The sequence below is a fragment of the Microbacterium sp. Y356 genome (assembly GCF_059445355.1).
This window is the reverse complement of the sequence record NZ_JCAIUE010000002.1, coordinates 1-113474: the sequence shown is the minus strand read 5'-3', so window position 1 is coordinate 113474 and position 113474 is coordinate 1. Positions and strand designations below refer to the sequence as shown.

The following is a 113474-nucleotide window of genomic DNA, read 5'->3' as shown; positions in this document are numbered from 1 at the left end:
GTGCGCCCAGCATCCGCGTCACTGCGAACACCAGCGGGGGCTGCCGATGTGTATCAGGGATGCGGGCGAGCACCGCCTGCACGTCGGCATCAGCGGCGACTCCCGCAGCCCATCCCTCGTACATCACGGAGCGGCCTGGCGCTTCCTCACGCGCGAAACGGTCGTAGCGTTCGCGCACAGCATCCGTCATCCACCCATTCTCACCCGATGTTTGACCTTCCATGCCTCGGCGCGGTGGACAATAGAAGGGACACAGGAGGTCTGATGGACTACAGCGTGAAGAAGACGGATGCCGAATGGCGCGAAGAACTCGGCGACGAAGAGTTCGCGGTACTGCGCGAAGCCTCGACCGAACGTGCCTGGACAGGCGAACTGCTCGATGAGACGCGCGGCGGCCTCTACACATGTGGCGCCTGCGGAACGGAGCTGTTCAAGAGCGGCACCAAGTTCGATTCCGGATGCGGATGGCCGAGCTTCTACGAGTCGATCCGCCCGGAGGCAGTGCAGCTCATCGAGGACACCACGCTCGGCATGAAGCGCACGGAGGTGCGTTGCGCAAACTGCGGTTCACACCTCGGCCATGTGTTCCCTGATGGTTTCGGCACGCCCACCGGCGACCGGTACTGCATGAACTCGCTGGCGCTGAACTTCACGCCCGAGGCACCCGAGGCGTGAGCGCGCTCGACGCGGCCCTCGCACGGCAATCCTGGTCGAAGGTCACCGAAGACGCGCCGACCAGCGACGAGCTGTTGCCGCTGGTGGCCGCGGCAGGTCGCGTTGCAGACCATTCCTCAATGCGACCGTGGCGGCTCATCGAGTTGCGTGGCGACGATCGGTTGGCGCTCGGGAAGGCCATCGCGAAGGCGGAGGGTGACAAGAATCCGTCGTCAAAGCCACTGCGTGCCTCGCTGCTGATCGCGGTGGTGGCCAGCTACCGCAAGAGCGAAAAGGTGCCGCGGTGGGAGCAGGAGGCTGTCGCCTCCGGCGTTGCGCACACACTCAGTCTGCTCTTGGATGAGGCCGGCTGGGGCGTGTTCTGGCGCACCGGCGGCTACACGCGCTCGAAGGCCGTCGCGAAGGCGCATGGGCTGAAGAAGAACGAGGAACTGCTGGGGTGGCTTTACGTCGGCGGCAAGCCGGAGCGTAAGAGGCCTGGGCGACGCAAGAGCGTAAATGCTCGCGAGCTACTGACCCGGATGCCCTCGAAGAAGAGGTAGCCGCGGCAGGCGCGCGGCATCGTGCCCGGCCACCGGCCCGCCTGCTTGCTTCCCGGGCGGGGGCCGCACATGGTCGCATCCTGCGCACCCACGCGGCAAAGTGCACCACCCCACCCGCGGCCCCGCTGCGGCCCGTTCGGGCAGGGGTCACACATGGTCGCATCCTGCGCACCCACGCGGCAAAGTGCGCCACCCCACCCGCGCGGCTCCTGCCAAGCGCGGGACATCCCCGGCGATCTCAGCGAGTCCGGCGCCGCCAGGGCATGGCCACGACAACGGATGCCACGGCCACAATGATCATCGCGATCAACTGCCACATTGCGGGGCCCGCTGCTGCCGGCCACAGCAGGTCGATCACGACAGAGGTGACGAGCTGTCCGAGCACGGAGCCGAGTCCGAGCAGCAGCACACCGGTGTGGGCGACGATCGCTGCTCCCAGCAGGATGTACACGAATCCGAGGAATCCCCCGACGTACAGCCACGGTTCGAGGGGCAACGTCTGCGGCATCCCGCGCACAGCGACGCTGACGCCCGCCGCGATGCACAGCACCAGTGTTCCCGCGATGAAACTCATCAGCGTCGCCGTCATCGGAGACTGCACCCGTCGGGCAAGGCGTCCGTTCGTTGCTGCCTGCCACGCGATGCCGATGCCGGCGGCAAAAGGTAGCAGGAGCAGCCACAGCGGGGTCGTGGCGAGTACATCCCCGCCGAGCGAGATGCCGACCGCGCCGAGCGCGAAGACACCACCGAGCACGCGCCCCGGTGTGACCGCGACGACGCCGGCCGGTCCGAATCCGATGCGGTCGAGCACGAGGCCGTGCAGGGTCTGACCGGCCACAACGCCGACGGTGAAGAGCGAGACGCCGAGCACACCCGCCGTCACGCCCTGCGTCGAGACTGTGAGCGCACCGCAGGCGCCGCCGAGCAGCATCCATGGCGGGATGGTGCGCGAGCGGATGCCGCGCCACAGCCGACCGGCCCCGGCGCGCGTTGAGGGCAGCAGAATCGTGACGACGATGAGGACGACAAGTCCGACGCTGAATGAGATGAGACCAGCGACGATGCCGTCGTCGATGCGGACTCCGAGCACGCCGTTGATCCGCGCTTGGATCGCAGTCATCACTCCGATTGCGACGGCGCCGCCCAGCGCCAAAGGCGCGGACAACGTACGGGTCTCAGTCACTCGTGCACACTACCCGAGCAGAGGTCGTTCCCCTGACCACCGGATGTCCGCGATTTAGCGATTCGCGCCGGCAGTCGTGTGGCTACCAGGCGTACGCCTCCGGCGCCTGCCCACCGGGACCGGGGAAGATCACGTCGAGCTTCTGGAGATCGTCTGTGCTGAGTCGAATATCCAGCGCCGACACTGCCGATTCCAGTTGAGCGACCGTGCGCGGCCCGATGATCGGCCCAGTGACGCCCGGCTGGTGCAACAGCCATGCGAGGCCCAGCGCAGACGGAGTCCAGCCGCGCTCCTGCGCGAAGCTCTCATAGGCGTCGACCTGCGAGCGACGATCGTCGCGGGCGCTCTTGACGCGGTCAGCGTTGGACCGCGCCTTGGCGTCAGATGACACTCCGCTGAGCAGGCCACCGGCCAGCGGCGACCAGGGAAGGATGCCGAGGCCATAGTTCTGGGCCGCGGGAATGACCTCGAGCTCGATCGATCGCTGGGTCAGGTTGTAGAGCGACTGCTCGCTCACCAGACCGAGGAAGTGTCGCTGCTGCGCGATCTCGTTGGCCTGGGCGATGTTCCATGCCGCGAAGTTCGAGCTTCCCGTGTAGACCACTTCACCCCGAGCTACAAGAACCTCCATGGCTTGCCACAGTTCCTGCCAGGAGATGTGGCGGTCGATGTGGTGGAACTGGTATAGGTCGATCCGATCGGTCTGCAGCCTCCGCAGCGACGCGGTCGCCTCACGGCGGACCTGCCATGCGGATGCGCCACGGGCGTTGACGGCATCACCGTCGGGGCCGGGATCAGCCATCGGCGAATGCACCTTCGTCGCCAGCACGATGTTGTCGCGGACACCTGGGCGGGCGGCGAACCAACGACCGATGATCTCCTCCGTTGCTCCACGCCCGGCGGAACCCCCGTATCCGTTTGCCGTATCGATGAAGTTCACGCCCAGCTCAAGGGCACGATCCATGATTGCGAACGCGTCCTCTTCCGAGGTGCGATCGCCGAAGTTCATCGTGCCCAGAACGATTCGCGAAACAGAGGTCCCGGTACGACCGAGATACGTGTAGTCCATGCGAGCCATCCTCACACAGCGTCAGGGAGCGAGGGCCGCACACACTACCCAAACAGAAGCCACTCTTCTGACACTGAATGTCGGTGAGCGGGGCTACTCTTGCCGCATGTGCGCAAGCTACGGGCTGGACCCTCGGTTTGACGATCGCGAGTATCAGGAGGTCGTCGATTCCGCCGTACTCGAGGGGCTTCGGTCTTGGGCGGCGCGCAACGACGGTGAAATTCTCCGCCCGACGGGCAAGAATCTGCGGAACCTGAACCCTATTGTCACTGGTGTTTCGAGCCTGGAGCTCGCCTGGTGGGGGTACTTAGTGAGCGGCGCACCGGCGAGCTTCGCGTCGATCAACACTCGATCCGAACGACTCTCGGGCAGCAAGGGCTCGCTCCCGGATCGCGCGATTGTCCCGGTCTCATACTGGCGCGAGATGGCCAAGCCATCGCGCGTCTGGCATCACTTCACCGCTCCGGAGAACACTCTGCTCGGGCTTGCCGCGGTGACCCGACCTGGTCGCGCCGCCGACGGGACGGACTACACCTGCTACAGCATCGTGATGCAACCCGCCGCGCCACACCTGGAGCACATCCACGAGCGGATGCCGTTGCTGATCAACCCGGGCTTCGCGGAGGAGTGGCTCGAAGCGTCGAGTCCCGGAGGGGACCTGATCAACGCGGCGATCGCTGCGGCTTCGCCGTTCAATGAGAGGATCCGAGCCGCCCCCGCAGATGGCGAAATCCCGCCAAAGGATTCCGCCCAACTCTTCTAGACGGAGAGAAGCCTAGGGGCAAGCTAGCCGACAAAATTCGCTCACCGTTCATTGCCTCAATGTTGACCGAGCTATGGTCAGCTCATCAAAATGAGTAGCCCATGAACTACACGACCCCGCTGCGCCGCGACATCGCCGAGTTCCCCGGCACAGGTGTACTGGTGAGCGTTGGGGTCCGGTCCGCGATCGCAGCAGCGCGCCTCACGAAGGAGATTCCTGCATGTCCCATATCGCTGTGATCGGCGGCAGTGACGCAGGCATCTCCGCCGCCCTGCGCGCGCGGGAGATCGACCCGGATGTCGAGGTGACGGTGGTCGTCGCTGACGCCTACCCGAACTACTCGATCTGCGGGATCCCCTACTACTTCACTGGCGAGGTCGCTCCCTGGCAGTCCCTCGCGCATCGCACCCACGCAGACCTGGAAGCGACCGGCATGAAGCTACGGCTGAACACGCTTGCCACGGACATCGACATCGCCGGGCAGAGGCTCACCGTCCGCGACCAGTCCGGAGCTGAGTCGACGATTGCCTATGACGAGCTCGTCGTCGGGACCGGAGCGCTCCCGTCTCACGCCGGGATCTCAGGCCTGGGCCGGCTGGGACCCGAAGACGGCGTCCATGTCATCCACTCGATGGGCGACACGTTCGCACTCGACCGGCACCTGACCGAACGGAACCCGGCCTCGGCGATCATCATCGGTGCTGGCTACGTCGGCCTCGAGATGGCCGAAGCATTCGTAGCCCGCGGCATGCATGTCACGCAGTTGCAGCGCGGACCTGAGGTCCTCTCCACCCTCGACTCCGAACTCGGCGGCCTCGTCCGCACGGAGCTCGAGGAGCACGGCATCACCGTCCACACCGACACCCTCGTCGCCGCGATCGAGAAAACCCCGGCCGGCCTCGTCGTCACCGGCACCCGTGACGGGCAGTCCGTCACGCACACCGCGGACCTCGTCCTCGCCGTCGTTGGCGTCCGCCCCAACACGACACTCCTCGAGCAGGCGGGCGCGACCCTGGGCGCCGGGCGCGCAGTCGTCGTCGACCAGCAGATGCGCACCGGCCTGCCGCACGTGTTCGCCGCCGGCGACGGCGTCATCACCCACCACCGGCTCCTGGGTGCCACCTACCTGCCACTGGGGACCACCTCGCACAAGCAGGGCCGGATCGCCGGGGAAAACGCGCTCGGCGGGACCGCCCGGTTTTCGGGCTCCGTCGGCACCCAGGTCGTGAAAGTCTTCAACCTTGTGGCCGCCCGCACTGGCCTCCGCGACCAGGACGCCGCAGTCGCCGGCCTCTCCCCGCTGACGGTCCAGTCCGTCGCGGACGACCACAAACGCTACTACCCGGGGGCGCAGCCCATCACCATCCGGATCACCGGCGACACCGCGAGCGGGCAACTGCTGGGCGCGCAGCTGGTCGGCCGGCTCGGCACGGAGACCGCGAAACGCGTCGACACATACGCCACCGCTCTGCACGCTGGCCTCACCATCGCGCAGGTCTCCGACCTTGACCTCTCCTACACACCCCCGCTCGGCTCCCCGTGGGACGCCGTCCAAGTCGCGACCCAGGCATGGACCCGAACCCACACCCGAGTCGTGATCCCTGCATGAGCATCCGCTGATGCGCGCGTTGCAGTGCCACCGCGGGGAACGACAAGGGTGAAGCGGATCGACTTTTCTGACGATCAGCGCGGCGGCAGCAGTTTCTGGCGGAGCTGATCCCGCACGGCCGCATCGACGCCCGCTTGCTCCAGATAGGCCAACGCCCCACCGTGCTCGCTGTCGAGCCAGTCGAACGTCTCGTTGAGTAATTCGGGCGGCGATCCCGCAAGCACCTTGACGAGGTTGTCCGTGATCGGCACGCGGAACCGTCGCACTTTGCGTAGCATCCGCTCTGTCCACACGCCCGACAAATTTGCCGCGGTGGCTGCATAGTCGGCCACGATGACATTGCGGTCGATGTCGAGCGCGGTGAGGATGAGCGCCGACACCAGGCCGGTGCGGTCCTTGCCCGCGGTGCAGTGCACGACGACCGGGCCTTCGGCGGATGCCACAGCACGGATGACCCGTCCGAGATCCTGTTGATGTCGGGTGAGCACCACCTCATAGACGTCACGAAGTGTGAGCGTGCTCGGATCGACTTTGCGCGGTGCACCATCGATCGGAACAGCGAGATAGGACGCACCGGTGCCACGCAGCCTGTCGCGTCCGCCGATACGTCGATCGAACCCCGATCGCAGATCAATGACCTGGCTGATTCCGAGTTCTTTGAGTCGCTCGCGCCCCGCGCGGGTGAGCCGGTGCAGGGCATCCGATCGGTACAGGCGACCGGGTCGCAGTACACCGGGGGCGACCTCGCGAAAGTTGTGCGTGCCTGGCACGTCGAGACGGGTGACGGAGTCGTCCATGTCGCCATGCTAGCTGCGGCCGCACCGACGTCGGATATCGTGGGGCGTCACGCCAGGGAGGAAACCATGTCCGACGAAAAGTCCCGCCCGCGCGCGCTGCGCGATGGCACGACCGAGCCGCGCTTCGCCGAGCGCTACGCGACGATCGACGAGGTGGCCGCGCTGCTCGGCGTCACACCGGTGTCGTTGCGCCAGACGATGCGCCGGCGCGATTCCGGTGAAGCCTCCTCCGCGAGCGATGCGTTCATCGACCCGATCGGGAATGTGTCCGGCTACCTGTGGGATCGCGACGATCTGACACCAGAGGCGATCGCGGCGTGGCACAATCGCCCGCGCAGAGGGCGGAAGCCAAACAGCGCGCAGTAACTGAGACCGCCGACTGGGCGATTCTCGGTGAGAAATGGAGCCGACTGCGGGGTTCGAACCCGCGACATCCTGTTTACAAGACAGGTGCTCTACCAGCTGAGCTAAGTCGGCATGCGGCGCCGAAACGATGCCGCAACACAAATTCTAAGGCACCGCGCTGTCAACTCTGAACGGACAGCGTCGGAGGCGCAGAGCAATCGGTGGACAGTCGCGAGACTATCCGGCCGGTGTCTCGGCAGGTGCCTCAGGCTCGGCGGGCGCTTCAGTAGCAGCAGGCGTCTCGGCCGGCGCCGGAGACGGCGTTGCATCCGTGTCGCTGGCAACGGTGAGCACGAACTGTGAGAACTCCGCAGGATCCTTCAGCGAACCGACATACGCCTCGCCGTTGACAACGACCATGGGTGCACTCGTGAGTACAAGATCGTCGGATCCGGCCAGCGGCCCTGCCAGCGCGCGCGACGTTGCATCCTTCGCCCACGAGACGAAGTCGGCACCCTCGATACAGCTGCGAACGACCTTGGGGTCATCGACACCGACGGCAACTGCGAGGTCGGCAAGCTCAACATCTGTCGAGCCGTTGCTGTCTACCTCCGGCTGATTGATGAGCAGTTCATGGTTGAACGCGTAGAACTGCTCCGGTGAGTGCGTGGCTACGCACGCAGCAGCGGCCGCGGAACGCAGCGAGTACTTCGTGCCGTTCGAGCTTGCCGTGAGCATCGACACCGGGTGGTAGGTCACAGTGACGGCATCCTCGTCGATCCAACCGGCGAGCTGGCGGGCGTTGGCCCGCTCGAACTCTCCGGCCCCAGGTGAGAGGTAGTCGACGTAGATATGCACGTCGACAGCGGCCGCCGACACGGAGGGAGCCGGCTCTGCCTCTTCCTCGAGCACCTCAGGCGCTGGCGTTTCAGGCACACTCTCGCTGCTCGCCTCTGGGACGTCAGACACGATGATGCCGTCGCTCGACATGCCGCTCGGGCTCATCGTCGGCTGTGAGATCGTCGAAGTGACGGCCATGGTCACAGCGGTGCCAATAGCACCGACCGCAACAATGGCGACCACCCCAATGATGATCCTTCGCATGACGCGAACCCTCGACTGCTGGGCGTGCACCTGCTGGGCCTTCTCCCGAACCACCTCACGGGAATTGCGAGGGGTGGGGACGTTCGGCGTTTTGTCGCTCGACATCGTTCCTCTTGAAAGTCTTGTGGGGACGGGCTCCCCGGAGTCCGCTTCGCTGAGCAGCACCGCCTTCGATGTTAACCAGTCAGGCTGGGAAACAACCAGGTGCGCCCATCCGTGCCATACTGAACACGGCCCGATGGCGGGCCACGGTGGAGTCAAATCCACCGCATCCATCACAACGGATCGTCCGGCACGTACCTGCCGGTGAAGGAGAAAACAATGGCATCTGTCACTTTCGATGACGCGACGCGTCTCTACCCCGGCGGTACCCGCCCGGCAGTTGACAAGCTGAACCTTGAGGTTGCAGACGGCGAGTTCCTCGTCCTGGTCGGCCCCTCTGGCTGTGGTAAGTCCACGTCGCTGCGTATGCTCGCTGGCCTCGAAGAGGTCAACGACGGACGCATCCTCATCGGCGACCGCGACGTCACCGACGTGCCCCCGAAGGACCGTGACATCGCGATGGTCTTCCAGAACTACGCGCTGTACCCGCACATGACCGTCGCCGAGAACATGGGCTTCGCGCTCAAGATCGCTGGAATCGGCAAGGAAGATCGTGCCGCCCGCGTGCTTGAGGCCGCAAAGCTCCTCGACCTCGAGGAGTACCTGACCCGCAAGCCGAAGGCCCTCTCCGGTGGTCAGCGTCAGCGTGTTGCCATGGGTCGCGCCATCGTCCGTCAGCCGCAGGTGTTCCTCATGGACGAGCCGCTGTCGAACCTTGACGCGAAGCTCCGTGTGCAGACGCGTACGCAGATCGCGTCGCTGCAGCGTCGCCTGGGTGTCACCACGGTCTACGTCACGCACGACCAGACCGAGGCTCTCACCATGGGTGACCGCATCGCCGTCCTCAAGGATGGCCTCCTGCAGCAGGTCGGCACGCCCCGCGACCTGTACGAGAAGCCGGAGAACGTGTTCGTCGCCGGATTCATCGGCTCGCCTGCCATGAACCTCTTCTCGGCGGACCTCGCTGAGGGTGGCGTTCGGTTCGGTACCGAGGTCGTCCCGCTCGACCGCGACACCGTCGGCCGCGCCAACGGCAGCCAGGTCACGGTCGGCGTGCGCCCCGAGGACATCGTCGTCGGTCCCGCCGACGGCAAGGGCCTCTCGGTCACGGTCGACCTCGTCGAGGAGCTCGGCGCGGACGGCTACCTCTACGGCCACACCGAGATCAACGGCAAGCGCGCCGACCTCGTCGCACGCGTCGATGGCCGCAGCCACCCGATCGCTGGCGACACGGTCACGCTCGCTGCGAGCGCTGGACACGTCCACGCGTTCGACATCGAGTCTGGCCTGCGCTTGAACGACAAGCCGGTCGTCTCGGCTTCGTAGGTTCCATCACACGCGGCGCGGGCTGACCTTCGGGTCGCCCGCGCCGCGTCGTTTCCCCGGGGAGAGTTATGCAGGACGCACTTCGGATCACCGCCAGCAAGGTCAATCCCGAGCTGTTGACACTGCCGTGGTCGACTCCGCTCGCGAAGTGGCCATCCGAGCGCATCGTCTCGCTCCCTAAGGGCCTCTCCCGACATCTGGTGCGCTTCGCCGATCTCGCAGGCCGCGTCGTCGCTGTCAAGGAGACGACTGCGGAGATGGCCCAGCGCGAGTACGACATGCTCGGAAACCTGACCCGCCTGGACGTACCGTGCGTTGATCGCGTCGCGGTGATCGCGGGAAGAACGGATGCCGCGGGCACGCCACTGCCCGCAGTCCTCGTCACCGCGCACCTGCGCTTCTCCATGCCCTACCGCGCACTATTCACCCGTGTGCTGCGCCCCGACACCGCCACCAGGCTCGTCGATGCGCTCGCGCTCTTGCTCGTTCGCCTACACAACGTCGGCTTCTACTGGGGCGACGTCTCGCTGTCGAACACGCTCTTTCGTCGCGATGCCGGCGCGTTCGCCGCCTACTTGGTGGATGCCGAGACCGGTGAGCTGCACGAAGAGGGCCTCACCGAGGGGCAGCGCCTCTACGACCTCGACCTCGCACGCACGAACATCGCCGGCGAGATCATGGACCTTGCCGCCGGTGGACGACTCGAGCACGGCGTGGATGCTGTCGCGATCGCCGACGGAATCGTGTCGTCGTATCACTCGCTATGGGCCGCGCTCACGGCCGAAGAATCATTCTCGGCGAACGAGACATGGCGCATCACTGAACGCGTCGAACGCCTCAACGCGCTCGGTTTCGACATCGACGAGATGTCGATGTCGACCACCGCTGACGGCACGGTCGTCGAGATTCAGCCGAAGGTGGTGGATGCCGGGCACCATCAGCGGCGCCTCATTCGCCTCACCGGTCTCGACGTCGAGGAGAATCAGGCCCGCCGCCTGCTGAACGATCTCGACGAGTTCCGGGCACGCTCGAAGAAGGACTGGGCGGACGAAGAGATGTACGCCCACGAATGGCTCACCCGAGTCTTCGAACCCGTCGTGCGGGCGATCCCGTACGACCTGCGGGCAAAGCTGGAGCCAGCGGAAGTCTTCCACCAGGTGCTGGAGCACCGCTGGTATCTCTCCCAGGCCGGAGGGCGCTCGGTTCCGCTCGCCGAAGTCTTGACGTCGTACATCAACGAAGTGCTGCGCCATCGCCGCGATGAAGCGACGATCATGGGACCGCCCACCGAGACGATGTCTCTGCCGGTGATGACCGGCGCCATGCCGATCTCTGCCGAGGACGAGGCCGTCGACTGGCGTGACCTGGTCTGACTAATACCCGACGGCGAAGTTCTCGCGGCTGTGCTTCGGGTTCTCGATCTCGTCGACGAACGCGACGCCGAGGTCGCGACCGGAGATGAACGAGTCGCCCTTTTCGTCGGTGACCAGCAATAGACCGCCATCGCGGTACTTCCCGGTGCGTTCCCCCGGTGCCCAGACGCCGAACCCGCCGGCGGGGTGCACGAAGAACCAGTCCTTGTCGCTGGAGGTCTTCTGCAGGTCTTCCAACACGCCGATGGCCTCGAGCGCCTCGGCCTTGTACTCCTCGGGGAATCCCGAGTCGATAAGACGGGCGCCACCGGGAGCAACAAGACTGCCACCCGCTCCCCCGACAACGCCCAGTCGTACCGTCTTCGGCAGAGCGGCGAACAGCTCGGCGGTCGCCGGACGCACCTTGCCCACCATGTCCCCACGCGGTGACAGCGCCTGGATCACGACATCGACCTCGTCGATCTGCGCAAGCAGGGTCGGCACATCGAGGATCGTACCCTCGATGTACATCGCACCCGCTACCCGCTCAACAGCTATCGAGCGGGAAACGGAAATCACCGAATGACCGCGCGACACCGCCTCAGCGACGATGTTCGAACCGGCATAGCCGGTCCCTCCGATGACAGCGATACGGGACATGGTTCTCCTTCTGAACAGCAGTGTGGTCTCTCAGCGCCAGCGTCCGCAGTGACCGGATTGTGCCGTGGTCAGAGCTGTGCCCGCACCGTCGACACCTGGTACAGCGCGACGGATGCGGCGATGCCGGCGTTCAGCGACTCGGTCGCCGCCGAAATCGGAATCGAGATGATCTGGTCGCAGTTCTCGGTGACAAGGCGCGAGAGCCCCTTGCCCTCAGAGCCCACGACGATGACCACGGGACGGTCTGCCAGCTGAAGCGCGGGCAGTGAAACATCGCCGCCACCATCAAGGCCGATCACGAATACGCCCTGCTTCTTGAATTCCTTCAGCTGCGTGGTGAGGTTCGTCGCCATCGCCACCGGGATGCGTGCTGCGGCGCCCGCACTGGTCTTCCAGGCCGCCGAGTTCACACCCGCAGAGCGACGCTGCGGCAGGATGATGCCGTGGCCGCCGAAGGCGGCCGTCGAGCGAATGATCGCACCGAGGTTGCGCGGGTCGGTGATGCCGTCGAGCGCCACGAACAGCGGCAGCTCACCGCGGCTGATGACCTGCTCCAGCAGGTCCTGCGGGTGCGCGTACTCGTACGGCGGCACCTTGAGCGCGACGCCCTGGTGCACGCCGTCGAAGCCGGCCATGCGGTCAAGTTCCTGACGAGTGACTTCCATCACCGGGATGCCGCGACCCGTCGCGATCGAGAGCATCTCCTTCACACGATCGTCCATCTCGACGCGCTGCGCGATATAGAACGCGGTCGCGGGGATCTTCGCCCGAAGTGCCTCAAGCACCGAGTTACGACCGGTGACGTTCTCGGTGTCGTCTCCGGCCTTCGACTTCGGCGCGCGGTTCGGGTTGCTCCCGCCGCCGCCGCCGCTGCTCGAGCGTGCGCCGGGTGGACGGCCCTTGCCGCCTGCCGCGGCGTAACGCTCGTTCGCGGCCTTGCGCTTGCCTGCAACGTGCCAGGCGCGGTCCTCTGCCTTGGGCGTGGGGCCACGACCTTCGAGAGACTTGCGTCCGAGTCCGCCTGTGCCCTTGAGCGGGCCCTTCTTCTTACCGTTGTGTGCGCCGGGGCGCGGTGGCTTAGCCATCAATACTCCAATGAGTTCCGTCTGCTGTGTCTTCCAAAGCAATGCCTGCCGCCGCGATCGCGTCGCGGATGCGGTCAGCCGTTGCCCAGTCCTTGTCGGCCCGCGCCTGAGCGCGTTGCGTGATCATCGTCTGCACGAGAGCGTCGAGAGCGGATGCCTCGGCTCCTCCTGCGACGGCCGTGACCGCGCCGTCCAGGCCGAGCACGTCGAGCATCGCGGCGAGCGCACGAGCCGCCTGAATCGCGGTATCTGTGTCGCCAGCATCCAATGCCGAGTTTCCCGCTCGAACCGCCTCGTGCACGGCGGCCAGAGCCTGCGGCACACCGAGATCATCGTCCATCGCGGCAACGAACGCATCCGGAAGCTCTGAGGGCACGAGAACAGCAGGATCAGCATCCGCTGCGCGCAGCACCCGCTGCCAGAATGTGTCAATGCGTCCGAGAGCGGCTTCAGCCTCTGCATAGGACGACGCCGACAGGTCAAGGCTTGAGCGGTAGTGCGCAGCGGCGAGCGCGTAGCGGATCACGAGCGGATCATGATCGGCGAGCACACCCGCGGCGAGAGTGAAATTTCCAAGCGACTTCGACATCTTCTGGCCATCGACGGTGACGAGGCCGTTGTGCATCCAGTACCGGGCGAAAGGGTCACCGGCCGCAGCCGACTGCGCGAGCTCGTTCTCGTGATGCGGGAAGCGCAGATCGAGGCCGCCGCCGTGGATGTCGAATTCCGCACCGAGATACCGCTTTGCCATCGCCGAGCACTCGATGTGCCAGCCGGGGCGGCCAGCGCCCCACGGCGATTCCCAGGTGGCGTCAGCCGGCTCGCCTGACTTGGCACCCTTCCAGAGGGCGAAGTCCTGGGGATTCCGCTTGCCGCGAGGGTCGGCATCCTCTGCCGCCTCCATCGCATCGACAGACTGGTGCGTGAGCGCACCATATTCTGCCCAAGAATGGACGTCGAAGTAGACGTCACCCGATCCGTCGGGTGCAGGGTACGCATGCCCCCGCTCGATGAGCGTCGAGATGAGTTCCTGCATCTGCGGAATGGATGCTGTCGCTCGAGGCTCATACGTGGGCGACAGGATGCCGATGCCGGCATATGCCGCGGTGAACTCCTGCTCGATCCGGTAGGCGAGCGCCCACCAGGGCTCCGAGTCGGACGCGTTCGCGAGCACCTTGTCATCGATGTCGGTGACGTTGCGTACGAAGGTCACGCGCCCGTAGCGATGCGCGAGCCAGCGACGAAGAATGTCGAAGCTCAGCGCCGCGCGGACATGCCCGATGTGCGGTCCTGACTGCACCGTCGGACCACACACATACATCGTGACGTTCTCGGGGTCGAGAGGCACGAAGTCACGCAGCTGCTGTGCGCGAGTGTCATGGAGGCGGAGAGTCACTGCTATAGCTTACTCGGCCCGCTCCCGCATCCCCTGAGCGTGACCTTGCTGAACTCAGCGTTGTGAGGATGCCGAGCGCGGCGGGCTCGCTACGGGCAAGACGAGGGCGACGGCGGTCGCAGCGATGCCTTCACTGCGTCCAGCGAAGCCGAGCCCGTCTGTCGTCGTCGCCGATGCGGAGACCGGGATGCCACCAAGCGCCGCTGACAGCACCGCTTCGGCCTCTGCCCGTCGCGCACTGAAGCGTGGACGATTGCCTTGGAACTGCACGGAGACGTTGCCGATCGCGAAGCCGGCCTCAGCGAGAATCTCACGCGTGCGAGCGAGGAACACCTCACCATGTGCTCCGGCATACTCGGGATGCGCGGTTCCGAAGTGTTGGCCGATGTCTCCGAGTCCGGCCGCCCCTAAGAGGGCGTCGACAATCGCGTGCGCGACCACGTCGCCATCCGAATGTCCGGACAGCGCCGGCTCCCCCGGCCATTCGAGCCCGGCGAGCCAGAGGTTTCCCTCCCCACCGAAAGCGTGCACGTCTGTGCCTAATCCCACGCGAGGAATGATCGGCGCGGACGCCACTGGTCCGGCGAGAATCTGCCGCGCACGCTCTAGATCTGCGGGCGTCGTGATTTTGAATGCCATCGGCGACCCCTTAATGTGTCGCACCGGATAGCCGGCCGCCGCGAACAGTGCGGCATCGTCGGTGTACTCCGCCCCCGACGCAAGCGCGGCCGCATAGGACGCCTCCAACAGTTCGCGCGGAAATCCTTGCGGTGTCTGTGCAGCGGCGAGCTCGGAGCGGTCGACTGCGGCGACGATGTCGCCGGCTTCCACCCTCTTTATGGTGTCGATGACCGCCAGTGCCGGGATGGCTCCCGCGTCGTTCGTCACGGCAGCAACGATGGCATCGATCTGCGACGAGGGGGTCAGTGCGCGCGCGGCGTCATGCACGAGCACTGTCGTGATGTCACCCCACAGCGCGCCGAGGCCCGCAGCCACCGACTGCTGTCTGGTATCGCCGCCGACAACGACACGGCCGAGCTCTCGTCGATTACCGGCAGCCTCGAGCAGAGCCGTCTCTGCATCGCCTTCGTGCCCAGCAGGCGCGACGACGATGACTTGGGCTGGACCGGCTGCAAACACGCCGTCGAGGGCATGTCGAAGCACCGAACGCGCGTCGATTCCGACGAACGCCTTTGGTGCTCCCGCCGCCAATCGGGAGCCGGAACCGGCCGCGACGACAATGATCGCCACACTGGGCACAGGCAGGAGTTCTGGCACGACGGTCACATGCTCAGGCTACCGTCGCCCCGCTCACGGCCCGAGAATCGACCCGCAAAATGAAAAACGTCGTGCACGCATGTTCTTCATGCGGCACGACGTTTCTCGTGGACTAGGTCCTCGTGGTCAAGGTTCTCGTGGTCAACTTCTCGTGGCTCAGGAAGCCAAGACCTCGTCAAGGATGACGCCGGCCTTGTCCTCGTCGCACTTCTCAGCGAGCGCGAGCTCGGAGATGAGGATCTGACGAGCCTTTGCGAGCATGCGCTTCTCACCAGCGGACAGGCCGCGGTCCTGATCGCGACGCCACAGGTCGCGAACGACCTCGCTTACCTTGATCACGTCGCCGGAGGCGAGCTTCTCAAGGTTCGCCTTGTAACGACGAGACCAGTTCGTGGGCTCTTCCGTGAACGGCGCACGCAGCACCTCGAACACGTTGTCGAGCCCCTCCTGGCCGATGACATCACGAACGCCGACTAGATCGACGTTCTCAGCGGGCACCTCAATGATGAGGTCACCCTGGGTGACATTGAGCTTCAGATATTTCTTCGTCTCGCCCTTGATGACGCGATCTTTGACCTCGATGATCGTCGCGGCTCCATGGTGCGGATAGACGACGGTTTCGCCAACCTCAAAAAGCATAAAATCGTGTCCTTTCGGCAACCTCCAGAATACCACAGGCAAGATGCGCTAAGGTTCGCCGCCGCAGCGATCCTGAGCAGCATCACCGATACCCATAGAATAGGTACGGATACCCCAAAGCCTTTCAGGAGGACTCGTGAAATCGCGCCTTGTAGCGTCTGCCGCCGTCAGCGCCCTTGTTCTGCTCGGCGCGACGGGATGCACCTTCATCACCCCGCAGTCGACCGACATCCAGTACTCAGCGTCTGATGGGGTGAACATCCCCGACTCGGACGGGCCTCTCGCGATCCGCAACGCGATGATTATCGCAACGGAAGACGGCTCCACCGGCAACCTCGTCGCAGCCATCGTCAACGACACCGACAAGGCCGAGAAGCTCACCGTGGAGATCGCGGGCGGCGAAACTCTCACCGTCCGCGTCGGCGCGGGCGACACCTTGAGCCTTGGCGCGAACGCTGAGCCGCTGCGCATCGAAGATCTCAACACGATGCCTGGGGCCACCATCGAGCTGTACTTCCAGTCTGGCGACGCCACCGGAGCCAGCGCCGAAGTGCCCGTCCTCGACGGAGCTCTCTCGTACTACGCAGACCTGGTTCCACAGGACTGACACTGATCCTCATCAGCACCAGCTGACGAGAGGCCGGCACCCATACGGGTGCCGGCCTCTCTTTGTTCACTCAGCCCTCGAAGCGATAGCCCAGTCCGCGAACGGTCACCAGCATGACCGGTTCACTGGGGTTCTCCTCGATTCGCGAGCGGATGCGTTTGATATGCACGTCAAGCGTCTTGGTGTCTCCGAAGTAGTCGCTGCCCCACACTCGGTCGATCAGTTGACCACGTGTGAGCACCCTGCCGGAATTACGCATCAGCAGCTCGAGCAGCTCGAACTCCTTCAACGGCATGTTGATTCCCGCACCTGCGACAGTGACCGTGTGCCGATCGATGTCGAGTGCGACCCTGCCACCGTCGAGCACACGCTCGTCGAGGTCGCTGTCGGCCTGCACGACCCGACGCAGTACCGCGCGCATGCGAGCAAGCAGTTCGCGAGACGAGTACGGCTTGGTGATGTAGTCGTCTGCGCCCAACTCCAGTCCGACGACGATGTCCACTTCGGAATCCTTTGCCGTGACCATGATGATCGGCACAGTGGACGTGGAGCGGATCTGCCTGCACACCTCAGTGCCCGGCATACCGGGAAGCATGAGGTCGAGCAGCACGATGTCTGCGCCGCGTTCTCCGAACGCGGTGAGGGCGCCAGGGCCGTCCTCTGCGATCTCCACCTCGTAGCCTTCGCGGCGCATCAGGTAAGCAAGCGGGTCCGCGAGGTCGGGTTCGTCCTCGACGATCAGGATGCGAGTCATGCGGTGTCTCCGTTTCGGACGCGATTGGATGCGACAGCCTTGGCCGCTTTCCGCGCGCGCTTCTTCTTGATCTTCCGGTCGGCGTCTTCCGTTACCGGCGCTTCGATTCGTGGCAGGACAATGGTGAAAGTTGATCCGCGGCCGGGGCGCGACCACAAGCGCACCTCGCCTCCGTGCCGTTGGGTGGCGTGCTTCACGATCGAGAGGCCGAGGCCGGTGCCACCAGTTCGCCTCGAACGCGCTTCATCTGCGCGATAGAAGCGCTCGAAGATGCGTTCGCGGTCAGATTCGGTGATCCCGATGCCCTGATCCGACACCGCAATCTCAACGGTTTCGCCCTCAATCTTGATGCCGATGCCCACCCGAGAGCCGTTCGATGAGTAGACGATCGCGTTCGCGATGAGGTTGCTGACCGCCTCGATGAGAATCTGCGCGTCACCACGCACGAAAGCACCTCGATCACCACCGCGAAGAAGCTCGACGCCAGCGGAATCGGCCTGCACGGCATGCGCCTCGACGGACGCCGTGACGACCTCGTCGATGGCAACCGGGTCGAAATCAGTGATCCCATCAGCCGCCTGCAGACGAGACAGGCTCATGATACGACCGGTGAGCTGGCCGAGACGCGATGCCTCTGCCGAGATGCGAGCGGCAAAGATGCGCACCTGTGCCGGGTCATCTGCCGCCGATTCGATCGCCTCAGCGAGCAGGCTCACCGCGCCGACCGGCGTCTTCAGCTCATGGCTGGTGTTGGCGACGAAGTCGCGGCGCACCTGATCCAATCGTTCCTGCTCGGTGACATCGCGGATGATCAACAGCGTCAGCCGCGGCCCCAGCGTGCTGGCTCGCGCCGACACCAGTCGTGGGTCCAGGCTCATGCCGGGGCGCGTGATTCTCATCGTCTCGGTCGTGGATGCTCCGATCGAGCGCACCGTGCGCACGAGCTGGCGCAACTCTTGGTTGTCAAGCGTCTCACCGACGTCGATCCCGAACCGCGCAGCAGCATGGGAGGTCGCGAGTACGAGCCCCGACGTGTCAATGACACAGGCCGCGTCATCCATGCTGTCGAGCACGTCCGCCGTGCCCTGCGGAACGGTGGCGGAAGATTCCTCTACGACCTTCGCGCGCGCCCGATACGCCCACACGATGAGAGCCGATAACCCCCCGCCGATCACTAAGCCCACAGCAAGTGCAAGGAACGTGATCTGCGGCGGGGACATGTCTCAAGCGTAGAGTGCGTTCACCCGAACTTCGGCGAGTTTCCGCATCAGGGCGGGAAGCGTCGAACTAGTATTCACATACTGGGCACCGTTCGTTAACCTTCAACGAACACAATCGCTGTGGGCGTGCGAACACCGCTGCTCCCCCCATCGGCCGGCCGGAACCGCCCGAGATCCGAACGAAAGGTTGCGCCGCACATGCGCGAAGTCTTCCACCAGTCCCTCGAGGACCTGCAGTCTCGCCTCGTGGAGATCGCTGACCTTGTCACGGTCTCCATCGACAAAGCCACCCGCGCCTTCGCCACCAGCGACGTATCGCTTGCTGAAGAGGTGATCGCCGACGACTCGAAGATTGACGACCTGGCCCTCAAGCTCGACGAGCAGGCCATTGAGATCCTCGCGCGTCAGCAGCCGGTCGCGCGCGATCTTCGCATCGTCGTCTTCGCTCTGCGTGTGAGCGCTTCCCTGGAGCGCATGGGCGACATGTCAGAGCACATCGCCCAGCTCGCTCGCATGCGCTTCCCTGAGCGCGCCATTCCGAAGGGGCTCAAGAGCACTTTCACGAAGATGGGCGAGCAGGATGTCGAGATCGCCCGTACGCTCTCAGAGCTGCTGCGAACGCAGGACCTGCGCTTGGCCGACACCATCCGCAACGCGGATGACGAGGTCGACGAGCTGCACGCCCGCGTGTTCGAGAAGGTGCTCAGCGACACCTGGAAGGGTGAGGCGAATGCGACCGTCGATGCCACACTCGCCAGCCGTTACCACGAGCGCTTCGCGGACCACGCGGTTGCTGTAGCCAAGAAGGTCGTCTACCTCGCCACTGGCGACTGGGACATCCGTGAGGACGATATCGCTCAAGCTGCGGCCGATGCTGCGGGCAGCGACGGCAAGGGCCTGGCCTGACGCCCTACCTACCTACCTAAAGCCGAGGGCCCGTGATGCAGATGTCTGCATCACGGGCCCTCGGCTTTTACCCGGGTTCGGCGTTACTTCTTGCCCTGGGATGCGACGGCGGCGGCTCCAGCGGCAGCAGCCTCGGGGTCGAGGTAGCGACCAGGACCGGTGGGAACGTTGTTCTCGTCCAACTCGTAGATCAGCGGGATGCCGGTGGGGATGTTCAGCTCGGCGATCGCGTCGTCACTGATGCCGTCCAGGTGCTTGACAAGGCCGCGCAGCGAGTTGCCATGCGCGGCGACGAGGACGGTCTTGCCTGCTTCGAGGTCAGGAACGATCGCGCTCTCCCAGTAGGGCAGCATGCGGTCGATGACGATTGAAAGCGACTCGGTGCGGGGCACCTCACCGTCGATGCCGACGTAGCGGGGGTCGTTCACCTGGCTGAACTCGCTGGCGTCATCGAGCAGGGGCGGTGGCACGTCGAACGAGCGACGCCACAGCTGGAACTGCTCTGGACCGAACTCCTCCAGCGTCTGCGCCTTGTCTTTGCCCTGCAGAGCGCCGTAGTGACGCTCGTTGAGCCGCCAGGAGCGGGTCACCGGGATCCACAGGCGGTCGGCGGCATCCAGCGCGATATCCGCGGTCTGGATCGCGCGGCTGAGCAGCGAGGTGTGCAGAACGTCGGGCAGCAGGCCGGACTCGGCGAGCAGTTCGCCGCCGCGGCGAGCTTCGTTCTTGCCCTGTTCGGTGAGTCGGACATCCACCCAGCCGGTGAACAGGTTCAGTTCGTTCCACTCGCTCTGGCCGTGGCGGAGCAGGATGAGGGTGCGCGTCATGGCTCCAGTCTATCGAGAGCCCTCGCCGCCGATGGCAGGATGGATGCATGGCGTCATCTCCACTCGGGCATCCCACCAGGGGCACCACGGGCACGAACAGACTGCGCCGTAACGATCGCTGGATCGCCGCCAGCGACGCATTTCGCACTGCCGCAGATCCATTGGTAATCGATCTGGGATTCGGCGCCAGCGGTGTGACCGCGTTCGAGTTGGCAACCAGGCTCGGCCGGGTGCGTGCGGATGCCGAGGTCATCGGCTTCGAACTCGATCCTGAACGCGTCGCCACCGCGCGCAGACAGCTAGAGGATGTGCGCGCGGGGCGCACGCCCTTCTCCCCCGATCTTCGCGTCTCCTTCGCGCGTGGCGGGTTCGAAGTGCCCATGATCGACGGCAGGCGCCCGGCAGCGATCCGAGCGATGAACGTGCTGCGCCAGTATGACGAATCGGAAGTTCCGGCCGCATGGGCGTCGATGGCTGCCCGGCTCGCTCCGCAGGGACTGCTGTTCGAGGGCACCTGTGACGAGATCGGGCGGATCGCCAGCTGGATCGACGTCACCGGCGACGGGCAGCCTCAACGTTTCACGATCTCACTGCGGCTGGCCGAGCTTGACCAGCCCAGCATCGTCGCCGAGCGGCTGCCCAAAGCACTCATCCACCGAAACGTGCCAGGTGAACGCGTGCACGACCTGCTCGTCGGCCTGGATCGGGAATGGGACCGTGCTGCGCCACTGTCGACCTTCGGCGCGACGCAGCGATTTCTCGCTGCTGCGAAGGCACTCAAGGAGCAGGGATGGCCAGTCCTGGGCGGCCGCAGCCGCTGGCGACTCGGCGAGCTCACAGTGCCGTGGAGCGCCGTCGCGCCGCGCTGAGTTCGGCTATCTCAGCCCCAGCGCTCCTGCAGCCAGGCCACACCTGCAAGCGCTTCGCTGCGCTGGAAGGAACGGATGGTCGGCATATTCGGTGGGGCGGGCCTACGCGCCTGGTCGAACCAACGGCCGATCGCTCCCGCGAGAACCGCGTCGATTTCCTCAGCCGACACGCCCTCGAACAGCTCGTGAGTGCGCAGCAGGTGCTCCGCGTCTACCGTCTCGCCGCGCAGCCTGGCATCGAGCAAGTAATCCACCCCATCGACCCACCTCGCGCCGACAGCAGCCCACGGCCAATCGATGATCCAGGCCTTGCCCGCACGATCGATGAGGATATTGTCGGCCCGGCCATCCAGATGCATCAGATACTCACCGTCGACCGCTTCGCATACATCTGAGGCCGCTCGCCGCAGCCTCTCATACGAGCCCAGCACCCACTGCGGCAGATCCGCGCCCGCGTCATCGGCGGTAATTGCAGCCCAACTGTCCCGTTCAGCGGTGAACTCCTCAGATGCCAAGGGCAGCGATGCGAGTGCCGACCCGGAGACCACCGGCAACGTCGCGAAAGCATCGAGCACAGCGACGGTGTCGGAACCGTCGAGCAACTCACCCGGATGGCGGGCCTCCACGTCCTCAAGGATCAAAGCGACCCAGTCATCCGCGGTCCATGATCCGAGCAGCCGAGGTGCGCTGACTTCCGCAGGAAGCGCCGACATCACTTCGATCTCGCGTGTGTGCAGCTCGAATGCTCCAGAGTTGTGGTCACGGCACACTGCCTTGACGAAAGCACGTCGCCCATCCGACGTCGCAACACGATCGGCGCTGCCGGGCGAGAAACCACCGGTTTGGCTGACCGTCGAGGTCACTGGCCCGCCGAGGAGGCGCGCGCACTCGACATGGATCCCTTCAGGAAGATCTACCCAGAGCGTGCGGGTCTTTACCGGCTGCGACATCCGCCCACGATATCGCGAGGCCGGAGAACATCACCCAGTCGCGTCCGCCTTGCTACGCTTTGCGCGGATCCTGTCCTTCGGCACGACGAGAGAGCCGAGTGAGCCTGGGCACATCGGCGGTGGCACCGGCATCCGCCGGCACGATCACCTGCTGCGCCGCGGGGACATCGATGCCCTCTGCCCGCACGACCAACTCAACGGTCGGCGCACGGCGCGACAGCATCGCCAGCGCGATCGGTCCGTCTTCATAGTGCCTGGCCACTGAGGTGATGTGCCCGACCTCTGCGTCACCTGCGAAGACCGCAGCCCCCGGCTCCGGCAGTACGGCATCGCTGCCATCAAGGTGCAGGGCGGCAAGGCGGCGCGGCGGGTGCCCGAGATTGTGCACCTTCGCGACCGTCTCCTGACCGCGGTAGCAGCCCTTGTTCAGGTGCACCGCACTGCGGATCCAGTCTGCCTCGTGCGGCAGCGAACGCTCATCGACCTCGCTGGCCCAGCGCGGCCTCCAGGCTGCGATACGCAGCGCCTCGACCGCGAGAATGCCAGCGGCATCGAATGTGGGGACAGCGGATGCAACGGCATCCGCCTCGACGATCGCTACACGCCACGCGTAATCAGCGGCGGGATGCTGCTCGACATTTGCATACTGATGCCCGCCAGGCTGCACAGTGCTCCATGGATCAGACCATACGAGCGGCGTGCCATTGGGTGCTGCCGCGATCGCGCGTGCCGTGGCCTCTGCATCCCCGCCGGCGAAGAAACCGAGCAGTCCAAGCTCTGTGCGCACGGTCACCGTGACACGCGAGCGGAAGACCATGCGCTTCAGCCAGGCGGCGAGAGGCTCGGCATCTGCGGCGTCTGCGATCAGCCACACGGACGAGCCGTCTTCGAAGACACCGGCAGCGTGTTCGACGCGCCCCTGCGGATCAAGCACGAGCAGCTCAGTGCTGTCACCTGCGCGCAGACGGGCAACGGCCTGCGAAGTGATGGAGTCCAGCCAGCTCAGGCGGTCTTCCCCGGCCACTTCGATCACAGCGCGATCCCCCAGCGGCGCGATGGCGCTGCCTGCGAGTAGACGACGCTGCTCTCGCATGGGGTCGCCCAGGTGCATGAGGACGCCGTCGGTTTCGACTGCGCCAGGAAGTGCGGCAAAGGCCTCGATAAGTGTCGACATCATCAGACCCTCGCCAGACGAGCGGATGCGTGCGACGCCAGCGTGGCGCCGAGAGCGGCGATGTCCCAGGCCCAGAGCAGGTGATCATCGACCAGGCCATACATACGGCTAGCTGCGCGGTATTCCTTGCCGCCTGCACCGCGCACGATCGCATCGGTCACGATGTCGACACGAGGGCCGTTGATTTCGCCCAAATACAGCTCAAGCGCGCCGTCAGAGTGCGCGACCGACACCTCCAGCGGGAAGCCGCCGGATGAAGTGCGAAGCAACTCGACGTCGTGAACGGTACGCACCGGGGCGGCGCCGACCGGTGGCAACAGGGCCGGACCGGCATCTGCCGCTGTCGCAGGACGAGCGATGCGCCAGAAACCCATCTCGGCAACGAGCGGCACGGATGCTTCGCCCTCTGCCGCTGCCATCCACGCTGTCGCGGAATAATTCAAGTACCCGGTGCCGTCGTGGCTGAAGCTCACCCGATGGGTGAACTCGCCTTGGAATCGGTGATCATCCGCGGTGTAATCGATGACCCCGGTGCCTTCCCAGACGCCGATGAGCCAGCTCAGCGGCGCGAGATCAGCAGGAAGGTCGGTAGGAAGCTCGATCATTGCGCTCAGCGCTGGCCGCGGAACAGGTTCCGAAGCACCACACCGGCGACGAAGAAGATCGCGAGACTCGCAAGGCCCAGCAGACCGATGAAGAAGAGTTCAAGAGCGACAAGGTCCATGACACCACTCTACTCTTGCTGTCAGCCCTCGCGGCGAGTGCCTCAGGCAGGGACCAGCGCAGCCAGAGCGAAACCCGCCGAGACCATGCCGAGCAGCAGCAGTGCGCCGGTCACGCTCGCGGCCAGCCGGAAAATGAACCCCTTGGTCTGGCCGTACCAGAGCTGCAAAGCGAAGGCGAGCAGAATCGCGCCACCGAAACCGACAAGCAGCCACTGGAACCGCCACTCCTCCGGCACGAAGATACCGATGACGACCGCAGCAATGAGGGCGGCAGCCCACACGACGGCGACGCCACTCAGTGGGCTACGCGGTGCGAGAGCGGGTTCAGGCATGAGTCCATTGTTACGCATTCGTCGCGGAATGCACCCACAGCAGGTCACGACGTCGGCTCTCGCTCGGTATCATTGGCGCACGGCTTCCCCCGATCGCCGTGCAGGGCGTCGACCTCGTCGCCCGAAAGGAAAGTGCGTGGCTCTGATCCTTGTTCTGACTTCTGCTCCCACATCGGAGCAGGTTCTGCCCGCCCTCGATCTGCTCAGTCATCGTGTGCGCCAGATCCTTGCAGAACCCGCTCAACTCGTGAGCGCGCCCGAGAGCGAGATCGTGATCGTCGATGGCAGACACGACCTCGCCGGTGCCAAGTCGCTGTGCAAGTTGCTGCGCACGACCGGCCAGGACGCTCCGCTTCTGCTCGTCGTCACGGAAGGCGGTATGAGCGCCGTCTCCGGAGACTGGGGCATCGACGATGTGCTGCTCACGAATGCTGGCCCGGCGGAGACCGATGCGCGCATCCGACTGGCGATCGCTCGCAGCGATGCCAGTGCCGCGCCCACCAGAGTGCAGGCATCCGGCGTCTCGATCGATGAACAGTCGTACTCCGCCAAACTGCACGGCAAGGTGCTGGATCTCACCTACAAGGAGTTTCAGCTGCTGCACTTCCTCGCCACGCATCCGTCACGCGTATTCACTCGCGAACAACTGCTGAGCGAAGTGTGGGGCTACGACTACTTCGGCGGCACACGCACTGTCGACGTGCACGTGCGTCGGCTGCGCGCAAAACTCGGCGACCAGGAACAGATCATCGGCACCGTTCGCAACGTCGGGTACCGCTTCAATGTGTACGACGAAGAGCAGTTGGCTGCCACGTCCCCGTGACACTGCATTGACTCGTTCACACACGTGTCACCTGGCAATGCCAAGATATACAGCATGATCGAACCCGCTTTCGCAGACGCTGGCCTCGGTGACGCTGAGGACGATGACTTCGACGCCATCGAGTCCCCGGACTCGCTGCTGCCTGACCACCGGTACCACGACCGCGAGATCAGCTGGCTGGCGTTCAATCAACGCGTTCTGGAACTGGCCGAGGACTCGAGCCTCCCAGAACTCGAGCGAGCGAACTTCCTGGCGATCTTCGCGAGCAACCTTGACGAATTCTTCATGGTGCGCGTGGCCGGCCTCAAGCGCCGCATCCTCACCGGACTCGCCATTCCCACAAACGTAGGCAGATCACCCTCGGATGTCCTCGCTGATATTTCCAACGAGGCCCATGCCCTGCAGCGGAGGCACGCCGCCGCGTGGACCGAACTCGTTCGACCTGCTCTGGCGGATGCCGGGATCGAGATCACCGAATGGGACGCACTCACCGATGCTGAGCGTGCCGCCCTCACCGAGTACTTCCAACTGCACGTCTTCCCTGTGCTCATGCCGCTTGCGGTTGACCCGGCGCACCCGTTCCCCTACATCTCGGGGCTCTCACTGAACCTCGCGATCCGCATCCGCAACGCGCGCACCGGCCGGCAGGAATTCGCCAGGCTCAAGGTGCCACCGATGCTGCCGCGACTTGTCGAGGTGCCTGGTACCAGTGAGATCAAGCGATTCCTGCCGCTCGAGGATTTACTCTCGAATCACCTCGGCGATCTCTTCCCGGGGATGGAGGTGCTCGATCATCACGCATTCCGCCTCACCCGCAACGAGGATGTGGAGATCGAGGAGGACGAGAGCGAGAACCTGATTCAGGCGCTCGAAGCCGAGCTGCTCCGACGCCGATTCGGACCGCCGATCCGGCTCGAGATCGCAGACGACATGGATGACGTGACCCTTGATCTGCTGATCAAAGAGCTCGACATCACCGATCAGGAGGTCTACCGCCTCCCCAGTCCGCTCGATCTGCGCGGACTATTTTCCCTCTCCCGCGTCAACCGCCCCGATCTGCGCTATCCGCCGCATCTGCCGACGACGGCAGTCGCCTTCCAACCCACCGGCTCGAACAGCCGCGCCGACATCTTCGCCGCGATCCGCAAGAACGACGTGCTCGTGCACCACCCGTACGAGTCGTTCGCGACGAGTGTGCAGGCATTCCTCGAGCAGGCAGCGCGCGACCCGCACGTGCTCGCGATCAAGCAGACGCTGTACCGCACCTCGGGAGACAGCCCCATCGTGCAAGCGTTGATCGACGCGGCCGAGGCAGGAAAACAGGTGCTCGCCCTCGTCGAGGTCAAGGCCCGCTTCGACGAAGCGAACAACATCGTCTGGGCGCGCAAGCTCGAAAAGGCCGGCGTGCATGTCGTATACGGGCTCGTGGGCCTGAAGACGCACTGCAAGCTCGCTCTCGTCATCCGTGAGGAAGGCGGGATGCTGCAGCATTATTCACACGTCGGCACGGGCAACTACAACCCGAAGACGAGCCGCGTCTACGAAGACTTCGGCCTGTTCACCGCGGATGCGCAGGTGGGCAAGGACCTCACCCGACTGTTCAACGAGCTCAGCGGCTACGCGATCGAGAAGAAGTTCAAGCGACTTCTGGTCGCTCCCCTGCACCTGCGCAAGGGGCTCCTTCGCCAGATCGACAACGAGCGAAAGAACGCCGAGGCAGGCGGTCGCGCTCACATTCGCATCAAGGTCAACTCGATGGTCGACGAGGAGATCATCGATGCTCTCTATCGTGCGAGCCAGGCCGGGGTCAAGGTCGACGTGTGGGTGCGCGGCATCTGCAGCATCAAGGTCGACCTGCCAGGCATCAGCGACAACATCACCGTACGCAGCATCCTTGGACGCTATCTTGAGCACTCCCGGATCTTCGCGTTCGACAATGCCGGCGACCCCCAGATTCACATCGGCAGCGCAGACATGATGCACCGAAATCTCGACCGACGAGTCGAGGCCCTGGTGCGAGTGACCGACGCGGCTCACATCAAAGAGCTGTTGGCATTCTTCGACCTCGCCATGGATGATGGCACCACCTCCTGGCATCTCGGTGCAGAGGGTGTCTGGGAGCGCCGCTCCACTGATGCTGAGGGAAATCCACTCATCGATCTGCAGGACAAGACGATGAGCCAGATCCAACGGCGCCGTCGCACGCGGTCGGTGCGATGACGACGATGGAGATCGGCGTGCGCGACGACAAGGCCGTGTACGCGGCGGGCGCCGTCGTGTGGCGATTGGTCGAGGGCAAGCTCCGTATCCTCCTGATCCATCGCACGAAGTACCGTGATGTGACACTCCCCAAAGGCAAAGTCGACCCTGGTGAGATGCTCGCCCAGACGGCGGTGCGTGAAGTGCATGAGGAAACCGGCATCCGGGTGAGCCTCGGAGTTCCGGTGGGCGTCAGCCGTTATTTCATGCGTCCCAAGCGTCAGAAGGTCGTGCACTACTGGGCTGCTGAGGCAACCGAGGAGGCGATTCGCAACTCCGCTTTCGTGCCGAATCATGAGATCGCCGCGCTGGAATGGATGAGCCTGAAGAAAGCACGAAAGTGCCTCAGCTATCCGGTGGATCTGGAAATTCTCGATGAGTTCGAACGACTCGTCGACGATGGCGTGCTGCACACGTTTCCGATCATCGCACTGCGGCATGCGAAGGCAGTCAGTCGCTCCGAGTGGGCGATGTCGGATGCTTCGCGTCCGCTGACCGAGCGCGGCAAGCGGCAGGCGGCGGCCATCGTCGCGCCGCTGCGCGCCTTCGGCATCCGCAAGATCATCACCAGCGACGCCACACGCTGCGTGCAGACCGTCGCACCGCTTGCGAAGGCCCTCGACCGCAAGCCGGTGGAGACGGAGCGCATCAGCCAAGACGCCTGGGAAGAGGGGCGATCGGACGTGCGCGCTGTGATTGGCAAGCGCGTGCGCTCACGCAAGCCCGCCGTACTCTGCAGCCACGGCCCCGTGCTTCCAGACATCCTCACCGAGCTCGCGCTCGCGACCGGAACGTTGCGCGGCTCCTACGTCAGCAGCGCCGCAGATCTCGAGGTCGGCGCCTTCTCTGTCGCGCATCTGTCAGCGACAAACCCCGGTTCGGGCATCATCTCGATCGAGACGCACGTTCCGAAGATCTGACCGATCCCTACCCCAAGGGGTCGCCAGTCGTTCACCTTCCGTTTACCTGCACGGGAGAATCTCGTTAACCGCCGCGCCTAGCGTCACTGTGTGCCCTGCACCGGGCCTCAACCATCCACGATCGAAGGATCCACAGTGAAGATCTCCCGAATCGCCCGAATTGGCGCCATCGGCGCCATCGCCGCCCTCGCTCTCGCCGGCTGTGCCGCGAACGAAGCTCCCGCCGACGACACATCCGCCGCGCCCAGCGATGACACCACCGCATCCGAGCTGTCCGGCACCATCGACGCCACGGGCGCTTCCTCGCAGGCAGCGGCCCAGGAAGCATGGGTCGCCGCTTTCCAGACCGCCAACAGCGACGTCACCGTCAACTACGAGCCCACCGGCTCCGGCACTGGCCGCGAGAACTTCCTCGAAGGCGGCAGCAACTTCATCGGCTCCGACCGTGCGTTCAACGACGAGGAAGTCGCCGCCGGCGGCTTCGGCGCGTGCACCACTGACGACATCGTCGAGGTTCCGCTCTACATCTCCCCGGTCGCCGTCGCGTTCAACATCGAAGGCGTCGACACACTGAACCTGGATGCCGCCGCCATCGCGGGCGTCTTCGCCGGAACCATTGCTAACTGGAACGACCCGGCCATCGCCGCCCTGAATGACGGCGTCGAGCTGCCCGACCTGGCCATCTCGCCGGTGCACCGCTCCGACCCGTCCGGCACGCAGGAGACTTTCACCTCGTACCTCAGCGCGACCGCGGCAGATGTCTGGACCTTCGAGGCCGCTGACGTTTGGCCGATCGAGGGCGGCGAAGCCGCTCAGGGCACCTCAGGTGTGAAGCAGGCGATCACTGCCGGCAACGGAGCGATCGGCTTCCTGGACGCCTCGCAGGCTGGCGACCTCGGTCAGGTCCACGTCGAGGTTGACGGCGAATTCGTCCCTTACTCGGCAGAGGCAGCATCCCTCCTGGTCGAGAACTCCCCGCTCGTCGAAGGCCGTGGCGACGGAGACCTCGTGTTCGACGTTGACCCTGCTTCGGCCACGGGTGGCGCGTACCCGATCGCTCTGGTCAGCTACCTGATCGGCTGCGAGCAGTACGAGGACACGAACATCGCAGCGCTCGTCAAGGCGTACTTCACCTACATCGCCAGCCCCGAGGGCCAGGCTGCTGCAGAAGAGAACGCCGGCAACGCCCCGATCTCGGACGGCCTGCGCGAGCAGGTGCTCGCTGCAATCGACATGATCCAGGTCGGCTGATCGCAGCTTGACTGTACAGAACTGATATTGCTGCCCTCGCACCCCGAACAGGTGCGAGGGCAGCAATGAGCACGCTACGCTTCACCCCGACTCCTCCGCCCGAAACAGGGAGAACATGAGCACGACCGAGCAGGTACAGACCGCGCGCACCGATCCGCCGGCCCCGATCACCGCCAAGCAGAGGCTCGGCGACCGTGTGTTCTCTGGCACCGCACTCAGCGCCGGAATCATCATCCTCGTGGTCCTCGCGGCCGTCGCCACGTTCCTCATCATCCAGAGCATCCCCACATTCCAGGCCGACACCAGCGACAACCACATCCTCAAGGGCGAGTCGTTCTTGACGTACGTCTGGCCGCTGGTTTTCGGCACGCTCTGGGCCGCGTTCATGGCGTTGGTCATCGCCGCTCCGATCTCAATCGGCATCGCGCTTTTCATCTCGCACTACGCGCCCCGCAAACTTGCATCCTTCCTCGGCTACATCATCGACCTGCTCGCCGCCGTTCCCTCGGTCGTCTTCGGCCTGTGGGGTGGCCTCGTGCTGGCCCCGCTGCTCCAGCCCATCTACGCATGGCTGAGCGAGAACGCGAGCTGGATCCCGTTCTTCCAGGGTCAGGTCTCCTCGACCGGAAAGACGATTCTGACAGCTGCTCTGGTGCTCGCCGTGATGTGCATTCCGATCATGACAGCGATCTCCCGTGAGGTATTCCTGCAGACGCCAACGCTCCACGAAGAGGCAGCGCTCGCACTCGGCGCGACACGCTGGGAAATGGTGCGGATGGCCGTCCTTCCCTTCGCCCGCGGCGGCATGGTCTCTGCGGCAATGCTCGCCCTCGGCCGCGCACTCGGCGAGACGATGGCCGTCACGATGGTGCTCTCACCGGCAGCTGTCGTCAGCTTCCTGGTGATCACCGCCACCAACCCCACGCCGATTCCCGCGAACATCGCCCTTGCCTTCCCCGAAGCGCATGGCACCGGCGTCAACACGCTCATCGCGACCGGCCTCATCCTCTTCGTCGTGACCTTCGCGGTCAATGCGTTGGCGCGCTGGATCGTTGCCCGCCGCGCCGAGTTCTCGGGAGCGAACTGACATGACCATCGCAGAAGCCGCCAGCGTTTCGCTCGCCCCCAACGTCTCTCTCACCTCCGGCAGACTTCCGAAGTGGGCTCCATGGGCTCTGCTGCTGCTGTCACTCGTGATCTCGTTCGCCGTGTTCGGCGTTGCGAGCATCGGCCAGGACCCAGCCGACTTCAACGTGGTGGGCGCATCCATCATCGGCATCGTGCTCTACATGGTGCTGATCACGGTCCTGTCGATGATCGTGGAAAGCCGTCGCAAGGCCGTCGACCGGCTGATGACGGCGCTCGTCGCGACAGCGTTCCTGATCGCCCTACTGCCGCTCATCTCTCTGCTCTGGACCGTCGTGTCGAACGGTCTCAACCGCTTTGATGCGGAGTTCTTCTCGTTCTCGATGCGCAACGTCGTCGGCGAGGGCGGCGGAATCGTGCACGCCATCTGGGGCACGCTGCTGATCACTCTCACCGCCACGGTGATCTCGGTGCCCATCGGCCTGATGACCTCGATCTACCTGGTCGAGTACGGCCGCGGCAGACTCGCGAAGGGCATCACATTCTTCGTCGATGTGATGACGGGAATTCCGTCGATCGTCGCGGGTCTGTTCATCTACGCGGTGTTCTCGTTGATCTTCCGGCCCGGAATCTCGATGGGCATCATGGGTGCACTTGCGCTGGCCGTACTGATGACGCCGGTTGTCGTGCGTGGCAGCGAGGAACTGCTGAAGATCGTCCCGAACGAGCTGCGCGAAGCAGCCTACGCGCTGGGCGTTCCGAAGTGGCTCACGATCCTCAAGGTCGTACTGCCCACCTCAATCGCGGGCATCATGACCTCGGTCACCCTGGCGATCGCTCGCGTGATCGGTGAAACCGCGCCGCTCCTGCTGACCGCCGGGTTCACAATGAGCATGAACACGAACATCTTCGACGGACAGATGATGACGTTGCCCGTGTTCGCGTACAACCAGTACATGAACCAGGGCACGAACCCGGATGCCGCGCTCGACCGCGCATGGGCATCTGCGCTCACCCTGATCCTGATCGTCATGGTGTTGAACCTGCTCGCGCGACTGATCGCGAAGTGGTTCGCCCCGAAGACCTCCGGCCGCTGAGTCGTACCCGATATTTAAGGAATCTCCCGTGTCTAAGAGCATCGAAGTCAATGACCTCAACGTCTACTACGGCGACTTCCTCGCCGTGGAGGGCGTATCCCTCGACATCCAGCCGCGCAGCGTGACCGCGTTCATCGGACCATCCGGTTGCGGCAAGTCCACGTTCCTACGCACGCTGAACCGCATGCACGAGGTTATTCCGGGTGCGCGCGTGCAGGGTGAAGTACTGCTGGACGGCAAAGATCTGTACGGCCCCGGGGTCGACCCGGTGCTCGTTCGTCGACAGGTGGGCATGGTGTTCCAGCGCCCGAACCCGTTCCCGACCATGTCGATCAAAGAGAACGTGCTCGCTGGCGTCAAGCTGAACAACACGCGCATGTCCAAGAGCGACCAGGAGGCTCTGGTCGAGAGCGCCCTCACCGGCGCGAACCTCTGGAACGAGGTCAAGGACCGTCTCGACCGGCCGGGCTCGGGCCTCTCGGGTGGCCAGCAGCAGCGCTTGTGCATCGCGCGTGCGATCGCTGTGGAGCCGCAGGTCATCCTCATGGACGAGCCGTGCTCGGCACTCGACCCGATCTCGACCTACGCGATCGAAGAGCTGATCGGCGAGCTGAAGAACCAGTACACCGTCGTCATCGTCACCCACAACATGCAGCAGGCGTCTCGCGTGAGTGACCGGACGGCATTCTTCAACATCTCCGGCACCGGCAAGCCCGGCAATCTCATCGAGTACAACGACACCGCGTCGATCTTCACCGCTCCCGCGGTACAGGCGACCGAGGACTACGTGTCGGGTCGGTTCGGTTGAGCTGAGCCGAGCACGTCCGTCGCTACGCCGAGAGCATGCGATCTCGCACTTGACGGCGCAGCACCTTGCCGATGAGTGACCGCGGTAGATCATCGACCGCGGTGATTCGCTTGGGTACTTTGTACGAAGCGAGCCGAGTTCGGCAGAAGTCCCGCAGGGCGCCTGCATCGAGCTCGGCTCCTTCACGAAGCACGACGGCCGCCGCGACGTCTTCACCACCGTTCGATCGCGGGATCCCGACGACGGCAGCGGCGACGACGTCTGGATGCACCTCAAGCGCCTGCTCGACTTCGGTGGGCGATACATTGAAGCCGCCAGTGATGATGAGCTCCTTGAGCCGATCAACGATCGTTACAAAGCCGTCTGCGGAGACCTCAGCGATGTCACCCGTTCGCAGCCACCCGTCAGCAAGCAACGCTGTCGCGGTGTCACCCGGGCGTCCCCAGTAACCCTGGAAGACCTGCGGTCCGCGAATGAGGAGTTCGCCTCGTTCGCCCAGCGCCAAGTCGACGGACGAGTCACCCGGATCGGCAACACGGATTTCGGTGCTCGGGAACGGCACGCCGACGGTTCCAGGCCGTCGCGTCGGGCCCATCGGATTGCCGAGCGCCACCGGTGAGGCCTCTGTCATGCCGTACCCCTCGACAAGGAGCCCTCCTGTGGCCTCCTCCCAGCGCCGGACGGTCTCCACCGGCAGGCTCATGGCGCCGGAAATCGCAAACCGCACCGTCGACAGGTCGATCGTGCCGCGGGAGGCTGCGCGAGCGAGCTGATCATAGATCGGCGGCACCGCAGGCAGGAAGGTGGGCGGACTCGTGCGTGCAGCATCCGTCACGAGGTCGAGATCGAAGGTGGGAAACAGCACGAGCTTCGCACCGATACTCATTGCGAAGGTCAGACACAGCGTCATCCCGTAGGCGTGAAAAAGTGGCAGCACTCCGTAGAACGTCTCCTGCCCGTCAACGAGCCCTGGCACCCAGGCACGGCCCTGCATGGCATTCGCGCGCAAGTTCGAGTGCGTGAGGATGGCACCCTTCGGGTCACCGGTCGTGCCGCTCGTGTACTGGAGCAGGGCGACGTCCTCGAGCCTGGGCCCCGCCACACGACGGGAGATCCGACGGTTGTCGAGCAGTTTCTTCCAGGCGAGCGGATTCCTTGTCTTTGGCGTGCCGGTCAGCTTTTTCCTGGATTCGCGCGCTTTTCTCAGAGGCAGACGCAGGGCCAACTGTTTGGCGAACGGGAGCGCAGTCGTGATGTTGACACTAATGATGCGCTCAAGCTTGAGGTCGGCGGGGAAGCCAGCGAGCGTGTCAACGCTCTTGTCCCACACGATCGCGACGCGGGCGCCGTGGTCTTCAAACTGGTGGCGTAGTTCGCGCGGAGTGTAGAGCGGGTTGTGCTCGACGACGATCGCGCCCAGCCGCAGCGCCGCATAGAAGGCCACCACATGCTGCGGGCAGTTCGGCAGAACCAGGGCGACACGGTCCCCCTTCTTCACACCCAGCCGCCGCAGTCCTTCCGCCGCCCGCTGAATCTGCTCGCCCAGATCCCGGTAGCTCGTGACTGCACCGAAGAACTCGAGCGCAGGCCGGCGTCCGAACATCTTGACGCTCGCATCAAGCATCTCGGTCAACGTCTGCGCTGGCGTAGCTATCTCAGCGGGAACGCCGTCCGCGTATGACGCGAGCCATGGCCGTGATTCGTATGCGTTGCCAGACATGTATCCATCCTGCCTCGAACGCCGCCCGCTGTCAGTCTCGGGCAGAAAGAAGGTACTGGTTCACATCTGCAGTGAGTTCAGCGTCGACGGACAATGAGGTGCTGTCGATGGATGTGATCGGGGCTGCGAGACGGACGCTCGAGACCAGCCACGCGGCATCCGCTCGCACCAGATCGGATGCCGGAATCCGCGTGTACTCGGTCTCGAAGCCGCGCCCCGACAGGTACTCGTAGACGCTCAACTGCGTCGTGCCGTGCAGGATGCCGCCCGAGGGCGCTGGCGTGACGAAGCGGTCTCCGAAGCGGAGGATCAGCGATGCCGTCGGAGCCTCAAGCACGAAGCCGTCTGTGGACAGGAAGATCGCGTCATCCGCCCCACGCCTGCGCGCTTCGCGCAGTGCCGCCATGTTCACTGCGTACGACAGCGTCTTGGCTCCCAGCAGCAGCCAGGGCGCGCGCTCCGCCACATCCAGGTCGTACCCACGGTCCAGGGTCACGACGCGCACACCGTCGCTACGCACACGAGAGAAATCGGATGCCGGCGCCGCAGTGACCCACGCCGTCGGAGTCGGCCCGTGCTCCACGCCACGGCTGAGGATCAGTTTGATCACGGACTCCCCCGCCGGGCACTCGGCGGCTGCCACCGCGACCGCCTGACGCCACTGCTCCTGGTGCGGCACCGGGAGGTCGCACAGCCGCGCAGAGTTGGCAAGACGCTCGAGGTGCGCGATGACCTCCTGAGCGTGTCCGTCGATCACACCGATCGACTCGAACACCCCGTCGCCGCGCTGTGTGCTGAGCTCACCGACGCTGAGGGCAGGAGCCGTGGCATCCACCACGGTGAACGTGTCGGCGTAGTCGGCACGCTCCTCGTCGGAGTGGACGGGATCGATGATCAGAGCGAAGCGCTGGGACATGAATCGACTCTACGACCCGGGCGGCAACGGGAATACCGTCGGCGTCGGGACGTTACAATGGAGTAGCCGGGCCGCATAACCCCGGGCTCCAATTTTTGCCGCTTTGAGCGGCCTCCCGCCGAGAGGCGTTTCTGCGGCCCGGTCTTTCTCTGCCTACGGGCGCTCTGCCCGGGCACTCTGCCCAGGACAGCGCCGCTCCTAATGGCATGTCTTCGACTCAGGTCAAACTTCCGACAGTCCAGAGTGAGGCCGCCGCACTGAGGTCATTCGCATAGGTGTGCAGGCGTCTGGCGCGGGCGGTGAGCTCTGTCGCTCGCACCGGCTCGGTCGCCTCACAGTCATCAGCAGCGTGCGTCGCACCTGACACCTGCACCCGGCAGAACGCCGCGGCCCGTTCCAATGCAACGGCGAAGTCCCCCTGGAACACGCCCCGCAGGATCGTGTCGATGAGCGCCACGAGCTCTTCCGGGCTCGCTGGCACCGGCGCGCCCGCCACGACGGCATCCGCCGACGCGAGCTCGACTCTGCCTCGTTCGTATAGCAACGCAGAGGTCTGCGGATCAGTGTGGATCGCGAGTTGCAGCAGGTACAGGCGCCACAGCGCGCCGGGCAGTGAGACAGCAGGAGCCGACGCCCACAGCTCAGCGATGTCATCGATGCCATGCTCGCTGGTGAACGCGATCAGCCGCTTCGCGCTCTCACCGGATTCGTCGTCGCGGGCTCGCGTCAGCAGAGCGGATGCCGTGGCGTGAGCCACGCGCAGCGCTTCGGCAGAGTCGGATGCTCCGACGAGCTTGTCGAAGGATGCCGATGGTCGGCGAACCGGTCGGTGGAACTGCTCAGGCATCCATCCAGGCTACTCGCGCTCAGGCGGTCGGGATCGCGATTATCGGATCCGTCGTGGGCAGACCCGTCGGCGATCCGCCGGCTTCTTCCACCGTCACGGCGATGATGTCACCCTCATGCATGTCTCCGTCGAGCAAGGCGGTCGCAGATCCAGCATCCGTGTTGAACAGCCCAGCGGGTACAGGCTCGCCTGCGCGCACGAACCACAGCTGATACGACTGTTCCGCGCTGAGCGTGTCGAGACCTTCGGTGACCAGCACTGCATTTCCGACGGATTCCGACCAGTGGGCCGTGGCAAGCACGCCGGATTCCAGTTCGACCGTCGCCTGTTGCGCATCCGCTGCTGATTCGATCTGTTCCAAAGCGACGACGGATGCTGGTGGCGCCAGCTGCGACGACAGAAACACGGCTCCGAACCCGATGCCGACGAGAAGCACGACGGACGCGGCGAGCGTGAACAGCACGCGCGACCATCGCCGCGGAGCGCGTATCTCACCCTCAGCCGCATCCTCAGACGCATCCGAAACCACTGGTTCTGGACGACGAGGTTCGGACGGCTGCTGCGGCGTGGTGGCGATCTGCGCGAGCAGCATCTCTCGAATACCTGCAGGCGGTACGACCGGCGAGGTGGCATCGGCGAGCAGCGCCGCGGTCTCAGCGTCGCCTTCCGCGATCGCTGCCCACTCAGGATGCGCACTGAGGGCGTCCGCATAGCGCTGCCCATCAGCATCCGACAGCGCGTGCAGGGCGTTCCCTGCCGCGAGTTCGGCGAATTCGTTCTCGTTCATGCGTTCACCCCCATTTCGTTCCGAAGTCGTGAAAGTCCGTCTCTGACCCTGGTCTTGATCGTGCCCAGCGGTGCCCCGATGAGCACCGAGATCTCGCTCTGACTGTAACCGCCGTAGTACGACAGGACGAGTGCCTCACGCTGCGGTTCAGGCAGCGTCGCAAGTGCTGCGACCACCCGTTCCCCCTCGATACTCATCTCGACCTGCTCGGCGACGCTGTCGTGCGCCACTCCGATATCGCGGATGCCGACCCGAACGTCGCGATCCGTGCTGGATTGCGACGCTCTGACCCGATCGACCGCCCGGCGGTGAGCGATCGTGAGGATCCAGGTACGTCCGTGCCCTTTGTTCGGAGCGAAGCGCGCCGCGGATTGCCAGATCTCCAGGAAGACCTCCTGAAGCACCTCTTCGCTCTGCGAGCGATTGACGAGCACGCGCAGGATGAGTCCGAACACGCGCGAGGAGAGCAAGTCGTAGAGTTCCGCGAAGGCGGTCTGGTCTCCGCCGGCCACGCGGATGAGGAGGTCGGCAACGGGATCTCCCGCGGTGCCGTCCTCGCGCATATCCACGCCGTCGATGACCATCTCCACAAGCATGCCGTATCTCCTCTTCTCATCCGAACCACTCGCCGATCAGCGCGTCATTGAATACGGCTCATCCGCCACACGGCGCATCCGCCACACAGTTCATCCGAACGTGAAGGAGTATGCCTGGATGCCAGTCGGGACCTCCACTGTCAGCTCGCCGGTCTCACCGTCGGCGGTCTTCAGGAGCTCATACGACTTCGGTGTGCCGTCGACGGTGATCGTCCGACTTTCACCGTTCTGGGTGGTGACGATGATCTCTCCCTCGCCGGCGAGCACCATCCTCACCTCAGCGGCCCGATAGGTCAGGCGGATGCTTCCGCCATCACCTGTGGGAGTCGCGAATTGGGTCGCGATCTCCCACTCCCCCTCCAGGGCGAACGAGTCCGCTGGCTGCTTGTCCGGAAGCGTAAACGTCGTCGTCCCGGCGCCGTATGCGTCGCCGCCGCCGTAGTTGATGTCCTTGGAAGAGCCGAGGAAAGTTTCGGGCGTCGTCGAGCCCAGCTCCGGCGTCGCATCTGCAACCTCTGTCGGTTCTGGCAGCGTGGCTGTGGGGTCGGCGTCGTCGAGCAGCTCGCGGATCATGCTCTCGGTCGCTGCGTAGTTGCCCTCGCCGAACGAGATGTGTCGGACGGTGCCTTCGGCGTCGATGAGGTAGTGCGCGGGCCAGTAGCGGTTGCGATAGTTCGTCCAGGTGGACAGGTTGTTATCGAGTGCAACCGGGTAGTCGATGCCGAAGTCCTCGATTCCGGCAGCCACGTTGGCCGCATCCTTCTCGAACGCGTACTCGGGCGAATGGATGCCGATAACCTGCAACCCCGCATCCTTGTAAGCCTCATCCCAGGCAACGACGTGTGGGAGCGAGCGCTGGCAGTTGATGCACGAGTACGCCCAGAAGTCGATCAGCACGACCTGTCCACGCAGATCCTTCAGGTCGATCGCTTCGCCGCCCGGAGTGTTCAGCCATTCTTCGATGCCGCGAATCGATGGTGCCGTCCCGCAAGACTCAAGCTCTTCGGCTCCGTTGGTGCAGTTGTCGAGCTCGCGGTTCTCGTCGGTGACGAGGCCACCGAGGTCGAGCGCATCGGCCTGCTTGTCTGCCAGGTCCTCTTGGATTCCTGCCGTGTAGTCCGGGACCAGCCGCTGCAGCATCTGCGGCACGTTGAAGACGAGTCCGATCGCGAGTGCGATCATCGCGATGCCCGCAGCGATACGCAGTCCGCGCTCACGTGTGCGGAATGCTCGGATCCGCTCGACGACACTTCGACCAGCGAGGGCGAAGACGAGAAGCGGGATGGCCACGCCGATGGCGAAGGAGAATGTGAGCGCCACGGTTCCGACGCCGATCTGACCTGTGGCGCCTGCCACGATGATCGCCGCGAGCACCGGGCCAGCGCAGGGGACGAAGACCGCGCCGAGCGCGAGCCCGACGCCAAAGCCGCTGCCCTGGTTCTTCACTTCCTTTCGAGACTGAAGACGTTGGAAAGGCCTCTCTAGTAGCCGCTCAAGCTTCGGGACAAGCAGCCCGACGCCGAGGAGCGCGAGTACGACGATCCCTACCCATCGGATGATGTCCTGCGGCAGGTTGAGGAGTCCGAGGATGAGGGAGCCGACCAGAGTGACCAGGCTGAAGCTCAGAACGAGTCCTGCGATAACGAGATACGGACGGCTGCGTCGAGCGGGAGCAATATCCCCCTCCCCTTCAAAACGCGCCGACTGTGCACCTCCAGTGAGGAAGATGACCGGGAGTACCGGCAAGATGCACGGCGAGATCCCCGTGATGAGGCCGCCGAGCAGCCCGATGATGATGAGGTCCATTTCCTCGCCTTCCGTTGCGGGTACTTCGGATTGAGCGGCCCAACGGATTGGCTCAAAAGTTTTTGAAGAAAGTTCCCATCCAATGCGGAAGGGGCTCCGAAGAATCATCAACGCCACGGGAATTCCGTGGCTCCGATTCCCGGAGGTAGACATGTTCAGCACCAAGAAGAAGATCACCGCAGCTCTGTCGCTCGGCTTCGCCAGCGTTCTCGTGCTGTCGGGTTGTTCCATGGGCACCGACACTGCTGAAGAGGCAGAGCCCACCACACCTGAGTCTTCAGAGACGACAGAGACGACGCCTGAGGCGATGCCCGAGGACACCATGGATCCCGCGGCGAACCTCGTCGGCCCCGGCTGCGAGGCTTACGCAGAAGCTGTCCCGGACGGCGGGGGCTCGATCCAGGGCATGTCTCAGGATCCAGTTGCGGTCGCAGCATCCAACAACCCACTGCTGACGACCCTCGTCGCCGCGGTGAGCGGACAGCTGAACCCTGATGTGAACCTCGTTGACACCCTCAACGGCGACGAGTTCACCGTGTTCGCACCCGTGGACGACGCGTTTGCGATGATCGACCCGGCCACTATCGAGGGGTTGAAGACCGACTCAGCGACGCTGTCGTCGATCCTCACCTACCACGTGGTTCCCGGCCAGATCGAGCCTGCGGACATCGCCGGCATGCACACCACTGTTCAGGGTGCAGACCTCGAGGTCACCGGTAGCGGGGACGCGTGGATGGTCAACGACGCCAACGTGATTTGCGGTGGAGTCCAGACTGCGAACGCGACCGTCTACCTCATCGACTCGGTTCTGATGCCCCCGGCCGAGTGACCGGACGGATCTGATCGTGTCGGTTCGGGGGAGCAACGGCACAATCGGCAAAAGCGCGGTCGCCGACGACACCATGTCGTCGGCGACCGCGCTTTTGTGCGCACTGCGCCTCGCTGGCTTCGAGGCCCCGCGGCAAAGAACCAGTGGGAAGAACAGCTAGACTAAACGCGCGGGCCTCTAGCTCAGTTGGCAGAGCATCGGACTTCAACAAAATAGGAGCGCCTCGGGGGAAACTTCGGGGATGACACCACTCAAAGTCGGGGAACCCTTCCTGGGAAACCAGTTGGCAATCCCGAGCCAAGCCGGACGCAAGTCCGGAAGGTGTAGAGACTGGACGGGTGGCACCTACAGCGAAAGCTAAGGTGAAGGGACAGTCCAGACCACGAACGCCCAGCGGGCGGCGGCGAAAGTCGAAGTGGTATGTTAATCCGCGGGTCATGGGTTCGAGCCCCATGGGGCCCACCGCATTTAAACGTCTGACCTCGACGTTATGGTGTCTGCATGAAGAAATGCGGCACCTGTCAGAAGGCGAGCTGCGCCTACGCGCGCCCTCGGTGCCGACGCACTGCCGCACGGTTGGCGCAGCGCACCGAGCAGTATCGTTGACGGCCGTTGCGGGTGACATCCACGACGACGTTCGTGCACGGTTCGGACTCGCATCTGCCGAGTCTGTGCATGCCTCGGGTGACGAGGTGCAGGGAGGTACCGACGCTGATCACTGCACGCAGGACGAACGGGAGTGAGTCGTTCCTGTCACGGTAGTGCAGGTGCCAGCCTTCGCCGTCGTGATTGGTGAGGCGGGGGTAGGCGGCCGTCGCCGCCATCTGCACATTCAGCTGCACTGCACGTTCTTCCTCGTCAGCTGCGTCGACGATGCGCAGCCAGTCATCGACCACATCTCGCACCCCTGCGTGGTCGCCCGAGCCTGAAGGGAACGTCATTGTCATGCCGAATTCGATCGTGCGCTGCTCGATACCTACCCGGTCCTCGGGCCACTCATTCGCGAGGGATGCGGCGAGCAGCACCGCGTACTCGCCGTAAGGGTTGAGATGCATAAGGCCATTACATCATGCTAGAGATATGACCTCGCAAAATACGCTCCCGATTCGCCGTCCACACGTTCAAGCACCGGCACACGAGCACGCCTGGCTCGTCACATCACGCCACGCGACGAGTGAAGGGATCGTCCTGTACGTGCACTGCACGGGATGCGGCGTCCGTCGCGTCGACCTGCAGTCACACCCGCAGACGCCGCCGCGCGCACTCAGTCGCGAGGCATCCACAGACACGCCTGGCCCGGTGCGCTGATCGTCCTCATGCGCGTACGATCTCGCCGTTCACCGGAACCCACGCCGAGCGATCCGCGCGCACGAACATCAGCGGAATGCCGCGCCCGTTCCTCTCAAGCGTTTCCGAGACCTGCACGTGGAGATGAGGTTCGGTGCTGTTGCCGGAATTGCCGCACTCCCCGAGCTGCTGCCCCACCAACACGCGCTGCCCGACACGAACCCGCACACTCCCCGAACGCAGATGAGCGAGCAGCACGAGCGCCTCGCCCGCGCGGATCGCGACATGGTTCCCGGCGATCCCCGCAGCCCCGCGGCGGATTCGAGACGGCTGGGTGAGCGCGTAGGCGAAGAGTCCGAACGGCGAGCGACGTGCCTCATGGTCGGGCTCGCCGTCGTGCGCAGCGATGACCTCGCCCGCGACCGGAGCAAGGATCGGTCGCCCGAAGCCCACGAACCTGTCCACCGGTTCCGCCCTTAGCCAGCTCCGCAGCCCGCGCGGAGCACTCCGCCCGTCCTTCCCCACGGGCACGAAATCAATCGCATGGGACGTTCCGAACAGTTCGGTGCCGTGACTGGGTACCCGCGTCGCCGGACTGTTCTGCACGAGCCAGGGCCCGGCGAACGGCAGCGCGAGCCTTACAGCATCCGCTCCTGTCATGCCGTCAGCTCGATCAGCTTCCGCGTCGTGCGGAGGTTCCGCGCGGTTCCGGTGACGCCCAGCGCACGTTCCAGCACCACTTTGGTGAGCCTGGTGGAGTGCACTCCGCTCTCGGCATAGTCGATCCAGAGATCGCATCCGACGAGCGAGAGCCGCTCCCCCGGAATCAGGCGCTCCTCGAGCACTGCGACGGCACCTGGCGTGGGCTTCCCCTCGAGGAACATCGCGTGCACGAGCTTCTCAACGCCGTCGGTGAACGGCTGCGCCGCTTCCGAGGTGACCAACTGCGCATGACTGCGGTAGATCACCGGAGTGTCGACGCCGAACTCCGCCGCGATCGTCTTCCGCACGGCGGCGCAGGATGCCGTGGCATCCGCTGGCTCGTTGCAGATGATGTTTCCGCTGGCGATGTACGTGGTCACGCCGGTCAGATCGGTTGCGGCGTCCAGCGCCTCACGCAGTCTCACCATCGGCACGAGGTTGCGCCCGCTGACGTTGACGGCCCGCAGCAGCAGAACGCTACGGCTCACGCCTGTGCGCTTCCGCCTGCTCCAGCAGAGCTCTCGATCAACTCTGCACCCGCATGCGCGAGTTCGACCAACGCCGCCTTGCTGCTCTCCGCGCCAACTCCGGCGACGAGATCGGTCAGCACACGCACGTGCACGCCATGCGCGATGGCGTCAAGTGCGGATGCCCGGACGCAATGATCCGTCGCGAGGCCGACCACATCGGCGTTGAGTACACCGTGGCCACTCAGCACGACGGCGACCGAAGCGCCGTCATCCGCGATGCCCTCGAACATCGAATACGCGGCAACGCCCTGTCCCTTGAGGATGTGGTGTGTGACGGCATCAGTCACCAGCAGCGGGTCATACTCGGCACCGTCACTGCCCGCGACGCAGTGCAGCGGCCAGGAGTCCACGAAATCGGGTTCGTCAGCGAAGTGCCCGCTGTTGTCGCTGTCCACGTCATGCCAGTCTCGCGACGCCACGATCACCTCATAGTCACCCGCGTGCGCAGCGAGATAGGCGGTGATACCGGATGCCACGGCGTCACCTCCCGCGACAGCGAGTGCGCCGCCCTCGGTGAAGTCGTTCTGCACGTCGACGATGAGGAGTGCCCTAGTCATACTTCGAGGGTACGCGCTCCGCGTTCTCTGGTGACGTGGTCTCAGTGCAGGTGGTTCTCAGGACATCTGGAAATGCGTCGGCGGTGCGAGGACAACGATCGTCATGCTGCAGGCACGGGGCGGAGACACTGGCGTCGAACTGTCGAGCTTTGAACACCCCGATCCCAATCCTGGTATGCCGTCCGCGAGGGCCAATGAGCTCGGCCTGCGCAGCGTCGGCGGCGTAGGTGAGCACGAGAATATCTGGCGAATGGCATACGTGCGCGGGCCGGAGGGCATCATCGTCACGCTCGCGGAGCGCATCGGGTGAACGACAAAGCCCCGTGATGTTCTTCACATCACGGGGCAAGTGGAGCCGCCTGTCAGAATCGAACTGACGACCTTCTCATTACGAGTGAGATGCTCTACCGACTGAGCTAAGGCGGCGTGCGCTGCGAGAGCGGCACGAAGAACGATATTACCTTGTTCCCCCGCTCATCGCGAAATCACTCGCAGCGTAGATCTTCCCCTGGGACAGTGTCGTCGAGGAAGAACGCCTCAACAGCCTCATCAACACAGATATTGCCCTTGTTGTAGCCGGTGTGACCCTCGCCCACTCGAGTGATGAGCACACCTTCTTCGAGCTGCTCTGCGAGCGAGACAGACCACTCGTAGGGTGTCGCCGGGTCATTGGTGGTGCCCACCACGAGGATCGGACCCGCGCCGGAGGCGTGAATCTCGCCGCGTGTGCCGGTCGGCTCGTACGGCCACACGATGCAGGAGTCTGGACCACTCCAGTATGGAGCGATGGTCGGCGCACCCTTTGCGATCTTCGACTCTGCCGCGGCCTCAGCAGCCTCGTCGTCTTCCAACGGGTAATCCATGCAGTTGTAGGCACGGAACGCCTCGCTGGAGTTGTCGATGTAGACGCCGTCCTCGCGGCCGTTGTATGCATCCGCGAGGTAGAAAGCGGCGTAGGGGTCGCCCTGCAGAACGCCCTCCAGTGCTTGCGTGAGCACACCCCACGACTCTTCCGAATACAGGGTGACGATGATGCCGGTCATGAGCGCGTCAGCGCCGAGCATCCGGCCGTCATCGTTCTTCAGCGGCGTACGATCCACACTCGCCAGGAGCGCACCGAGATCAGCCATCGCCTCATCGACCGTGCCGTTGAACGGGCATTCGCCGGAGTCGAGACAGTTCTGCATGTAGGCGCGCAGTGCCGATTCAAAGCCGAGGGCCTGGGTCGTACCCACTTCAAGACCGGAGACGGCAGGATCGATTGCACCGTCGAGCACGAGTCGGCCGGCCTTATCGGGGTAGAGCTCGGCATAGGTCGCACCAAGGAAGGTGCCGTAGGAGTAGCCCAGGTAGTTGAGCTGCTTGTCCCCCAGCACGGCACGAATCAGATCCATGTCACGCGCCGAGTTGATCGTCGTGATGAACTGCAGGATCCCTTCGCTGTTCGCTTCACATGCGTCGGCGAAGGCCTGGTTGCGTTCGGTCAGCTCGGCTTCCCACTCGTCGGTGCCACGTGGCGCCTTGGGAATGTCATAGAGGTATGCGTCCATGCCCGCCGCGTCGAAGCACGTCACGGCGGTCGAATCGCCCACGCCGCGCGGATCGAACCCGATCACGTCGTAGTTGTCGATGAGATCGGCGCCGACGGCGTAGTCGAGGCTGGTGAGAATGAAGTCACGCCCGCTACCACCGGGTCCACCGGGGTTGGTGAGCAGTGATCCCATCGGAGTACCGGACGCCTGATGGCGCACCACTGAGATCTCGATTTCGCCGGCACCAGGGTTCTCCCAGTCCAGCGGAGCGGTCACATACGTGCAGTCGAATCCGACGGATGCGTCATCGCACTGCGTCCACTCGAGCGACTGCTCGTAGAACGGCAGCAGATCTGTCGCGACGCCCTCGGTGTCGGGCGCGTTCGTCGTGGACGGGCGCGGCTGGGCTTGCTCGGGGATCACCGAGTAGAGGCATCCGCTCAACGCCACGGATGCCACCGCAATCCCTGCGATCGCGGCGGCGAGACGTCGCAGACGGGAAGTCTTTCGAGTGTTCACGGTTTCCTCCCGCTCGCGACAGTCACGAGCAAACTTTCCAGGGCCAGAGTCGGGGCGACGTTGCGCTCCAGCGACTCCCTCGTTTCTGCGAGATGGTCAAGAACGACCAGCGTACGTTCCACCGGCCACGCTGTGGCCAACGCACTCAGATCATCATGCAATTCACGGTTTATGAGATCGTCACCGCGACTGAACTGCAGCATGACCACGTCGCGGAACATCGACTGCAGATCGGTGAGTACGCGGTCGATGCCATCGCGCAGGCTGCGAGTCGCGCGCTTCTTCTGGTCGTCTTCAAGGGCGGAGATCTGGGCGCGCAGCGCTGGCGGCACCGCCTGACCTTCTCCGACTCCGACCATTCGCAGCAGTGATGACCGCTCGGCGGCATCCCGCTCAGCAGTAAGCGTCTTGGCATCGTCTGTGGCGGCCTGGATGATCTCACCCGCGACTTCCACCGCGCTGCCGACACCTCGCACCGCGAGCACAGAGCGCAGCGTGGTGTCTCGACGGCGGCGAGCGGCGTCATCCGTTGCCAGCCGCTGCGCCATGCCGATGTGGCGCTGCGCGTGCCGTGCGGCCTGCTCTGCGATGGCTTCGTCCGCTCCGGTGCGCTGCACGATCAGCCGCGTGACGTCACTGACATCCGGCTCGCGCAGTCGCAGCGTCCGCACCCTCGACCGGATCGTCGGCAGGAGATCTGCTTCGCTCGGCGCGCAGAGAATCCACACCGTGTTCTCGGGCGGCTCCTCAAGCGCCTTCAGCAGCACATTGGACGTGCGCTCGACCATACGATCCGCGTCTTCAACGACGAGAACCCGATAGCGCCCTGCCGAGGGAGCGAAATAGGAGCGCTCGACAAGCGCACGCGCCTCTTTGATCGTGATGATGACCTTGTCGGTGCGGAGCGCCGTCACATCGGGATGCGTGCCGGCGAGCACCTGTCGCATGGTGTGCTCGTCGTCCGGGCTGTCGGCGACGAGCGCGGCGGCGAAGGCATAGGCAAGAGTTGATCGCCCAGACCCTGGCGGGCCTGTGATCAACCAGGCATGCGAGAGAGCGGATGGATCGGATGCCGCCGTGCGCAGCGCCGTGACCGCGTCATCCTGTCCCCAGATATCCGTCCATGGGAACGGGGCGAGGGCTGCAGCGGGCATGGACTCAGCCTAACCGGAGTGTCCGACAGCGCCCGCCGTATGCCCGGGCCCGTCTCAGCGCGACCGGCACGCCGGCGGGCGGGCCGGCGGGCCGACTCAGGGGTCGCAGATTGCCGCATCCTCCACCCAGAAGCGACCACCTGCGACACCCGACCACCCCACGCCGGCGGGTACGCCGGACCAGGGGGCCGCAGATTGCCGCATCCCCAGCCCGGAAGCGACCACCTGCGACACCCCGTCACCCACGCCGGCCGGCGCGCCAACCCAGGGGTCGCAGATTGCCGCATCCCCCACCCGAAAGCGACCACCTGCGACACCCCGCCACCTCACCCCGGCCGGCACGCCGGACCAAGGGTCGCAGATTGCCGCGTCCCCAGCCCGGAGGCGACCACCTGCGACACCCGAGCGAAGTCTCAGCGACGGCACACGCACCTACACGTGCACGCGATGCGACGACTCAGGATGTGGCGGGAACAAGCGTGGCGACGCGAGCTCGGACGGCTTCGGCGATCTCGTCGACGGATGCCGCAGCATCCAGCACCAGGAATCGCTCTGGCTCGGCATCGGCAAGCCGCAAAAATGCCTCACGCACTCGGGTGTGGAACTCTGCCTTCTCTGCCTCCAGCCGATCGAACGGCTTGTCGGCAGAGTCGAGGCGAACGCGCGCGGCCGCGGGGTCGAGGTCGAGCAGCACGGTGAGGTCGGGAAGCGCGCCTTCAGCGGCCCACAGCGACAAATCGCGCACCTCGGTGGCATCGAGCACGCGCCCCGCGCCCTGGTAGGCGACAGAGGAGTCGAGGTAGCGGTCCTGCAGCACGATCTCGCCGCGATCCAGCGAGGGCTGCACAACAGTTGCAACGTGATGCGCCCGGTCGGCCGCATACAGCAGCGCCTCTGCACGCGGTGCAATGTCGCCGCGGTGGTGCAGCACGATGTCGCGGATCAGCTGACCCACCTCGCTGCCGCCGGGCTCACGCGTACGAACTACCGTGTGTCCGGCATCCGCCAGCCAGTTTTCCAGCAGCTCAGCCTGGGTGGTCTTCCCGGAGCCGTCGCCGCCTTCGAGAGTGATCCACAGCCCTGAGCGTGCGGTCACGAGGCCGCCTTTTTGGCGGCGTTGGCCGCACGAGTGGCCGCGGCCTTCTTGGCGGCAGCCGAGCGCGCGGCGGCCTTCTCCTCATCGGTCTTCGCTGCGGCCTTGGCCGCGGCCTTCTTCGCTGGAGCCTTCTTAGCAGGTGCCTTCTTCGCCGCAGGCTTCTTCGCAGGAGCCTTCTTCGCCGGCGCCTTCTTGGCAGCGCCGCGCTTGGCAACTGGTCCCTTGGCGCGCTTGTCGGCGAGCATCTGCACGGCGGCTTCGAAGGTGATGTCGTCCGGCATCTGTCCGCGCGGAATCGTCACGTTCGTCTCACCGTCGGTGACGTACGCACCGAAACGGCCGTCGCGGATGCGAATCGGCTTGCCGCTGACCGGGTCGGCCTCGAACTCGGCGAGCGCGCTGGATGCACGGCGAGAGCCGGCGCCGTACTTCGGCTGCGAGTAGATCGCGAGCGCCTGATCCAGGGTGACGTCGAAGATCTGCTGTTCACCCTCAAGGGAGCGCGAATCAGTACCCTTCTTCAGGTACGGACCGTACCGGCCGTTCTGGGCCGTGATCTCGTCGCCTGATTCAGGATCAGCGCCGACCACTCGCGGCAGGCTCAGCAGCTGCAGTGCCGTGTCGAGGTCGATCGTGTCGACCGACATCGAGCGGAACAGCGAACCGGTGCGCGGTTTCGGCGCATCCTTCTTCGCGGTCTTCTTCTTCTTCGGAGCCTCGACGACCTCACCTGTCGTCTCGTCGACCTCGACGACCTCCTCCGGCAGGTTCTCCTGCACGTAGGGGCCGTAGCGTCCGTCCTTGACGACGATGACTCGGCCGTTCTCGGGGTTCTCTCCAAGAACTCGGTCGCCTGCGACGGGAGCGTCGATGAGCTCCTGCGCCTTGGCCGCGGTGAGCTCGTCCGGAGCGAGATCCTCGGGCACGTTGACGATGCGCCCGCGCTCCTCCGGTTTCGCCGGGTCGACGACCTCGAGGTAGGGGCCGTACTTGCCGAAGCGGAGCGTGGCGGTGTCGGTAATGGGCGTCGAGTTCAGCGCGCGGGCATCGATCTCGCCCAGGTTGTCGACGACCTGACGCAGGCCCACCTGCGCATCGGTGCCGAAGTAGAAGGACTTCAGCCAATCGCCACGCTTCTGCTCACCGCGTGCGATCGCGTCGAGGTCATCCTCGAGACCGGCAGTGAAGTCGTAGTCGATGAGGTGCGCGAAGTGCTCTTCCAACAAACGCACGACGCTGAACGCCATCCAGGTCGGCACGAGCGCTTGGCCGCGCTTGGTGGCATAGCCGCGATCGATGACTGTGCCGATGATGCTGGCGAATGTCGATGGGCGGCCGATGCCGTGCTCTTCGAGCGTCTTCACCAGCGATGCTTCGGTGAAGCGGGGCTTCGGATTGGTCTTGTGGCCCTTTGCCTCGGCATCCGTCATCGCGAGCTCGTCACCGACGGCGACGGCAGGAAGCGACTGGTCGGAGGCTGCGTCGGCATCGCCGCGCTTCTCGTCGCGGCCCTCTTCGTATGCCTCGAGGAAGCCCTTGAAGGTGTAGACGGTTCCGGATGCCGTGAACTCGGCGTTCTGGCCATCGGCATCGACCGAGATGGTGACCGTGGTGGTCTCGTACTTTGCGTCGGCCATCTGGCTGGCGACGGTGCGCTTCCAGATCAGGTCGTAAACACGCTGCTCTTCGCGGTCGAGCTCACCCGAGACGGATGCCGGGGTGCGGAAGTTCTCGCCCGATGGTCGGATCGCCTCGTGCGCCTCTTGGGCGTTCTTGCTCTTGGACTTGTAAACGCGCGGCTTCAGCGGCACCGCGCTGTCGCCGTAAAGCGAGACAGCCTGGCTCCGCGCTGCCTGCACCGCTTGAGTGCTCAGCGCCACGGAGTCTGTACGCATATAGGTGATGAAGCCCTTTTCGTACAGACGCTGGGCGACGCTCATCGCCTGCTTCGCGCTCATCGAGAGCTTGCGACCGGCCTCCTGCTGCAGAGTGGAGGTGGTGAACGGCGCGTAGGGGCTGCGGGTTCCTGGCTTGGCCTCGACCTTGGTGACGGTGCCGGCACCAGACTTCTCAACGGCGTGCGCGAGGGCTGTGGCCTTGTTCTCATCGAGAACGACGACAGCCTTCTTCAGCTTTCCGGCGTCATCGAAGTCAGTACCACGGGCGAGCTGGCCGCCGTCGACGCGCACGAGGCGCACGCGGAAGGAGATGCCACTGGACGCGGAAGCGTCAACATCCCAGTACTCGGCAGAGACGAACGCCATGCGCTCGCGTTCACGCTCGACGATCATGCGGGTGGCTGCGGACTGCACGCGACCGGCCGACAGACCGGTCTTCACCTTGTACCAGAGCACCGGTGAGACGTCCCAGCCGTACAGGCGGTCAAGGATGCGGCGGGTCTCCTGTGCGTCAACTAGTGCGAGGTCAAGCTCGCGGGTGTTTCCGACCGCAGCCTGGATCGCGTCCTTGGTGATCTCGTGGAACACCATGCGCTTGACGGGAACCTTCGGCTTCAGCGTCTCCAGCAGGTGCCAGGCGATCGCCTCACCCTCGCGGTCCTCATCAGTTGCGAGGAGGAGTTCGTCGGCATTCTTCAGGGCACGCTTGAGCTCGGCGACTGTCTTCGTCTTGCGATCGGAGACGACATAGTACGGATCGAAGCCGTTCTCGATGTCGATCGAGTACTTCCCGTACGCGGCTTTATCAGCGGCAGGGATGTCCTTCTTATCAGCGAGGTCGCGGATATGGCCGACAGAGCTGAGCACCTCGTAGTCATCACCGAGATACCCCTGAATCGACCGCATCTTCGTCGGAGACTCGACGATGACGAGCTTCTTTCCTTCAGCCAAGGGTGCGTCCTTTCTTCGAAGCACACCATACACACCACTTGCATGGTGCGTTCACAGCGAAGCCGTAGGTGAAGCCCGGATCAATGCCGTCAGAATCCCTCGGGGGGCCCAGCGCGGGCTCGGGAGACGGCAGCTAGACCAGAGTACGCCGCCTGAACCTGAACGGTCGCCACTGACCCATCGATTGTGCACGAGGTGAGGGTCGCATCGGATGCCGCGGCCACCCGCGCGGCGAGCGCGCAGGGATCCTCATCAGTGATGATTGCCCCGGATACGGCGTCTGCTGCGGCCAGCGCCGCAGCGTCCGCTGCCCCAGCCGCTCGTTGCGCGGTGACCGCGGCGCCGCCGACGGCTGCCAGCCCCAGCGAGAGCGACGCCGCAACGGCCAGCACACCGGCCGCAAGTGCCGATCCGGCCATCAGAGTCCTCCGCTGAGCGCACAGCTCGACGCCGTCAGGGGAATCTGAATGACCCTCCCGATCGTGACGTCGAGCCGTGCACTCACGCACGAAAGATCGCCGCGCTGCTCGCTGGACACCTGCGCACCGCTGACGGATGCCACCACCACCGCATACGCGGTTGCGGTGTCTTCGCCGCGGCCGAGGAGCCGCGCAGCGTCAGCGACGGCGTCCTGGAGCGAGACCTGCCGCGCCGCAGCGCCCAGCGCGCCCGCTCCCAGCAGCAGTGCAAGCACCACCGCGGGGAGCGCGAGCGCGAGTTCTGCGGCGACAGATCCGTGCTCGTCTGTCTTCGTCGCACGCACGGACGTCTTGAGTCGCATCGTTAGGACACGGTCAATGCCCGGCGCACGAGATCGGTGAGGATGCCGCGCACCTCACTCGAGCGCATGATGACAACGAGAAGCCCAGCAAAGGCAACTGCGGCCATCGTCGTAATCGCATACTCCGCGGTCGCGGCACCCGACTCGTCTGTGAAGAGCGAGGCGGCACGCCGTCTGGTGAGGGTGGGAATGGTGTTCATGGTGTTCCTTCTTTCATTGGCGCTGTCGTCAAATCGGCAGCGGGGTGGATGAGATCACGGAGAGGATCATCGGCGCGACGCCCAGCAGCAGGAAGGCGGGCAGTGTGCAGACGCCGAGCGGGATGAGCAGCTGAGAGGAGAGCTTTGCGGCGCGCAAACGCCCGCGGATGCGCGCATCGTGACGCTCCTGGGCTGCGGATGCGCGCAGGAGCTCGCCCGCTGGCACCCCGGCCGCCCTCGAGAGCTGCAGCACGCCTTTGGTGCGCGCGCCGCTCAGCTGGTCACGAGCGGGACTGTCTTCGACAAGGCGCAGTGAGCGTTCTATGGATGCGCCTCCAGAAAGTGCGACGGCGACCAGCTCGGCATGCATTCCCGGTGTGCCAGGGTCCGGCTGCGCGCGCCGCAGCAACCGGTGCGTCCACGCTCGCGCGCAGAAGACCAGCGCCAGGCCCGCGACCAGGCAGGCTGTCCCGATCGGGTTGCCGATGAGCACCCCCAAGGTGTCGAACCCCAGCGCGAATCCGAGCAGGAGTCCTGCCAGAGGCATCCACATCAGCAGGCGGGCCGTACCGGCAGGCTCGGCGAGCGCGATGCGCACGTCATCGGAGGCAGACGCGGCATCCTGCATCGTCTCGGCCAACGATCGCAGCACCTCGGCTAATGGCGCACCGACAGTCGTCGCGACCTCCCATGCCGCGGCGACGTCGCGCCAGGCGCCGTCCTCAACTTCGATCGCAGCCACGAGGGGCACGCCGTCGTCGCAACGTTCGACCACGCGCTCGGCGTGCACGTCTCCTGAATCGGCGAGATGTCGCCAAGCGGTCAGCGGCACGGCTCCCGCCTGCAGGAGCACGGCGAGGGTGCGCACCGACACTGCGGCAGCTTCGGCGCCGGAATCAACGCTCTTGCGAGCATGCACTTTCACCACGGCTGCACCTCTTCAATATCGAGGCGGTCGGCTCGCAGCAGAAACCGCCCAGCCTGCGCAATCCGGCGCACGCCGTCTGTGCCGCGAGCAAGATGCACCACGATCGTGAATGCGCTCACCGCCTGACGCGCCAGAGCTGTGGCATCCATCCCGGCGAGCGCACCGAGCGCTTCAAGCCGGGCAGGCACGTCAGCGATTCCACTGGCGTGCAGAGTGCCGGCACCACCGTCGTGACCGGTGTTCAGCGCCGACAGCAGCTCGCGCACCTCCTCGCCGCGACATTCACCGACGATGAGTCGGTCTGGCCGCATCCGCAGCGACTCCCTGACGAGGCGAGCGAGCGTGATCGACCCCGCGCCCTCGAGGTTCGCCTGTCGGGCTTCGAGCGCGACGTGGTGCGGATGCGCGGGGCGGAGCTCTGCGACGTCCTCAATAGTGACGATGCGCTCCGATGGAGGTACCGCGTGCAATAGAGCGGCCAGCAGCGTCGTCTTGCCTGTGCCTGTGCCGCCGGTGAGAAGGATGTTCGCTCGGTCCATGACGAGCTGTTCGAGCCAGGCGCGTTGACGGTCATCGAATGCGCCAAGCGCGACGAGCGCATCCAGGTCGGCCACGCCCACGCGCGGGATTCGCACCGACACCGCGGTGCCGGACGTCGACACCGGCGAGAGCACCGCATGCACGCGGATGCCTGAGGCAAGGCGCACATCGACACACGGAGACTGATCATCCAGATGTCGCCCACCGGCGCCGATCATGGCCACGGCAAGGTCGCGCACCTCTCGCTCTGAGGCCGCCCACGCCGCCACCCGCTCGACCCCATCGCCACGATCGATGAACAGACCGTCGGTGCCGTTGATGAAGACGTCGGTCACCCGCGGGTCGGCGCAGTGCTCAGCGAGAGGCCCGAATGCGGCATCCAGATCGGCGGGGAGCGCCTGGAAGCCTGGGGCCGCGCGCGCAGCGTCACGCGGCTGGATGATAAACGGCTGTGGCATCCCCTGAAGCTATGCGGCCAGGCTCCCCCGTGGAGGGGCAGAACCCACGCGCTGTGGGCAACTCGCGGCATCCGCCTGGTAGTGCAGAACAACTGCGAAATCGTCCCACGAAAGGAAAGGGCGACACCTCACGGGGGGGAATGAGATGCCGCCACAGGCGCGCCGCTTCCCTGAAGGAAGCACACACGCCGAGGCCAGAATTAAAATTCGGCTGTCGTCGAGTGTACGCACGACGACCTCCCTCGCAAAACCCTCGCACTACTCACTTTCGGCAGTACTGGCCGAATCGGGCGCAGACTAGATTCACCGTGTCACGGTCGCGTTTTCTGCGCGATCTCGTCCCGCCGCAAAGGAGCGCAACGCCATGAGCAGCCAGATCGATCACCTCCTCGACGAGACCCGGCAGTTCCCGCCCTCGGACGAGTTCGCCGCAACCGCCATCGCAAAGCCCGAACTCTATGAGCGTGCCGCCGCTGACCGCGAGGCATTCTGGGGCGAGCAGGCCGCAGAACTGTTGCACTGGCACAAGCCCTTCACTCGCGTGTTGGACTGGTCGACGCCGCCGTTCGCGAAGTGGTTCGACGACGGCGAGCTCAACGTCGCCTACAACTGTCTCGACCGTCACGTCGAAGCTGGCAATGGTGACCGCACAGCTCTGCTGTGGGAAGGCGAACCAGGAGACTCCCGCCGCATCACCTACGCCGAACTCACCGATGAGGTCAAGCGTGTGGCCAACGTGCTCGCCGGCTACGGCGTCGGCGCCGGCGACCGTGTCGCCATCTACCTGCCGATGATCCCCGAGGCCGTCGCGTCGATGCTCGCGGTCGCCCGCCTCGGCGCGATCCACTCCGTCGTATTCGGTGGCTTCAGCGCAGACAGCCTCCGCTCGCGCATCGACGATGCCGGCGCGAAGGTCGTCATCACCGCCGACGGTGGCTACCGCAAGGGTCGCGTCTCAGCCCTCAAGCCCGCCGTCGACCAGTCGCTCAGCGACCGTGGCGATGGTGAACAGCAGACCGTCGAGCATGTGCTGGTTGTCAGGCGCGGCGAGAACGAGGTCGACTGGGTCGAGGGCCGCGATCACTGGTGGCACGAAGCCGTCCCTGCGGCATCCGCAGAGCACGAAGCACAAGCATTTCCTGCCGAGAACCCGCTGTTCATCCTTTACACCTCCGGCACGACGGGCAAGCCCAAGGGCATCCTGCATACCTCTGGGGGCTACCTCACTCAGGCGGCATACACGCACAAGAACGTCTTCGATCTGAACCCCGAAACCGACGTGTTCTGGTGCACGGCAGACATCGGCTGGATCACCGGGCACAGCTACGTCGCGTACGGCCCGCTGGCCAACGGCGCCACCCAGGTGCTCTACGAAGGCACCCCGGATGCTCCGCACCCCGGACGCTGGTGGGAGATCATCGAGAAGTACAAGGTATCGATTTTCTACACCGCGCCGACCGCGATCCGCTCGTTCATGAAGACCGGGCGCAGCATTCCTGCAGGGTTCGACCTTTCCTCGATTCGCCTGCTCGGTTCGGTGGGTGAACCGATCAACCCTGAGGCATGGATGTGGTACCGCGAGGTCATCGGGGCGAACAAGGCCCCGATCGTCGACACCTGGTGGCAGACCGAGACCGGCGCGATCATGGTGTCGGCACTGCCCGGTGTGACCTCGACCAAGCCTGGCTCCGCGCAGGTGCCGATTCCAGGAATCTCACTCGACGTCGTCGACGAGTCCGGTGCCGAGGTCGGCAACGGCAACGGCGGCCTGCTCGTGATCACCGAGCCGTGGCCCGCGATGCTCCGCGGCATCTGGGGCGACCCTGAGCGCTACAAGGAGACCTACTGGGAGAAGTTCGAAGACCAGGGGTATTACTTCGCTGGCGACGGCGCGCGCCTCGATGAGGACGGCGACGTATGGCTGCTCGGACGCGTGGATGACGTGATGAACGTCTCCGGACACCGTCTGTCCACCGCCGAGATCGAGTCTTCTCTGGTCGCGCATGAGGCGACAGCCGAAGCCGCCGTGGTCGGAGCATCCGATGAGACCACTGGGCAGGCCGTCGTCGCGTTCGTGATCATCAAAGAGAGCTACCTGTCGGCGCACGATGCGGGAGGGCTCGCGACGCAGCTGCGCCAGTGGGTCGGCGAGCAGATCGGTGCGATCGCTCGCCCCCGCGACGTCTACATCGTGGGCGAGCTGCCCAAGACTCGCTCCGGAAAGATCATGCGACGCCTGCTGCGCGATGTCGCGGAAGGCCGCGAGGTCGGCGATACCACGACGCTTGCCGACACCGCGGTGATGAGCATCATCTCGGCGCAAGTGAAATAGCCCGCCCGTCGAGGCGCGAGGAGGTGTCGCAGTTGGTCGCCTCGGTGCGTTGCGGCCGACGATCTGCGACACCTGTCCGCGCGGCATCCGCCGCCCGCCACAGGGAGGTGGCGCAGTTCGCCGCATCCAGACGCTGTAAGCGGCGAACTGCGACCCCCGCCCCGGGCCCGCCACGACGTGGCACGGCAGGCACGCGCTCCTCAGGCGAGGATGAAAGTGACCTCAACCTCAACCGGGCTATCCAGCGGCAGCACAGCGACGCCGACGGCGGCGCGGGCGTGCACGCCGGCCTCGCCGAAGATCTCACCGAGAACTTCGCTCGCGCCGTTGATGACGCCAGGCTGGCCGGCGAACGTCGGATCGGATGCCACGAAGCCACCGACGCGCAGAACGCCACCGAGCTTGTCCACACCACCGGCCGCAGCGGCAGCGGCAGCCACCGCGTTCAGGGCGCACGTGCGGGCGTAGGCCTTGGCGTCCTCCGCCGTGACCTCAGCACCCACTTTGCCGGTCGCGGGCAGCGCTCCGGCAGTGAACGGCAGCTGACCGGACGTGTAAACGAGGCCAGAGTGCACCACCGCGGGCACGTACGCGGCCACGGGCGCTGCGACCGCTGGCAGCTCGATGCCGAGTTCGTTCAGACGCGCAGCGATGCTCATGCGGCGCCTCCTTCAAACTTGCGCGCTGCCTGCTCTGCGGCCGCGAGACCGGCACTGTTCGAGTCGTCACCTGCGACGGGGCGCTTGAAGTAGGCCACCAGGCCGCCTTCGGGGCCTGTGATGACCTGCACGAGCTCCCAGCCCTGCTTGCCCCAGTTGTTGAGAATTGCTGCGGTGTTGTGAATCAGCAGCGGTGTAGTCAAGTACTCCCACGTAGTCATGGCACTCCTGCACATCGGCGACGGTCGGCTCAGCCGAGCGTCAAAGGCGGTATTCAGGGAACTCCCCTACGATCTAGCGTATGCCTCAGAAGAATCGCACGGCGAAAGGCGTGCTCGGCGGCCTTCTCGGTCTCGTCGGGCTCAGCGTGGTCGCCGGTGTCCTGGTGACCGCAACAGTGACGCCCGCTCTGGCCGTCGCCGGTGCCGCCGGATCCCAAGCTCTCGACCTGTTCGACAAGCTGCCGTCATACCTCAAGCCGGATGCTCCCATGGAGCCGAGCACGATCTTCGCCACGGGTCTCGACGGCAATCCCACTCCGATCGCGACGTTCTTCGACCAGAACCGCACGCAGGTCACCTTCGAGCAGATCGCCCCGGTGATGTTCGATGCGGTCCTCTCCAGCGAGGACAAGGATTTCTACGAGCACGGTGGCATCAACATCGGTGCCACGGCGAAGGCCCTCGTCGAGAACGTCAGCGGCACATCTTCGCGCGGTGCTTCGACCATCACGCAGCAGTATGTCAAGAACGTTCTGATCCAGCAGTGCGAGCAGGGCGTATTGCCCGGCGTCAACGAGTATTACGAGAAGATCGCACAGTGTTGGACGGATGCCGCGACCGCCGATGGCAGCGACGGCATCGAGCGCAAGCTGCAGGAGATGCGCTACGCGATTCAGATCGAGAAGGACTACTCGAAGAACGAGATTCTGCTCGGGTACCTGAACATCGCCAGCTTCGGCGGCACGATCTACGGCATCGAAGCCGCAGCAAATTACTACTTCAGCACCACCGCAGCCAATCTCACACTTGAGCAGGCTGCGACGCTGGCGGGCATGGTGCAGAACCCGAACTCCTACCGGATCGACAAGATCGACGGCTCTGACAGCGTCGACGGCAACGCTGTGAACAGCGAGGCCGACGGCTACGCGCTCGCGAAGGATCGCCGTCACTACGTGCTGGGAATGCTGGTTACCCAGGGCAAGATCACGCAGGAGCAGTACGACGCAGCGGATGCTTCGGCGATCGTTCCCGTCATCACGCAGCCGATTCAGGGTTGCGCGGCATCGCCGAATTACGCGTACTTCTGCCAGTACGTCAGAAGCATCGTTATGACCGACGCCGCCTTCGGCGATACCCTGCAGGAGCGCACCAAGGCTCTGCAGCGCGATGGCCTCGAGATCTACACGTCACTCGACCTGCGCATCCAGGACCCGGCCACCGCAGCGATGCAGAGCCGCATTCCCCCGAACCTCGACAACCAGTACTTCGGTGGCTCCGGCGTCACCGTCGAGCCGAGCACCGGCCGCGTGCTCGCGATCACGCAGAACACCGTCTTCCGAGAGACGGACGATGGAGACCAGGCATACTCGTCCATCGTGTACGCCTCGAACTTCAAGCACGGCGGATCGGGCGGTTTCCCCGTCGGATCCGCATACAAGCTGTTCACGCTCATCGACTGGCTGGAGAAGGGGCACTCTGTCAACGAGTCGATCAACGGCCGCAACCAGACGCTGACCATGAAAGCGGCGTGCGAGGACTCCGTGATGAAGTTCGACACCAAGGAGGTGGGCAACTTCGGCAGGGACAACGGCTACACGGGAACGCCGATGACGTTCACGCGGAACTCTCTGAACACCGGCTTCTTCGCAATGGCCTCGAAGCTCGATCTCTGCGAGATCAACCAGGTCGCCGAGCGAATGGGCGTCACGCTCGCCAGCGGCGCCAGCGTTGCCGTGAGCATCCCACGCACAGAGACCAGCCCGGGAGAGCAAGCAAACGTGCCGTTCGCTACGGTCCTCGGGTCCAAGTTCATCTCCCCGCTTGCAATGGCTGGCGCCTACGCCACCGTCGCGAACGGCGGCATTTACTGCACTCCGCGGGCGATCGATCGGATCGTCACCCAGGACGGCAGCGAGATGAAGGTGCCCGAAGCCTCGTGCACGCAGGTACTCACGCCCGAGGTCGCGGCCACGGCGGCATACGCGCTGCAGGGCGTGATGGCCAGCGGTGGCACAGGCTCCGCTGCCAACCCGTGGGATGGCACGCCGCTGATCGGCAAGACCGGCTCGCACAACGACTACACGACCATGATGATCGAGTCGAGCACGAAGGCCACCACCGCTGTCTTCGTCGGCCGCACCGAAGGCCGGGTACCCATCTGGGGCGGGAGTTACAACGGCACGGCCCTGGAGAGAATCCGTTACGGCATCGCCCAAGACATGCAGTACGCCGCCAACCAGGTGCTCGGTGGTGGAGACAACTTCCCGCAGCCGGACAGCAACCTCACCCGCCGGGTGCTCACCGATCTACCGAACGTCGTCGGGCAGACGATCGAAGATGCAACCCGCACGCTGGAGGGCGCTGGATTCGGCGTTGCTGTGGGCACTCCGATCGACAGCGATATCGCCGAGGGTCTTGTGTCCGAACAGGATCCGGGCGCAGGCCAGGCTCCTGGAGGCACCACCGTCACGCTCTCGCCGAGCAACGGACAGGGTACGACCATGCCCGATGTAACCGGAGAATCGATCCAGGACGCGATCAACACTCTCAATGCCGCGGGATTCTCGAACGTCTCGCCACATGGGTCGTGTTCAAAGAAGGACGCTGAAGTGGAGAGCACGAGTCCCTCTGCTGGGACTCCTGCGACCAAGTCCACCACCGTAACGATCAAGTGCGAGTAGCAGCTTCGCGCTCTGCACACCCTGCCCTCATCGCGCTCGGCGCGGTGGGGGCTGTGGGTGCGGCCTGCGCCGTGTGGGGCATCGGCATCGAGCGCTACCTGTTCACGGTGCGAGAGGCATCCGTTGCGGCCTTGCCACCCGGCGCGCAGCCCCTGCGCGTCCTGCACGTGTCCGATGCTCACATGGCGCCGTGGCAGCACCGCAAGCAGAACTGGCTGTCATCACTCGCCGAGCTTGAGCCGGATCTGGTGGTCAACACCGGCGACAATCTTGGCCATCGCGACGGTTTGCAAGGCATCCGGAACGCCTTCGATGCTTTCGCCGGCGTCCCCGGCGTCTTCGTGCACGGCTCCAACGACGTGCAAGGTCCTTCTCCGCGCAACCCGCTGCTGTACTTCTCCGGCCCATCGAAGCGGCACCGCGCCCCAGAGATGCTCGACACGGCAGCCCTGGACGCATACTTCACCGATGAGCTCGGCTGGGCAGGGCTGAACAATGCCGCCGCGCGCATCGAAGTCGCTGGGAACACCGTCGATCTGTTCGGCGTCGACGACGCCCATCGCGATTGGGATGACCTCGACTCCGTGCCGGCGACAATCGCCTCGCTCGGGGCGCGGGATGCCACGACTCCCCTGCTCGGCGTCACTCACGCCCCGTATCAGCGGGTACTGAACACTTTCGTCGACAACGGCGCGCAGGCGATCTTCGGCGGGCACACACACGGCGGCCAGGTCTGCTTGCCCGGCTACGGAACGCTCGTCGCGAACTGCGATATTCCTCTTAAGCAGGCCAAGGGATTGAGCACCTGGACGCACGGCGCGCGCAGCATCCCCTTGAACGTCAGCGCCGGCTGCGGCCACTCGATCTATGCGCCAGTGCGCTTCGCATGCCGCCCAGAAGCGACCCTGCTCACGCTGACAGCACAGGACACGCCCGCCTAGCAGGGACCTGCGCTCGATTCGGTGCGCGGAGATTTTCCCTGTAGACTCAAACGGTTGCAACGGGGTGTGGCGCAGCTTGGTAGCGCGCTTCGTTCGGGACGAAGAGGCCGCAGGTTCAAATCCTGTCACCCCGACCACAGTTGCAGGAAGGCCGTCCTACGGGGCGGCCTTCCCCATATCACCTGGAGAATTCATGACCACGCCTCGGCTCGTTGCCTTCGACCTCGACGACACGCTCGCTGCGTCGAAGAGCGCGATCGACCCGCGCATCGCTGCACAGCTGCGCGCGCTGCTTGCCCGTGTCGAGGTCGCGATCATCTCCGGCGGTAACGAGCAGCAGTTCCGTGCGCAGGTCATCAATCAGCTGGGCAACGCGACTGATGCCGAGCTCGGCCGCCTGCACCTGCTGCCGACATGCGGCACCCGCTACCTGCGCCACGATGGCACCGAGTTCACCACTGTGTACGCCCACGACCTGTCCGAAGAGGAGAAGTCCTCGGCACTGCAGGCGCTTCGCGAAGAGGCCGAGCGGCTGGGCCTGTGGGAAGAGAACCCGTGGGGCGACATCCTCGAAGATCGCGGCTCGCAGATCACCTTCTCCGCGCTCGGCCAGCAGGCGCCAGGAGACGCGAAGCATGCCTGGGATCCTTCCGGCCAGAAGCGCCTCTCGCTGCGCGACGCCGTCGCTGCACGCCTCCCCGACCTCGAGGTGCGCGCGGGCGGTTCGACCTCCATCGACATCACCCGTGCCGGCATCGACAAGGCCTATGGCATGAAGTCGCTCACCGAGCACACCGAGATTCCGCTGGGCGACATGCTGTTCTACGGCGACCGCCTCGACGAGGGCGGCAACGACTACCCGGTGCTCGCGATGGGCGTCCGCTCGATCGCCGTTGAGGGCTGGCAGGACACCGCCGACAAGCTCGACGAGCTGATTCCGACGCTGTAGACCGGCGCCTGTGTCACAGAACGTGCGGGTGTGGCGGCATCCAACCCGCAGCTTCTGAGACACGGTCGAAGCGTGCGTCTCAGAAATGGCGGGTGCCGCGTCAAGACACCCGCCGTTTCTGTGACACCCGCCACTGGCTCAGTCAGCGCGCGACGGGCATCAGGCGCTGCAGCTGCGTCACGTGGCCGGGCTCCAACTCGGCGAGTGAGGCGACGCCCAGCAGACGCATGGTGCGTTCGATCTCCGTGCGCAGGATCGTGATCGTGCGATCAACTCCCTGCCTGCCACCGGCCATCAGGCCGTAGAGGTATGCCCGACCGATCAGTGTGAAATCTGCGCCGAGCGCGACGGCTGCCACGATGTCTGCGCCGTTCATGATGCCGGTGTCGACCATGACCGTGAAGTCGTCGCCGACGGCCCCCCGCACCGTCGGAAGCAGGTGGAACGGGATGGGCGCTCGGTCGAGCTGGCGTCCGCCGTGGTTCGACAGCACGACGCCATCGACACCCGCGTCGCGCAGCCGCACCGCATCCTCGACGTTCTGCACACCCTTGATGACGAGCTTGCCTGGCCACAGGCCCCGAATGACCTCAAGATCGTCGTAGCTGATCGTCGGGTCCATCGCGGCATCCAACAGTTCGCCGACGGTGCCGCCGGTGGTGCTGAGCGAAGCGAACTCGAGCTTCGGAGTGGTGAGGAAGTCATACCACCACCACGGGCGCGGGATCGCGTTGATGATCGTGCCGAGCGTGAGCTGCGGCGGGATGCTGAATCCATTGCGTTTGTCGCGCAGGCGGGCTCCGGCGACCGGGGTGTCGACCGTGAACTGCAGCGTGTCGAAGCCGGCGGTGGCGGCGCGCCGGGTGAGTTCGTAGGAGATCTCACGGTCGCGCATGACATACAGCTGGAACCAGTTGCGCCCATTCGGATTCGCGGCCTTCACTGACTCGATCGAGGTCGTGCCGAGCGTGGAAAGAGTGAACGGGATGCCTGCCGCGGCGGCAGCCCCCGCTCCGGCTTCCTCACCCTCGGTCTGCATCAGACGCGTGAAGCCGGTCGGGGCGATGCCGAACGGCAGTGCGCTGGGTCCCCCGAGGATGTCGACGCTGGTGTCGACATCCGGCGCCGGGCGCAGAACGCCGGGGTGGAACTCGACATCCTCGAACGCCTGACGTGCACGCGTGAGCGACAGCTCCCCCTCGGCGGCTCCGTCGGTGTAGTCGAACGCCGCCTTCGGCGTGCGGCGCTTCGCGATCGTGCGCAGGTCGTTGATGGTGAGCGCGCCCTCGAGGCGGCGCTTCTTGCCGTCGAATTCGGGCTTCTTGAACTTCATTAGGTCGAGGATCTCGACCGGGTTGGGCAGCTGGCGCTTGACCATGATGCTCCTTTCGGGGTTCCGATTCAGGGTTCTGTGATGCGAGTCAAGCCCGCTGCGGTGTAGTAGCCGGTGATATGTGCGCGGACCAGCGCGCGAGCACGATCCGCCTCGCCTACGTCGATCGCAGCGACGATCTCGCGGTGCTCGGCGCGGAGCGTGTCTGCCATCGAGTCCCAGTCGGCGATCGCCTCGGAACCGGCTTGCACATACGACTCGATTGCTGTGCGCAGCCCCGCCATCATGGCCGCGATCACAGAGTTTCCAGATGCCTCGGCCAGAGACAGGTGCAGCTGGGCATCCAGGGCGAGAAACTCGCCGGGCGTCAGCGTGCTGGCATCCATCGCATCAAGGACACGGTGCGCTTCAGTCGTGTCGCGGGCGGTGTCCGCGGCGAGGGCTGCCGCCACAGCATCCTCCAGCACGAGCCGCGTCCCCACGACATCCGCCAGCGGGAAACCCTGTGCGGCCACCTGCAGGCGCAGCAGGGCGGACATGCCACCGGAGGGGGTGGCGATCACAATCGCGCCCGACTGCGGGCCTGAGCCGGTCGCGGTGCGGATGAGCCCCATGACCTCGAGCACGCGCAGCGCCTCACGGACGCTGGAACGTCCGACGCCGAGGTCAGCTGCCAGATCGCGCTCGGAAGGCAGCCGGTCGCCTGGTCCGAGCCTGCCGTCGAGAAGGTCGCGCTCGATGTGCTCGAGCACGAGCCGCCATGCTCGCTCCGCCATTGCTCCTCCTGTGGTCTGACCACAGAGTAGCGCGTGTGGTCAGACCACGCAAAACTTCCCTCTAGCGAGGGTGTGTGAATCGGGCTCTCAGCCCAGGCGTCCGCCGGATTCTTCCAGGTAGCAGTGCCCGCACAGCGACTCGTAGGTGACGACATCGGTGGACGCTCCCCCGGTCGCACCCTCATCGATCGCGACCTGATCACCGTCGAACACGAAGCTGCCGTTGATCACGCGGCCGTTGAACACGGCCTTGCGTCCGCAGCGGCAGATCGTCTTCAGCTCTTCCAGCGAGTGCGCGATAGCGAGCAGGCGGGCAGACCCGGGGAATGCGTGGGTGAGGAAGTCGTTGCGGATGCCGTAGGCGATCACTGGGATGCCGTCATCGACCGCGATCCGGAACAGATCATCGACCTGCTCTGCGGTGAGGAACTGGGCCTCATCCACCAGCAGGCATGCGACATCGATCGGCTCGGCGGGGATGAGTCCTGCGTCATTGTGCCGCTGCATCCGCTCACGCCGGGACTGGAACAGCGCACGCGCGTCCCCGTTCGGAGGGATCAGAAAGTCGACCTCACGGGTCATGCCGAGGCGGCTCTCCACCTGGCTTGCACCCTTGGTGTCGATCGCAGGCTTCGCGAGCAGAACGTGCTGCCCACGTTCCTCATAGTTGTATGCGGCCTGCAGCAGCGACGTCGACTTGCCGGAGTTCATCGCCCCGTAGCGGAAGTAGAGCTTCGCCACGGTGCCGTGTCACTTCGAGATGTTAAGGGTGGCTGCTGTCGCAGCCATGGACTTCTCGGCCAGTTCGGCATCTTCGTTCAGCTTCTGGCCGTACGTCGGGATGAGCTCGCGCAGCGCAGGCTCCCAGCCCGAGTACTGCTCCGGGAAGCAGTCCTTCAGCAGGGTCAGCATGATCGGCACGGCCGTCGATGCGCCAGGCGATGCGCCAAGAAGTCCGGCAATCGAACCGTCAGCGGCCGAGACGACCTCGGTGCCGAACTGCAGCACGCCGCCCTTCTTGGCATCCTTCTTCATGACCTGCGCACGCTGACCGGCGTCGATGAGCGTCCAGTCCTCGTCCTTCGCGGTGGGCATGAACGTGCGAAGGCTGTCGACCTTCTTGCGGTGGTTCTTCATCAGTTCGCCGACGAGATAGGTGATGAGGTCGGGGTTCGCGAATGCGACCCGCAGCATCGGCCACAGGTTGTGCGGGCGCACCTGGGTGACCAGGTCGAGCATCGAGCCGTTCTTGAGGAACTTCGGGCTGAAGGTCGCGAACGGACCGAACAGCAGTGACGCCTCGCCGTCGACGACACGCGTGTCGAGGTGTGGCACCGACATGGGCGGCGCACCGACGGATGCCTGCGAATAGACCTTCGCCTTGTGCTGCGAGACGACTGCCGGGTTCGAGGTCTTCAGGAACTGGCCGCCGATCGGGAAGACTCCGTAACCCTTGATCTCAGGGATGCCGGAGCGCTGCAGCATCTTCAGTGCCCAACCGCCCGCACCGACGAAGACGAACTTCGCGTTGATCTGACCAGGTGTGTGGCCGAGGCTGTTGCGGAACTTGATGTCCCAACTGCCGTCCTTCTGCTTCTTGAGCCTGCGCACCTCGTGGTTGGTGCGCAGCTCGACGCCGTTGCCTTTGAGGTGATCGAAGAGCTGGTGCGTGAGAGCGCCGAAGTCGACGTCGGTGCCGGCCGGCACACGCGTGGCTGCGAAGGGCTCGCCCTTGCGACGCTTCTGCATGAGCAGCGGTGCCCATTTGTTGATCACGCGGGAGTCTTCGCTGTACTCGATGCCATCGAACAGCGGCTGCTTCTTGAGCACCTCGTAGCGTTCCTTGAGGTACGCGACATCCTTCTCGCCATTGACGAACGTCATGTGCGGGGTGGCGTTGATGAAGGTCGATGGCGCGTCGAGCACGCCCTTGTCGATCAGTGACGACCAGAACTGCCGGCTCTGCTGGAACTGCTCGTTGATCGAGACCGCCTTGGCGGGGTCGAGCGGTCCACCGGTCTGCGGCATGTAGTTCAGCTCGCAAAGGGCAGCGTGGCCGGTGCCCGCGTTGTTCCACGGGTTCGAGCTTTCCTGGGCCACGTCAGACAGTCGCTCGAAGGCGACGATCTTCCAGTCCGGCTGCAGCTCATGCAGCAGGGCACCCAGTGTGGCACTCATGATGCCGCCACCGATGAGGACAACGTCAACGGATTCAGTCACCAGACCAGTCTAGTTCGCGGCCGGTACGCCGCGAACCATCCGGCGCACGCCGTCCTAGGGCCCCGTCTACCCTGCACAGATGCAGGGCGATCGAACGGATGCAGGGCGAAACGCCGTCGGATGGGCAGACGTCCGTGCATCGGCCCTGCAAGTGTGCCGGCGACTCGATACCACCGTCCGGCCGAGACGCGAGTTAGACGGCGACGGTGAGGCGCGCGGCGACGATCTCGGCGATCTGCACCGCGTTGAGCGCGGCGCCCTTGCGAAGGTTGTCGTTGCTGACGAACAGCACGAGACCCTTGTTCTCCGGCGCAGACTGGTCGGCACGGATGCGGCCGACGAAGCTCGGGTCCTTGCCTGCCGCGTGCAGCGGGGTCGGCACCTCTTCGAGAGCCACACCGGGAGCGGATGCCAGGATCTCGCGGGCACGGTCGGGGGTGATGTCGTCCGCGAACTCCGCGTGGATCGACAGTGAGTGACCGGTGAAAACCGGAACGCGCACGCACGTGCCCGCGACCAGCAGGCCGGGCAGCTCGAGAATCTTGCGGCTTTCGTTGCGGAGCTTCTTCTCCTCGTCGGTCTCGTTCAGTCCGTCCTCGACGATAGAACCGGCGAGCGGGATGACATCGAAGGCGATGGGTGCGACGTAGTTGTTCGGCGCAGGGAAGTCGATTGCGGAGCCGTCGTGCACGAGGCGCAGCGTGTCACCCTGAGCGAGCACGCTCTCGACCTGGCCGAGCAGTTCCTGCGCACCGGAGAGGCCGGAGCCCGACACCGCCTGGTAAGTGCTGACGATGAGACGCTCGAGACCAGCGGCCTCGGCGAGGGGCTTGAGCACCGGCATAATCGCCATGGTCGTGCAGTTCGGGTTCGCGATGATGCCCCGAGGGCGGTCGTCGGTCGCGTGCGGGTTCACCTCGCTGACCACGAGCGGCACTTCGGGGTCATTGCGCCAGGCGCTGGAGTTGTCGATGACGACGGCACCGGCTGCGGCGAAACGGTCAGCGTAGGCGCGGCTGGCGGTGGCGCCGGCGGAGAACAGCGCGATCTCAATGCCCGCTGGGTCGGCGGTCTCGACATCCTCAACGATGACGTCGACGCCCGCGTACTCGATGGTCTTGCCCGCCGAGCGAGCCGAGGAGAACAGGCGCAGCTCACGAATCGGGAACGCGCGCTCGCTGAGAATCTCGCGCATGACAGTGCCCACCTGACCGGTGGCGCCGACGATGGCGACGGAGTGTCCTGAGTCAGAGATGCGGGTCATGAGAGTCTCCTTGGCGACGTGCAGTATTGCAAACGAAGCGCAAGGCACGGCGTCGGGGTGCGGATGCCGCGCCTGGCGCCGATGTCAGGGTTCTGGTGAGTCTACCCTTCGACAGACTCAGGGAGCGACCGGCCCAGTAGCCGTCAGTCTCCGGCGACCGGTGCGATGTACGTGAGGAACGGCGATCGCTGGGCGACACGCTCATAGAGTCGCTGCGCATCGGTGTTCGATTCCGAGGTGATCCAGCGCACTTCGAGGAGGCCCTCTTCTGCGGCGATTTTCTGAAGGCGTGCGATCAGCGCCGATCCGACGCCATGGCCTCGGGCATCGGTCGTCGTGAACAGGTCGTCCAGGAAGATCGCCGTACCACCCCGGGACGGACGGGCGAAGCGACGCCAGTGCGCGAGTCCGATCGGCACGCCGTCCTGCACCGCAATAAGCGCATTCAGCTCATGGCTCTCGTCGTGCAGCCATCGCCAAACGGTATCGATCACCGCATCGTCGTGCTCGAGCGCGTAGAAGTCCCGGTATACGTGGAACAGCTGTTCCCATCCTTGCCGGTCGGACTGCTCGACCGGCCGGATGAGGATGGTCATCTCAACGCCCAGTGCCGGCGTGTACGACAGCCTCGGCGTCGCCGTCGAGCCCGTACGCGGTGTGCACGATGCGGGATGCATCGGCGAGGTCGGTGTCGCGCAGCACCACGGAGATGCGGATCTCAGAGGTCGAGATCATCTCGATGTTGATACCCGCGGTCGACAGCGCCTCGAAAAGCGTCGCCGAAACTCCGGAGTGCACGCGCATGCCGGCACCGACGACCGAGAGCTTGCCGATCTGGTCATCGTGGATGAGGCCGTCGAACCCGACTTCGGACTGCTCAGCGGCCAGCGCTTTCAGCGCCGTCGAGGCATCGGCCTTCGGCAGGGTGAACGAGATGTCGGCTCGGCCGGTGGATGCCCCGGACACGTTCTGCACGATCATGTCGACGTTGGCACCGGACTTCGCGACAATCTTGAAGATCTCGGCAGCCTTGCCCGGAACGTCAGGCACGCCGACGACGGTGATCTTCGCCTGACCCATATCTGTGGCGACGCCTGCGACGATCGGTTCTTCCATGACTTCTCCCTCAGCTTCGCGGGGGTTCTTCATGCCCTCGCCCAAAACGTATGTGCCTTCGCTTGATGAGAAGGACGATCGTGCGTGGATGAGCACGCCGTGACGGCGGGCGAACTCGACGGCGCGGATGTAGAGCACCTTGGCACCGTTTGCAGCCAGCTCAAGCATTTCTTCGCTGGAGACGTGATCGAGCTTCTGCGCCCGGGGGATGATTCGCGGGTCAGCGGTGTAAATGCCGTCGACGTCGCTGTAGATCTCGCACACGTCAGCGCTCAGCGCTGAGGCCAGTGCGACAGCAGTCGTGTCGGAGCCGCCACGACCGAGTGTGGTGATGTCGCGGGTGTCGCGGTTGAAACCCTGGAATCCGGCGACGATGACGATCGCGCCCTCGTCGAGCGCTTCGCGCAGGCGAACCGGTGTGACATCGACGATGCGCGCCGAGCCGTGATGATCGTCCGTGATCATGCCGGCCTGACTGCCGGTGAACGAGCGGGCCTCAAAGCCCATGGAGTGGATCGCCATGGCGAGCAGCGCCATCGAGATGCGCTCCCCGCTGGAGAGCAGCATGTCAAGTTCACGCGGTGCGGGGATCGGTGCGACCTCGTTCGCGAGTTCAAGCAGCTCATCGGTCGTATCGCCCATCGCGCTCACGGCGACGACGACGTCGTGCCCTGCTCGTCGGGTGTCGACGATGCGCTTGGCTACGCGCTTGATGCTCTCAGCGTCGGCGACGGACGAGCCGCCGTACTTCTGCACAATGAGGGCCACGTTCACTCCCAGGGATGTCGGGCAGATCCGCCCACCGGCCATTGTACTTTCGACGCGTATGCCGCCGAGCGCATGTGACACGGCGCTGGTCAGAGAAGTCCGAGTCGACGCGCCTCGCTGGTGGCGGCAGAGCGGCTGGTGGCGCCGAGTTTCTCCAGCAGATGCACGACATGCGTCTTGACCGTGGATTCAGAGATGAACAGCCGTGCGGCGATCTCTTTGTTCGCCGCACCTGCATCCACCAGCAGCAGAACCTCACGTTCGCGGTCGGTGAGTTCGACCCGCGGTGACCGCAGAGCCGCGATGAGTCGCTCATCGCCTCCCGGCGTGAGAACCATCGCGCCTGCGGCAGCGTCGATGATCGAACGGACGATCGTGTCGTTGTCGACGTCCTTCAGTAGATAACCGGCGGCGCCCGCTTCGATCGCGCGAATGATCTGCGCATCGTGATCGAACGTCGTCAGGATCAGCACAGCCGGAGCATCCGGCAGCCTGCGCAGCGCGGCGGTCGTCTGGACGCCGTCGATCCCCTCACCGAGACGGAGGTCGCACAGCACGACATCTGGTTTCAGGACGGATGCCATCTCGAGAGCTTCTTCGCCTGTCGAGGCCTCCCCCACTACGGTAAATCCGCGGGCCTCGATGATCGCGCGCAATCCCGCACGAACGACGGGATGATCATCGATCAGCATGACTCGTGTGCTCATGCGGGGTTCTCCTCCGATGACGCAGCGCGCACCGGCACTTCGGCGACGAGAACGGTGCCCTCTCCCGGCGACGAGCGCACTGTGAGCTCTCCTCCGTATTCGCGTAGCCGCGAGCGCATCGCCGAGAGGCCGTATGACGTCGAAGTCGAAGGCGTGGTCGAAGCGTCGGGGCGGAAGCCGACGCCGTCGTCAGTCACTGTCAGCCGCGCCGCCGCACCCACCATCTCCAGGCCGACCTCGACGGCATGCGCCTGCGCGTGCTGGCGCACGTTCGCAAGCGCCGACTGCGCAACCCGCAGGAAGACGACCTCGATCGGCGTCGGCAACGTCGGCAACGCATGGTCGGCCCGCAGCGCGGTGTCGATACCAGTGTCCGCGTGCAGTGTGTCCAACATCCGCGCGAGGGCGGCCGCGAGCGCCGAGCCCTCCAACTCGGCCGGTGCGAGCGCCGCGACAATGCGACGAAGATCAATGAGCGAATGCTGCGCGAGCGACTCGATCTGCGGCATCCGCTCGCTGTCGCCGCCGCGCGCAAGCAGCACCATCGAGCTGAGTTCCTGAGCGATAGTGTCATGCAGATCTCGCGCGAGGCGGGTGCGCTCGTGTGTGGCGCCCGCCTCACGCTGGGTTCGTGCGAGGTCTTCCTGAAGCGACGACATCTCCTCCTGCGTGCGCACCAGCGAGGCGATGAGACGATCACGTTCGACGGCATCCCGCACGAGGGCGTCATAGCCAAGGGATATCGCCAGCGCGAAGCCGCCGCCCAGCAGAGGCCCTGCAATATGCGCGAACGAAATCGACACCTGGTGCAGGATCGGCGCGATGATCGCCGCGACCAGCACCGGCAGCGCGAAAAGCACCGACGGCAAGGTGCGCAGCACATGCCCTGCGAGCAGCAACAGCGGGAACGCCAGCCACACGAACTCGGCCGAGACGACGAGCATCGCCAGCCACAGGATGCTGAGTCCGCACAGCCACCAGCCCGCAAAGCGACCGCGGGTGAAGCTCGCCCCGGCCCCATACCAGGCCAGGAAAGCACCCGCTGAGAGCATGGCGGGCAACAGTGGCACGCCGACGGTGACCGCTCGGAACGCTGTCACCACGGCCAGCAGCACCGTGATCAGATGCAGCGCGAAGCGCGCTGAGGAGAGCATCCGCCGCCGAGCGGGGTCAGTGACGGACGGAGCAGACATGATCTGATTCTGCCTCGTTCGGTCTCAGGATGCGCCGTCTGGATCTCGATCTTTCGATGGATCCCGCACGCGCGATGGCCGCGCACGCTGGAATCATGACTGTTGAAACCGTTCCCGCCCCGCGCATCGTTTCGCGCACCGCCCAGCTTCTCCTCCTGCGTGCCGTCACCGCATACACAGTGTTGGGGCTGGCCGCCGGCCTCTTCTACCGTGAATTCACCAAGGCCAACGGGTATCCAGAGGGCTTGATGGGACAACTGGGACTCGCGCACACGCACATCCTCACGCTGGGGATGATCGTGCTGCTGATCGTGCTCGCGCTGGAGAAGTCATTCGCGCTGTCGTCGAGCAAGCTGTTTCGTTGGTTCTTCTGGATCTACAACGCCGGTGTCGTGCTGACGGGTGCGATGCTGATCTGGCACGGGATGCTGCAGGTGCAGGGCCTGGAATCATCCAAGATGATCGCCGGCATCGCCGGGCTCGGGCACATGTTCGTCGGCGCTGGCTTCGTTCTGCTGCTGCTCAGCCTGCGCGCAGCGATTCGTCGACAGCCTGCTTCCGTACAGCAGTGAACTCAGGGTTGCGTCCCGTCCAAAGCCGTGGCATCCGAAACGATGTCGCTCTTCGGGCGGGGGCGCAGCCGTCCGCCGGTGCCCGCGAACCAGCATCCGATGATGATGAGTGGGAATCCGATCAGCAGACCTGGTGTGAGCGGCTCGGAGAGCACGATCGCGCCCAGGACGATCGCGACGACCGGGTTGACGTAGGTGAACAGAGGCGCACGCACTGGCCCCACTTCGCGGATGAGCGCAAAGAATGCCAGGAACGCCACGGCCGTGCACACGATTGCCAGGACCACGAGCGCAACCGTGGCAGGCACAGTCGGCACCTTGTGCTGGGTGGCAAGCGCGATCGGCAGATAGAAGATGCCGTTGGCGATGAGCGCGAGGGTGATGACGCCGAGCGACGGAACGCCACCCAACTTCTTCGCCACGATGAACGGCGCTGTCGCGTAGAGCACCGCGACCAGGAGCACCTCGGCAACCGCAACGAGGTTGCCGCTGGCGAGTCCCGGCCCGGCCACCACAACGAGGACACCGATGAATCCGATCACCAGACCGATCGCCCGTGCGGGCTTCAGCACACCACGATCACCGCTGAGGAGTGCGATGATCACGGCGAACAGCGGCACGGTGGCGACAAGGAGTCCTGTGAGTCCGGATGGCAGCGTCATCTCGGCGTGGCCGAGCAGCACGAAGGGCCCGGCGATCTCCACCGCAGCAAATGCCAGCACCCACCGCCAGTGGCGCAGCGCCGCCTTGAGTGCTCCGCTGCGGATCGCGAACGGCAGCAGCACCAGGGCGCCGATGATCGCGCGACCGGCGACGATTGCCGGTGGGGAGTAAGACTCCACGGCGATGCTAATGAACAGGTATGGGATGCCCCATAGCACAGCCATCGCACCGAACAGCAGCCATCCCTTTCGGGTGAAACCGCCGTGGGTGTTCACTCGGCCACTGCCATTTCGTTGACCACGGCCACTTCGTTGACCACAATCGCTTCTTCGGCCACAGCCACGTCATTGTGGCGGATGGCGACGGCGGTCACAGCGTGCGCCGACCCTCGAACGCGCGACCCAGCGTGACCTCGTCGGCATACTCGAGATCACCGCCGACGGGCAGTCCGGATGCCAGACGTGAAACGGTGATCTGCATCGTGGTGAGAAGCCTGCTCAAATAACTCGCCGTTGCCTCGCCCTCGAGGTTGGGGTTCGTCGCGAGGATGACCTCCTGCACGGTGCTGTCAGCGAGTCGCGTCATCAACTGAGTGATGCGCAGGTCATCTGGTCCAACACCTGCGATGGGGCTGATCGCTCCGCCAAGCACGTGGTAGAGGCCACGGAACTCGCGTGTGCGTTCGATTGCGGACACGTCTTTCGCGTCTTCGACAACGCAGATCAGCGCCGGGTTGCGGCGCGGATCACGGCAGATCGCACAGCGATCCTGCTCGGATACGTTGCCGCAGATCTCACAGAAACGCACCCTGGCACGGACGTCGGCGAGCAGTTCCGCAAGCCGGGCGACATCGAACGATGGCGTCTGCAGGATGTGGAACGTGATGCGCTGCGCGGACTTCGGCCCGATTCCGGGAAGACGCCCGAATTCGTCGATGAGTTCCTGAACGATGCCTTCGTACATCAGGCGAACTTCGTCGGAGGCTCGTAGGGCTCTTCGCGCACGAACGTCGCGCCGAGCACCTGGCGGATGACTGCCTCACCGTAGCGCTGCACTCCGTTGGTCGGCTGGAATGCATTGGCCGCGGGCGGGGTGGCAGGCGCAGCGCGCTGCGCCGTCGGTGCCGGCACCGATGGTGCGGGCTGAGGTGCTGCCTGAGGCGTAGCGATCTGAGGTGCGGCGGACTGCGGTGCGGGAACCTCGGACGCGGGCGGCATCGGTGGCTCATAGGGCGGCTCGTCGTCGGGATACGGCGCCTCGTCATCGCCGGGCAGGGGCGGCTCATCGCGATCGATTGCGCCATCGTTCGGGGGCAGCGGCGCGGATGCCGCGGACTCTACCTCGGCGGGCTCCTCATCGACCGGGAACTGCGGCTGAGGTTCATCGGCGGCACTGGGATCAGCAATAGGGATGGATGCAACCGCCCACTCGGTGACGGGTGTCGACGGGGCTGCCTGCTGCGTGTCGGGCTTGGCCCCAGGCTTCGGAGCCGTGCGCACCGGGGCAGGCGCTGCCGCTTCGGATAACGCCGCTGGCGGCAACGGGGCGGGGCGGTACTTCACACGTACGCCGAGCTCCTGATCGATCGCATCGCGAAGGTGATCGGATGCTCCATCACCTGGCGTCGTGCCCTTGAACTTCGCAACGTCCTGCTGTCCGGCGAAGCCGATCGTCAACACCTCAGACGCGGTGTCGAAGTCGAGCGGCTGCACTGTGGTGACCAGCAGCCACGACATGCGGTTCACGTTCTCGAGGCGCGTGAGAATGGCTGGCCACGACGAGCGGATGCGGTCGAAATCGACCATTCCGGACGGGGCGGGCACGGAGGTCGCTTCGACAGGCTCGGGCGTGGCGGGTGTGGCGGGCGCTTCGACAGACTCGGGTGTAGCGGGCGCTTCGACAGGCTCAGCGACCGGCACGACTGGCGCGACAGGCTCAGCTTCGGCGGGAGTGGGCGCCGCCACGACTGGCTCCACGACCTCTACGGCAGGCGCAGAAACGACCGGTGCCGGCGCGACTGGCGCCGCAACGACAGGCGCCGCAACAGGAGCGGCAGGCGCAGGCGCAGCAACAGCGGCAGGCACCTGGGCAGCGACGGCAGCCACCGCCACGCCCTGCCCCGCCGCGCTCAGCACGCGGGCGATCATGAGCTCCAGGTGCAGACGGGGAGATGTGGCCCCCGCCATGTCATCCAGAGCGGCGCTCACGACGTCGGCCGTGCGCGAGAGGCGCGCAGCGCCGTATGCGGTGGCCTGCGCGCGCATGCGAGTCAGCTCATCTTCAGCCAGGCCGCGCAGCACCGCCGAGGCGCCGTCGCCGACCGCGGCGATCACAATGAGATCGCGTAGTCGCTCCAGCAGATCATCGACGAATCGGCGTGGGTCTTGCCCGGTCTGCACAACCCGATCGATTGCGGGGAAAGCGGCCGCGGCATCACCAGCGGCGAGCGCCTCGACGATCTCGTCCAGCAGTGCGCCGTGCGTATATCCGAGCAGTGACACAGCACGTTCATATGCGACGGTGTCGGTGTCAGAGCCGGCGATCAACTGGTCAAGCAGCGAGAGCGTGTCACGGGGCGATCCGCCACCGGCGCGAACGACGAGTGGCAGCACACCCTGGGCGACCTTGACGCCCTCTTCGACACAGAGTTTCTCGACGTACTCGAGCATCGCCGCCGGAGGCACCAGCCGGAACGGATAGTGGTGCGTACGAGAGCGGATGGTGCCGAGCACCTTGTCTGGCTCAGTCGTCGCGAAGATGAACTTGACGTGCGCAGGCGGCTCTTCGACGAGTTTCAGCAGTGCATTGAAGCCCTGCGGGGTGACCATGTGGGCCTCATCGAGGATGAAGATCTTGAAGCGATCACGGCTGGGGGCGAAGGTCGCCCGCTCACGCAGGTCACGGGCATCGTCGACACCGTTGTGGCTCGCCGCATCGATCTCGACGACGTCGAGGGATCCGCCACCGGCGCGGGAGAGTTCTACACAGCTCGGGCACGTGCCGCACGGGGTGTCAGTGGGGCCCTCCGCGCAGTTCAGGCAACGGGCGAGAATGCGCGCTGAAGTGGTCTTTCCGCATCCGCGAGGACCGGAGAAGAGATAGGCGTGCCCGACGCGATCGCTGCGCAACGCGGTCATGAGCGGATCAGTCACCTGCGACTGCCCGATCATCTCGCCAAAGTTCTCGGGGCGGTAGCGGCGGTACAGGGCTGTGGTCACTTCCCCAGCCTACGGCGTACCGCCGACACCGAGGTGAGCGATCGGCTTCTCACTCAGTCTTCAACCACACCCATGATCGGCATCGTCGTCGTGATCACCGGTACGGATGCCGAGAGCCGCGTGCCGTCGTCTCGTCGTGCATCCTGGAACTGTCGCAGCGTCGGCCGCCCTGGCAGAACAGGACCCTGGTCGGCGAGCGCGACCACAGCATCCGCACCCGGCGACGCCGTGAACTCGACCCCGCGGACGGTGAATGAGACCGGCTCTCCAGAACGGGCGACGACGCGCAGTTCTTCACGCGTCACCGTCACCTGCAGAGTCGCGCCCTGCCACTGCAGAGGGAAAGACAGCGAAGGCCAGTCCACCGGCAGTCGTGGGTCGAAACTCAGCTCACCCGCGTAATCACGCATACCGCCGAAACCAGACACCAGCGCGGTCCAGACTCCACCCGCGGATGCCACGTGCACGCCGTCGGAGGCATTGTGATGCAGATCGCCGAGGTCGACGAACAATGACTGTTCGAAGTACTCCCTCGCGAGGTCCTGATATCCGACCTCGGCCGCGAGGATCGACTGCACGACCGCTGACAGCGTCGAATCGCCGGTCGTCAGCGGGTCGTAGTACTGGAAGTCGGCAAGTTTCTCCTCGGGGGTGAAGTGGTTGCCCTGCAAGAACAGCGCGAGCACGACATCCGACTGCTTGATCACCTGGAACCGGTAGATCACCAGAGGGTGGAAATGCAGCAGCAGCGGACGCTGATCTTCCGGCGTGTGGTCCAGATCCCAGACCTCTCGCTCCAGGAACATCGCGTCCTGAGGGTGGATGCCGAGGCTCTCGCTGAACGGGATGACGATGGCCTCTGCGGCGCGGTCCCATGCATCCGGCTCGCCTTGTCCCACCCCTGTGCGCTCGACGAGCGCCGCATAGGCCCGAGGATCAGCCTCCGCGATCTCGCGCACGACGCGTGCCGCGTAGCGGAGGTTGTGGCGTGCCATCACGTTCGTGAAGAGGTTGTCGTTCACAACGGTCGTGTACTCATCGGGGCCAGTCACACCGTGAATGTGGAACGTCTCCTCCGAGCCTCCCCCAAGCCCATTGGACGAACGCCAGAACCCGAGCGTCGCCCAGAGTCTCGCCGTTTCCACGGCGATGTCCACTCCCTCGCGGCGGAGGAAGTCCTCATCTCCCGTGGCACGCACATACTTGCCGAGCGCAAAGTTCACGTCGGCGTTGATGTGGTACTGCGCGGTACCGGCGGCGTAGTAGGCGGAGGCTTCCTCGCCGTTAATGGTCCGCCAGGGGAACAGCGCGCCCGCCTCGTTGAGCTGGCCAGCACGGCGACGAGCCGCCGGCAGCATCAGCACCCGCGCGCGCAGCGCATTACGCGCCCACTGCGGGCTCGTATAGGTGAGAAAAGGCAGGACATAGATTTCGGTGTCCCAGAAGTAGTGACCGCTGTAGCCGGAGCCGCTGAGTCCCTTGGCTGGCACCCCTGCCCCGTCCGCGCGCGCAGAGGCCTGAGCCAGCTGGAAAAGGCACCAACGACTCGCCTGCTGCAGATCGTCATGCCCCTCGATCACGACATCCGAACGCTCCCAGAATGCTGCCAGCCACTCTCGCTGACGCTCGAACTGGAACTCGACGCCCTCTACGGCCGCCCGGTCGAGCGATCGACGGCAACGGTCGACGAGCTCTCTCGCAGGCATCCCGCGAGAGGTGTGGTAACTCACGAGCTTTGTGATCCGAATCGGGACGCCGGCTTTCGCCTGCACCCGGAAGACGTGCTTGGCGATGTCGGGTTCGACCAGCATGCGAACGCTGTAGTCGTTATCGGTCTCGATCACGTGATCGGCGACCACGGCGACCGTCATGCCGGAATCAGTGGTCTCGTAAGACAGCACCGAGCGCAGACCGTCTTGCCAGTACTCCGCGGGCTGCAGCACTCGCTCGGTTATCCGCTCGGTCTTGCGTGGGTCGAAACCCGCCTTCTGCGCAACATCCGGTGTGCCCGCGTAGACGTTCCCGCCGTCCTGCCGATTCAGCAGTTGGCAGGACACAGTCACCGGAGCATCCGCATTCTCGACCGTGATCTCGAGTCGAAGGATTGTGAGATGACGCTCTTCGAAGCTGACCATGCGCTCGTCGCGCATACGGATGCGCTTGCCGGACGGCGTGTCCCATACAAAGCTGCGCTCGAGCACACCAGTGCGCATGTCCAGAGTGCGGGTGTACTCGCGCACCTCGGACTCTTCGAAGGAGATCGGCTCATCGTCGACGTAGACGCGCATGATCTTCGCATCCGGTGCGTTGACGATCGTCTGGCCGACTTCGGCGAAGCCGAAGGCCTGCTCCGCGTGCCGAATGGGCCAAGTCTCGTGCAGGCCGTTGATGAAGGTGCCGTGCTCGTGGGCGCCGCGCCCTTCGATGTGGTTGCCACGCAGGCCGAGATAGCCGTTGCCGACCGTGAAGATGGTCTCTGCGACACCGTCCTCTGCATATCGTGTCTCGGTGAGACGCCACGGGTCGACGGGGAAGCGTTCGCGATCGATCATGCGGTCTCCGAGGGGTTGAGCAGAGAGGGGTTAGGCAGAAGGCTGGCAAGGTCGTCGACGATGAAGGTGGCGCCAACAGCGCGCAGGTTGCCCGCGCCAGCACCGCGGTCGACGCCAATGACGACGACGTAACCGGCGGATGACGCGGATGCGACGCCGGCAACGGCATCCTCAACAGCCACGCTTCGCTCCGGATTCACGCCCAGCGCCACGGCACCGGCGCGGAACATGTCGGGCGCTGGCTTCGAGGCAAGACCATCACGCTCGGCGACCACACCATCGACCACGATGGCGAAGAAATCTCGGATACCGGCCTTCGCCAACACCTCCTCAGCATTCTTCGAGCTGGAGACGACGCCCATCGGGATGCCTGCGGCGCGCAATTGCTCGATGAGAGCGAGCGAGCCCGGGTACGGTGTGATGCCTTGCCTGTGCAGGGACGCGGAGAACGCGGCGTTCTTGCGATTGCCGATGCCGCAGATCGTCTCGGTTTCCGGCAGATCATCCACGTGACCCCACGGAATCTCGACGTTGCGGCTGCGCAGCAGACTCGCGACGCCGTCATAGCGCTTCTTGCCATCGACGTAGGCGTAATAGTCGGAGTCGGTGTACGCCGGGGTGATTCCCCACTGCGTGAATACCTGGTCGAATACGGCTTGCCAGGCGCGCATGTGCACCTCGGCAGTAGGCGTCAGCACGCCATCCAGGTCGAAGAGTACGCCTTCGGCGCGGCTCAGGTCGGGCAGGGTCTGGGACACTCAGAACTCCCATCGGCTCGGTGGTTTTGGTGGTCTCGGTTGTGGAGGGACACCTCAACGTGCCTGTCCTGCCAGCGTAGTGGTGGGTACTGAGCGGGGTAAAGGTTACGCGCCTACCGGAGCCAGGCCGACCGAGGTGCGGCTGTAAATCTGGGGCTGTTCGATGGCCTTGACGAGGAAGTCCGCGACCGAGACACGTGGGATCGCCCGGTTCATCGCTGGCGCCCCGGTGAAGGTCTCTACATACTCGACGAACTCGCTCGTGCTGAGCGTCGTCGGGCGCGCGACAGTGACGTCGAAACCTGCGTCTGAGAGCTGACGCAGGGCGCCGCGGTGGTCGGCGAGCGGATGCCGCAGCACCCACTGCACGCCGCGGCCCACGATCCCTGTCAGCTCGTCATCGACACCGAGAGAGCCGCAGTAGGCGATCCTGCTGACACCTGCCTGCCTCATCCCTGCGACGATGTTCGCTGTCATCCGCTCGAGCTCGTCAGATTTCTTCATGCCGGTCGATGACGACAGGCATGAGATCACGGCATCCTGGCCGTGGATGGCCGATGCCACGGCTGCCGCGTCGAACGCGTCTCCCTGGCGCACGGTCACATCTTCGCGGTACTGCAGCTTTTCGGGGGTTCTCACGAACGCTGTCACCTCGTGTCCGGCCTCTGCGGCGCGCCGCACCACGTGCTGGCCCACTCCGCCGGTTGCTCCGAAGACGATGATCCTCATGCGAGGCTCATCGTCTGACGTGCGATCTCGAGCTCTTCATTCGTCGGCACGACGAGCACCTCGACGCTCGAGGCATCGGTGGAGATTCTGCGGATGCCGGATGCGCGCGCCTCATTGCGCGCAGGATCGATCTCGGTACCCAGGAACCCCAGGGTTGCCAGTGCCTCGGCGCGCACGCGTGCAGCATTTTCACCGACACCCGCAGTGAACGAGATCACATCCATTCCGCCGAGCTGTGCCATGTAGGCGCCGGCATAGGTGCGCAGTCGATGAATGTAGACATCGAATGCAAGGATTGCGGCATCCTCTCCCGCATCCACGCCCGCGAGGATGTCGCGCATATCGCTGCGACCGGCAAGGCCCGCCAGACCACTCTGCTTGTTCAGCATCGTGTCCAGCTCACGGCTGTCCATCTGCGCGACCCGGCCGAGGTGCAACACGACTGCAGGGTCGATGTCTCCGGAACGCGTGCCCATCACCAGGCCCTCGAGGGGAGTCAGCCCCATCGACGTCTCCACCGAGCGACCACCGTCGATGGCGGTGACCGAGGCACCGTTGCCGAGGTGGAACACGATTTGCCGCAACTCTGCCAACGGCCGCTTCAGGAACAGTGCGGCCTGCTCTGAGACGTACTTGTGGCTCGTGCCGTGGAATCCGTAGCGGCGGATGCGGTGCCGCTCCGCGAGCTTCCGGTCGATGGCGTAGGTGTAGGCGGCCCGAGGCAGGGTCTGATGGAAGGCGGTGTCGAAGATCGCTACGTGCGGGACGTCGGCGAAGGCTTGCCGACCGGCACGGATTCCCGCGACGGCGCCCGGATTGTGTAGCGGCGCGAGGATCGAGAGATCCTCGATGTTGATTTCGATCAGGTCGTCGATGAGCGTGGGTGCGAAGAACCTCGCCCCGCCATGCACCACGCGATGTCCGACCGCGATGGGCGGGTGCTCCGCAAGCTGCGGGCCGTGTTCAGCGAACTGCTCGAGCATCACGGCCATCGCCTCGTAGTGGTCCGCGACCGGTCGCTCGCTACGATGCGTGGCACTCAGCATTGTCTGTGTGGGTTCGCCCTCGACCGCGAGATGGCGGACGCTGTGGGAGATCTCGCCGGCTTCCTGTCCGATCCGCTCGATGAGGCCCTCACCGAGCGGCAGCTCACGTTCCATGTCCATGAGGCTGTATTTCAGTGACGAAGAACCACTGTTGATGACGAGGACGACACTCATGAGGATGCTCCCTGTGCTGTACCTGCGCCGCCCTGGGCCTGGATCGCGGTGATGGCGACCGTGTTGACGATGTCATCAACCAGAGCGCCACGGCTGAGGTCATTGATCGGCTTGTTCAGCCCCTGCAGCACCGGGCCGATCGCGACCGCGCCGGCCGAGCGTTGCACCGCCTTGTAGGTGTTGTTGCCGGTGTTGAGGTCGGGGAATATGAACACGGTGGCGCGGCCAGCGACGGCGGAGTCCGGCAGCTTCGCCTTCGCGACCGCGGCATCGGCTGCGGCGTCGTATTGGATAGGGCCTTCCACGGGCAGCTCAGGAGCGCGCTCTCGTACGAGTGCGGTCGCGTCACGGACCTTGTCGACGTCGGCGCCAGTGCCCGACTCTCCCGTTGAGTACGACAGCATCGCGACCCGCGGTTCGATCCCGAACTGCTGCGCGGTCTCGGCAGACGAGATCGCGATGTCAGCGAGCTGGATGCTGGTGGGATCGGGAATCACCGCGCAGTCGCCGTACACGAGCACCCGGTCGGCGAGCGCCATGAGGAACACGCTTGAGACGACGTTGACGCCTGGCCGAGTCTTGATGATCTCGAATGACGGACGAATCGTGTGTGCCGTGGTGTGCGTCGCCCCTGAGACCATGCCGTCAGCGAGGCCGAGGTGCACCATGAGGGTGCCGAAATAGGAGACATCAGTGACGGTGTCTGCGGCCTGCTGAACAGTGACACCCTTGTGCGCGCGCAGTCGCGCATACTCCTCAGCGAAACGCGCGACGTACTCAGGATCGGTCGGGCTGATGATCTGGGCCGCGGAGACATCGATGCCCAGCTCAGTGGCTCGCGCGTGGATAGCGGCTTCGTCGCCGAGGATCGTCAGATCAGCGACATCGCGTGCGATCAGTGTCGCCGCCGCCCGCAGGATTCGATCGTCCTCACCCTCGGGAAGCACTATGCGCTTGCGGTCTGCGCGAGCGCGCTCGATGAGCCCATATTCGAACATCAGTGGCGTGACTACGCGCGATTCGGCAAGCCCGAGCTGGGTGGTGAGCTCGGTGATGTCGACGTGTGTCTGAAACAGTCTGAGGGCCCGGTCATAGCGATGCCTGGAGTCGGCCGCGAGACGCCCGCGCGCACCCATCACCCGCACGGCAGTGTCGTAGGTGCCGTAATCAGTGGCGATGATCGGCACCGACGAGGCGAGCCCGTCGAGCAGCTGTTCGATCGGTGCCGGCAGCGGGAACGGCCCGTTCAAGATGACGCCGGAGATCGAAGGGAAGGTGCCCGCGGCATCCGCAAGCAGAATCGCGAGCAGCACTTCGGTGCGGTCGGCAGGAATCACCACCACGGCATCCTCAGTGAGGCGCGGCAGCACGTTCACCATCGACATGCCAGCGACGACCACGCTGAGCGCTTCCCTGGTCAGCAGCTCAGGGTCGCCCTTGACTAGACGACCGTCAACCGCAGCGAGGATGCCGCGGATCGATGGTGCCACCAGCGTGCGGTCCTCCGGGATCGCCCACACCGAGGTCTCCTCGGCGCGCGCGGCGCGCACGGCTTCGATGGCCTGCGGCAGCGCATCCGGATCGGAGCGATTCACGATCACGGCGAAGAGCTCGGCGCGCTCCTCCTGCAGCTCGGCGAGCGCGAGCGCCGCGATCTGACCGACTGTCGCTGGCGTACGCGCCGTCGAGGTTCCGAGCTGTTCAGCGTTGGCCTGTTGGTCGCGACCGCCGAGGACGAGAAGCACGGGCGCACCGAGATTCGCCGCAATGCGAGCGTTGTACCCGAGCTCTGCGGGACTGGCGACATCCGTATAGTCACTGCCGACGATAACGACCGCATCGCACTGTGCTTCGACCGCTTTGAAGCGGGAGACGATGGTCGCGAGCGCCTTGTCAGGATCGTCGCGCACATGGTCGTAGGTGACGCCAACGCAGTCGTCGTACTCGAGGTGCACGCCATCGTGCGCGAGCAACAGCTCGAGCACGTAGTCACGCTCTTCAGACGATCGGGCGATCGGGCGGAAGACACCGACTCTGGGGGTGACTCGCATGAGCGCGTCGAGCACGCCCAGTGCGATGGTGGATTTGCCTGAATGTCCCTCGGCCGAGGTGATGTAGATGCTCCGCGCCACGGAGCCAGCTTAGGCCGTGCTTCCTGCACCGTCTCCTATACCGGGCAGGCGCCGGACAGTGCGTCGACCACCAGTGCGGCATCGTCCTCGAACTGGGCATAGTGATCGGGTTCGGTGTTGATCTGCACGCGGTGGATCGCCTGGGTCGGCTCCATCTGCTGCCACCCCGCGAGTTTCATCAGCCGCGCGTAGAACAGCGTGGCAGCCGTGGCTGGGTCCATCCGCTCCTGTGCGCTCCCCCACCATTCCTGCTGTTGGAACAGCCCGATGCTGCTGGTGGCGGTGCCATCCGGGTTCGTAATGCCGGACGTCTCCCAATCGCCGTAATCGATGTTGTGCAAACTACTCTCGCCCATCGCGGCCATCACGCCGAGCATCTGTCCGTCGCGTTCCAGCCCCTGAGCCGTCGCCGTCCGGACGATGATGGCGGCGTTTTCCAACTGCTCGCCCTGCCACCCCGCCACGCCGTCAGCGGGGAAGGCTGCTGTGTCATAGGCGCACACGGCGATCGGATCGTGCGACGTCGCCACCGGCACAAGCACGATCAGGAACGTGGCGAGAGTGAGCGCGCCGAGAGTCAGGATCACCGGCCGCACAGAACGCCGCGTGTTCACCTTTTTCTTTGTTGACGTTTTCTTCTTCGCTGGCTTCTTCGCCGTCGACTTTTTCGCCGTCGGCTTTTTCGCCGTCGTTGTTCGAGCGCTCACGCCGCGCGGTCTCCGCGTGGCCGCACTCCGGCGAGCGCGGCCACGCCGCCGCCGATCGCTCCGAACAGGTGCGCCTGCCAGGAGATGCCGGCGCTCACCCCGACGATGCCGGCGAGCATCGAGCCTCCGTAGAGCACGATGACGATGAGCGCGACGAGAGCGTAGGCGATGCGGTGCGCGACCGGACGCGGCGAAAATACTCGCACGACGACATACGCGAAGTAGCCGAATACGAGCACGGATGCCCCGACGGTGAGCGTGCCGGGAGCATTGAGGAGCCAGGTTCCCGCGCCGCCCACGAGCGCGACCACGAGCGTGACCAGCCAGAACCTGCGCGACCCCTCAACGGCGACCAGGCAGCCCAGCACGAGCAACGGCAGCGTGTTTCCGATCAGATGCGGCCAGCCGGAGTGCAACAGCGGCCCGAGCACGAGCCCAGGCAGACTGGCGAAATCCCACGAACGGAGCCCAAACCCGGTGAACGAACCGGGCAGAATAGCGTCCACGATCTGGATCGCCCACATCAGGGCGACGAGCGCCAGCGGCGAGACGAAGCGCGCGAAAGCGCTGGTTCGCCGCGGGGCGGTGGAATTACTCACACCATGATCCTCGCAGGAGAAGCTGGGTGACATCCCGCTTTCGGGCAAAAGAAATGACCCTCCGCGCACCCAGCAGAGCCCGGTTACCCTTGCTACGTTTCCGTCCTGGGGGAATTGGCCTGGATGCTGCCACGCGGAGAGCCGAGAAACAGTCTACCCGTCGCGCGACGCAGTCACGAACGCGCCCGGATAGTCTCGATGACAACGAAGAAATACAGGAAGCCCATGGATCCACTCGCCGACGTCGCCCCGTTGAAGTCTTGGCACTTCACTGGCACGCTGCGCACTTACCAGGCCGAAGTCCTCGATCAGCTTCCGCCTTCCGCGGGCGACTCGCTGCACATCGTCGCGCCGCCCGGATCTGGGAAGACGCTGCTGGGCCTGCTGCTCGCCATGAGAGAGGGACGCCGCACTCTCGTACTCGCACCGACGATGACCATCCGTCAACAGTGGCTGCGCGCCGCGCGTGACCTCGCGTCGGACTTCGAATCCGTGTCGGACGATCCCACCCGCCTCGCCGACCTGACTGTCCTTACCTATCAGCTGCTCAGCGTCGCCGGAGACGGTTCACCTTTTGAGGAACTCGCCAGATCACGTTGGGTGGATGAACTCGTCGCCGCTGGCCGCAGCGAGGTGGATGCCTCGACGTGGCTCGCCGAATTGGCAGTGGACAACGCGTCGGCATACCGCGTCGGCGTCCGGCGGCGCGTGCGACGACTGCGAAGCCGGTTCGCCAGACAGCGCCCGGAGGAACTCGCGCGCGTGCTGCATCCGAACGCGGTAAGGGTGATCGATGCGATCGTCGCGGCCGGAATCGAGACGATCGTCCTGGACGAGTGTCATCATCTGCTCGATCACTGGGCGTTGGTGGTCGCTTACCTCGCCGGGCGTATTCGCGAGAACGGCGGCACACCCCTGTTGATCGGCCTCACCGCCACGCTGCCTTCGCCCGATGACGAGACGGAGTTCGAAAACTACGATCAGCTCCTCGGCGAGGTGGACTACGAGGTCCCGACTCCGGCTGTCGTCAAAGAGGGCCATCTCGCCCCGTACCGCGACCACGTCTGGTTCACCGAGCCCGTTCCCGCTGAGGCTGAGTTCCTCCGCCACCATGAAGGGCGTCTGCACGAGCTCATGGCCCAGGTGCTCTCCACCCCGGACGGGCTGTCCTATCTGGAAGAGCAGCTGCAACCGGTCGGAGACGCGGTTGGTGACGCGGAGCACACCCTCATCCGGCTCGACCGTGCCCTGACCTCGGACTTCGCTCTCACGCGGTCCTGCGCCGTGGTGCTCCGTGAGATCGCGCCGAACCATCCGATCGCGACTGTGCTTCCGCCCGCGTTGTTCGACCGTTGCACCACTGACGATCTCCTCACCGTCCTCGCCCGCTTCGCACTTGCTCGGCTTCTCTCCGATCCTGATGCCCGCGCGCAATGGGAGTACGTACGCCGGTCGCTGGCGGATTTCGGATACCACCTCACGGATCGTGGCATCCGACGCGGACGGAACCCTGTTGAGACGACCCTCGCCTACTCCGCTGCGAAGGATCATGCGGTCGTCGAGATCTTGCGTATGGAACTCTCCAGCGCCGATGCCGAGCATGTGCGGGCGGTCGTCGTGACCGACTTCGTGGTCCACGGAAATCACCGAGGCCTTGCCGGAGACGAAGCGGCCGGAGCGCTGCGCACCTTCGATCTGCTTGCTCGAGACGAGATGACCGGCCGCATGCGCCCAGTGCTCATCACGTCGCAGCATCTGCGGGTACGCAGCGAGGATGCCTCGATGATCGCGGCGGCGCTGACTGAACTACTCGACGTCGACGTCGACGTCGAAATCTCCGATGGCTTCGGAGCCGTCCGTGAGCTCAGAGCACCGGGTGTCGGCAGCGGTCGGATCGTCACTGCGGTGTCTGAGTTGATTCGGCGCGGAATCGTTCGACTTCTCGTCGGCACTCGAGGGCTGCTCGGCGAGGGCTGGGACTGTCCCGCGGTGAACACACTCATCGATCTGACCGCTGTGGCGACATCATCCGCCACGCAGCAGCTACGAGGCAGAACACTCCGTCTCGATCCCGACTGGCCCTCCAAGGTGGCGCATAACTGGTCGGTCTCGTGCCTGATCCCCTCACCGGTCGCACTCGACGATGCCGCCGAGCCTCGCAGGCTACGGCGCAAGCACAGTCATCTCTGGGGGCTGAGCAGCGACGACTCCACCCGCATCGTCGCTGGACTCGGACACGCACTCCCGACCGACGCCGCGACCATGCTGGAGCGTGTTCTGAGCAAGGACCCCGGTGCCACTGTCCACGAGATCAATCGGATCACCGCATCGCGGATGCCCACACGAGCGCAGACTCACACCGACTGGCGGATCGGGGAGCCGTACGCATCCCGCGAGCGCGAGATCGTGTCGGTGCGCAATCGCAGGACCGATTCGCCGCTGTTTCGCACCACACCGGCGGTCGCCGTCGGAGTGCCGATGCGGTTCACACTCGGCGCCATCGGCATCGGCACCCTCACTGCCGCGCTGAGCGAGACCGGATTCATCACCATCGCCCCGCCTTCGGCGCTGGGCGTGGCCGTTGCGGGTGGTTTGGTCATCGCTGCATCGTCTACCGCGCCAACGTTGATTCGCGCTCTGCGCAGCCGCTCCCACCCGGCCGACATCTATCGAGGTGCGGCCGTCGCGATCGCGCAGGCCCTGCACGAGGCGCAGCGAATCGCGCAGTTCGATGAAAAGCTGATCGCCGCTCGCAGCGTCCAGGGCGAAGCGAACACGATCCGCATCGAACTTGGCGGCAGTGAGGCCGACCGCCGGCTGATTGCCGAGGCTGTCGAGGAGCTCTTCTCTCCTGCACAGAACCCCCGGTTCCTCCTCCGCGTCGATCGCGGCGCCGCACGAGGGTTCGGCTGGTTCGATCGGCTGGCCGATCGACTCTCCCCCGGCAGAACGCTTCTTCCGGTTCCCCGGCTGATCGGCCGCCGACGGGCGGATGCCGAGCGATTCAGCGAACTTTGGAGCCAGATGGTGGGCAGGTGTTCGCTGCACGAGCTGAGTGGTCTCCAGGGCGCGGCGCTCCTCCGCGTCGCCCGGAGCACACAGAGCCACATCGATCCCACCGAACCGCGTGGTCGAGTGTGGGGTTGAACCCTCCATACGCGGATCCCGGCCCTTCGTCAGGTTCAGGATCCGGAACGCGACAGCCCCAGTCACCAACGCGTACGATCAAAAGAACACCCAACGCAGGGCGAGAGGCAGTGCATGGACGACACCGGAACGCCGATGACGGCTACGCAGTTCGCGACAGAGACCTCCGCGATCCTTGCGTCCGTCGGCAAGGTCATAGATGGCAAGCCGGATGCCGTACGCGGCGCGGTGGTGTGCCTGCTCGCGCAGGGGCACCTCCTCATCGAGGATGTGCCCGGCGTCGGCAAGACGATGCTCGCCCGCGCACTCGCGGCCAGCGTGGATGCGACGGTCCGCCGCATCCAGTTCACTCCCGATCTATTGCCTGGCGACGTCACCGGTGTCTCGGTGTACAACCCCGTCGACCGCGAGTTCGAGTTCAAGCAGGGCGCAGTCTTCGCCCAGATCGTGATCGCCGACGAGATCAACCGGTCCTCTCCCAAAACGCAGTCCGCGCTACTGGAGGCTATGGAGGAGGGCCAGGTCACTGTGGACGGGCAGACGCACCCGTTGCCTGACCCGTTCCTCGTCGTCGCCACTCAGAACCCGCTCGAGATGGAAGGCACCTACGCGCTCCCAGAGGCACAGCGTGACCGGTTCATGATGCGCATCTCGATGGGATATCCGGATGCCGCGGCCGAAGCCCTCATGCTGCGCCAGCGGGACAGCGTGAACCCTCTCGCCTCGATCACCCCAGTCGCCGATGCCCGCTCGATCACTCGGATGATCGGCTGGGCCCGTGCAGTGCACGTCTCCCCCGCCGTCGAGGAGTACGCAGTCGCGCTGGCACATGCAACGCGTTCCGATCCGAGCCTGCACCTGGGCGCGAGTCCACGGGCGACGCTGCAACTCGTCCGCGCCGCCAAGGTCTGGGCCGCGCTGGATGGCCGCGACTTCGTGATCCCCGACGACCTCACCACACTGCTGGCGCCGGTGTTCGCGCATCGACTGTTGCCCGCACGAGGGGTGCACCGTGCCGGCGCACAACCGATCGAGGCCGCACTGAACCAGATCGTGGATCGGGTTCGCGTTCCGGTTGCGGCCCGAGTCTGACATCCGGCCATGCGTCGGCGTAGACCTCTCACCTATCGCGGCGTAGCCGCGATACTTGCGGGGCTGCTCTGTGTGATCGCGGCGAACCTGCTTGCGGCTCCTATCCTGCTCTACGTCGCGATGTTGCTGTTTCTGCTCGTCGTCTTCGCCGCACTCGTCGTACATGTTCCTCGGCGCAGCGGTCCGGTGACCAGGCGCATCTCCACAGATCTGCTCACCGTCGGCGAAGAGTCCCAGGTTGCGGTGCGCTTCGACTTGCGCGCACTGCGCGTGCCGCACGGCACATGGCGGGACCAGTTGCCGCCCTCGGTCTCAGGTGATGCGGAAGGCGAATTCCCCACCGACAACGGCACACACATCCGCTACGCGATCACCGGGGTCAGGCGCGGCGTCTGGCCGGTTGGCCCCCTGCTTTTACGCACGATCGACCCCTTCGGATTCGCCCAGCGGGAGCAGGAGTTCGGTGACACCCGCACGGTCACCGTCGTGCCCGAGATCGTTCCACTCGCTCCGCTGAGCAGCAACATCGGCGCGGCCGGAGGCACAGCACACACATCATCAACGAGGCTCGGCCAGGGTAGCGACAACCTCTCTCCTCGGCATTATGTGTCGGGTGACTCGATGCGCCGCATCCACTGGCGAGCGACCGCCCACCGCGGCGATCTCATGGTGCGCCAGGAGGAAGAGGAATCCAGCCCAGATGCGCTCGTCATCCTCGATCGCACGGCGCGCCGCTGGGAACGAGTAGGCGTAGACGCTGACCCTGCCTTCGAAGCAGCGGTCTCGGCATGCGCATCTATCGCTCTGCACCTCGTGCAGGAGGGCTACAGCGTCGACGTCCTCGACTCGTCAGGAACGATGCTCGGCGCCCTCCGCGGGCATGAGGATGACCGTGACTCATTGCTGGTCGCATTGGCAATGGTCTCCCCCCAGGGCGAGGCGCGAGACATCGTCTCGCTCTTCGACGGCGCACCCCCAGGGCCCCTGGTGATGATCACGGGCCGACTCGATGAAGAGGATGCTGTGCTCCTCCGACACGGCGGCGCTGCAGCTCCCATCCTGCTTGCCGCAGAGCCGCTCGCCGGTGCCACAGATGCTGTCGCAGCACTTGGGTGGTCATCCGCGCAGCTCACCGACGACGTTGCATCCGCCTGGGAAGATGCATTGCCCGCACGCATGGCATCCGGAGGCGGGCATGTCGCACGTTGAACAGCGCCCCGCCGACCGCCGCAGGAACACCGCTGAGCGCCGGGAACGCACGCTTGCCGTTGCACTGCTCTCCGCCTGCGCAGGATTCGTCGCACTCTGGCCATACACATCGGTGATCGCCCCCGGCGGCTGGTCGTTGATGAGCGTCACCATCATCCTGGTCATCGCCGTGACCGGATTCGTCGTACGGCAGTTGCGCGCTGGTAGGGCTGACCGGGTGTGGTCGACGCTGGTCGCCCAACTGCTGGTGGCGATCATGACGCTTACGGCGCTCACGCTGCCACAGGGCGCGTTCTTCGGTGTGATCCCGACCAGAACTACTCTCTCTTCGGTGGGCCGGCTGGCCGCCGAGGCATTCCAGCAGGTGCAGTTCGGTACGGCGCCATTGGAACCGACCCCCGCCTTGGGCGCGATGCTCGGCATCGGGTTCGCCGTGATCGCAATTCTGCTCGATCAGCTCATCTCCCAAAGAATCACCCTGCTGGCCGCGATCCTCGTCGCCACGGTCGGGGCGATGCCAATGATCATCACGCTCGGAGACGCGAACATCCCGTGGTTCGTGGCGCTGTCACTGCTGACACTGTTGCTCTTGCGACACAGCATCCGGCACGATCGAACGTCACCCCGACGCGCGTCGCTCGGCGTCACTGTCTCGCTTGGCGCGGCAGCCGTCGTCGCAGCCCTCGTGATCACCCCCGCGTTGCCGGTCTCCGCAACCTGGGTCGGGCTCGGCACCAGTGTGCAGCTGAACCCGTCCCTTCGTCTGGGGGACGACCTGCGTAGACCCGACCCGTTCAACGTCATGACGCTGGCGACCAGCGCCGAGACAGCACCATATCTGCGCGTCGCAAGCCTGTCGCAATTCGACGGCGAAACGTGGACGCCAGACGAGGCAGATGTGCAGCCGCTCCGCGACGGCTTCGGCGAGCCCGACTGGGCAGAGGGCATCGAAACGCTTGAGAAACGCACGTCGATTCGTGTCACCGGCATCTCCAGTCCGATGCTGCCGGTGCCCTTTCCCGCCACGAAGATCATCGGGCTTGGCTCTGGCTGGACAGTGATGCCAGAAAACCGCACCGTCCTGTCCGAGACTCGGGATGCCGCGGGCCAGGACTACACCGTCACCACTCAGACCGCGCAGCCAACCAAGGAGCAGATTCAGGCGGCCAGCGCTTCCGCCGCTGGTCCTGCCGAGTCGGACGAATCCCTAGAAGCTCTCCCGCCCGCAATTGCGGAGACCGCGCTCACGGTGACAGCGGATGCCGCGACCGACTACGACAAGCTCTTCGCGATGCAGGGCTGGTTCCGCTCGCAGTTCAGCTACTCACTGGACGCACCAGTCGATGGCGGCTTCGATGGCACCGGCGCGGAAGCAGTCGCGGAGTTCCTCGAAGTGCGCTCGGGCTACTGCATCCATTTCGCCGGAGCCTTTGCACTGATGGCGCAGTCGCTCGACATGCAGGTGCGAGTCGTGGTCGGCTACCTTCCCGGCCGGCTGACGGATGAGAAGCGCGGCGACGAGTCCATCTTCGCCGTCAGCAGCGAGCAGCTGCACGCCTGGCCCGAAGTGCATTTCGAGGGCATCGGCTGGGTGCCTTTTGAGCCGACGGCGTCGCTGGGAGTGCCCACGAGCTTCCAGGCCGCCGCCACCGAGGGTGGCTCGGCCGCTGGCCCCAGCGCCCCCGCTCCCAGTGCCGCACCATCGGCGGAAGCGACAAGCGGTCCGGAGATCGATCGGAACCAGGGCGGCTCATCGACTGCTGACGGTCAAGCACTGCAACGCCTGGACCCCACTCCGGTGATGCTGATCACCGGAGGTGTGCTGCTTGCACTGTTGATGCCTGCGCTGGTCCGACTCGTGATTCGTCTGCGACGACACGTCCGCGCCCGTCACGGCGACGCGATGAGCGCGTGGCAGGAGCTGCGCGACACGCTGATCGACCTGCGCCTGCCGGTGTCGGAGGCAGACAGTCCACGAGTTCGCGGCGCCGCATTGGTGGAGCGCGGGGCGGATGCCACCGCAGTGCAGGTGCTGGTTAGCGCTGTGGAGAGTGCCAGCTACGCGCGCGCTGTGGGCGATGCCGGGGACCTGTCTCCCGCCCTCGCACGCGTCACCGCAGACCTGCGCCACAGTGTCGATCTGCGCGTCCGCGTCGCCGCGGTGCTGGTGCCGCGAGCACTGTTCGTCGCGCGCGAGTCACGCAGCTCCGTGATGCCCTAACGGCTCAGTTGACCGCGACGTGTTTCTCGCACGGCACGGACTGGCAGCTCTCGCAGACGACGAACTGCCCACGACATGAGGCATCAGGGCAGTTCGCGGTGCGCTTGGTGTTCGCGCCGCATCCGACGCAGGTGCCGATCGCCGCAGAGTGGTCGCTGAAGTCGACAGAACCGCGCTTGTCGAAGACGTAGAGCGATCCCTCCCACAGTCCGTCATCGCCGAACTTCTCGCCGTAGCGAACGATGCCGCCATCGAGCTGGTACACCTCACCGAAGCCGCGTGCGGTCATCAGGCTCGAGAGCACTTCGCAGCGGATGCCGCCGGTGCAGTATGTGACAACCGGCTTGCCCTTCAGGTCGTCGTAGGCACCGGAATCGAGCAGCTCTACGAAGTCACGGGTGGTTGCCACGTCCGGCACCACCGCATTCTTGAATCGCCCGATCTCGGCTTCCAGCGCGTTGCGTCCGTCGAAGAAGACGACGTCGTCGCGTGAGTTCACCAACGCGTGCAGCTCATCCGGACTCAGCCGCGTGCCGCCGCCCACGACGCCACCCTCATCGACCTGCAGCTCGCCTGGGGCTCCGAACGAGACGATCTCATCTCGCACTTTGACGCTGAGCTTGGGGAAGTCAAGGCTGTGGCCATCGGCATCCAGACCCGTTCCTTCGCTCCATTTGATATCGGCGTTCTTGAAGGCCGGGTAGGAGCGGAAGGAGCGTGACCACTTCTTGAGCGCCGGCAGGTCACCGCCGAGAGTGCCGTTGACGCCATCCTTCGAGATGATCAGACGTCCGCGCAGACCGAGAGCCTCGCCGAAGTCGCGCTGCCACAGCCGAATCGCCTCCGGATCCGCTAGCGGAGTAAAGGCGTAGAAGAGGACGATCTTGGGAGTTGCCACCCTGCGATTTTACGCGGCTCAGCGCCGACGCGGTTCAGTGCACGGTACCGGTCGCGCAGCCATCAGCCTCGCCGGTCGTGCCGGGGATCGCCGGCGGAAGCACGGCAGTCTCGTCGACAGGCTCCTCCGTGGTGGGAGCCGTGGCAACCGGATCTGGGGTCTCCACGACGGTTCCGTCTTCGTCGCCGGCCAACACGAGCGGTTCATTTGCCGCCAACGCGTCGAACAACTGCGTGGCCGCGTCCGTTATCGGCACGAGCCGATTCGGGTTTTCCGGTGCGTCCGCGACGGGGTACTGGACGAACACATAGTCGCTGAGCGCAATGTCCTTGAGCGCCAGTCCCATCTGCACGAGAGTCACGGGGTTCGTGAGGCTGGTGCTGGGATCGATGGCAGACAGGATCGTCCGCGCGAGTGTCAACAGCATCGACGGGTTCGAAAGCACCTGTTCGCTGGTGATCTTCTTCACGAGGCTCGACATGTAGAGCTGCTGGTTGCCGATGCGGTCGAGGTCGCTGCCATTCTCGGTGGAGTGTCGCGCGCGCAGGAATGCAAGCGCCTGCGCACCCTCGAGGGAATGGGTGCCGGCGGGGAGGTCGATGGTGGAGTCGTCGTCCTTCATCGCTGTCGCAAGGCACACGTCGACGCCGCCGATGGCGTTCGTGACGTCGATCACGCCGCCCCAGTTGATGGATGCTGCGTATTGGACGTCGACGCCGGTGAGTTCTTTGATCGTCGATGCCGCACAGTCCAGCCCGCCGATACCGAAGGCCGAGTTGATCATCTGCCGGTACTGCGGCGACGTCTCATTGCCGTTCGCATCGGTACATGAAGGGATATCGACGAGCAAGTCGCGCGGGAAGCTGATCACGGTGACGCGGCGCGGTGGTGCCGAGATGTTCACGAGCATCAGCACGTCGCTGCGCACGCCGTCTTCGGGATCGGCGCAGCGGTCGCCGAACATCTCGGCGTACTCCGGTTCGCAGATGTCAGTGCCGGCGACGAGGATGTTCGCGCCGGTGGTGAGCTCAGCGAAGGCGGGCGGCGCTTCGCCGCTGAGTTCGACAGCGTCCGCGGTGTAGGTGGAACTCAGGTCGACGAACAGCCATGCGCTAATGCCGAGCGCTGCGACCAACACTGTTGCCACACCGATCCCGAGCAGCTTGATCAGCTGGCTGCCGCGCGACGGAGTGCCCTGCTGACCGTGCCGAGCAATGGTCGCCCGCGTCGAGTTTCGCCCCATCGGCACAGCATAACTGCGGATGCTGGCGAACTGCCCGCGTGCGGCGGCCGCCCACGAACTGGGCATGGCACGGCGAGCACAAAGGATCGGATAGACTGTTCAGGTTGTTCCCTGGTGACGTGTCCGAGCGGCCGAAGGAGCACGCTTGGAAAGCGTGTGTTGTGCAAGCAACCGAGGGTTCGAATCCCTCCGTCACCGCCGAAGAGCAGAAACCCGCGAAGCGCATGCGCCTCGCGGGTTTCTGTTTTGTCACACATCGTCAGCTGTGGAAGCGCACACCGTAGCTTTGGCCACCGGGGTCTGCGGGCAATCGCTGCATGCCGAGTCGCTCGTAGAACGCGGCCGCCCCGAGGTTCGCAGGATCGATACCCAGGTGCAGCCCCGTCACACCGCGCCGCTGCAGTTCGGCGAACAGCGTCTCGATCAGTCGACGCCCCAGCCCCTGCCCCTGCGTCTCTGGCAACAGATCAATGTGCAGGTGCGCTGGATACTCCCCCGCATTCTGGTTCTCGCCGGGCCCGCGCGTGTACGCGCCGTCGACTATCGATTCCTCGCGCGTCTCCGGCTTTTCAGCCCTGGGGAAGCGTTCGGCGAACTGCGGCCACCACTCATCGCGGAACCACTGCTCGAAAGCATCCGTGTCGTCTGTGGCGACGATGTAGCCGATCACTCGCGCGTCGTCCGATTCGACGACCCAGGCGAGATCAGGATGCCGGTCGACGTATGGCACCGCGAAGATCAGGCCCCAAAGTTCATCATCGCTGAAAATCCCGGTGGCGTCGCCTCCGGCATCCGCGGTCTTCACACAGATCTCGAACATCGCCGGGCGATCCTCGGTGCGATACGGGCGGATGCCGGTCATAGTGACTCCTGTCGAGTTCGGGGCTGTCGTACCCATTCCAGCATGAGGCCGCCCACGACGAGTGCGGCGCCGGCTCCCACCAGCATCCCGCCGATCGTGTCGGTCAACCAGTGCACCGAAAGCACGGTGCGCGAGAAAGCCATTCCTAAGGTCCAGAGCACGGCGATGAGCACGACCCAGAGCCGCGGGAACAGCAACATCGCCAGCATCGCAAGAGTGGCGGCGTTCGCTGTATGCCCCGAAGGGAATGAACCGAAATCACTGACGACGAGCATGTCCTCCGGCCGCGCGCGGCCATACAGATGCTTCAACAACTGCACAGCCGCGACGCTCGCCAGCAATGTCACGACGACGAGAACGGCGGCTCGCCAGCGACGAGCGATCAGCAGCGCGGCAATGATCAGCACGGGCATGAGAATCGTGGCGATCCAGCCACCGCCGAGATGGTTCATCATTTCAGCGAAGCCGACGAGCAACGGTGAGCGAATGCTGACCATCAGCTCATTCCAGCCGACATCTAATGCACTGGGCAGGTCCGATCCTGCCGCAGTCAATGCGGCGCCAAGGGCCATCGCAGCGAGAATCGCCCCGATGCCCCACCAGAGAAGTGCGGGACGAGTCATCCGCCCATTCTGACTCAGATGACGGCGCGAACGCTACGGAGTCAACATCCCGACCGAGCGCGGGCGCACGATCAGCCAGAGCGCGAGAATTCCGACGACGGCGCAGCCCACCATGACCGAGGCCATCGTCGTCGCGGTGATTCCTGCACCCGCAGAGATGAGGCCGACCACCGGTGAGATGATTGCCGCGACGCCGTTGTTGCTCGCCCCGAGAACGGACGCGGCGGTGCCTGCGGCCTTGCCATGTCGGTCGAGTGCCAGCACCTGCACGCACGGGAACGAGAACCCGCATGCGGTCATGAATAGGAACAGCGGGATGACCGTGCCCCAAAACCCCAAGCCCAGCTGGTCATTCACGATGATCGCCGCACCACTGACCAGCAGTACCGCTGTCGAGAATGCGAGCACCCACTGTGGCCCGAACCGCGCAGCCAATCGGGATGCAACCTGCACACCGACCACGACACCGACCGAGTTGGCCGCGAACAGCCAGCCGTATTCCTGCGCGTCCAGCCCGTGGGCCTCTTGAAACAGGAACGGTGACGCCGACAGATACGAGAACAGCCCGGAGAAGGTCATCGCCCCGATCACCAGCACGCCCACGAAGACGCGATCGCTGAAGACGCTGCGATAGCGCTGCCAGATGGTGGTGCTTCCGCGCTCGCCTCGTCGTTCCTTCGGCAGGGTCTCTGGGATGAACAACAGTGCCGCGAGCAGCATGATGGCGCCGTAGGCCGCGAGCACGACGAAGATGCCGCGCCACGGCATGACTCCCAGCAGCCAGGATCCGATCAGAGGCGCGACAACAGGGGCCACGCCAGAGACCAGTGCGAGCCTCGACAGCATCACCACGAGCCGCCGACCGCCGAACAGGTCGCGCACGATCGCCATCGCGACCACGCCACCGGCCGCCGCACCAACTCCCATGACCACGCGTGCGCCGCCGAGCAGCAGCAGATCCGGTGCGAAAGCAGCAGCGACACTCGCGAGCACGTGCAACGCGGTCACGGCGATCAGCGGTACGCGACGACCGACCTTGTCGGACAACGGCCCCACGACGAGCTGGCCGAGGGCAAACCCGATCATGGTGCCGGTGAGGGTCAGCTGAATCGCAGCAGAGGTGGTCTGGAAATCTCTCTCCAGCAACGGGAAAGCTGGCAGGTACAGGTCGATCGTGAACGGTCCAAGCGCCGTGAGCGCCCCGAGCAGGATGATGTAGAGCACACGGCGCGAGTTGGAGATCGCATCGCCTGGGTGCAGCATGATCGGCGCGGTCGCCGGATCAGGTCCCAGCGTGCGGATCGCGCTGGTCGGCGTGCTGGTGCGAATCGTTCCGGTGAACGCGCGGATGCTTCCGGTCGGCGTCCGCTCAGAAGGGGTTCGTTCGGAGTCGGTTCGTTCGGAGTCGGGAGTGGGCGCAGAGGAAGAAGAGGAATCGTTCAAGATGCCTCAATTGTACGGGCGCGGCCTGAGCCGCACCCCGGCTCTCATCGCGCTATGCGCGCGAGCCCCTTCTCCAGATCGGCGATCAGATCGGCGATGTCCTCGATACCGACGGACAGACGCACGACGTTCTCCGGAACGGCCAGATCGGTACCGCGCACCGAGGCGTGCGTCATCTCAGGCGGATAGCTGATCAGTGACTCGACGCCGCCCAGCGATTCAGCCAGCTGGAAGAGCTCGGTCGACTCGGCGAAGGCACGCGCGGCGTCGTGTCCCGCGACGAGCGCAAGCGACAGCATCCCGCCGAATCCACTCATCTGGCGCGCGGCGATTTCGTGACCGGGGTGCGAAGCAAGCCCAGGATAGAAGACGGTCTCGAACTCGGTGCGGGACTCTGCCCACTCAGCGATGGCCTGCGCGTTCTCGCTGTGCTGGCGCATCCGCACCGCAAGAGTCTTGATTCCACGAGTGGTGAGCCAGCCGTCCAATGGCGCCGAGACGGCGCCGACAGCGAACTGCTGGAACTTCACCTGATCGTAGAATCGGTCATCGCCAAAGATCACGGCACCGCCGAGCACATCTGAGTGTCCGCCGAGGTACTTGGTGGTGGAGTGCACGACGAGATCGGCGCCGAGCGCGAGAGGCAACTGCAAGGCCGGTGAGGCGAAGGTGTTGTCCACCACGACGATGGCACCCGCTGCATGCGCGATCTCTGCGGTCGCAGCGATGTCGACGATCTTCAGCAGAGGGTTGCTCGGCGTCTCGAGCCAGACAATCTTGGTCTCGGGGCGCAGCGCCTGGCGGATCGCATCCGCGCTGCTGAGTTCGGCGGTGGTGGTCTCGATACCCCACGGCGCCAGCACCTTGGTCAGCAGTCGGTGCGTGCCACCGTAAACGTCGTTGCCAAGCAGCACGTGGTCGCCCGGTCGGAGGATGCCGCGCAGCAGCGCATCCTCAGCGGCAAGTCCAGACGCAAACGAGAGCGCGTTGACGCCACCTTCGAGAGCGGCGAGCTGCGTCTCGAGCGCGTTGCGTGTGGGGTTGCCCGCACGGTTGTACTCGTAGCCCTCGCGGAACACGCCGACGGCATCCTGCACATGCGTCGAGGCCTGGTAGATCGGCGGAATGATCGCGCCGGTGAGCGGATCGGCCTGCTGGCCGGCGTGGATGGCGCGGGTGGCGAAAGCGTGGTCAGACATGCTCTCACCCTACGCGCGCCCCTTCGCCACTCCCCTTCTCATTACGCCCCGCGACATCCCTGCCCGTGGCGAGTGGCCTTTAGCGCGCGAGGTAGGCGACCAGATCCTGTCGAGTCAGCACGGTGTGCGGACGGCCATCGATCGTCACCAGCAGGGCATCCGCTTCGGCGAGCGCCGCGCGCGCCTGATCGACGGACGCATGGATGCCGACGAGCGGCAGCCGCTCGCCGACATGGGCGCCCACGGCATCCGTCGGCTTCGCGACATTGCGGAAAAGTAGATCCAGCAGCCCTCGCTCGTCGACGCTGCCCACAACTTCCCCCATCATGACGGGCGGTTCGGCACTGAGCACCACGAGCTGCGAGACGGCGAACTCGGTCATCATGTTGATCGCGTCGAGCACCGTGTCGCTCGGATGCGCGTGCACGAGTTCCGGAATCGAGCCCTGCCCCGAAGCCTGAGCGCGTGTCGTCAGCACATCAGCGACCGTCTCCCCCTCCTCAACCTCGCTGAAGCCATAAGAGCGCATCCACGAGTCGTTGAAGATCTTCGAGAGGTAGCCGCGTCCGCCGTCCGGCAGGAGCACGACCATTACTGCATCCGCCGGCAGTGTCTGGGCGATCCGCAGCGCACCGACCACGGCCATGCCGCTGGAGCCGCCGACGAGGATGGCTTCTTCGCGTGCGAGGCGGCGGGTCATCGCGAACGACTCGGCGTCGTCCACCGCGACGATCTCGTGCGGGACAGCAGGATCGTAGGAGCCCGGCCAGATGTCCTCGCCGACGCCTTCGACGAGGTAGGGGCGACCGGTTCCGCCCGAGTAGACGCTGCCTTCGGGGTCGACGCCGACGATGCGTACCCGGTCATCGGAGACCTCACGCAGATACCGTCCGGTGCCGCTGATCGTTCCGCCGGTACCGACACCGGCGACGAAATGCGTGACTTTACCGTCGGTGTCGCTCCAGATCTCTGGGCCGGTGGTCTCGTAGTGGCTGAGCGGCCCGTTTGGGTTGTCGTACTGGTTCGGCTTGAACGCCCCCGGAATTTCCTTCACGAGGCGGTCGCTGACGCTGTAATACGACTCGGGGCTGTCCGGCGGCACGGAGGTCGGCGTCATCACGATCTCGGCTCCATACGCGCGCAGCACGTCGATCTTGTCCTCGCCGACTTTGTCTGGCAGCACGAAGATGCACTTGTAACCGCGCTGCTGAGCGACCAGCGCGAGGCCGACACCGGTGTTGCCGCTGGTGGGCTCGACAATCGTGCCACCAGGCTTCAACTCACCGGATGCTTCGGCCGCGTCGATGATGCGACCGGCGATGCGATCCTTCGATGAGCCACCAGGGTTCAGATACTCCAGCTTCACAAGCACCGTACATACGACGCCCTCTGTGACATGCTGCAGCTTCACAAGAGGAGTGCCGCCGACGAGATCGGCGATGTGCTCGGCGTATTTCATGTCTCAAGGGTACGGGGCAGCGGATGCCGTGTTACCGCGGCATCCGCTGAAGGGCTACCCCTTGGTTGATCCTGCCAACAGCCCGCGTACGAAGTACCGCTGCAGGGCGAAGAACACAATGAGCGGAACGATGATCGACACGAATGCACCGGCCGTGAGCAGATACCAGTCGTTTCCTCGCGTTCCCGTGATCTCTGCCAACAGCTTCGTGATCGGAGCGGCACCGCCGTCTGCGAACACCAGCGACACGAGCAGGTCGTTCCACACCCACAGGAACTGGAAGATCGCCACGGACGCGATGGCCGGCATGGTCAGCGGCAGCACGATACGGAAGAAGATCTGCCCACGGGATGCGCCGTCGACGCGTGCAGCTTCGACGATCTCACCGGGGATCTCTGCCATGAAGTTGTGCAACAGATAGATCGCCAGCGGCAGCGCGAACATGGTGTGCGCAAACCACACCTGTGCGTATCCGCCGGAGGCTCCAAGAGGCAGCGTCACCTGCAGGCCGAAGAAGTTCAGCCCTCGCGAGAACGTGCTCAGCAGCGGTACCAAAGCCATCTGGATGGGCACGATCTGCAACGCGAAGATGAAGATAAATAGGAAGTTGCGTCCCTTGAAGTCGATCCACGCGAACGCGTAGGCCGTCATGGAGGCGATCATCAACGGGACGAGCGTCGCCGGAATCGTGATGGCGATCGAGTTCACGAACGACTCGATCATCGTGAGCTGCGTCGTGCCGGACTGCAGCACATCTACGTAGTTCTCGCCGGTGACCTCGGGGTTCAGGAAGAACTCCCACCAACCGCTGGTGAGGATCTGGTCGCGGGGGCGGAAGGATGAGATGAACAGCCCCAGAGTAGGGATGGTCCACAGCACCGCGATGACGATGGATGCCGCCGACGCCCATGGCCGCGAAAGCTTCTTGCGGGTGCGGCCGGCGGAGGCGTTGAGCTTGCCCCCGGTCGTGATCGCCCGGGTCGCCGAGCCTCCGCCCGAGCCCGTCGTGGCGTCGGTGTTCTTCACGTCGGTCATCGGATCTCCCGCTGCTTCTGGATCTGGCGTGCGTTGTAGATGACGATTGGCAGCACGAGGATGAACAGGATGACAGACAGGGCGGCACTGCGGCCTGCCTCGAACTTCGAGAACTGCGTGTACATCTCATTCGCCAACACGCTGGTCTCGTAGTTTCCGGCTGTCATGGTGCGGACGATGTCAAAGACCTTCAGCGAGGCGATCGAGATCGTGGTCAACACGACGATGAGGGCGGGGCGGATCGCCGGGACCGTGACCGACCTGAACCGCTGCCAGGCATTCGCCCCGTCTAGTTCGGCCGCTTCCAGCAGCTCCATCGGCACGCCCTTGATCGAGGCCGAAAGGATCACCATCGCGAAACCGGTCTGCACCCAGATGAGCACAACGATGAGGAACAGTGTGTTCCATGGCGGATTGAGCAGGAACTGCTGCGGCTCACCACCGAACCAGACGATGATCTGATTGAGCAGACCGATCTGGTCGTACTGCTTACCGCGGTACTCGTACATGAACCGCCAGATGATGCTCGCGCCGACGAACGAAATCGCCATCGGCATGAACACGAGAATCTTGTAGATCTTCTCACCACGGGTTTTATCGATGAACACCGCGTATGCGAGGCCGACGATCGTGGAGACCGTGGGGACGACCAGCACCCATACGATCGTGTTGACCACGACACGGACCCCGTCGGGCTGTCCGAAGATCCAAGCGTAATTCCCGAGGCCGATGAAGTCCGTTCCCGCCGAGTTCATGAACGAAGCAACCATGGTCTGAATCGAGGGCAAGACGAGGCCCACTGTCAGAAGCAGGAACGCCGGCGCCATAAACGCGACAAGCTGGATGAAGTATCCCTTGCCCTGCCGCGACCGGAAATCGAGCAGGAAGAAGATGGCTCCCACCACCACGGCAACGCCGATCGCCCAGTAGTACGAACGGAAGAACCACATCACGGCGAGCGGGATGAGCAGGCACATCGCCAGGCGCGCAACGGTGTACCACTTGCCCGTGCGCGGCGCGATGTCGACGAGCAGCAAGATGATCGCCACCACCGCGGCGAAGGCGATGACGACGACCACCGCCTGCAGGATGGGCGGCAGCTGGCCAACCCAGCCGAAGAACTCAATCGCGGTCACAGAATCCCCTTCACAACGGCGTGCAGATCATCAGCGGTTCACGCGGCTTCGCGTGAACCGGGTCGAGCGGGCCGCCCGGTAGGGTCGGCCCGCTCGGATTTTAATCAGCTGGCTGGCCAGCCGGTCTCGATCTGCTCGAGCACTTCCGGCGTCGGGCTGCCATTGATCCACGCGACCATGCCCTTCCAGAATGTGCCTGCGCCGACGGCGCCGGGCATGAGGTCGGAACCGTCGAAGCGGAACGTCGTCTCCTCATCCTGCAGAATCTTGATGCTCTCCTGCAGGATCGGACTCTGAGCGGCGTCCGGGTCGAGTCCGTTGTTCGCCGATACCACGCCACCGAGCGCGACACGGTTGTTCGCCCATTCCGGTGTCGACAGGTAGGTGAGAACCTTCTGGACAGCCTCGTCGTCGCTGAACGCACCGACGATCTCACCGGCACCCGTTACCGCGGTCTCTCCGGCAGTCATACCGGGGGTCATGAAGGCCCAGACGTCACTATCCTCACCGACCTCGGTCCCGTCCGGGAGGAAGCCGTCAAGGAATGACGGAGCGTGCGTCAACGCGCACTCGCCGCTTGCCACTGCAGGCCCTACGTCGCCCCACGCCGTGGAGTTGATCGATCGCACGTCGCCGAAACCTGCGTTCACGTACTCGGGGTTCAGCAGGACTTCGCCAAGCGTGTCGAAGGCGGTCGCGATCTGAGGGTCCGTGAACGGCACCTCATTGGCGACCCACTGGTCGTAGACTTCTGGTCCTGCCTGACGCAGGACGAGGTCCTCGACCCAGTCGGTTCCGGGCCAGCCGGATGCCGTGCCAGATTCGAAGCCCTGGCACCACGGAGCGGCGCCGGTCGTGTCACGGATCGTCTGAGTAAGGGCCATGAGTTCATCCCAGGTCTCTGGAACTTCCACTCCCCACTCCGTGAACTTGGTAGGCGAATACCAGATCCAGCCCTTCACGCTCGCCATCATCGGCGCGCCGTAGAAGGTGCCGTCGTAGGTTCCGTAATTCACCCAGTCCTCAGACCAGTACTCCTCGGCATTCGCCTTGACCTCCTCTGGAGCGGGCTTCAGATAGTCACGCGCAGCGAAGTCGGCGAACAGACCTGGCTGTGGGAAGATCGCGATGTCGGGCGGGTTGCCACCCTGCGCACGGGTGCCCACCTGGGCTTCGAAGTCCTGGCTTCCCTCGTACTTGATCTCGATGTCGTTCTCTTCTTCGAAGTCCGCCCAGGACTCCTGGAGAAGTTCAGCTTCTTCGTCGGTGATCGTTCCGTACATGGTGACGACGTTGTCGCCACCGCCGCCACCGCCATCGCCGCCATCTGGCGCACCAGGGGCCCCACATCCTGCAAGCGCGATGCCCGCTGCCCCAAGCAGGGCGAGCGGCGCGAGGCGCCGATAACGCTGTGACAGTGCCATATGACTTCTCCTCTTCGAGTTCACGTTCCCTCTGGCTTGCCGCTGCCCGAAGGCAAGCGGATCAGGAACCGCTTCCAGGCCCAACCTAGCGGCCTCTCATGCCCCGGCACAATGGTCGTTGGTCACAAGCTGACAACCTTTGCCCCCGCATCCGCCACCAAGTATGGGAGCGCTCCCGCGCGATTCGTGTGGAACCGGTTCCGTTCGCTGCCCGTTGGGACTACGCTGTGCTCGGGCCTCTCGAGTGCCGCCATCGAGGAGGATGCATGAGCACCATCACGGATGTCGCCGCACGTGCCGGCGTCTCCAAAGCGACTGCGAGTCGTGCACTCAGCGGTCGCGGCTACGTGGCAGACGAGACGCGGCTGCTCGTCGAGACGGCTGCCGCCGAGCTGTCGTACGTCGCGCATTCGTCGGCGACCAGTCTTGCCACCGGACGCACCCAGATCGTGGGCGTCATCGTCCCCAGCCTCGGCCGATGGTATTTCTCAGAGCTGCTCACCGGCATCCAGCAGTCCCTGCTCCAACACGGCTACGACCTTGCGCTCTACGGCGTCCCAGAGCACTCCGCTACGCGCGACGAAGTTTTCGCTTCGGTGCTGCCACGCAGGCGATTCGATGGGATCATCGCCGCCGGCATCCAGCCGACCGCACACGAACTAGAGCGACTACGCGAGCTCGGCCGCCCGCTGGTGAGCGTTGGCCCATACAACGACGGCACGAGTGCGGTATCAATCGATGACGCCGCTGCCGCACAGATCGCGACGGAGCATCTCATCGACCTCGGCCACACCGCCATCGCATTCATCGGCGGGGAGGCGGAGTCGAGCGCACTCGGATTCGGCGACGCGCGCCGACTCGATGGTTATCGCGAGGCGATGGATGCCGCAGGCCTGAGCGCGCACGTCAGCGTGAGTCCGGCCGCCAGCAGCATGCCGAGCGGATATGAGGCAGCCGTCGACCTGCTCGGCAACCGTCGTACCAGGCCGACCGCGGTCGTCGGCGTGTGCGATGAGGCGGCGATCGGCACGATCATCGCCGCGCGACGGCTCGGGATCGCTGTGCCCACCGAACTGAGCGTCGTCGGAATCGATGACCATCAGCACGCCGAGATGTTTGCCCTGACCACGATCAGGCAGCAACCTCGCGAGCAGGGCAATGAGGCCGTGCGATTGCTGATGCTTCAGTTGGAGCGTCCCGCAGCCGAGCCCGTGCACAAGCTCGCGGCATCCGTCCTGGTCGTGCGCAACTCATCCGCACCCCCGCGCTAGCCCCCAAAATCTCTTTGCGGGGAACGCACGAAGGCCCCGGGGATGAACCCCGGGGCCTTCGAATGAAGCGGTGAGACGTGATTACTTGAGGGTAACCGTGGCGCCAGCGGCCTCGAGGACCTCCTTGGCCTTCTCAGCGGTCTCCTTGTTGGCGCCCTCAAGGACAGCCTTCGGTGCACCGTCGACGACAGCCTTGGCCTCGCCGAGGCCGAGCGAGGTGAGCTCGCGGACAGCCTTGATGACCTGGATCTTCTTCTCGCCAGCAGCCTCGAGAACGACGTCGAACGAGTCCTTCTCTTCCTCTGCCTCAACAGCGGCACCAGCAGCGCCTGCAGCAGCAGCCGGGGCGGCAGCGGTGACGTCGAACTTCTCCTCGAACGCCTTCACGAACTCGCTGAGCTCGACGAGGGTGAGGTCTGCAAACTGCTCGAGCAGCTGCTCAGTGGTGAGCTTCGCCATGATGTATCTCCTAGATTGGTGGGGTTTGTAGAACGAGAACGCCAGTCGCTTACGCGGCTGCGGCGGTCTCCAGCTTTTCGCGAAGAGCATCGACGGTGGCCGCAGCCTTGGCCATCGTTGCCTTCATCATGCCCGCAGCCTTCGCAAGCAGAACCTCACGGCTCTCCAGCGATGCGTACATGTTGACCTCGTCGGCGTTGAGAGCATTGCCCTCGAAAACGCCACCCTTGATCACGAGAAGCGGGTTGGTCTTGGCAAAGTCACGAAGAGCCTTCGCGGTGGCGACGAAGTCACCGTGCACGAATGCAACAGCCGACGGACCCTTGAGGTCGTCATCCAGTGCAGAGATTCCCGCCTTGTTAGCGGCAATCTTGGTCAGCGTGTTCTTCACCACGGCGTACTCAGCGTCCTGACGGATGCTGTTGCGCAGCTCCTTGAGCTGGGCAACCGTCAGACCGCGGTACTCGGTCAGCAGGACGGCGTTCGAGTTCTCGAATGACTTCGTGAGCTCGGCAACCGATGCATCCTTCTGCGCCATGGTCACTCCTTGGTGGGTACGAGATGCCACACGGTGGTGAAGCATCGACCTCGACCACGACTGCAATAGAAAAAGCCCCGGCGCAAGCGCACGGAGCTTTGAGAAGATCGTGACACCTGCGCGGGCCCCTGCATTGCAGAGCTTCGATCATCGTGTTCGCACACGACGACGACCAGCGGTCTTCGGTTGAGATAACTATACCCGACCCCGCACTCCCGCCCAAATCGAGCGGGCTAGCGCCGGTCGGCGGCACGGCCGGTGTGGCCAGCCAGGGCATCAGCCGCTCGCACAAGGGTGAGGTGGGACAGCGCCTGCGGGGTATTGCCCGCCTGCCGTGCACCCTCGACGTCATACTCCTCGGAGAGCAGGCCGACATCGTTGGCGAGCCCGACCAGCCGGTCCATGAGCGTTCGCGCGTCGTCGATCCTGCCGCTGGCCGCGTACTGCTCGACGAGCCAGAAGCTGCATGCCAGGAACGGATGCTCGCCGCCTTCCAACCCATCCACGCCAGAAGAGGTGCGATAGCGCATCAGCAACCCGTCGCGCACGAGCGTCTGTTCCATCTGCTCGACAGTGCGGAGCATCCGCGGATCGTCCGCGGCGCAGTACCCGACCTGCGGAAGAGTCAGCAGCGACGCATCCACCTCCGCGGAGTCGTAGTGCTGCACGAAGTATCCGTCGACATGAACGCCGCGCTCGTCGATCTCCGCGCGCAACTGATCGCGCATGCGCGCCCACAGCTCCTCGTCCCCCGACATGCCGTGCTCACGGACGGCGCGCACACCACGATCGAGCGCCGCCCACATCATCACTCGAGAGTGCGTGAAGAACTGCGGCTCTCCGCGGATCTCCCAGATCCCGTTGTCAGGTCGATCCAGTCCTGCAACGACCCGTGCGATCAGGGCGCGCTGCAGCGGCCACGAGAACTCCGATTCATCAAGACCGGCAATCCGTGCCGCTTCCATCGCGACGAGCACTTCGCCGATCACATCGGCCTGATACTGATCGACCGCGCCGTTGCCGATCCTCACCGGCGAGGCGCCTCCGTAGCCAGGAAGACTGCTCAGCTCTCGCTCGGCGAGATCTCGCTCGCCGGCGATGCCGTACATGATCTGTACTTCCTCCGGCTCTCCGGCCACCGCCCGCAGCAGCCAGCGCCGCCAGTGCTGCACCTCCTCGAGGAAGCTGTGCGCGATGAGCGCCTCCAGCGTCAGCGCCGCATCACGCAGCCACACGAAGCGGTAATCCCAATTGCGGGATCCCCCGAACTCTTCCGGCAGTGACGTCGTCGCTGCCGCCACGATTCCACCGGTGTCACGATTCGTAAGCGCGCGCAGCACGAGAAGTGACCGAATCACGGCGTCACGGTGCGGCCCCTCATGCTCGATCGAGCTCGCCCAGCCTTGCCACCACGAGCGTGTCCGCGCGATGGCAGCGTCGACATCCAGCGGCACCGGGGCATCCTCAAAGGATGGGAACCATGCAAGCGTAAGATCACGGGTCTCTCCCGCCGAAACCTCGAACGTCGCGCTATGCGCGTGATCGGATGCCGCGAGCGCGACACCGCGCACGATGACGGCCTCCGGCCCTGCTGTCGCGTGCAGGGCTGGCGCATCCTCCGTGCCCACCTGCCTCACCCAGGGCAAGGCACGCGCGTAGTCGAAATGCATCCGCAGCTCGGTGGCAAATTCGACCGTGCCGGTGATTCCGACGACCCGGCGCACCACGTCGGTGCGGTCATCTGTCATAGCAAGGAAGTCCTGCACCTCGGCAATGCCGCTGGCGCTCTCCCAGCGGGTCACGAGGATGAACGTGTCCGGCAGATAATAGCGACGCACTTTTGCGTCGGCATCCTGCGGGCGGACCAGCCAGCGCCCGTGCGAGGTATCCCCCAGTAGTGCGCCGAAGACGGAGGGCGCATCGAAGCGCGGCAGACAAAGCCAGTCGATACTGCCATCGCGCGACACCAGCGCAGCCGTACGGCAGTCACTGAGCAGTGCATAGTCCTCGATAGGGGCTGGCATCTCACCGATTCTTGCACGGCCCTGGCCGATATGCACCGATGGGAATACGGTGGGCGCATGGATGCCAAAACCACGCTTGTGATCTTCGGAGCCTCGGGCGACCTCGCTGCCAGGCTCCTGTTGCCTGCGCTCGGCCAATTGCTCACCACGGAACCCGAGCGTCGGGTGCGCGTGATCGGCGCCGGGATGGAAGATTGGAAGGACGACGATCTGCGTGAGGTCGTGCGCACTTCGTTCGACAGTGCGGATGCCGGCGCCGCCACCGACCGCGTCACAGTCGAATACCGCCAGGCAGACATCACTCGGACAGAAGATCTCACCGCGCTGCTGCAGGGACTCGAAGGCCAAGTGGCCATCTATTTCGCTGTGCCACCAGCAGTCGCGGCCGCCGCCTGCGAAGCACTCACACCTGAGATACTTCCGGACGGTGCGATGCTCGCATTGGAGAAGCCATTCGGTACGGACGAAGCCAGTGCCCGCACACTGAATGCGCGCGTGGCGCAGCTCGTACCGGAGCGGCAGATTTTCCGCGTCGATCATTTCCTCGGCAAGTCCACCACGCTGAATCTGCTCGGCGCACGGTTCGCGAATCGGCTGCTTGAGCCGCTCTGGTCGGCGGAGAGTATCGAATCTGTCGCTATCGTCTACGACGAGAAGCTGGGGCTAGAAGGGCGCGCCGGCTACTACGACGGGGCCGGCGCGTTCATCGACATGATCCAGAGTCACCTGCTGCAGGTGATGGCGGTGTTGGCCATGGAGCAGCCGGCAACCCTGGGCGAAGCCGACTTCCGGGAGGCAACGTCCGCTGTCCTGCGGGCGACGACGATCTGGGACGACGATGCGGCGTCCTCTTCCCGACGTGCGCGGTACACAGCCGGCAGCGTCGACGGTGTGGCGAAGCCGTCGTATGTGGACGAGCCCGGCGTCACCCCTGAGCGCAAGACAGAGACGCTCGCTGAGGCGATCTTCGAAGTGCGCAACGGCCGCTGGGCCGGCGTGCCGTTCAGCCTGCGTTCCGGCAAGGCACTGAGCGATCCGGCCAGGGAGATCATCGTCACCTTCCGCGCCGTGCGCCATGTTCCTGTCGGGCTCACCGGTTCCGCTGACGGCGCGATCTTGAGGTTCTCGCTCGCGCCGGATCGGATGTCGTTGGAGCTCAATCTCAACGGCGCCGATGATCCGTTCGTTCTCGAGCGGGCTACTCTGTCGGCAGACCTCGGCGCCGGAGCGCTGCTTGCGTACGCGGAGGTGCTCTCCGGCATCCTCGATGCCGATCCGATGCTTTCGGTGCGCGATGACGCCGCCGAGCAGTGCTGGCGGATCGTCCAGCCGGTCCTCGATTCCTGGTCGCGCGACGAAGTACCACTCGAGGAGTACGCCGCAGGGTCGAGTGGCCCGGCGGGTTGGCCGACGAGGCACTGAACGACAGCTCACTCGCGGCTGATGCGGCGCGGCAGGGCCAAGGACGTCACTGGCTCGGGGTAGCCTCGAAAGGTGAATCCGGAACTTCAGGCTCGAATCGTCGCGGACTCCCGCGACCGCGTCGCCTGGCTCCGAGCACGAGCGCGCGGCATCACCGCGACCGATGTCGCAGGCCTCACGAGTGAGAACTCGATCACCCGCGCCGCGGATGCAAAACTCGGCGCAGGTCCGCGCTTCGGCGGCAACGCCTACACCGATCATGGTCGTCGGCGCGAGCCTGAGATCGCCGCCTGGGTTGCAGCGACGCATGGCATCCAACCTTCTTCGGCACTGTTCCGTGCCGAGGCGGAGCACCGCCATCTAGCCACGCCGGATGGCGTCGTCCAGGATGGCGAAGGCCGCATCCTGCTCGCTGAGATCAAGACCACCAACAAGAACTGGCGGACGATCCCGCGCACTTATCTGCGACAGGTGTGGTGGCAGCAGCATGTGCTCGGAGCCGAGCGCACCCTGTTCATCTGGGAAGAGCACGACAACTTCCGCCCGATCCACGACGAGCCTCGATGCGTGTGGATCGACCGCGACGATCGCGAGATCGGCACACTCGTCGGGCTCGCAACGCGCCTGATCGATGAGCTCTATCACCGCACCACGGGGCAGCGTCCGCCGAGCACGGACACCGCCAACGGCGCCAGCCGACGCGAAGCCCTCCGCGAGCGCGATGCGTTCCGCGCGCTCGCTCTGGCCGACTGAGCCACGCCGTCCGTCATTCCGCCGCCGGCGGCCGCATTCTCGCGCGCCATCTGGGACATAGTTGACGCATGTCAACATCTGGACTATTGTTGATATTTATCAACTTTTTGCGCGCCATCGTCGCCGCGCCATTCACCTTTCATGTTCTATTCGAAAGGGGCGCATGAGCGCTCAAACCCCGTCCACCGCCGTAACGGCAACGCGGATGACTCACCGCCAGGTGCTGCAGGCACTTTCCGGCCTACTTCTGGCGATGTTCTGTTCAATGGTCTCCACGACTGTCGTCAGCACCTCGCTGCCGATCATCGTTCCCGAGCTCGGCGGGTCACAGACGTCCTACACCTGGGTCATCACCATGACCCTTCTGACGACGGCGATCTCCACGCCGATCTGGGGTAAGCTCGCTGACCTCGTCAACCGCAAGAACCTGATGATTATCGCGTTGGCGATCTTCGTCCTCGCCAGTGCCGGCGCAGGCTTCTCGCAGAGCGCTGAGGTGCTCATCATGTTCCGTGGCCTGCAGGGTCTCGGTGGTGGTGGCCTGGCTGCTCTCAGCCAGGTGCTGATGGCAGACATCCTCTCGCCCCGTGAGCGAGGCAAGTACATGGGACTGTTCGCCGGCGTCATGGCGATCGCCACTGTCGGCGGCCCGCTGCTCGGCGGCGTACTCACCGACAGTGTCGGCTGGCGCTGGAACTTCTACGTCGGCGTCCCCCTCGGCATCATCGCGATCGTCGTGCTGATCCGCACGCTCAAGATCGACCAGATCCGTGCCGCGAAGGTCCGTATCGACTACTTCGGCATTGTGCTGTTGTCGGTCGCAGCCGGGTTCCTACTGGTGTGGGTGACCAACGTCTCCACTTACGGCTGGATCAGCTGGGAGACCCTCGCCATGGTCGGCACCGCCGTGCTCGCCACGGCGCTGTTCATCATCGTCGAACTCAAGGTCGCTGAGCCCCTCATCCCGCTCTCGCTCTTCCGCAACCGCACCTTCACCCTCTCTGTCCTCGCGTCGATCTCGATCGGCGTCGCAATGTTCGGCACCTCGGTCTACCTCGCGCAGTACATGCAGATCTCCCGCGGCTACGGACCGACCGAAGCCGGGCTGCTGACCATCCCGATGGCTGCCGGCATGCTCATCTCCTCGGCTGTCGTCGGCCAACTCGTGACCCGCACCGGTAAGTGGAAGAGCTTCCTGGTCACTGGCGCGGTGCTCATGATCGCTGGCACCTCGCTGCTGTCGACGCTCCACTACGACACGTCGCTGTGGCTGGTCGGCATCTACATGTTCTTGCTCGGTGCCGGAACCGGTATGACCATGCAGAACCTCGTCCTGGTCGTGCAGAACACCACAGCACCGCAGGAGATCGGCGTCGCCAGCTCTGGCGTCACCTTCTTCCGGACCGTCGGCGGCACGGCGGGCGTCGCCGTGATGGGTTCCGTCCTCGGCGCGAGCATGACGCAGCAGCTGACCGACCGCGCAAAGGAGGTCGGCACCGCGCTCGCCTCACTCGGGGAAGAGGGCAAGGCGATCGCCGCTCAGCTTGCGTCTGGCGCGCTGCCGACCACGCGGGACATGCCCGAGGCGATCCGCATCATCATCGAGGATGCCTCCGCACAGGCCATCTCGCACGCTTTCCTCATCGGCGTGCCGCTCGCAGTGCTCAGCCTGATCGCGATCGTGTTCCTGCCGAACAAGCCGCTGATCAAACAGAACAACGTCGAGCGCGTGCGGGAGCAGCGCCGCGAGAATGAGTTTGCCGTGGCTACGGCTGAGACCGGCTCTATTCCCGTACATCTCTCACGTGACGACGACGCATGACCACCGCAACGGAGGACGATTTGAGCACGGGGGCGGACACCAGCTCCATCCCTGTGCTCGATGAAGAACGCGTCAGTGCAATCACGGCACTGGAGTCCGAGTTCGGCGAGCTCATCACGCACTTTCGTCGTGTCGTGATGGAGAGCGCGAACCGCCTCAGCCCTGGCCTGCTCCCCGGCGCATATAAAATCTTCACCACGATCGTGCGATACGAGTCGAGCACCGCATCCACGCTCGCCGACGTTCTGCAGATGGACAAGGGTCAGCTCAGCCGCACCGTGCGTGAGCTCGAAGAACTCGGGCTCATCCAGCGCACCCCGGATCCCGCCGATCGCCGCTCCATGCTGCTCTCCCCGACCGAGAACGGACTCACCCGACTGGCAGAGGCGCGGCGTCCGCAGGAGGGCGCGATGCTCCGCCGCCTCGCAAGCTGGGAGCTGGAAGACATCTCGACTCTGACGAACCTGCTGCACCGGCTCACCGCCGCAGCGCGCCAGGGCTGAGCTCAGTCGAGCACTCGAGCGGCTTCGTCGGCGACTTCGCGTGCGATGGCATCGAGCAGCTGAGAGCGCAGATTCCATTGCTGCCAATAGAGCGGCACGCGCACCGGATCGCCACCCAGCGGAACGAGCGCACCGGATGCCACGGCATCCGCCGCCTGTTCCGCTGGAAGCATGCCCCAGCCCAGCCCGAGGATGACCGCCTGCGCGAAATCATGCGAGGCGGGAACGAAATGCCGCGGGATGCCGTGCTCGGAGGCGCCCCGGGAAGCGAGCCATACGTGCTGCAGAGTGTCGCGCCGATCGAAGTCGACGAACGGCGCAAGACGAAGCGTCTCGGCGTTGACCCCGGCAGCGAACCAGCGCTGAGCAAACTGTGGATTCGCCACGGCTTCGTAGCGGAATACTCCCAGACGCGTAACAGTGCAGCCGGAGACGGGGGTAGCTTCCGAGGTCACCGCTGCCATCACTTCGCCTGACTCCAGCAGCCGTGCAGTGAAGTTCTGGTCGTCGCGGTGCAGATCGAAGTCGATGTCATGCTGCGCGGCAAGCCGCGAGAGCGGCGCGAGGAACCACGTGGCCATCGAATCGGCGTTCACCGCCAACGGCACGCTCACCCGGCCTCCCCCGGCGTCGAGACCCAGCGCCGCGAGAGTTTCGTGCTCGAGCAGGGCGACCTGCCGCGCCATCCGAACCACAGCTTCCCCTGCTGCTGTCGCGGTAGCGGGCTTCGAGCGAACGATGAGCACCTGCCCGAGCTGCTGCTCGAGAGACTTGAGCCGCTGGCTGACAGCCGACGGGGTGATGCTCAGCGCGCGCGCTGCGGAGTCGAGACTTCCGCCGTCGATGATCGCTGCGACGGTTAACGCAAGCTCAGCGGATATCCCTGACATATTAGCGATGCTAATGCTTCATAAGTCTTGATCGCTGGATCTTATGTGCACGTAACCGTAGCGTCGGAGGGTGATCTCCTTCTTCTCCGGTCTGGGACTCGGTCTCTCGCTCATCATCGCCATCGGCGCGCAAAACGTCTACGTGTTGCGTCAGGGGATCCGCCGCCAGCATGTACTGGCAGTCGTCATGATCTGTGCACTCTCGGATGCCGTACTCATCGCTGCCGGTGTCGCCGGCCTCGGATACCTGCTGGAATCGATGCCGTGGCTGGTGGTTGTTGCTCGTTGGCTCGGCGCCGCCTTCCTGCTCGGATACGGAGTTCTCGCAGCACGTCGGGCGTTCCGCGGTGGCGGAGCCGCTCTTCGAGCGGATGACGGAGAAGACCGCACCACCACCGCCACTCTCATACCCGTGATACTGACTGCGCTCGCGCTCACATGGTTGAACCCGCATGTGTATCTGGACACGGTGTTGCTGCTCGGCTCGATCGCTGCCACGCACGGCGAGGCCCGCTGGTTCTTCGCTGCAGGAGCGATACTCGCCAGCGGGATCTGGTTCACCGCTCTCGGTTTCGGCGCACGCTACCTCGGGCGCTGGCTGGACACGCCACGCGCGTGGCGCATCCTCGACGCGATGATCGCCGTCGTGATGATCGCCATTGCCGTGAGCCTGGTGCTCCCGGTACTCACCGCGTGATCGCCCAGTAGGCGAAGCGCATCAGACTACTGACCGTCGAGCGGTCGCATCATCCGCGTGAGGAAGCGCCGCGTGCGCTCATGCGTCGGCGCGGTGAGTGCGGCGAGGCGACGAGCCATGGTGAACCCTCCTGGGGCTTTGAGAATCGCACCCGATGCGGGTGGACTCGATCACCGTACACACACGGACCGGCGCTGGCCGCATCCCGTTTCGCTTCGTTACAGCCGTGCACGGCGCACACTGAGCTGCTGAACGCATAGCTCGTCTCTTAACGAAGAAAAGCCACCCCGCAAGGGATGGCTTTTCGCTCTGCTGACGCAGACATACACAATGCAAAATGGCCACCCAGCGTTGGGTGGCCATTTTGTCTAAAAGAAGTCCGGCGGTGTCCTACTCTCCCACAGGGTCCCCCCTGCAGTACCATCGGCGCTGTGAGGCTTAGCTTCCGGGTTCGGAATGTAACCGGGCGTTTCCCTCACGCTATGGCCGCCGAAACACTATTGATGTTTCAATCAAACCTAAAGGCACGCGTAGTGCCTATTAGGGTTCTCGACCGTACATCGAGAACCACTCAGTGGACGCGTAGCACCAACAAACGGTGTGTTATCAAGTCATCGGCTTATTAGT

General features: G+C 64.8%; 107 protein-coding genes, 4 tRNA genes, 1 rRNA gene and 1 other RNA gene (1 of these 113 running past the window's edge). 38 read left to right on the top strand and 75 right to left on the bottom strand.

Features of this window, described 5'->3' with window-relative positions:
- Window positions 1-190, bottom strand: partial view of a DUF2332 family protein gene (locus tag AC1C2Q_RS14200; RefSeq protein ID WP_495450653.1) — the 5' end (the start) only. 803 nt of this gene lie to the left of the window's left edge; only the first 190 of its 993 coding nucleotides appear in the window; its start codon is at window positions 188-190; its stop codon lies beyond the left edge, outside the window.
- Window positions 191-264: 74 nt separating this feature from the next.
- On the opposite strand from AC1C2Q_RS14200, the gene msrB reads away from it, so the two are divergent.
- Both msrB and AC1C2Q_RS14190 read left to right on the top strand, forming a co-directional pair.
- On the top strand, window positions 265-675 hold the full coding sequence (msrB, locus tag AC1C2Q_RS14195) for a peptide-methionine (R)-S-oxide reductase MsrB (protein WP_495431865.1): 411 nt from the start codon (window positions 265-267) through the stop codon (window positions 673-675).
- Entirely contained in the window at window positions 672-1217 is a 546-nt protein-coding gene (locus tag AC1C2Q_RS14190; RefSeq protein WP_495431864.1) for a nitroreductase family protein, read from the top strand. The genes msrB and AC1C2Q_RS14190 overlap by 4 nt, the downstream gene beginning before the upstream one ends.
- Window positions 1218-1455: 238 nt before the next feature.
- Here the strand turns inward: AC1C2Q_RS14190 and AC1C2Q_RS14185 are convergent, their stop codons facing one another.
- Window positions 1456-2370, bottom strand: coding sequence for a DMT family transporter (locus tag AC1C2Q_RS14185; RefSeq protein WP_495450850.1), 915 nt, complete (start codon window positions 2368-2370; stop codon window positions 1456-1458).
- A gap of 112 nt (window positions 2371-2482) precedes the next feature.
- A complete protein-coding gene (locus AC1C2Q_RS14180) occupies window positions 2483-3469 on the bottom strand; it encodes an aldo/keto reductase (RefSeq protein ID WP_495431863.1) in 987 nt (328 codons plus the stop codon).
- A 106-nt stretch (window positions 3470-3575) separates the two neighbouring features.
- Here AC1C2Q_RS14180 and AC1C2Q_RS14175 point away from each other — a divergent pair, with 106 nt between their 5' ends.
- From AC1C2Q_RS14175 to AC1C2Q_RS14165, 3 genes are all read left to right on the top strand, one after another.
- A complete protein-coding gene (locus AC1C2Q_RS14175) occupies window positions 3576-4232 on the top strand; it encodes an SOS response-associated peptidase family protein (RefSeq protein WP_495450652.1) in 657 nt (218 codons plus the stop codon).
- Window positions 4233-4333: 101 nt separating this feature from the next.
- Window positions 4334-4471, top strand: a complete 138-nt coding sequence (locus tag AC1C2Q_RS14170; protein ID WP_495450651.1) for a hypothetical protein — start codon at window positions 4334-4336, stop codon at window positions 4469-4471.
- Window positions 4453-5841 carry an FAD-dependent oxidoreductase gene (locus AC1C2Q_RS14165; RefSeq protein WP_495450650.1) on the top strand — a complete coding sequence of 463 codons (1389 nt, stop codon included), beginning with the start codon at window positions 4453-4455 and terminating at the stop codon, window positions 5839-5841. Before AC1C2Q_RS14170 ends, AC1C2Q_RS14165 begins: the two co-directional genes overlap by 19 nt.
- Window positions 5842-5915: 74 nt before the next feature.
- Here AC1C2Q_RS14165 and AC1C2Q_RS14160 read toward each other — a convergent pair whose 3' ends face one another.
- Complete coding sequence (locus AC1C2Q_RS14160) at window positions 5916-6638, bottom strand: tyrosine-protein phosphatase (protein ID WP_495450649.1); 723 nt, start codon at window positions 6636-6638, stop codon at window positions 5916-5918.
- Window positions 6639-6704: 66 nt separating this feature from the next.
- On the opposite strand from AC1C2Q_RS14160, the gene AC1C2Q_RS14155 reads away from it, so the two are divergent.
- The gene (locus AC1C2Q_RS14155) at window positions 6705-7004 is read left to right on the top strand and encodes a hypothetical protein (protein WP_495450648.1); all 300 of its coding nucleotides are present in this window, start codon (window positions 6705-6707) and stop codon (window positions 7002-7004) included.
- A gap of 35 nt (window positions 7005-7039) precedes the next feature.
- Here AC1C2Q_RS14155 and AC1C2Q_RS14150 read toward each other — a convergent pair.
- Window positions 7040-7115 (bottom strand) — tRNA-Thr (locus AC1C2Q_RS14150).
- A 105-nt stretch (window positions 7116-7220) separates the two neighbouring features.
- On the bottom strand, window positions 7221-8192 hold the full coding sequence (locus AC1C2Q_RS14145) for a DsbA family protein (RefSeq protein ID WP_495450647.1): 972 nt from the start codon (window positions 8190-8192) through the stop codon (window positions 7221-7223).
- A gap of 216 nt (window positions 8193-8408) precedes the next feature.
- Here AC1C2Q_RS14145 and AC1C2Q_RS14140 point away from each other — a divergent pair, with 216 nt between their 5' ends.
- Both AC1C2Q_RS14140 and AC1C2Q_RS14135 read left to right on the top strand, forming a co-directional pair.
- Window positions 8409-9515 carry an ABC transporter ATP-binding protein gene (locus AC1C2Q_RS14140; protein ID WP_495431856.1) on the top strand — a complete coding sequence of 369 codons (1107 nt, stop codon included), beginning with the start codon at window positions 8409-8411 and terminating at the stop codon, window positions 9513-9515.
- A 68-nt stretch (window positions 9516-9583) separates the two neighbouring features.
- Entirely contained in the window at window positions 9584-10888 is a 1305-nt protein-coding gene (locus AC1C2Q_RS14135; protein WP_495431855.1) for a DUF4032 domain-containing protein, read from the top strand.
- Here the strand turns inward: AC1C2Q_RS14135 and AC1C2Q_RS14130 are convergent, their stop codons facing one another.
- From AC1C2Q_RS14130 to AC1C2Q_RS14110, 5 genes are all read right to left on the bottom strand, one after another.
- Window positions 10889-11527 carry an NAD(P)-dependent oxidoreductase gene (locus tag AC1C2Q_RS14130; RefSeq protein WP_495450646.1) on the bottom strand — a complete coding sequence of 213 codons (639 nt, stop codon included), beginning with the start codon at window positions 11525-11527 and terminating at the stop codon, window positions 10889-10891.
- Between the two features lie 68 nt (window positions 11528-11595).
- Window positions 11596-12612, bottom strand: coding sequence for a 23S rRNA (guanosine(2251)-2'-O)-methyltransferase RlmB (rlmB, locus tag AC1C2Q_RS14125; RefSeq protein WP_495450645.1), 1017 nt, complete (start codon window positions 12610-12612; stop codon window positions 11596-11598).
- Complete coding sequence (gene cysS, locus AC1C2Q_RS14120; protein WP_495450644.1) at window positions 12605-14008, bottom strand: cysteine--tRNA ligase; 1404 nt, start codon at window positions 14006-14008, stop codon at window positions 12605-12607. Before cysS ends, rlmB begins: the two co-directional genes overlap by 8 nt.
- Before the next feature lie 54 nt (window positions 14009-14062).
- Window positions 14063-15295 (bottom strand): 2-C-methyl-D-erythritol 4-phosphate cytidylyltransferase, encoded by a 1233-nt coding sequence (gene ispD / locus AC1C2Q_RS14115; protein WP_495450643.1) that lies wholly within the window; start codon window positions 15293-15295, stop codon window positions 14063-14065.
- A gap of 147 nt (window positions 15296-15442) precedes the next feature.
- Window positions 15443-15925, bottom strand: a complete 483-nt coding sequence (locus tag AC1C2Q_RS14110) for a CarD family transcriptional regulator (protein ID WP_495431850.1) — start codon at window positions 15923-15925, stop codon at window positions 15443-15445.
- Between the two features lie 136 nt (window positions 15926-16061).
- Between AC1C2Q_RS14110 and AC1C2Q_RS14105 the strand changes: the two genes are divergently transcribed.
- The gene (locus tag AC1C2Q_RS14105) at window positions 16062-16532 is read left to right on the top strand and encodes a DNA modification methylase (RefSeq protein ID WP_495431849.1); all 471 of its coding nucleotides are present in this window, start codon (window positions 16062-16064) and stop codon (window positions 16530-16532) included.
- A gap of 70 nt (window positions 16533-16602) precedes the next feature.
- Here AC1C2Q_RS14105 and AC1C2Q_RS14100 read toward each other — a convergent pair whose 3' ends face one another.
- Both AC1C2Q_RS14100 and AC1C2Q_RS14095 read right to left on the bottom strand, forming a co-directional pair.
- Window positions 16603-17286 (bottom strand): response regulator, encoded by a 684-nt coding sequence (locus AC1C2Q_RS14100; RefSeq protein ID WP_495431848.1) that lies wholly within the window; start codon window positions 17284-17286, stop codon window positions 16603-16605.
- Window positions 17283-18506 carry a sensor histidine kinase gene (locus AC1C2Q_RS14095; RefSeq protein WP_495431847.1) on the bottom strand — a complete coding sequence of 408 codons (1224 nt, stop codon included), beginning with the start codon at window positions 18504-18506 and terminating at the stop codon, window positions 17283-17285. Before AC1C2Q_RS14095 ends, AC1C2Q_RS14100 begins: the two co-directional genes overlap by 4 nt.
- Window positions 18507-18704: 198 nt before the next feature.
- Between AC1C2Q_RS14095 and phoU the strand changes: the two genes are divergently transcribed.
- Entirely contained in the window at window positions 18705-19412 is a 708-nt protein-coding gene (phoU, locus tag AC1C2Q_RS14090) for a phosphate signaling complex protein PhoU (protein WP_495450642.1), read from the top strand.
- Window positions 19413-19495: 83 nt separating this feature from the next.
- On the opposite strand, the gene AC1C2Q_RS14085 is transcribed toward phoU, so the two are convergent.
- On the bottom strand, window positions 19496-20239 hold the full coding sequence (locus AC1C2Q_RS14085; protein ID WP_495450641.1) for a phosphoglyceromutase: 744 nt from the start codon (window positions 20237-20239) through the stop codon (window positions 19496-19498).
- Between the two features lie 47 nt (window positions 20240-20286).
- Between AC1C2Q_RS14085 and AC1C2Q_RS14080 the strand changes: the two genes are divergently transcribed.
- Window positions 20287-21108 (top strand): class I SAM-dependent methyltransferase, encoded by an 822-nt coding sequence (locus AC1C2Q_RS14080; RefSeq protein ID WP_495450640.1) that lies wholly within the window; start codon window positions 20287-20289, stop codon window positions 21106-21108.
- Between the two features lie 11 nt (window positions 21109-21119).
- On the opposite strand, the gene AC1C2Q_RS14075 is transcribed toward AC1C2Q_RS14080, so the two are convergent.
- The 4 genes from AC1C2Q_RS14075 to AC1C2Q_RS14060 all read right to left on the bottom strand — a co-directional run bounded on the left by AC1C2Q_RS14075 (window position 21120) and on the right by AC1C2Q_RS14060 (window position 24289).
- On the bottom strand, window positions 21120-22058 hold the full coding sequence (locus AC1C2Q_RS14075) for a phosphotransferase family protein (RefSeq protein WP_495450639.1): 939 nt from the start codon (window positions 22056-22058) through the stop codon (window positions 21120-21122).
- 52 nt (window positions 22059-22110) lie between these two features.
- Entirely contained in the window at window positions 22111-23232 is a 1122-nt protein-coding gene (ygfZ, locus tag AC1C2Q_RS14070; RefSeq protein WP_495450638.1) for a CAF17-like 4Fe-4S cluster assembly/insertion protein YgfZ, read from the bottom strand.
- A gap of 2 nt (window positions 23233-23234) precedes the next feature.
- A complete protein-coding gene (locus tag AC1C2Q_RS14065) occupies window positions 23235-23837 on the bottom strand; it encodes a heme-binding beta-barrel domain-containing protein (protein WP_495431843.1) in 603 nt (200 codons plus the stop codon).
- A gap of 161 nt (window positions 23838-23998) precedes the next feature.
- On the bottom strand, window positions 23999-24289 hold the full coding sequence (locus AC1C2Q_RS14060) for a hypothetical protein (protein ID WP_495431842.1): 291 nt from the start codon (window positions 24287-24289) through the stop codon (window positions 23999-24001).
- 136 nt (window positions 24290-24425) lie between these two features.
- On the opposite strand from AC1C2Q_RS14060, the gene AC1C2Q_RS14055 reads away from it, so the two are divergent.
- The 7 genes from AC1C2Q_RS14055 to pstB all read left to right on the top strand — a co-directional run bounded on the left by AC1C2Q_RS14055 (window position 24426) and on the right by pstB (window position 32533).
- Entirely contained in the window at window positions 24426-25112 is a 687-nt protein-coding gene (locus AC1C2Q_RS14055) for a winged helix family transcriptional regulator (RefSeq protein ID WP_495431841.1), read from the top strand.
- A gap of 54 nt (window positions 25113-25166) precedes the next feature.
- Complete coding sequence (locus tag AC1C2Q_RS14050) at window positions 25167-27332, top strand: RNA degradosome polyphosphate kinase (protein WP_495431840.1); 2166 nt, start codon at window positions 25167-25169, stop codon at window positions 27330-27332.
- A complete protein-coding gene (locus AC1C2Q_RS14045; RefSeq protein WP_495450637.1) occupies window positions 27329-28291 on the top strand; it encodes an NUDIX hydrolase in 963 nt (320 codons plus the stop codon). Before AC1C2Q_RS14050 ends, AC1C2Q_RS14045 begins: the two co-directional genes overlap by 4 nt.
- Window positions 28292-28426: 135 nt before the next feature.
- Entirely contained in the window at window positions 28427-29542 is a 1116-nt protein-coding gene (locus AC1C2Q_RS14040) for a phosphate ABC transporter substrate-binding protein PstS (RefSeq protein WP_495450636.1), read from the top strand.
- A 115-nt stretch (window positions 29543-29657) separates the two neighbouring features.
- Window positions 29658-30629 (top strand): phosphate ABC transporter permease subunit PstC, encoded by a 972-nt coding sequence (pstC, locus tag AC1C2Q_RS14035; RefSeq protein ID WP_495450635.1) that lies wholly within the window; start codon window positions 29658-29660, stop codon window positions 30627-30629.
- Window position 30630: 1 nt separating this feature from the next.
- The gene (gene pstA / locus AC1C2Q_RS14030; RefSeq protein WP_495450634.1) at window positions 30631-31725 is read left to right on the top strand and encodes a phosphate ABC transporter permease PstA; all 1095 of its coding nucleotides are present in this window, start codon (window positions 30631-30633) and stop codon (window positions 31723-31725) included.
- Window positions 31726-31753: 28 nt separating this feature from the next.
- Window positions 31754-32533 (top strand): phosphate ABC transporter ATP-binding protein PstB, encoded by a 780-nt coding sequence (gene pstB, locus AC1C2Q_RS14025; protein WP_495431835.1) that lies wholly within the window; start codon window positions 31754-31756, stop codon window positions 32531-32533.
- Between the two features lie 22 nt (window positions 32534-32555).
- Here pstB and AC1C2Q_RS14020 read toward each other — a convergent pair whose 3' ends face one another.
- The 6 genes from AC1C2Q_RS14020 to AC1C2Q_RS13995 form a co-directional block, all read right to left on the bottom strand.
- Window positions 32556-34253, bottom strand: coding sequence for a long-chain-fatty-acid--CoA ligase (locus AC1C2Q_RS14020; protein WP_495450633.1), 1698 nt, complete (start codon window positions 34251-34253; stop codon window positions 32556-32558).
- Between the two features lie 31 nt (window positions 34254-34284).
- Entirely contained in the window at window positions 34285-35169 is an 885-nt protein-coding gene (locus AC1C2Q_RS14015) for an aminodeoxychorismate lyase (RefSeq protein WP_495450632.1), read from the bottom strand.
- Window positions 35170-35386: 217 nt separating this feature from the next.
- Window positions 35387-36016, bottom strand: coding sequence for a DNA-directed RNA polymerase subunit beta (locus tag AC1C2Q_RS14010; protein WP_495431832.1), 630 nt, complete (start codon window positions 36014-36016; stop codon window positions 35387-35389).
- A 19-nt stretch (window positions 36017-36035) separates the two neighbouring features.
- Window positions 36036-36803, bottom strand: coding sequence for an anti-sigma factor (locus tag AC1C2Q_RS14005; protein ID WP_495450631.1), 768 nt, complete (start codon window positions 36801-36803; stop codon window positions 36036-36038).
- Window positions 36800-37399 carry an ECF RNA polymerase sigma factor SigK gene (gene sigK, locus AC1C2Q_RS14000; RefSeq protein ID WP_495431830.1) on the bottom strand — a complete coding sequence of 200 codons (600 nt, stop codon included), beginning with the start codon at window positions 37397-37399 and terminating at the stop codon, window positions 36800-36802. The genes AC1C2Q_RS14005 and sigK overlap by 4 nt, the downstream gene beginning before the upstream one ends.
- Window positions 37400-37489: 90 nt before the next feature.
- On the bottom strand, window positions 37490-39205 hold the full coding sequence (locus tag AC1C2Q_RS13995; protein WP_495450630.1) for a cytochrome c biogenesis protein DipZ: 1716 nt from the start codon (window positions 39203-39205) through the stop codon (window positions 37490-37492).
- Between the two features lie 151 nt (window positions 39206-39356).
- Here AC1C2Q_RS13995 and AC1C2Q_RS13990 point away from each other — a divergent pair, with 151 nt between their 5' ends.
- The gene (locus AC1C2Q_RS13990; protein WP_495450629.1) at window positions 39357-40034 is read left to right on the top strand and encodes a fasciclin domain-containing protein; all 678 of its coding nucleotides are present in this window, start codon (window positions 39357-39359) and stop codon (window positions 40032-40034) included.
- A 539-nt stretch (window positions 40035-40573) separates the two neighbouring features.
- Here the strand turns inward: AC1C2Q_RS13990 and AC1C2Q_RS13985 are convergent.
- The gene (locus tag AC1C2Q_RS13985) at window positions 40574-41089 is read right to left on the bottom strand and encodes a CGNR zinc finger domain-containing protein (RefSeq protein ID WP_495450628.1); all 516 of its coding nucleotides are present in this window, start codon (window positions 41087-41089) and stop codon (window positions 40574-40576) included.
- A 25-nt stretch (window positions 41090-41114) separates the two neighbouring features.
- Here AC1C2Q_RS13985 and AC1C2Q_RS13980 point away from each other — a divergent pair, with 25 nt between their 5' ends.
- Entirely contained in the window at window positions 41115-41342 is a 228-nt protein-coding gene (locus tag AC1C2Q_RS13980; protein WP_495431826.1) for a hypothetical protein, read from the top strand.
- Window positions 41343-41348: 6 nt separating this feature from the next.
- Here AC1C2Q_RS13980 and AC1C2Q_RS13975 read toward each other — a convergent pair whose 3' ends face one another.
- From AC1C2Q_RS13975 to AC1C2Q_RS13965, 3 genes are read right to left on the bottom strand one after another with little or no spacing between them, the layout of a single operon-like run.
- Complete coding sequence (locus AC1C2Q_RS13975) at window positions 41349-41981, bottom strand: M23 family metallopeptidase (RefSeq protein WP_495450627.1); 633 nt, start codon at window positions 41979-41981, stop codon at window positions 41349-41351.
- On the bottom strand, window positions 41978-42511 hold the full coding sequence (locus AC1C2Q_RS13970; RefSeq protein WP_495450626.1) for a DUF1697 domain-containing protein: 534 nt from the start codon (window positions 42509-42511) through the stop codon (window positions 41978-41980). Before AC1C2Q_RS13970 ends, AC1C2Q_RS13975 begins: the two co-directional genes overlap by 4 nt.
- A complete protein-coding gene (locus tag AC1C2Q_RS13965; RefSeq protein ID WP_495450625.1) occupies window positions 42508-43110 on the bottom strand; it encodes an isochorismatase family protein in 603 nt (200 codons plus the stop codon). The genes AC1C2Q_RS13970 and AC1C2Q_RS13965 overlap by 4 nt, the downstream gene beginning before the upstream one ends.
- Before the next feature lie 103 nt (window positions 43111-43213).
- Here AC1C2Q_RS13965 and AC1C2Q_RS13960 point away from each other — a divergent pair, with 103 nt between their 5' ends.
- On the top strand, window positions 43214-43420 hold the full coding sequence (locus tag AC1C2Q_RS13960) for a VOC family protein (protein ID WP_495450624.1): 207 nt from the start codon (window positions 43214-43216) through the stop codon (window positions 43418-43420).
- A gap of 40 nt (window positions 43421-43460) precedes the next feature.
- Here the strand turns inward: AC1C2Q_RS13960 and AC1C2Q_RS13955 are convergent.
- From AC1C2Q_RS13955 to AC1C2Q_RS13910, 10 genes are all read right to left on the bottom strand, one after another.
- Window positions 43461-43536: transfer RNA gene (locus AC1C2Q_RS13955), tRNA-Thr, on the bottom strand.
- A 59-nt stretch (window positions 43537-43595) separates the two neighbouring features.
- Complete coding sequence (locus AC1C2Q_RS13950) at window positions 43596-45161, bottom strand: alpha/beta hydrolase (protein WP_495431820.1); 1566 nt, start codon at window positions 45159-45161, stop codon at window positions 43596-43598.
- Window positions 45158-46315 carry a DNA polymerase III subunit delta' gene (locus tag AC1C2Q_RS13945; protein ID WP_495450623.1) on the bottom strand — a complete coding sequence of 386 codons (1158 nt, stop codon included), beginning with the start codon at window positions 46313-46315 and terminating at the stop codon, window positions 45158-45160. Before AC1C2Q_RS13945 ends, AC1C2Q_RS13950 begins: the two co-directional genes overlap by 4 nt.
- Window positions 46316-46772: 457 nt before the next feature.
- On the bottom strand, window positions 46773-47411 hold the full coding sequence (gene tmk / locus AC1C2Q_RS13940; RefSeq protein ID WP_495450622.1) for a dTMP kinase: 639 nt from the start codon (window positions 47409-47411) through the stop codon (window positions 46773-46775).
- Entirely contained in the window at window positions 47408-50260 is a 2853-nt protein-coding gene (topA, locus tag AC1C2Q_RS13935; RefSeq protein ID WP_495450621.1) for a type I DNA topoisomerase, read from the bottom strand. The genes tmk and topA overlap by 4 nt, the downstream gene beginning before the upstream one ends.
- An 89-nt stretch (window positions 50261-50349) precedes the next feature.
- Window positions 50350-50679, bottom strand: a complete 330-nt coding sequence (locus AC1C2Q_RS13930; protein WP_495431816.1) for an Rv3654c family TadE-like protein — start codon at window positions 50677-50679, stop codon at window positions 50350-50352.
- A complete protein-coding gene (locus AC1C2Q_RS13925) occupies window positions 50679-51041 on the bottom strand; it encodes a TadE family type IV pilus minor pilin (RefSeq protein WP_495431815.1) in 363 nt (120 codons plus the stop codon). Before AC1C2Q_RS13925 ends, AC1C2Q_RS13930 begins: the two co-directional genes overlap by 1 nt.
- A gap of 2 nt (window positions 51042-51043) precedes the next feature.
- Complete coding sequence (locus AC1C2Q_RS13920) at window positions 51044-51241, bottom strand: DUF4244 domain-containing protein (protein ID WP_495431814.1); 198 nt, start codon at window positions 51239-51241, stop codon at window positions 51044-51046.
- A 28-nt stretch (window positions 51242-51269) separates the two neighbouring features.
- Window positions 51270-52169, bottom strand: a complete 900-nt coding sequence (locus AC1C2Q_RS13915; protein WP_495431813.1) for a type II secretion system F family protein — start codon at window positions 52167-52169, stop codon at window positions 51270-51272.
- Entirely contained in the window at window positions 52163-53167 is a 1005-nt protein-coding gene (locus tag AC1C2Q_RS13910) for a TadA family conjugal transfer-associated ATPase (RefSeq protein WP_495450620.1), read from the bottom strand. The genes AC1C2Q_RS13915 and AC1C2Q_RS13910 overlap by 7 nt, the downstream gene beginning before the upstream one ends.
- Before the next feature lie 364 nt (window positions 53168-53531).
- Between AC1C2Q_RS13910 and acs the strand changes: the two genes are divergently transcribed.
- On the top strand, window positions 53532-55499 hold the full coding sequence (gene acs / locus AC1C2Q_RS13905; RefSeq protein WP_495431811.1) for an acetate--CoA ligase: 1968 nt from the start codon (window positions 53532-53534) through the stop codon (window positions 55497-55499).
- A 200-nt stretch (window positions 55500-55699) separates the two neighbouring features.
- Here acs and AC1C2Q_RS13900 read toward each other — a convergent pair whose 3' ends face one another.
- On the bottom strand, window positions 55700-56158 hold the full coding sequence (locus AC1C2Q_RS13900; RefSeq protein ID WP_495431810.1) for a RidA family protein: 459 nt from the start codon (window positions 56156-56158) through the stop codon (window positions 55700-55702).
- A complete protein-coding gene (gene sp36 / locus AC1C2Q_RS13895) occupies window positions 56155-56379 on the bottom strand; it encodes a Sp36 family protein (protein WP_495450619.1) in 225 nt (74 codons plus the stop codon). Before sp36 ends, AC1C2Q_RS13900 begins: the two co-directional genes overlap by 4 nt.
- An 80-nt stretch (window positions 56380-56459) precedes the next feature.
- Between sp36 and AC1C2Q_RS13890 the strand changes: the two genes are divergently transcribed.
- The 4 genes from AC1C2Q_RS13890 to AC1C2Q_RS13875 all read left to right on the top strand — a co-directional run bounded on the left by AC1C2Q_RS13890 (window position 56460) and on the right by AC1C2Q_RS13875 (window position 60950).
- Complete coding sequence (locus AC1C2Q_RS13890) at window positions 56460-59060, top strand: transglycosylase domain-containing protein (RefSeq protein WP_495450618.1); 2601 nt, start codon at window positions 56460-56462, stop codon at window positions 59058-59060.
- Complete coding sequence (locus AC1C2Q_RS13885; protein ID WP_495431807.1) at window positions 59051-60001, top strand: metallophosphoesterase; 951 nt, start codon at window positions 59051-59053, stop codon at window positions 59999-60001. The genes AC1C2Q_RS13890 and AC1C2Q_RS13885 overlap by 10 nt, the downstream gene beginning before the upstream one ends.
- A gap of 60 nt (window positions 60002-60061) precedes the next feature.
- A tRNA-Pro gene (locus AC1C2Q_RS13880) sits at window positions 60062-60138 on the top strand.
- Between the two features lie 56 nt (window positions 60139-60194).
- On the top strand, window positions 60195-60950 hold the full coding sequence (locus AC1C2Q_RS13875; protein ID WP_495450617.1) for an HAD-IIB family hydrolase: 756 nt from the start codon (window positions 60195-60197) through the stop codon (window positions 60948-60950).
- A gap of 142 nt (window positions 60951-61092) precedes the next feature.
- Here the strand turns inward: AC1C2Q_RS13875 and AC1C2Q_RS13870 are convergent, their stop codons facing one another.
- From AC1C2Q_RS13870 to AC1C2Q_RS13830, 9 genes are all read right to left on the bottom strand, one after another.
- Window positions 61093-62328, bottom strand: coding sequence for an alpha-hydroxy acid oxidase (locus AC1C2Q_RS13870; protein WP_495450616.1), 1236 nt, complete (start codon window positions 62326-62328; stop codon window positions 61093-61095).
- A 23-nt stretch (window positions 62329-62351) separates the two neighbouring features.
- Window positions 62352-63059, bottom strand: coding sequence for a FadR/GntR family transcriptional regulator (locus tag AC1C2Q_RS13865; RefSeq protein ID WP_495450615.1), 708 nt, complete (start codon window positions 63057-63059; stop codon window positions 62352-62354).
- 87 nt (window positions 63060-63146) lie between these two features.
- Entirely contained in the window at window positions 63147-63800 is a 654-nt protein-coding gene (locus tag AC1C2Q_RS13860) for a thymidine kinase (RefSeq protein ID WP_495450614.1), read from the bottom strand.
- 9 nt (window positions 63801-63809) lie between these two features.
- On the bottom strand, window positions 63810-65237 hold the full coding sequence (gene mqo / locus AC1C2Q_RS13855) for a malate dehydrogenase (quinone) (RefSeq protein WP_495450849.1): 1428 nt from the start codon (window positions 65235-65237) through the stop codon (window positions 63810-63812).
- A gap of 235 nt (window positions 65238-65472) precedes the next feature.
- Entirely contained in the window at window positions 65473-66543 is a 1071-nt protein-coding gene (locus AC1C2Q_RS13850; protein WP_495450613.1) for an aspartate-semialdehyde dehydrogenase, read from the bottom strand.
- Window positions 66544-66686: 143 nt separating this feature from the next.
- Window positions 66687-67139 carry a GNAT family N-acetyltransferase gene (locus AC1C2Q_RS13845; RefSeq protein WP_495450612.1) on the bottom strand — a complete coding sequence of 151 codons (453 nt, stop codon included), beginning with the start codon at window positions 67137-67139 and terminating at the stop codon, window positions 66687-66689.
- A 1-nt stretch (window position 67140) separates the two neighbouring features.
- On the bottom strand, window positions 67141-68427 hold the full coding sequence (locus AC1C2Q_RS13840; protein ID WP_495431800.1) for an aspartate kinase: 1287 nt from the start codon (window positions 68425-68427) through the stop codon (window positions 67141-67143).
- Between the two features lie 89 nt (window positions 68428-68516).
- On the bottom strand, window positions 68517-69134 hold the full coding sequence (locus tag AC1C2Q_RS13835; protein ID WP_495431799.1) for a response regulator: 618 nt from the start codon (window positions 69132-69134) through the stop codon (window positions 68517-68519).
- A complete protein-coding gene (locus AC1C2Q_RS13830; protein ID WP_495450611.1) occupies window positions 69131-70327 on the bottom strand; it encodes a sensor histidine kinase in 1197 nt (398 codons plus the stop codon). The genes AC1C2Q_RS13835 and AC1C2Q_RS13830 overlap by 4 nt, the downstream gene beginning before the upstream one ends.
- 95 nt (window positions 70328-70422) lie before the next feature.
- Here AC1C2Q_RS13830 and AC1C2Q_RS13825 point away from each other — a divergent pair, with 95 nt between their 5' ends.
- Window positions 70423-70899, top strand: coding sequence for a DUF2871 domain-containing protein (locus AC1C2Q_RS13825; RefSeq protein ID WP_495450610.1), 477 nt, complete (start codon window positions 70423-70425; stop codon window positions 70897-70899).
- A 2-nt stretch (window positions 70900-70901) separates the two neighbouring features.
- On the opposite strand, the gene AC1C2Q_RS13820 is transcribed toward AC1C2Q_RS13825, so the two are convergent.
- The 11 genes from AC1C2Q_RS13820 to ffs all read right to left on the bottom strand — a co-directional run bounded on the left by AC1C2Q_RS13820 (window position 70902) and on the right by ffs (window position 83623).
- Window positions 70902-71837 (bottom strand): DMT family transporter, encoded by a 936-nt coding sequence (locus AC1C2Q_RS13820; protein WP_495450609.1) that lies wholly within the window; start codon window positions 71835-71837, stop codon window positions 70902-70904.
- Window positions 71838-71931: 94 nt separating this feature from the next.
- A complete protein-coding gene (gene recR, locus AC1C2Q_RS13815) occupies window positions 71932-72525 on the bottom strand; it encodes a recombination mediator RecR (RefSeq protein ID WP_495431795.1) in 594 nt (197 codons plus the stop codon).
- On the bottom strand, window positions 72525-74780 hold the full coding sequence (locus tag AC1C2Q_RS13810) for a DNA polymerase III subunit gamma and tau (RefSeq protein WP_495450608.1): 2256 nt from the start codon (window positions 74778-74780) through the stop codon (window positions 72525-72527). The genes recR and AC1C2Q_RS13810 overlap by 1 nt, the downstream gene beginning before the upstream one ends.
- Window positions 74781-74833: 53 nt before the next feature.
- The gene (locus tag AC1C2Q_RS13805; RefSeq protein WP_495450607.1) at window positions 74834-77332 is read right to left on the bottom strand and encodes a glycoside hydrolase family 65 protein; all 2499 of its coding nucleotides are present in this window, start codon (window positions 77330-77332) and stop codon (window positions 74834-74836) included.
- Window positions 77329-78090 carry an HAD family hydrolase gene (locus tag AC1C2Q_RS13800; RefSeq protein ID WP_495431792.1) on the bottom strand — a complete coding sequence of 254 codons (762 nt, stop codon included), beginning with the start codon at window positions 78088-78090 and terminating at the stop codon, window positions 77329-77331. Before AC1C2Q_RS13800 ends, AC1C2Q_RS13805 begins: the two co-directional genes overlap by 4 nt.
- Window positions 78091-78195: 105 nt before the next feature.
- Window positions 78196-78819, bottom strand: a complete 624-nt coding sequence (locus AC1C2Q_RS13795; RefSeq protein ID WP_495450606.1) for an SDR family oxidoreductase — start codon at window positions 78817-78819, stop codon at window positions 78196-78198.
- Entirely contained in the window at window positions 78816-80039 is a 1224-nt protein-coding gene (locus AC1C2Q_RS13790) for an acetate/propionate family kinase (protein WP_495450605.1), read from the bottom strand. Before AC1C2Q_RS13790 ends, AC1C2Q_RS13795 begins: the two co-directional genes overlap by 4 nt.
- A complete protein-coding gene (pta, locus tag AC1C2Q_RS13785; RefSeq protein WP_495450604.1) occupies window positions 80036-82171 on the bottom strand; it encodes a phosphate acetyltransferase in 2136 nt (711 codons plus the stop codon). The genes AC1C2Q_RS13790 and pta overlap by 4 nt, the downstream gene beginning before the upstream one ends.
- A gap of 35 nt (window positions 82172-82206) precedes the next feature.
- Window positions 82207-82785: a hypothetical protein gene (locus AC1C2Q_RS13780; protein WP_495450603.1), complete on the bottom strand. Its 579-nt coding sequence runs from the start codon at window positions 82783-82785 to the stop codon at window positions 82207-82209.
- An 89-nt stretch (window positions 82786-82874) separates the two neighbouring features.
- A complete protein-coding gene (locus AC1C2Q_RS13775) occupies window positions 82875-83477 on the bottom strand; it encodes a rhomboid family intramembrane serine protease (protein WP_495431787.1) in 603 nt (200 codons plus the stop codon).
- A gap of 49 nt (window positions 83478-83526) precedes the next feature.
- An RNA gene (gene ffs, locus AC1C2Q_RS13770) (signal recognition particle sRNA small type) lies at window positions 83527-83623 on the bottom strand.
- 79 nt (window positions 83624-83702) lie between these two features.
- Between ffs and AC1C2Q_RS13765 the strand changes: the two genes are divergently transcribed.
- The 4 genes from AC1C2Q_RS13765 to AC1C2Q_RS13750 all read left to right on the top strand — a co-directional run bounded on the left by AC1C2Q_RS13765 (window position 83703) and on the right by AC1C2Q_RS13750 (window position 91146).
- Window positions 83703-86624: a DEAD/DEAH box helicase gene (locus tag AC1C2Q_RS13765; protein WP_495450602.1), complete on the top strand. Its 2922-nt coding sequence runs from the start codon at window positions 83703-83705 to the stop codon at window positions 86622-86624.
- A gap of 114 nt (window positions 86625-86738) precedes the next feature.
- Window positions 86739-87716 (top strand): AAA family ATPase, encoded by a 978-nt coding sequence (locus AC1C2Q_RS13760; protein WP_495431785.1) that lies wholly within the window; start codon window positions 86739-86741, stop codon window positions 87714-87716.
- 9 nt (window positions 87717-87725) lie between these two features.
- On the top strand, window positions 87726-88925 hold the full coding sequence (locus AC1C2Q_RS13755; protein WP_495450601.1) for a DUF58 domain-containing protein: 1200 nt from the start codon (window positions 87726-87728) through the stop codon (window positions 88923-88925).
- Window positions 88912-91146: a transglutaminase TgpA family protein gene (locus tag AC1C2Q_RS13750; RefSeq protein ID WP_495450600.1), complete on the top strand. Its 2235-nt coding sequence runs from the start codon at window positions 88912-88914 to the stop codon at window positions 91144-91146. Before AC1C2Q_RS13755 ends, AC1C2Q_RS13750 begins: the two co-directional genes overlap by 14 nt.
- 4 nt (window positions 91147-91150) lie before the next feature.
- Here AC1C2Q_RS13750 and trhO read toward each other — a convergent pair whose 3' ends face one another.
- Window positions 91151-92044: an oxygen-dependent tRNA uridine(34) hydroxylase TrhO gene (gene trhO / locus AC1C2Q_RS13745; protein ID WP_495450599.1), complete on the bottom strand. Its 894-nt coding sequence runs from the start codon at window positions 92042-92044 to the stop codon at window positions 91151-91153.
- A 34-nt stretch (window positions 92045-92078) separates the two neighbouring features.
- Window positions 92079-93353 carry an LCP family protein gene (locus AC1C2Q_RS13740; RefSeq protein WP_495450598.1) on the bottom strand — a complete coding sequence of 425 codons (1275 nt, stop codon included), beginning with the start codon at window positions 93351-93353 and terminating at the stop codon, window positions 92079-92081.
- Window positions 93354-93400: 47 nt separating this feature from the next.
- On the opposite strand from AC1C2Q_RS13740, the gene AC1C2Q_RS13735 reads away from it, so the two are divergent.
- Window positions 93401-93485 (top strand) — tRNA-Ser (locus AC1C2Q_RS13735).
- A 61-nt stretch (window positions 93486-93546) separates the two neighbouring features.
- Here the strand turns inward: AC1C2Q_RS13735 and AC1C2Q_RS13730 are convergent.
- From AC1C2Q_RS13730 to AC1C2Q_RS13695, 8 genes are all read right to left on the bottom strand, one after another.
- A complete protein-coding gene (locus AC1C2Q_RS13730; RefSeq protein ID WP_495431781.1) occupies window positions 93547-94149 on the bottom strand; it encodes a GNAT family N-acetyltransferase in 603 nt (200 codons plus the stop codon).
- The gene (locus AC1C2Q_RS13725) at window positions 94146-94772 is read right to left on the bottom strand and encodes a phosphatase PAP2 family protein (RefSeq protein WP_495450597.1); all 627 of its coding nucleotides are present in this window, start codon (window positions 94770-94772) and stop codon (window positions 94146-94148) included. Before AC1C2Q_RS13725 ends, AC1C2Q_RS13730 begins: the two co-directional genes overlap by 4 nt.
- A gap of 33 nt (window positions 94773-94805) precedes the next feature.
- A complete protein-coding gene (locus tag AC1C2Q_RS13720; protein WP_495450848.1) occupies window positions 94806-96035 on the bottom strand; it encodes a multidrug effflux MFS transporter in 1230 nt (409 codons plus the stop codon).
- A 224-nt stretch (window positions 96036-96259) separates the two neighbouring features.
- A complete protein-coding gene (locus AC1C2Q_RS13715; RefSeq protein ID WP_495450596.1) occupies window positions 96260-97414 on the bottom strand; it encodes a cystathionine gamma-synthase in 1155 nt (384 codons plus the stop codon).
- Between the two features lie 79 nt (window positions 97415-97493).
- On the bottom strand, window positions 97494-98873 hold the full coding sequence (locus tag AC1C2Q_RS13710; RefSeq protein ID WP_495450595.1) for a cystathionine beta-synthase: 1380 nt from the start codon (window positions 98871-98873) through the stop codon (window positions 97494-97496).
- A 54-nt stretch (window positions 98874-98927) separates the two neighbouring features.
- Window positions 98928-99908 carry a carbohydrate ABC transporter permease gene (locus tag AC1C2Q_RS13705; protein ID WP_495450594.1) on the bottom strand — a complete coding sequence of 327 codons (981 nt, stop codon included), beginning with the start codon at window positions 99906-99908 and terminating at the stop codon, window positions 98928-98930.
- Window positions 99905-101044, bottom strand: coding sequence for a carbohydrate ABC transporter permease (locus AC1C2Q_RS13700; RefSeq protein WP_495450593.1), 1140 nt, complete (start codon window positions 101042-101044; stop codon window positions 99905-99907). Before AC1C2Q_RS13700 ends, AC1C2Q_RS13705 begins: the two co-directional genes overlap by 4 nt.
- Window positions 101045-101148: 104 nt before the next feature.
- Window positions 101149-102468: an ABC transporter substrate-binding protein gene (locus AC1C2Q_RS13695; RefSeq protein WP_495450592.1), complete on the bottom strand. Its 1320-nt coding sequence runs from the start codon at window positions 102466-102468 to the stop codon at window positions 101149-101151.
- Between the two features lie 266 nt (window positions 102469-102734).
- On the opposite strand from AC1C2Q_RS13695, the gene AC1C2Q_RS13690 reads away from it, so the two are divergent.
- Window positions 102735-103739, top strand: a complete 1005-nt coding sequence (locus AC1C2Q_RS13690; RefSeq protein ID WP_495450591.1) for a LacI family DNA-binding transcriptional regulator — start codon at window positions 102735-102737, stop codon at window positions 103737-103739.
- Window positions 103740-103820: 81 nt separating this feature from the next.
- Here the strand turns inward: AC1C2Q_RS13690 and rplL are convergent, their stop codons facing one another.
- The 3 genes from rplL to AC1C2Q_RS13675 form a co-directional block, all read right to left on the bottom strand.
- Window positions 103821-104198 (bottom strand): 50S ribosomal protein L7/L12, encoded by a 378-nt coding sequence (gene rplL, locus AC1C2Q_RS13685; RefSeq protein WP_439280869.1) that lies wholly within the window; start codon window positions 104196-104198, stop codon window positions 103821-103823.
- A gap of 49 nt (window positions 104199-104247) precedes the next feature.
- Entirely contained in the window at window positions 104248-104736 is a 489-nt protein-coding gene (gene rplJ, locus AC1C2Q_RS13680; RefSeq protein WP_495431773.1) for a 50S ribosomal protein L10, read from the bottom strand.
- Between the two features lie 233 nt (window positions 104737-104969).
- Window positions 104970-106760 (bottom strand): glycoside hydrolase family 15 protein, encoded by a 1791-nt coding sequence (locus AC1C2Q_RS13675; RefSeq protein ID WP_495450590.1) that lies wholly within the window; start codon window positions 106758-106760, stop codon window positions 104970-104972.
- Between the two features lie 57 nt (window positions 106761-106817).
- Here AC1C2Q_RS13675 and AC1C2Q_RS13670 point away from each other — a divergent pair, with 57 nt between their 5' ends.
- The 4 genes from AC1C2Q_RS13670 (at window position 106818) to AC1C2Q_RS13655 (ending at window position 111260) form a co-directional block, all read left to right on the top strand.
- A complete protein-coding gene (locus AC1C2Q_RS13670; protein ID WP_495450589.1) occupies window positions 106818-108182 on the top strand; it encodes a glucose-6-phosphate dehydrogenase in 1365 nt (454 codons plus the stop codon).
- A 72-nt stretch (window positions 108183-108254) separates the two neighbouring features.
- Window positions 108255-108935 (top strand): YqaJ viral recombinase family protein, encoded by a 681-nt coding sequence (locus tag AC1C2Q_RS13665; RefSeq protein WP_495431770.1) that lies wholly within the window; start codon window positions 108255-108257, stop codon window positions 108933-108935.
- Between the two features lie 163 nt (window positions 108936-109098).
- The gene (locus AC1C2Q_RS13660) at window positions 109099-110757 is read left to right on the top strand and encodes an MDR family MFS transporter (protein WP_495431769.1); all 1659 of its coding nucleotides are present in this window, start codon (window positions 109099-109101) and stop codon (window positions 110755-110757) included.
- Complete coding sequence (locus AC1C2Q_RS13655; RefSeq protein ID WP_495450588.1) at window positions 110754-111260, top strand: MarR family winged helix-turn-helix transcriptional regulator; 507 nt, start codon at window positions 110754-110756, stop codon at window positions 111258-111260. Before AC1C2Q_RS13660 ends, AC1C2Q_RS13655 begins: the two co-directional genes overlap by 4 nt.
- Before the next feature lie 2 nt (window positions 111261-111262).
- Here the strand turns inward: AC1C2Q_RS13655 and AC1C2Q_RS13650 are convergent, their stop codons facing one another.
- Window positions 111263-112150, bottom strand: coding sequence for a LysR family transcriptional regulator ArgP (locus tag AC1C2Q_RS13650; protein WP_495450587.1), 888 nt, complete (start codon window positions 112148-112150; stop codon window positions 111263-111265).
- A gap of 70 nt (window positions 112151-112220) precedes the next feature.
- On the opposite strand from AC1C2Q_RS13650, the gene AC1C2Q_RS13645 reads away from it, so the two are divergent.
- Window positions 112221-112847: a LysE/ArgO family amino acid transporter gene (locus tag AC1C2Q_RS13645; protein ID WP_495431767.1), complete on the top strand. Its 627-nt coding sequence runs from the start codon at window positions 112221-112223 to the stop codon at window positions 112845-112847.
- A 377-nt stretch (window positions 112848-113224) separates the two neighbouring features.
- On the opposite strand, the gene rrf is transcribed toward AC1C2Q_RS13645, so the two are convergent.
- A 5S ribosomal RNA gene (gene rrf / locus AC1C2Q_RS13640) occupies window positions 113225-113341 on the bottom strand.
- Window positions 113342-113474 lie beyond the last annotated feature (133 nt).

Coding starts and splice junctions, on each gene's coding strand:
- msrB (WP_495431865.1), top strand. CDS start 265: ATGGACTACAGCGTGAAGAAGACGGATGCCGAATGGCGCGAAGAACTC.
- AC1C2Q_RS14180 (WP_495431863.1), bottom strand. CDS start 3,469: ATGGACTACACGTATCTCGGTCGTACCGGGACCTCTGTTTCGCGAATC.
- AC1C2Q_RS14175 (WP_495450652.1), top strand. CDS start 3,576: ATGTGCGCAAGCTACGGGCTGGACCCTCGGTTTGACGATCGCGAGTAT.
- AC1C2Q_RS14170 (WP_495450651.1), top strand. CDS start 4,334: ATGAACTACACGACCCCGCTGCGCCGCGACATCGCCGAGTTCCCCGGC.
- AC1C2Q_RS14165 (WP_495450650.1), top strand. CDS start 4,453: ATGTCCCATATCGCTGTGATCGGCGGCAGTGACGCAGGCATCTCCGCC.
- AC1C2Q_RS14160 (WP_495450649.1), bottom strand. CDS start 6,638: ATGGACGACTCCGTCACCCGTCTCGACGTGCCAGGCACGCACAACTTT.
- AC1C2Q_RS14155 (WP_495450648.1), top strand. CDS start 6,705: ATGTCCGACGAAAAGTCCCGCCCGCGCGCGCTGCGCGATGGCACGACC.
- AC1C2Q_RS14145 (WP_495450647.1), bottom strand. CDS start 8,192: ATGTCGAGCGACAAAACGCCGAACGTCCCCACCCCTCGCAATTCCCGT.
- AC1C2Q_RS14140 (WP_495431856.1), top strand. CDS start 8,409: ATGGCATCTGTCACTTTCGATGACGCGACGCGTCTCTACCCCGGCGGT.
- AC1C2Q_RS14135 (WP_495431855.1), top strand. CDS start 9,584: ATGCAGGACGCACTTCGGATCACCGCCAGCAAGGTCAATCCCGAGCTG.
- AC1C2Q_RS14130 (WP_495450646.1), bottom strand. CDS start 11,527: ATGTCCCGTATCGCTGTCATCGGAGGGACCGGCTATGCCGGTTCGAAC.
- rlmB (WP_495450645.1), bottom strand. CDS start 12,612: ATGGCTAAGCCACCGCGCCCCGGCGCACACAACGGTAAGAAGAAGGGC.
- AC1C2Q_RS14110 (WP_495431850.1), bottom strand. CDS start 15,925: ATGCTTTTTGAGGTTGGCGAAACCGTCGTCTATCCGCACCATGGAGCC.
- AC1C2Q_RS14100 (WP_495431848.1), bottom strand. CDS start 17,286: ATGACTCGCATCCTGATCGTCGAGGACGAACCCGACCTCGCGGACCCG.
- AC1C2Q_RS14095 (WP_495431847.1), bottom strand. CDS start 18,506: ATGTCCCCGCCGCAGATCACGTTCCTTGCACTTGCTGTGGGCTTAGTG.
- phoU (WP_495450642.1), top strand. CDS start 18,705: ATGCGCGAAGTCTTCCACCAGTCCCTCGAGGACCTGCAGTCTCGCCTC.
- AC1C2Q_RS14085 (WP_495450641.1), bottom strand. CDS start 20,239: ATGACGCGCACCCTCATCCTGCTCCGCCACGGCCAGAGCGAGTGGAAC.
- AC1C2Q_RS14080 (WP_495450640.1), top strand. CDS start 20,287: ATGGCGTCATCTCCACTCGGGCATCCCACCAGGGGCACCACGGGCACG.
- AC1C2Q_RS14075 (WP_495450639.1), bottom strand. CDS start 22,058: ATGTCGCAGCCGGTAAAGACCCGCACGCTCTGGGTAGATCTTCCTGAA.
- ygfZ (WP_495450638.1), bottom strand. CDS start 23,232: ATGTCGACACTTATCGAGGCCTTTGCCGCACTTCCTGGCGCAGTCGAA.
- AC1C2Q_RS14065 (WP_495431843.1), bottom strand. CDS start 23,837: ATGATCGAGCTTCCTACCGACCTTCCTGCTGATCTCGCGCCGCTGAGC.
- AC1C2Q_RS14060 (WP_495431842.1), bottom strand. CDS start 24,289: ATGCCTGAACCCGCTCTCGCACCGCGTAGCCCACTGAGTGGCGTCGCC.
- AC1C2Q_RS14050 (WP_495431840.1), top strand. CDS start 25,167: ATGATCGAACCCGCTTTCGCAGACGCTGGCCTCGGTGACGCTGAGGAC.
- AC1C2Q_RS14045 (WP_495450637.1), top strand. CDS start 27,329: ATGACGACGATGGAGATCGGCGTGCGCGACGACAAGGCCGTGTACGCG.
- pstC (WP_495450635.1), top strand. CDS start 29,658: ATGAGCACGACCGAGCAGGTACAGACCGCGCGCACCGATCCGCCGGCC.
- pstA (WP_495450634.1), top strand. CDS start 30,631: ATGACCATCGCAGAAGCCGCCAGCGTTTCGCTCGCCCCCAACGTCTCT.
- AC1C2Q_RS14020 (WP_495450633.1), bottom strand. CDS start 34,253: ATGTCTGGCAACGCATACGAATCACGGCCATGGCTCGCGTCATACGCG.
- AC1C2Q_RS14015 (WP_495450632.1), bottom strand. CDS start 35,169: ATGTCCCAGCGCTTCGCTCTGATCATCGATCCCGTCCACTCCGACGAG.
- AC1C2Q_RS14010 (WP_495431832.1), bottom strand. CDS start 36,016: ATGCCTGAGCAGTTCCACCGACCGGTTCGCCGACCATCGGCATCCTTC.
- AC1C2Q_RS14005 (WP_495450631.1), bottom strand. CDS start 36,803: ATGAACGAGAACGAATTCGCCGAACTCGCGGCAGGGAACGCCCTGCAC.
- sigK (WP_495431830.1), bottom strand. CDS start 37,399: ATGCTTGTGGAGATGGTCATCGACGGCGTGGATATGCGCGAGGACGGC.
- AC1C2Q_RS13995 (WP_495450630.1), bottom strand. CDS start 39,205: ATGGACCTCATCATCATCGGGCTGCTCGGCGGCCTCATCACGGGGATC.
- AC1C2Q_RS13990 (WP_495450629.1), top strand. CDS start 39,357: ATGTTCAGCACCAAGAAGAAGATCACCGCAGCTCTGTCGCTCGGCTTC.
- AC1C2Q_RS13985 (WP_495450628.1), bottom strand. CDS start 41,089: ATGCATCTCAACCCTTACGGCGAGTACGCGGTGCTGCTCGCCGCATCC.
- AC1C2Q_RS13980 (WP_495431826.1), top strand. CDS start 41,115: ATGACCTCGCAAAATACGCTCCCGATTCGCCGTCCACACGTTCAAGCA.
- AC1C2Q_RS13975 (WP_495450627.1), bottom strand. CDS start 41,981: ATGACAGGAGCGGATGCTGTAAGGCTCGCGCTGCCGTTCGCCGGGCCC.
- AC1C2Q_RS13965 (WP_495450625.1), bottom strand. CDS start 43,110: ATGACTAGGGCACTCCTCATCGTCGACGTGCAGAACGACTTCACCGAG.
- AC1C2Q_RS13960 (WP_495450624.1), top strand. CDS start 43,214: ATGCTGCAGGCACGGGGCGGAGACACTGGCGTCGAACTGTCGAGCTTT.
- AC1C2Q_RS13945 (WP_495450623.1), bottom strand. CDS start 46,315: ATGCCCGCTGCAGCCCTCGCCCCGTTCCCATGGACGGATATCTGGGGA.
- AC1C2Q_RS13930 (WP_495431816.1), bottom strand. CDS start 50,679: ATGGCCGGATCGGCACTTGCGGCCGGTGTGCTGGCCGTTGCGGCGTCG.
- AC1C2Q_RS13925 (WP_495431815.1), bottom strand. CDS start 51,041: ATGCGACTCAAGACGTCCGTGCGTGCGACGAAGACAGACGAGCACGGA.
- AC1C2Q_RS13920 (WP_495431814.1), bottom strand. CDS start 51,241: ATGAACACCATTCCCACCCTCACCAGACGGCGTGCCGCCTCGCTCTTC.
- AC1C2Q_RS13910 (WP_495450620.1), bottom strand. CDS start 53,167: ATGCCACAGCCGTTTATCATCCAGCCGCGTGACGCTGCGCGCGCGGCC.
- acs (WP_495431811.1), top strand. CDS start 53,532: ATGAGCAGCCAGATCGATCACCTCCTCGACGAGACCCGGCAGTTCCCG.
- AC1C2Q_RS13900 (WP_495431810.1), bottom strand. CDS start 56,158: ATGAGCATCGCTGCGCGTCTGAACGAACTCGGCATCGAGCTGCCAGCG.
- sp36 (WP_495450619.1), bottom strand. CDS start 56,379: ATGACTACGTGGGAGTACTTGACTACACCGCTGCTGATTCACAACACC.
- AC1C2Q_RS13890 (WP_495450618.1), top strand. CDS start 56,460: ATGCCTCAGAAGAATCGCACGGCGAAAGGCGTGCTCGGCGGCCTTCTC.
- AC1C2Q_RS13875 (WP_495450617.1), top strand. CDS start 60,195: ATGACCACGCCTCGGCTCGTTGCCTTCGACCTCGACGACACGCTCGCT.
- AC1C2Q_RS13870 (WP_495450616.1), bottom strand. CDS start 62,328: ATGGTCAAGCGCCAGCTGCCCAACCCGGTCGAGATCCTCGACCTAATG.
- AC1C2Q_RS13865 (WP_495450615.1), bottom strand. CDS start 63,059: ATGGCGGAGCGAGCATGGCGGCTCGTGCTCGAGCACATCGAGCGCGAC.
- mqo (WP_495450849.1), bottom strand. CDS start 65,237: ATGAGTGCCACACTGGGTGCCCTGCTGCATGAGCTGCAGCCGGACTGG.
- AC1C2Q_RS13850 (WP_495450613.1), bottom strand. CDS start 66,543: ATGACCCGCATCTCTGACTCAGGACACTCCGTCGCCATCGTCGGCGCC.
- AC1C2Q_RS13845 (WP_495450612.1), bottom strand. CDS start 67,139: ATGACCATCCTCATCCGGCCGGTCGAGCAGTCCGACCGGCAAGGATGG.
- AC1C2Q_RS13835 (WP_495431799.1), bottom strand. CDS start 69,134: ATGAGCACACGAGTCATGCTGATCGATGATCATCCCGTCGTTCGTGCG.
- AC1C2Q_RS13830 (WP_495450611.1), bottom strand. CDS start 70,327: ATGTCTGCTCCGTCCGTCACTGACCCCGCTCGGCGGCGGATGCTCTCC.
- AC1C2Q_RS13825 (WP_495450610.1), top strand. CDS start 70,423: ATGACTGTTGAAACCGTTCCCGCCCCGCGCATCGTTTCGCGCACCGCC.
- recR (WP_495431795.1), bottom strand. CDS start 72,525: ATGTACGAAGGCATCGTTCAGGAACTCATCGACGAATTCGGGCGTCTT.
- AC1C2Q_RS13805 (WP_495450607.1), bottom strand. CDS start 77,332: ATGATCGATCGCGAACGCTTCCCCGTCGACCCGTGGCGTCTCACCGAG.
- AC1C2Q_RS13795 (WP_495450606.1), bottom strand. CDS start 78,819: ATGAGGATCATCGTCTTCGGAGCAACCGGCGGAGTGGGCCAGCACGTG.
- AC1C2Q_RS13790 (WP_495450605.1), bottom strand. CDS start 80,039: ATGAGTGTCGTCCTCGTCATCAACAGTGGTTCTTCGTCACTGAAATAC.
- AC1C2Q_RS13765 (WP_495450602.1), top strand. CDS start 83,703: ATGGATCCACTCGCCGACGTCGCCCCGTTGAAGTCTTGGCACTTCACT.
- AC1C2Q_RS13760 (WP_495431785.1), top strand. CDS start 86,739: ATGGACGACACCGGAACGCCGATGACGGCTACGCAGTTCGCGACAGAG.
- AC1C2Q_RS13755 (WP_495450601.1), top strand. CDS start 87,726: ATGCGTCGGCGTAGACCTCTCACCTATCGCGGCGTAGCCGCGATACTT.
- AC1C2Q_RS13750 (WP_495450600.1), top strand. CDS start 88,912: ATGTCGCACGTTGAACAGCGCCCCGCCGACCGCCGCAGGAACACCGCT.
- AC1C2Q_RS13740 (WP_495450598.1), bottom strand. CDS start 93,353: ATGCCCAGTTCGTGGGCGGCCGCCGCACGCGGGCAGTTCGCCAGCATC.
- AC1C2Q_RS13730 (WP_495431781.1), bottom strand. CDS start 94,149: ATGACCGGCATCCGCCCGTATCGCACCGAGGATCGCCCGGCGATGTTC.
- AC1C2Q_RS13725 (WP_495450597.1), bottom strand. CDS start 94,772: ATGACTCGTCCCGCACTTCTCTGGTGGGGCATCGGGGCGATTCTCGCT.
- AC1C2Q_RS13720 (WP_495450848.1), bottom strand. CDS start 96,035: ATGCTGCACCCAGGCGATGCGATCTCCAACTCGCGCCGTGTGCTCTAC.
- AC1C2Q_RS13715 (WP_495450596.1), bottom strand. CDS start 97,414: ATGTCTGACCACGCTTTCGCCACCCGCGCCATCCACGCCGGCCAGCAG.
- AC1C2Q_RS13710 (WP_495450595.1), bottom strand. CDS start 98,873: ATGAAATACGCCGAGCACATCGCCGATCTCGTCGGCGGCACTCCTCTT.
- AC1C2Q_RS13705 (WP_495450594.1), bottom strand. CDS start 99,908: ATGACCGACGTGAAGAACACCGACGCCACGACGGGCTCGGGCGGAGGC.
- AC1C2Q_RS13695 (WP_495450592.1), bottom strand. CDS start 102,468: ATGGCACTGTCACAGCGTTATCGGCGCCTCGCGCCGCTCGCCCTGCTT.
- AC1C2Q_RS13690 (WP_495450591.1), top strand. CDS start 102,735: ATGAGCACCATCACGGATGTCGCCGCACGTGCCGGCGTCTCCAAAGCG.
- rplL (WP_439280869.1), bottom strand. CDS start 104,198: ATGGCGAAGCTCACCACTGAGCAGCTGCTCGAGCAGTTTGCAGACCTC.
- rplJ (WP_495431773.1), bottom strand. CDS start 104,736: ATGGCGCAGAAGGATGCATCGGTTGCCGAGCTCACGAAGTCATTCGAG.
- AC1C2Q_RS13675 (WP_495450590.1), bottom strand. CDS start 106,760: ATGCCAGCCCCTATCGAGGACTATGCACTGCTCAGTGACTGCCGTACG.
- AC1C2Q_RS13670 (WP_495450589.1), top strand. CDS start 106,818: ATGGATGCCAAAACCACGCTTGTGATCTTCGGAGCCTCGGGCGACCTC.
- AC1C2Q_RS13660 (WP_495431769.1), top strand. CDS start 109,099: ATGAGCGCTCAAACCCCGTCCACCGCCGTAACGGCAACGCGGATGACT.
- AC1C2Q_RS13655 (WP_495450588.1), top strand. CDS start 110,754: ATGACCACCGCAACGGAGGACGATTTGAGCACGGGGGCGGACACCAGC.
- AC1C2Q_RS13650 (WP_495450587.1), bottom strand. CDS start 112,150: ATGTCAGGGATATCCGCTGAGCTTGCGTTAACCGTCGCAGCGATCATC.